Annotated in this window: 75 protein-coding genes, 2 tRNA genes and 2 pseudogenes; 47 read left to right on the forward strand and 32 right to left on the reverse strand. The window is 60.7% G+C overall.

Annotated features, from left to right (window positions below; translation table 11 throughout):
• Positions 1 to 127: 127 nt before the first annotated feature.
• Genes fabI through MnOB_RS20040 form a run of 6 tightly spaced genes read right to left on the reverse strand, consistent with a single transcriptional unit; the run spans position 128 to position 8,330 of the window.
• The gene (gene fabI / locus MnOB_RS20015) at positions 128 to 922 is read right to left on the reverse strand and encodes an enoyl-ACP reductase FabI (RefSeq protein WP_077525975.1); all 795 of its coding nucleotides are present in this window, start codon (positions 920 to 922) and stop codon (positions 128 to 130) included.
• Positions 923 to 942: 20 nt separating this feature from the next.
• Positions 943 to 2,550 carry an ABC transporter ATP-binding protein gene (locus tag MnOB_RS20020; RefSeq protein ID WP_077525976.1) on the reverse strand — a complete coding sequence of 536 codons (1,608 nt, stop codon included), beginning with the start codon at positions 2,548 to 2,550 and terminating at the stop codon, positions 943 to 945.
• Position 2,551: 1 nt separating this feature from the next.
• Complete coding sequence (locus tag MnOB_RS20025; RefSeq protein WP_077525977.1) at positions 2,552 to 3,571, reverse strand: ABC transporter permease; 1,020 nt, start codon at positions 3,569 to 3,571, stop codon at positions 2,552 to 2,554.
• 2 nt (positions 3,572 to 3,573) lie between these two features.
• Complete coding sequence (locus MnOB_RS20030) at positions 3,574 to 4,659, reverse strand: microcin C ABC transporter permease YejB (RefSeq protein ID WP_077525978.1); 1,086 nt, start codon at positions 4,657 to 4,659, stop codon at positions 3,574 to 3,576.
• Complete coding sequence (locus MnOB_RS20035; RefSeq protein WP_077525979.1) at positions 4,660 to 6,507, reverse strand: extracellular solute-binding protein; 1,848 nt, start codon at positions 6,505 to 6,507, stop codon at positions 4,660 to 4,662.
• Positions 6,504 to 8,330 (reverse strand): extracellular solute-binding protein, encoded by a 1,827-nt coding sequence (locus tag MnOB_RS20040; RefSeq protein WP_077525980.1) that lies wholly within the window; start codon positions 8,328 to 8,330, stop codon positions 6,504 to 6,506. The genes MnOB_RS20035 and MnOB_RS20040 overlap by 4 nt, the downstream gene beginning before the upstream one ends.
• Before the next feature lie 236 nt (positions 8,331 to 8,566).
• On the opposite strand from MnOB_RS20040, the gene MnOB_RS20045 reads away from it, so the two are divergent.
• On the forward strand, positions 8,567 to 10,021 hold the full coding sequence (locus MnOB_RS20045) for an HDOD domain-containing protein (RefSeq protein ID WP_077525981.1): 1,455 nt from the start codon (positions 8,567 to 8,569) through the stop codon (positions 10,019 to 10,021).
• Here the strand turns inward: MnOB_RS20045 and MnOB_RS20050 are convergent.
• Both MnOB_RS20050 and gloB read right to left on the reverse strand, forming a co-directional pair.
• On the reverse strand, positions 10,009 to 11,598 hold the full coding sequence (locus MnOB_RS20050) for a lytic transglycosylase (RefSeq protein WP_077525982.1): 1,590 nt from the start codon (positions 11,596 to 11,598) through the stop codon (positions 10,009 to 10,011). The genes MnOB_RS20045 and MnOB_RS20050 overlap by 13 nt on opposite strands.
• A gap of 98 nt (positions 11,599 to 11,696) precedes the next feature.
• Entirely contained in the window at positions 11,697 to 12,476 is a 780-nt protein-coding gene (gene gloB, locus MnOB_RS20055) for a hydroxyacylglutathione hydrolase (protein ID WP_077525983.1), read from the reverse strand.
• 61 nt (positions 12,477 to 12,537) lie between these two features.
• On the opposite strand from gloB, the gene MnOB_RS20060 reads away from it, so the two are divergent.
• A complete protein-coding gene (locus MnOB_RS20060; RefSeq protein ID WP_077525984.1) occupies positions 12,538 to 13,302 on the forward strand; it encodes a methyltransferase domain-containing protein in 765 nt (254 codons plus the stop codon).
• A complete protein-coding gene (gene rnhA / locus MnOB_RS20065; protein WP_077525985.1) occupies positions 13,303 to 13,746 on the forward strand; it encodes a ribonuclease HI in 444 nt (147 codons plus the stop codon).
• Positions 13,747 to 14,002: 256 nt separating this feature from the next.
• Here rnhA and MnOB_RS20070 read toward each other — a convergent pair whose 3' ends face one another.
• Complete coding sequence (locus MnOB_RS20070) at positions 14,003 to 14,974, reverse strand: LysR family transcriptional regulator (RefSeq protein WP_234358301.1); 972 nt, start codon at positions 14,972 to 14,974, stop codon at positions 14,003 to 14,005.
• A 112-nt stretch (positions 14,975 to 15,086) separates the two neighbouring features.
• Between MnOB_RS20070 and MnOB_RS20075 the strand changes: the two genes are divergently transcribed.
• From MnOB_RS20075 to MnOB_RS20100, 6 genes are all read left to right on the forward strand, one after another.
• Positions 15,087 to 15,842: a class II aldolase/adducin family protein gene (locus MnOB_RS20075; RefSeq protein WP_077525987.1), complete on the forward strand. Its 756-nt coding sequence runs from the start codon at positions 15,087 to 15,089 to the stop codon at positions 15,840 to 15,842.
• A 104-nt stretch (positions 15,843 to 15,946) separates the two neighbouring features.
• Positions 15,947 to 16,738 carry an ABC transporter substrate-binding protein gene (locus tag MnOB_RS20080; protein ID WP_077525988.1) on the forward strand — a complete coding sequence of 264 codons (792 nt, stop codon included), beginning with the start codon at positions 15,947 to 15,949 and terminating at the stop codon, positions 16,736 to 16,738.
• A gap of 50 nt (positions 16,739 to 16,788) precedes the next feature.
• Positions 16,789 to 18,333 (forward strand): amino acid ABC transporter permease/ATP-binding protein, encoded by a 1,545-nt coding sequence (locus tag MnOB_RS29435; RefSeq protein ID WP_077525989.1) that lies wholly within the window; start codon positions 16,789 to 16,791, stop codon positions 18,331 to 18,333.
• Between the two features lie 321 nt (positions 18,334 to 18,654).
• Complete coding sequence (dnaQ, locus tag MnOB_RS20090) at positions 18,655 to 19,416, forward strand: DNA polymerase III subunit epsilon (protein WP_077525990.1); 762 nt, start codon at positions 18,655 to 18,657, stop codon at positions 19,414 to 19,416.
• Positions 19,417 to 19,521: 105 nt separating this feature from the next.
• Positions 19,522 to 21,777 carry an Orn/Lys/Arg family decarboxylase gene (locus MnOB_RS20095; protein WP_077525991.1) on the forward strand — a complete coding sequence of 752 codons (2,256 nt, stop codon included), beginning with the start codon at positions 19,522 to 19,524 and terminating at the stop codon, positions 21,775 to 21,777.
• A 21-nt stretch (positions 21,778 to 21,798) separates the two neighbouring features.
• Positions 21,799 to 23,163, forward strand: a complete 1,365-nt coding sequence (locus tag MnOB_RS20100) for an amino acid permease (protein WP_077525992.1) — start codon at positions 21,799 to 21,801, stop codon at positions 23,161 to 23,163.
• On the opposite strand, the gene nhaB is transcribed toward MnOB_RS20100, so the two are convergent.
• A complete protein-coding gene (gene nhaB, locus MnOB_RS20105) occupies positions 23,147 to 24,649 on the reverse strand; it encodes a sodium/proton antiporter NhaB (protein WP_077525993.1) in 1,503 nt (500 codons plus the stop codon). The genes MnOB_RS20100 and nhaB overlap by 17 nt on opposite strands.
• Positions 24,650 to 24,867: 218 nt before the next feature.
• Here nhaB and MnOB_RS20110 point away from each other — a divergent pair, with 218 nt between their 5' ends.
• The 3 genes from MnOB_RS20110 to nudC are packed head-to-tail and all read left to right on the forward strand — an operon-like array spanning position 24,868 to position 28,233.
• Positions 24,868 to 25,680: a crotonase/enoyl-CoA hydratase family protein gene (locus MnOB_RS20110; protein WP_077525994.1), complete on the forward strand. Its 813-nt coding sequence runs from the start codon at positions 24,868 to 24,870 to the stop codon at positions 25,678 to 25,680.
• Positions 25,681 to 25,718: 38 nt separating this feature from the next.
• On the forward strand, positions 25,719 to 27,398 hold the full coding sequence (locus MnOB_RS20115) for a FimL-related protein (protein WP_077525995.1): 1,680 nt from the start codon (positions 25,719 to 25,721) through the stop codon (positions 27,396 to 27,398).
• Between the two features lies 1 nt (position 27,399).
• Complete coding sequence (gene nudC / locus MnOB_RS20120) at positions 27,400 to 28,233, forward strand: NAD(+) diphosphatase (RefSeq protein ID WP_077525996.1); 834 nt, start codon at positions 27,400 to 27,402, stop codon at positions 28,231 to 28,233.
• On the opposite strand, the gene MnOB_RS20125 is transcribed toward nudC, so the two are convergent.
• Positions 28,207 to 28,980 carry a TSUP family transporter gene (locus tag MnOB_RS20125; RefSeq protein ID WP_107504109.1) on the reverse strand — a complete coding sequence of 258 codons (774 nt, stop codon included), beginning with the start codon at positions 28,978 to 28,980 and terminating at the stop codon, positions 28,207 to 28,209. The two genes, nudC and MnOB_RS20125, sit on opposite strands and share 27 nt — an antisense overlap.
• A 106-nt stretch (positions 28,981 to 29,086) precedes the next feature.
• Here MnOB_RS20125 and MnOB_RS20130 point away from each other — a divergent pair, with 106 nt between their 5' ends.
• On the forward strand, positions 29,087 to 29,737 hold the full coding sequence (locus MnOB_RS20130; protein WP_077525998.1) for a hypothetical protein: 651 nt from the start codon (positions 29,087 to 29,089) through the stop codon (positions 29,735 to 29,737).
• Between the two features lie 385 nt (positions 29,738 to 30,122).
• Here the strand turns inward: MnOB_RS20130 and MnOB_RS20135 are convergent, their stop codons facing one another.
• From MnOB_RS20135 to MnOB_RS20150, 4 genes are all read right to left on the reverse strand, one after another.
• The gene (locus MnOB_RS20135; protein ID WP_077525999.1) at positions 30,123 to 30,890 is read right to left on the reverse strand and encodes an SDR family oxidoreductase; all 768 of its coding nucleotides are present in this window, start codon (positions 30,888 to 30,890) and stop codon (positions 30,123 to 30,125) included.
• Positions 30,891 to 30,915: 25 nt separating this feature from the next.
• Positions 30,916 to 31,986, reverse strand: coding sequence for a phosphotransferase family protein (locus MnOB_RS20140; protein ID WP_077526000.1), 1,071 nt, complete (start codon positions 31,984 to 31,986; stop codon positions 30,916 to 30,918).
• Between the two features lie 206 nt (positions 31,987 to 32,192).
• Positions 32,193 to 32,507 (reverse strand): SCP2 sterol-binding domain-containing protein, encoded by a 315-nt coding sequence (locus MnOB_RS20145; protein WP_077526001.1) that lies wholly within the window; start codon positions 32,505 to 32,507, stop codon positions 32,193 to 32,195.
• Positions 32,508 to 32,566: 59 nt separating this feature from the next.
• Positions 32,567 to 33,277 (reverse strand): histidine phosphatase family protein, encoded by a 711-nt coding sequence (locus MnOB_RS20150; protein ID WP_077526002.1) that lies wholly within the window; start codon positions 33,275 to 33,277, stop codon positions 32,567 to 32,569.
• A 210-nt stretch (positions 33,278 to 33,487) separates the two neighbouring features.
• On the opposite strand from MnOB_RS20150, the gene sohB reads away from it, so the two are divergent.
• The 6 genes from sohB (at position 33,488) to MnOB_RS20180 (ending at position 38,805) form a co-directional block, all read left to right on the forward strand.
• Complete coding sequence (gene sohB, locus MnOB_RS20155; protein ID WP_077526003.1) at positions 33,488 to 34,522, forward strand: protease SohB; 1,035 nt, start codon at positions 33,488 to 33,490, stop codon at positions 34,520 to 34,522.
• A 153-nt stretch (positions 34,523 to 34,675) separates the two neighbouring features.
• A complete protein-coding gene (gene napE / locus MnOB_RS20160; RefSeq protein ID WP_077526004.1) occupies positions 34,676 to 34,843 on the forward strand; it encodes a periplasmic nitrate reductase, NapE protein in 168 nt (55 codons plus the stop codon).
• Between the two features lie 56 nt (positions 34,844 to 34,899).
• A complete protein-coding gene (locus MnOB_RS20165) occupies positions 34,900 to 35,193 on the forward strand; it encodes a chaperone NapD (RefSeq protein WP_077526005.1) in 294 nt (97 codons plus the stop codon).
• On the forward strand, positions 35,193 to 37,697 hold the full coding sequence (napA, locus tag MnOB_RS20170) for a nitrate reductase catalytic subunit NapA (protein ID WP_077526006.1): 2,505 nt from the start codon (positions 35,193 to 35,195) through the stop codon (positions 37,695 to 37,697). The genes MnOB_RS20165 and napA overlap by 1 nt, the downstream gene beginning before the upstream one ends.
• A 10-nt stretch (positions 37,698 to 37,707) precedes the next feature.
• On the forward strand, positions 37,708 to 38,196 hold the full coding sequence (locus MnOB_RS20175) for a nitrate reductase cytochrome c-type subunit (protein WP_077526007.1): 489 nt from the start codon (positions 37,708 to 37,710) through the stop codon (positions 38,194 to 38,196).
• Positions 38,197 to 38,205: 9 nt separating this feature from the next.
• Positions 38,206 to 38,805 (forward strand): cytochrome c3 family protein, encoded by a 600-nt coding sequence (locus MnOB_RS20180; protein WP_077526008.1) that lies wholly within the window; start codon positions 38,206 to 38,208, stop codon positions 38,803 to 38,805.
• A 19-nt stretch (positions 38,806 to 38,824) separates the two neighbouring features.
• On the opposite strand, the gene MnOB_RS20185 is transcribed toward MnOB_RS20180, so the two are convergent.
• Complete coding sequence (locus MnOB_RS20185) at positions 38,825 to 39,679, reverse strand: alpha/beta hydrolase family protein (RefSeq protein ID WP_077526009.1); 855 nt, start codon at positions 39,677 to 39,679, stop codon at positions 38,825 to 38,827.
• A 109-nt stretch (positions 39,680 to 39,788) separates the two neighbouring features.
• Here MnOB_RS20185 and MnOB_RS20190 point away from each other — a divergent pair, with 109 nt between their 5' ends.
• A complete protein-coding gene (locus MnOB_RS20190; RefSeq protein WP_077526010.1) occupies positions 39,789 to 40,370 on the forward strand; it encodes a TetR/AcrR family transcriptional regulator in 582 nt (193 codons plus the stop codon).
• Positions 40,371 to 40,535: 165 nt separating this feature from the next.
• Here MnOB_RS20190 and MnOB_RS20195 read toward each other — a convergent pair whose 3' ends face one another.
• Both MnOB_RS20195 and MnOB_RS20200 read right to left on the reverse strand, forming a co-directional pair.
• Entirely contained in the window at positions 40,536 to 41,036 is a 501-nt protein-coding gene (locus MnOB_RS20195; protein ID WP_077526011.1) for a DUF934 domain-containing protein, read from the reverse strand.
• The gene (locus tag MnOB_RS20200) at positions 41,020 to 42,678 is read right to left on the reverse strand and encodes a nitrite/sulfite reductase (protein WP_077526012.1); all 1,659 of its coding nucleotides are present in this window, start codon (positions 42,676 to 42,678) and stop codon (positions 41,020 to 41,022) included. Before MnOB_RS20200 ends, MnOB_RS20195 begins: the two co-directional genes overlap by 17 nt.
• Positions 42,679 to 43,131: 453 nt before the next feature.
• Between MnOB_RS20200 and MnOB_RS20205 the strand changes: the two genes are divergently transcribed.
• Entirely contained in the window at positions 43,132 to 44,217 is a 1,086-nt protein-coding gene (locus MnOB_RS20205) for an ABC transporter substrate-binding protein (RefSeq protein WP_077526013.1), read from the forward strand.
• Positions 44,218 to 44,220: 3 nt separating this feature from the next.
• Here the strand turns inward: MnOB_RS20205 and MnOB_RS20210 are convergent, their stop codons facing one another.
• From MnOB_RS20210 to MnOB_RS20220, 3 genes are all read right to left on the reverse strand, one after another.
• The gene (locus MnOB_RS20210; RefSeq protein WP_077526014.1) at positions 44,221 to 44,439 is read right to left on the reverse strand and encodes a DUF2970 domain-containing protein; all 219 of its coding nucleotides are present in this window, start codon (positions 44,437 to 44,439) and stop codon (positions 44,221 to 44,223) included.
• 55 nt (positions 44,440 to 44,494) lie between these two features.
• Complete coding sequence (locus tag MnOB_RS20215) at positions 44,495 to 45,535, reverse strand: RNA methyltransferase (protein WP_077526015.1); 1,041 nt, start codon at positions 45,533 to 45,535, stop codon at positions 44,495 to 44,497.
• Positions 45,536 to 45,601: 66 nt separating this feature from the next.
• The gene (locus MnOB_RS20220) at positions 45,602 to 46,210 is read right to left on the reverse strand and encodes a hypothetical protein (protein ID WP_077526016.1); all 609 of its coding nucleotides are present in this window, start codon (positions 46,208 to 46,210) and stop codon (positions 45,602 to 45,604) included.
• 172 nt (positions 46,211 to 46,382) lie between these two features.
• On the opposite strand from MnOB_RS20220, the gene MnOB_RS20225 reads away from it, so the two are divergent.
• Positions 46,383 to 46,676, forward strand: a complete 294-nt coding sequence (locus MnOB_RS20225) for a DUF1883 domain-containing protein (RefSeq protein WP_077526017.1) — start codon at positions 46,383 to 46,385, stop codon at positions 46,674 to 46,676.
• Between the two features lie 124 nt (positions 46,677 to 46,800).
• Here the strand turns inward: MnOB_RS20225 and metH are convergent, their stop codons facing one another.
• Complete coding sequence (gene metH / locus MnOB_RS20230) at positions 46,801 to 50,493, reverse strand: methionine synthase (protein ID WP_077526018.1); 3,693 nt, start codon at positions 50,491 to 50,493, stop codon at positions 46,801 to 46,803.
• Between the two features lie 212 nt (positions 50,494 to 50,705).
• Here metH and MnOB_RS20235 point away from each other — a divergent pair, with 212 nt between their 5' ends.
• Positions 50,706 to 52,952: a fatty acid cis/trans isomerase gene (locus tag MnOB_RS20235; RefSeq protein ID WP_234358305.1), complete on the forward strand. Its 2,247-nt coding sequence runs from the start codon at positions 50,706 to 50,708 to the stop codon at positions 52,950 to 52,952.
• Positions 52,953 to 53,046: 94 nt separating this feature from the next.
• Positions 53,047 to 53,631, forward strand: coding sequence for a Fe-S biogenesis protein NfuA (gene nfuA, locus MnOB_RS20240; RefSeq protein WP_077526020.1), 585 nt, complete (start codon positions 53,047 to 53,049; stop codon positions 53,629 to 53,631).
• A 60-nt stretch (positions 53,632 to 53,691) separates the two neighbouring features.
• Here nfuA and MnOB_RS20245 read toward each other — a convergent pair whose 3' ends face one another.
• The 5 genes from MnOB_RS20245 to MnOB_RS20265 all read right to left on the reverse strand — a co-directional run bounded on the left by MnOB_RS20245 (position 53,692) and on the right by MnOB_RS20265 (position 57,237).
• Positions 53,692 to 53,934 carry a DUF1272 domain-containing protein gene (locus MnOB_RS20245; RefSeq protein ID WP_077526021.1) on the reverse strand — a complete coding sequence of 81 codons (243 nt, stop codon included), beginning with the start codon at positions 53,932 to 53,934 and terminating at the stop codon, positions 53,692 to 53,694.
• Positions 53,935 to 53,944: 10 nt separating this feature from the next.
• On the reverse strand, positions 53,945 to 54,952 hold the full coding sequence (locus MnOB_RS20250; RefSeq protein ID WP_077526022.1) for a GlxA family transcriptional regulator: 1,008 nt from the start codon (positions 54,950 to 54,952) through the stop codon (positions 53,945 to 53,947).
• 88 nt (positions 54,953 to 55,040) lie between these two features.
• Positions 55,041 to 56,078, reverse strand: a complete 1,038-nt coding sequence (locus MnOB_RS20255) for a DNA topoisomerase IB (RefSeq protein ID WP_077526023.1) — start codon at positions 56,076 to 56,078, stop codon at positions 55,041 to 55,043.
• On the reverse strand, positions 56,075 to 56,782 hold the full coding sequence (locus MnOB_RS20260) for a DUF421 domain-containing protein (RefSeq protein WP_077526024.1): 708 nt from the start codon (positions 56,780 to 56,782) through the stop codon (positions 56,075 to 56,077). Before MnOB_RS20260 ends, MnOB_RS20255 begins: the two co-directional genes overlap by 4 nt.
• A gap of 185 nt (positions 56,783 to 56,967) precedes the next feature.
• Positions 56,968 to 57,237, reverse strand: a complete 270-nt coding sequence (locus MnOB_RS20265) for a hypothetical protein (RefSeq protein ID WP_077526025.1) — start codon at positions 57,235 to 57,237, stop codon at positions 56,968 to 56,970.
• Between the two features lie 315 nt (positions 57,238 to 57,552).
• Between MnOB_RS20265 and MnOB_RS20270 the strand changes: the two genes are divergently transcribed.
• Positions 57,553 to 58,221 (forward strand): PA2778 family cysteine peptidase, encoded by a 669-nt coding sequence (locus MnOB_RS20270; RefSeq protein WP_077526026.1) that lies wholly within the window; start codon positions 57,553 to 57,555, stop codon positions 58,219 to 58,221.
• Between the two features lie 58 nt (positions 58,222 to 58,279).
• On the opposite strand, the gene MnOB_RS20275 is transcribed toward MnOB_RS20270, so the two are convergent.
• A complete protein-coding gene (locus tag MnOB_RS20275) occupies positions 58,280 to 59,563 on the reverse strand; it encodes an NAD(P)/FAD-dependent oxidoreductase (protein WP_077526027.1) in 1,284 nt (427 codons plus the stop codon).
• Between the two features lie 184 nt (positions 59,564 to 59,747).
• Here MnOB_RS20275 and MnOB_RS20280 point away from each other — a divergent pair.
• From MnOB_RS20280 to MnOB_RS20325, 10 genes are all read left to right on the forward strand, one after another.
• Positions 59,748 to 59,824, forward strand: a tRNA-Val gene (locus tag MnOB_RS20280).
• Positions 59,825 to 60,051: 227 nt separating this feature from the next.
• Positions 60,052 to 61,974 (forward strand): threonine--tRNA ligase, encoded by a 1,923-nt coding sequence (gene thrS / locus MnOB_RS20285; RefSeq protein WP_077526028.1) that lies wholly within the window; start codon positions 60,052 to 60,054, stop codon positions 61,972 to 61,974.
• Positions 61,974 to 62,525 (forward strand): translation initiation factor IF-3, encoded by a 552-nt coding sequence (gene infC, locus MnOB_RS20290; RefSeq protein ID WP_199824563.1) that lies wholly within the window; start codon positions 61,974 to 61,976, stop codon positions 62,523 to 62,525. Before thrS ends, infC begins: the two co-directional genes overlap by 1 nt.
• Positions 62,526 to 62,586: 61 nt before the next feature.
• Entirely contained in the window at positions 62,587 to 62,781 is a 195-nt protein-coding gene (rpmI, locus tag MnOB_RS20295) for a 50S ribosomal protein L35 (RefSeq protein WP_069084432.1), read from the forward strand.
• A gap of 28 nt (positions 62,782 to 62,809) precedes the next feature.
• Positions 62,810 to 63,166: a 50S ribosomal protein L20 gene (gene rplT, locus MnOB_RS20300; protein ID WP_016493508.1), complete on the forward strand. Its 357-nt coding sequence runs from the start codon at positions 62,810 to 62,812 to the stop codon at positions 63,164 to 63,166.
• A 94-nt stretch (positions 63,167 to 63,260) separates the two neighbouring features.
• On the forward strand, positions 63,261 to 64,277 hold the full coding sequence (gene pheS / locus MnOB_RS20305; RefSeq protein WP_077526030.1) for a phenylalanine--tRNA ligase subunit alpha: 1,017 nt from the start codon (positions 63,261 to 63,263) through the stop codon (positions 64,275 to 64,277).
• A gap of 177 nt (positions 64,278 to 64,454) precedes the next feature.
• Entirely contained in the window at positions 64,455 to 66,833 is a 2,379-nt protein-coding gene (gene pheT, locus MnOB_RS20310) for a phenylalanine--tRNA ligase subunit beta (protein WP_077526031.1), read from the forward strand.
• A 3-nt stretch (positions 66,834 to 66,836) separates the two neighbouring features.
• Positions 66,837 to 67,139, forward strand: a complete 303-nt coding sequence (ihfA, locus tag MnOB_RS20315) for an integration host factor subunit alpha (RefSeq protein WP_003282572.1) — start codon at positions 66,837 to 66,839, stop codon at positions 67,137 to 67,139.
• Positions 67,120 to 67,476 carry a MerR family transcriptional regulator gene (locus tag MnOB_RS20320; RefSeq protein WP_016493505.1) on the forward strand — a complete coding sequence of 119 codons (357 nt, stop codon included), beginning with the start codon at positions 67,120 to 67,122 and terminating at the stop codon, positions 67,474 to 67,476. Before ihfA ends, MnOB_RS20320 begins: the two co-directional genes overlap by 20 nt.
• A gap of 87 nt (positions 67,477 to 67,563) precedes the next feature.
• A tRNA-Pro gene (locus MnOB_RS20325) sits at positions 67,564 to 67,640 on the forward strand.
• Positions 67,641 to 67,857: 217 nt separating this feature from the next.
• On the opposite strand, the gene MnOB_RS20330 is transcribed toward MnOB_RS20325, so the two are convergent.
• Together MnOB_RS20330 and MnOB_RS20335 are read right to left on the reverse strand one after the other, a co-directional pair.
• Complete coding sequence (locus MnOB_RS20330) at positions 67,858 to 69,057, reverse strand: MFS transporter (protein WP_077526032.1); 1,200 nt, start codon at positions 69,055 to 69,057, stop codon at positions 67,858 to 67,860.
• A gap of 180 nt (positions 69,058 to 69,237) precedes the next feature.
• Positions 69,238 to 69,435: pseudogene (locus MnOB_RS20335) on the reverse strand (5-aminolevulinate synthase); the annotation flags it as partial.
• 156 nt (positions 69,436 to 69,591) lie between these two features.
• On the opposite strand from MnOB_RS20335, the gene MnOB_RS20340 reads away from it, so the two are divergent.
• The 5 genes from MnOB_RS20340 to MnOB_RS20360 all read left to right on the forward strand — a co-directional run bounded on the left by MnOB_RS20340 (position 69,592) and on the right by MnOB_RS20360 (position 79,400).
• On the forward strand, positions 69,592 to 70,446 hold the full coding sequence (locus MnOB_RS20340; protein ID WP_077526033.1) for a helix-turn-helix transcriptional regulator: 855 nt from the start codon (positions 69,592 to 69,594) through the stop codon (positions 70,444 to 70,446).
• A gap of 256 nt (positions 70,447 to 70,702) precedes the next feature.
• Entirely contained in the window at positions 70,703 to 71,476 is a 774-nt protein-coding gene (locus tag MnOB_RS20345; protein WP_234358303.1) for a hypothetical protein, read from the forward strand.
• Positions 71,477 to 71,692: 216 nt separating this feature from the next.
• Positions 71,693 to 75,685, forward strand: coding sequence for a DUF3427 domain-containing protein (locus MnOB_RS20350; protein ID WP_199824561.1), 3,993 nt, complete (start codon positions 71,693 to 71,695; stop codon positions 75,683 to 75,685).
• A gap of 284 nt (positions 75,686 to 75,969) precedes the next feature.
• On the forward strand, positions 75,970 to 79,215 hold the full coding sequence (locus MnOB_RS20355) for an SNF2-related protein (protein WP_077526034.1): 3,246 nt from the start codon (positions 75,970 to 75,972) through the stop codon (positions 79,213 to 79,215).
• 38 nt (positions 79,216 to 79,253) lie between these two features.
• A complete protein-coding gene (locus MnOB_RS20360; RefSeq protein ID WP_371580013.1) occupies positions 79,254 to 79,400 on the forward strand; it encodes a protein NO VEIN domain-containing protein in 147 nt (48 codons plus the stop codon).
• Positions 79,401 to 79,515: 115 nt separating this feature from the next.
• On the opposite strand, the gene MnOB_RS20365 is transcribed toward MnOB_RS20360, so the two are convergent.
• Positions 79,516 to 80,361, reverse strand: coding sequence for an XRE family transcriptional regulator (locus tag MnOB_RS20365; protein ID WP_077526035.1), 846 nt, complete (start codon positions 80,359 to 80,361; stop codon positions 79,516 to 79,518).
• 130 nt (positions 80,362 to 80,491) lie between these two features.
• Between MnOB_RS20365 and MnOB_RS20370 the strand changes: the two genes are divergently transcribed.
• The 6 genes and pseudogenes from MnOB_RS20370 to MnOB_RS20395 all read left to right on the forward strand — a co-directional run bounded on the left by MnOB_RS20370 (position 80,492) and on the right by MnOB_RS20395 (position 86,494).
• Complete coding sequence (locus MnOB_RS20370) at positions 80,492 to 81,280, forward strand: helix-turn-helix transcriptional regulator (protein ID WP_077526036.1); 789 nt, start codon at positions 80,492 to 80,494, stop codon at positions 81,278 to 81,280.
• Between the two features lie 833 nt (positions 81,281 to 82,113).
• A pseudogene (locus MnOB_RS29310) lies at positions 82,114 to 82,268 on the forward strand (YhfG family protein).
• 10 nt (positions 82,269 to 82,278) lie between these two features.
• Entirely contained in the window at positions 82,279 to 82,443 is a 165-nt protein-coding gene (locus tag MnOB_RS20380) for a hypothetical protein (protein WP_371580009.1), read from the forward strand.
• Positions 82,444 to 82,682: 239 nt separating this feature from the next.
• Positions 82,683 to 84,152 (forward strand): aldehyde dehydrogenase family protein, encoded by a 1,470-nt coding sequence (locus MnOB_RS20385; protein ID WP_077526038.1) that lies wholly within the window; start codon positions 82,683 to 82,685, stop codon positions 84,150 to 84,152.
• Between the two features lie 60 nt (positions 84,153 to 84,212).
• Complete coding sequence (locus MnOB_RS20390) at positions 84,213 to 85,601, forward strand: amino acid permease (RefSeq protein ID WP_077526039.1); 1,389 nt, start codon at positions 84,213 to 84,215, stop codon at positions 85,599 to 85,601.
• A gap of 62 nt (positions 85,602 to 85,663) precedes the next feature.
• Positions 85,664 to 86,494: a phytanoyl-CoA dioxygenase family protein gene (locus MnOB_RS20395; RefSeq protein ID WP_077526040.1), complete on the forward strand. Its 831-nt coding sequence runs from the start codon at positions 85,664 to 85,666 to the stop codon at positions 86,492 to 86,494.
• Positions 86,495 to 87,549: 1,055 nt separating this feature from the next.
• On the opposite strand, the gene MnOB_RS20400 is transcribed toward MnOB_RS20395, so the two are convergent.
• Positions 87,550 to 88,206: a hypothetical protein gene (locus tag MnOB_RS20400; protein ID WP_077526041.1), complete on the reverse strand. Its 657-nt coding sequence runs from the start codon at positions 88,204 to 88,206 to the stop codon at positions 87,550 to 87,552.
• Positions 88,207 to 88,642: 436 nt separating this feature from the next.
• Here MnOB_RS20400 and MnOB_RS20405 point away from each other — a divergent pair, with 436 nt between their 5' ends.
• The gene (locus tag MnOB_RS20405) at positions 88,643 to 89,008 is read left to right on the forward strand and encodes a SpoIIAA family protein (protein WP_077526042.1); all 366 of its coding nucleotides are present in this window, start codon (positions 88,643 to 88,645) and stop codon (positions 89,006 to 89,008) included.
• Positions 89,009 to 89,383: the final 375 nt, after the last annotated feature.

Genomic DNA, 89,383 nt, shown 5'->3' on the forward strand with positions numbered 1-89,383 from the left:
CGCATGGCCTACGGCTATCGGGACAGCGACTTCTTTTTCATGAAAATCAAAGCCGCCTTCCCCGGTAATCCGTGAAGAACCATAAAAAAGCCCGCACGAGTGCGGGCTTTTTTGTACGGGGCGACTATCAGTCTTCGATGTTGCCCATTGCGGTGGTATTGAAGCCACCGTCGACGTACATGATTTCGCCGCTGACACCCGAAGCCAGGTCGGAGCACAGGAAGGCGCCGGCATTGCCGACTTCTTCGATGGTCACGTTACGGCGCAGGGGAGTCTGTTTCTCGTTGGCGGCGAGCATCTTGCGGAAGCTCTTGATGCCGGAAGCGGCCAGGGTGCGGATCGGACCGGCGGAGATCGCGTTGACGCGAGTGCCTTCCGGGCCGAGGCTACCGGCCAGGTAGCGAACGCCAGCTTCCAGGCTGGCTTTGGCCATGCCCATGACGTTGTAGTTCGGCATGGTGCGCTCGGCGCCCAGGTAGGACAGGGTCAGCAGGCTGCCATTGCGGCCCTTCATCAGTTCGCGACCGCCCTTGGCCAGGGCAACGAAGCTGTAGGCGCTGATGTCGTGGGCGATGCGGAAGCCGTCACGGGTGGTGACTTCGGTGAAGTCGCCGTCCAGTTGGTCACCGGGGGCGAAGCCTACGGAGTGCACGATGCAGTCCAGGCCGTCCCACTTCTTGGCCAGAGCCTCGAAGACCGCGACGATTTCTTCGTCCTTGGCCACGTCGCAGGGGAAGCACAGCTCGGCGCTGGAGCCCCAGCCTTCGGCGAACTCTTCCACGCGACCTTTCAGTTTCTCGTTCTGATAGGTGAAGGCGAGCTCGGCGCCTTCGCGATGCATGGCTGCAGCGATGCCCGATGCGATGGACAGTTTGCTGGCTACGCCAACGATCAGTACGCGCTTACCGGCGAGAAAACCCATGTGCTTTCATCCTCTTCTGGTTAATGGGCAGTTTCCGGAGCCAGGAATGCGGCTTCCAGCAACTGCTTCGTATAGCTGTGCTGCGGGGCAGCGAAGATGGCATCGGCCGGACCCTGTTCGACCACCTGTCCTTGCTTGATCACCATCAGATGGTGACTAAGTGCCCGGACCACCGCCAGATCATGACTGATGAACAGGTAGGTCAGGTCGTACTTGGTCTGTAGCCTGCGCAGCAACTCCACTACCTGGCGCTGAACCGTCCGGTCGAGCGCCGAGGTGGGCTCGTCCAGCAGGATCAGTGCCGGTTTCAGCACCAATGCCCGGGCAATGGCAATCCGCTGCCGCTGCCCGCCGGAAAACTCGTGGGGGTAGCGGTGCCGGGTTTCCGGATCCAGCCCTACCTCCAGGAGCGCATCGATGATGGCCTGTTCCTGTTCCGCTTCGGTGCCGATGCGGTGGATTCGCAAACCCTCGCCGACAATGTCGCCCACGCACATGCGCGGACTGAGACTGCCGAAGGGGTCCTGGAAGACCACCTGCATCTCGCGCCGGAACGGCCGCACATCCTTTTGCGACAGGCCGTCCAGGGACTGGCCCTGGAAGCGGATGCCGCCCCGGCTGCCGAGCAGCCGGAGAATCGCCAGGCCCAACGTGGACTTGCCGGAGCCGCTTTCGCCCACGATGCCCAGGGTTTGACCCTGCAGCAGGCTGAAATTGACGCCGTCCACGGCCTTCACATGATCCACGGTGCGCCGCAGCAGCCCCTTCTTGATCGGGAACCACACGCGAAGGTCATCGACCTCCAGCAGTGGCCCTCCTTCGGGGTTCTCTGCCGGCCTGCCCGAAGGCTCGGCGCCGAGCAGTTCCCGGGTGTAAGGATGCTGCGGTGCGTGGAACAGCTCATCACACGACGCTTGTTCGACGATGCAACCGCGCTGCATGACACATACGCGATGCGCAATTCGCCGAACCAGGTTGAGATCGTGGCTGATCAACAGCAACGCCATGCCCAGTCGCGCCTGCAGTTCCTTGAGCAGTTCGAGGATTTTCAGCTGGACGGTAACGTCCAGAGCGGTAGTGGGTTCGTCGGCGATCAGCAGTTCCGGCTCATTGGCCAGGGCCATCGCGATCATCACTCGCTGCCGTTGGCCGCCGGACAGCTCGTGGGGGAAGGCCTTCAAGCGCTTGTGCGGTTCCGGGATACCGACCATCTCCAGCAGTTCCAGGGTGCGCTTCGTGGCCGCCTTGCCCGTCAGGCCCTTGTGCAGGGCGAGCACCTCGTTGATCTGCTTCTCGATGTTGTGCAGCGGATTCAGCGAGGTCATGGGCTCCTGGAAGACCATGGCGATGCGGTTGCCGCGAATGCCCCGCAGTTTGCCCTCGGTCAGCTTCAGCAGGTCTTTGCCGGCGTAGTGAATGCTGCCGCTGGGGTGGCGGGCGAGCGGGTAGGGCAGGAGGCGCAGGATGGAATGCGCGGTCACCGACTTGCCGGAGCCGCTTTCACCTACCAGGGCCAGGGTTTCGCCCTTGCGGATGTCGAAACTGACACCTTCGACGACACGCTGGCTCTTCTCGCCGCTGACGAACTCGACGGAGAGGTCGCGGATTTCAATCAGGTTCTCGCTCATCTCACTTCCTCGGGTCGAAGGCATCGCGCGCGGCTTCGCCAATGAACACCAGCAGCGTCAGCATGGCCGCCAGCACCAGGAAGGCAGAAATACCAAGCCAGGGCGCCTGCAGGTTGGACTTGCCCTGGGCCACCAGCTCACCGAGGGAAGGCGCGCCTGGCGGCAGGCCGAAGCCAAGGAAGTCCAGGGCGGTGAGGGTGCCGATGGCACCGGTGAGGATGAACGGCATGAAGGTCATGGTGGAAACCATGGCGTTGGGCAGAATGTGGCGGAACATAATGGCGCCGTTCTGCATGCCCAGGGCGCGGGCGGCGCGCACGTATTCCAAGTTGCGGCCGCGGAGGAACTCGGCCCGCACAACGTCCACCAGGCTCATCCAGGAGAACAGCAGCATGATACCCAGCAGCCACCAGAAGTTCGGTTGCACGAAACTGGCCAGGATGATCAGCAGGTAGAGCACTGGCAGGCCCGACCAGATTTCCAGGAAACGCTGTCCCACTAGATCGACCCAGCCGCCGTAGAAGCCCTGCAAGGCGCCGGCGATCACGCCGATGATGGAGCTCAGGAACGTCAGCGTCAGGGCGAACAATACCGAAACGCGGAAGCCATAGATCACCCGCGCCAGCACATCGCGCCCCTGGTCGTCGGTGCCCAGCCAGTTATCCGCTGAGGGTGGCGCGGGGGCCGGCACTTTGAGGTCGTAGTTGATGGTCTCGTAGCTGAACGGGATCGGCGTCCAGATCATGCTGCCGCCCTTGGATTCGATCAGCTCGCGGATATAGGGCGTCTTGTAGTTGGCTTCCAGCGGGAACTCGCCGCCAAAGGTGGTTTCCGGGTAGCGCTTGAGGAAGGGGAAGTACCACTGGCCGTCGTAGTTGACCGCCAGCGGCTTGTCGTTGGCGATCATCTCGGCGCCCAGGCTCAGGACGAAGAGAATCAGGAACAGCCAAAGCGACCACCAGCCACGCTTGTGGGCCTTGAAACGTTCGAAACGACGCTGGTTGATGGGGGAGAGTGCCATGCTCAACCCTCCCTGCTTTCGAAGTCGATGCGCGGATCGACCAGGGTGTAGGTGAGGTCACCAATCAGTTTCACGACCAGTCCCAGCAAGGTGAAGATGAAAAGCGTGCCGAAGACCACGGGGTAGTCGCGGTTCAGGGCCGACTCGAAGCTCAGTAGGCCCAGGCCGTCGAGGGAGAAGATCACCTCGATCAGGAGGGAGCCGGTGAAGAAGATGCCGATGAAGGCTGCCGGGAAGCCGGCGATGATCAGCAGCATCGCATTGCGGAAGACGTGGCCGTAGAGCACGCGATTTTCCGACAGGCCCTTGGCGCGTGCGGTGATCACGTACTGCTTGTTGATCTCGTCGAGAAAGCTGTTCTTGGTCAGCAGCGTGAGGGTGGCGAAGTTGCCGATCACCAAGGCGGTTACCGGTAGGGCCAGGTGCCAGAAGTAGTCGGTGATCTTGCCGGCGAAGCTCAGCTCGTCGAAGTTGTTCGACGTGAGCCCGCGCAAGGGGAACCAGTCGAAGTAGCTGCCGCCGGCGAAGAGGACGATCAGCAGGATAGCGAAGAGGAACGCGGGAATGGCATAGCCGACAATGATGGCCGTGCTGCTCCAGACGTCGAAGGAACTGCCGTGGCGCACCGCCTTGGCGATGCCCAGGGGGATGGACACCAGGTACATGATCAGGGTGCTCCAGAGTCCGAGGGAAATGGACACTGGCAGCTTCTCGATGATCAGGTCGATGACCTTGGCGTCACGGAAGAAGCTCGTGCCGAAGTCCAGCTTCAGGTAGCTGGTGATCATCAGCCAGAAGCGTTCCGGGGCGGGCTTGTCGAAGCCGTACATCTTTTCGATCTCGGCCACCAGCTCCGGATCGAGTCCCTGGGCGCCGCGGTAGTTGGAGCCTGCCGTGGCGACTTCCGAGCCGCCGCCGGAGATGCGTCCGGTGGCGCCACCCGCGGCGGCATCGAAGCCTTCCAGTTTGGCGATCATCTGCTCGACCGGACCGCCGGGAGCGGCCTGGATGATGATGAAGTTGATCAGCAGGATGCCGAACAAAGTGGGAATGATCAGTAGCAGTCGACGCAGTATGTAGGCGAGCATTTACTGGGCATCCGGCTCGGAAGTGGGTTGCTCGGACTGTTTAGCAGTTTCCGTGCCCGGTTTCTGCCACCAGGTCATCAGGCCAAAGTCATAGAGCGGCGTGGTTTCCGGGCGCTGGAACTGGTTCCAGTAGGCGACGCGGTAGGTGTCGACATAGTAGTTGGGTACCACGTAGTGGCCCCACAGCAGTACGCGGTCCAGGGCGCGGGCGTGCTCCACGAGGCTCTGGCGCGAGTCGGCGCGGATCAGACCTTCCACCAGTTTGTCGATGGCGGGGTCGCGCAGGCCGATGAAGTTGCGGCTGCCAGCGCTATCAGCGCTGCGCGAGTGCCAGTACTCCATCTGTTCGTTGCCCGGCGAGTTGGACTGGCCCCAGGTAGCGGGAATCATGTCGAAGTCGCGCGAGCGCAGGCGGTTGATGTACTGGGACACGTCCACGCGCCGGATCTGCAGGTCGATGCCCAGCTCCGCCAGGTTGCGCTTGAACGGCAGGATCACCCGCTCCAGGTTGGCCTGGGCGGTGAGGAACTCGAACACCAGGGGCTTGCCGTCGGGCCCGACCATCTTGTCGTTCTCGATCTTGTAGCCGGCGTCCATGAACAGCTGGTAAGCGCGGCGTTTCTGATCGCGGATGATCCCGCTGCCATCGCTGACCGGCGGCTGGAACACGTGGGTGAATACCTCTGCCGGCAGCTGGCTGCGCAGCGGTTCGAGAATCTTCAGTTCATCGGCGTCAGGCATCTCGTGGGAGGCCATTTCCGAGTTCTCGAAATAGCTGCTCGTGCGTTTGTAGGAGCTGAAGAAGAGCTGCTTGTTCGCCCATTCGAAGTCGAACAGCTGGGCGATGGCTTCGCGTACGCGACGGTCCTGGAATACCGGCCGGCGAATGTTGAAGGCGAAGCCCTGCATGCCGGTCGGGTTGTGGTTGGGGATGGCTTCCTTGACGATCTTGCCGGCGCGAAGGGCAGGGCCCTCATAGCCGGTGGCCCAGTCCTTGGCGGAGTACTCCAGATTGAAGTCGAACTGTCCGGCCTTGAAGGCTTCGAGGGACACCGACATGTCGCGGTAGTAGTCCACAGTGATGGCGTCGAAGTTGTAGTAGCCGCGCGTCACCGGCAGGTCCTTCGCCCACCAGTCCTTGACCCGCTCGTAGCGGATCGAGCGACCGGCGTCGACCTTGGCGATGCGGTAGGGGCCGCTGCCCACTGGCGGTTCCATGTTGGTCTTGCCGAAGTCGCGGCCTTCCCAGTAGTGCTTGGGCAGTACCTGAATCTGGCCGATGATCAGCGGCAGCTCACGGTTGCCCGGATGCTTGAAGTCGAAGCGCACGCGTTGCTTGTCCTCCGCCTCCACCTTGGCGACATCCGCGTAGTAGTGGCGATACATGGGGTCGCCGTGCTCGACCAGCATGTTGAAGGTGAAGACCACGTCCTCGGCCGTCACCGGCTGGCCGTCGTTGAAGCGTGCCTTGGGGTTCAGGTAGAAGCGCACGTAGCTGTTGTCCGGCGCTTTCTCGATCTTCTCCGCCAGCAGGCCGTACTCGGTGAAGGGCTCGTCAGGTGAGTGGAAGGTCAGGCTGTCGTAGATCAGGCCCAACTGGTCGGCGGAGTTGCCCCGTGGGATGAAGGGGTTGAGGCTGTCGAAGCCGCCGACGCCGGCGAGTCGCAGGACGCCACCCTTGGGGGCATCCGGATTGACCCAGGAGAAATTCGTGAAAGTCGCCGGATACTTGGCCGGCTCGTCGTACAGGGTGATGGCATATTTCGGCTCGGCGATGGCGAACCCGGCCAGGGATAGCAGCAGGGCGCCACAGCCTTGCAGGCAAAGGGTGCGCAGCGTTTTGCTCATCGGGCGTTCTCCGTGGGCTTCAGCCACCAGGCGCGCAGGCCCAGTGTGTAGGGCGGCGTGGTGACGAAGGCGAACCGGTTGCGGTACGCCAGGCGGTGATAGTTGATGTACCAGTTGGGGATGCCGTAGTGCTCCCACAGCAGGGTGCGGTCGAGGGCGCGTGCGGCGGCCAGTTGCTCGTCGCGGCTCTGGGCTCCGAGGAGCTTTTCGATCATCTCGTCGACCACCGGGTTGGCGACGCCCGCATAGTTCTTGCTGCCCTTCACGCCGACCTGGCTGGAGTGGAAATAAAGGTATTGCTCCAGGCCGGGGCTCAGGGTCTGCGGCAGGGTCATGAGGATCATGTCGTAGTCGAAGTGGTCCAGGCGCTGTTTGTACTGTGCGCGGTCCACCGTGCGCAGGCTGACATCGATGCCGATGCTGGCGAGGTTTTCGCGGTAGGGCTGGAGGATGCGTTCAAGGTTCGGATTGACCAGCAGGATTTCGAAACGCAGCGGCTGGCCTCGATCGTTCACCAGGCGCTGGCCGGACAACTTCCAGCCGGCTTCGGCCAATAGACCCAGCGCGCGGCGAAGGGTTTCCCGCGGGATGCCGCGACCTTCGGTGGTGGGCACTTGGAAGGGCCGGGTGAACAAGGGTTCAGGCAGCTCCTGGCGATGCGGCGACAGCAGCAGCCACTCATGCCCCTCGGGCTTGCCCACGGCACTGAACTCGCTGTTCGGGTAATAGCTGGCGGCACGCATGTAGGCGTTGTTGAACAGGGTGCGGTTCGTCCATTCGAAGTCGAACATCAGCCCCATGGCCTCGCGGACCTTGCGGTCCCCGAACATGGCGCGGCGGGTGTTCATGAACAGTGCCTGGGTCTGGGTCGGGATCTGGTGCGGAATCTCCGCGCGGATCACGTCGCCCCGGGCGATGGCCGGAAAACGATAGCCGTTGGCCCAGTTCTTCGCCTGGTGCTCGATATAGAAATCGAACTCGCCGGCCTTGAAGGCTTCGAAGGCGACATTGCTGTCGCGGTAGAGCTCCACCTCGACTCGGTCGAAGTTGTACTTGCCACGATTGGCGGGGAGCTTTTCACCCCACCAGTCCTTGACCCGTTCGAACACCAGGCTGCGCCCCGGCCGTACCTGGGTGATGCGATAGGGGCCGCTGCCCAGTGGCGCCTCGAAGGTGGTCGCCTTGAAGTCACGGTTCTTCCAATAGTGCTGCGGCAGCACCGGCAGTTCGCCGAGACGCAGTATCAGCAGCGGGTTGCCGGCGCGCTTGAGCACGAAGCGGATGCGATGGCGGTTGAGGATATCGACCCGCTTCACCTCCTGGAGGCTGGTGCGGTACTGCGGGTGACCGTTCTTGACCAGGGTGCGATAGGAGAAGGCCACGTCGAAGGCGGTGATCGGCTGGCCGTCGTGGAAGCGGGCTTCTTCGCGCAGGTTGAATACCACCCAGCTCCGGTCTTCGCTGTATTCGACGCTCTTGGCGATCAGGCCGTAGCTGGACGCGGGTTCGTCGCCGGATGGATCGTATTGGCCGGTACCCACCATCAAAGGCTCGTTCAGCTCGGTTACGCCGTACTGCAAGAAGTTGGGCGTGGACACCGGGCTGGTGCCCTTGAAGGTGTAAGGGTTGAGCGTGTCGAAGGTGCCGAAGGCCATGACCCGCAAGGTTCCGCCCTTGGGAGCACTGGGGTTGACCCAGTCGAAATGGTCGAAATTGGCGGGGTATTTCAGGGCGCCGAACTGCGCATAGCCGTGGCTTTCGGTAAGGCTGGCGAAGCAGGGTTGAGCCAGCAGGCCAATGAGCAGGAGCGCGAGGCGACGCATCAGGCGGGGGTCCGATCCATGGAAATCGTGTCGGGCATGTGGGCACTGGCCTCGCTGGCGGGATGGCGCGGGCATCGGGCCGGCGAAATCGTGTCGGGGGTCACGCGCCGTGGCTGTCGGCGGTAACGGCTGGCAAGTACAGTAACAGCTTGTACAGGCAAGAAAAAAGGGCCAGCCTGCGGCTAGCGGGCCAGCATTCTGGCCATCATTCGGAAATTTGCGCAGGGGTGCCAATCTTGGGTGAACGCAGCCATGGTCTGCAGTCATGGATCGACCGCCTCAACGAGGCCGAATTGCCCGCCCTGGCCGCGGTGGTGCAGGACCTGCACCAGATGGCCCAACAGGATAAATCCTCCGTACAGCAGCTGGCCGATGTGCTGCTGCGTGATGCGACGCTCACCTCCAAGGTGCTGAAGGTCGCCAACAGTGTCTATTACAACCCCTCCCAGGAAGCCATTCGCACGATCTCCCGCGCCATCGTGCTGATCGGCTTCGAGAACGTGCGCCTGATCGGCCTTTCGGTCAGCCTGATCGATAGCCTGCTGGCGCGCGGCCCGAGGGAGCAGCTACCCGAGATTCTGGCGCGTTCCTTCCACGCGGCAGTTCAGGCTCGCAACATCGCCGGCTACCTCCTTGCGCGCAGCCAGGAGGAGGTCTTTATCGCCGCCCTGTTGCACAACCTGGGAGAGCTGGCGTTCTGGGGGTGTGGTGGCAAGCAGGCCGACGAACTCGCCGCCGCGCTGGCGCAACCGGGTGTCGATGAGGAAGAGGCGGTGCGGGAAGTGCTGGGCACCAGTTTTCGTCAATTGACCCTGGGGCTGGTTCGCAGCTGGAACCTGGGTGAGCTGGCGAGCCTGGCCCATACCGGCTCCGCACAGGGTGATCCAGCGGTGAAAGCCGTGAGCCTGGGGGGTCGCATCAGCGAAGCGGCCTTGCAGGGCTGGGACTCACCCTCCATGGCACAGCTCGTGGAACAACTGGCCGGGCTGGTTGGGCTGAGCCGGGAGGAGGCCATGCAGCAGGTGCTGGCCAGTGCCGATGAGGCGGTCAAGGTGGCGACCACCTTCGGTGCCAGCAAGCTCTGTCACCTGATACCCCATACCGACCCGGAGCAGATTCGACTGCAGCGTGAGCAGCGTCAGGCGCGCCTGTTGCAACCGGACTTGCTGGTCATGCAGCAGGCCTTGCAGGAGCTGGGCATGCTGGTTTCGCGCAAGGCGGATATCAACCTGGTGCTGGATACCCTGCTCCAGGGGCTGCACCAAGGTGCCGGACTGGAGCGGGTGATGGTGGCGGTATTGACCGACCAGCGCAGTCGCTTCACGGTGCGCCGGGCGGTGGGCGAGGGCAGTGAGCGCTGGCTCGACGGCTTTGCCCTGCCAGCCAGCCCGCCCGAGCAATCCAATCTGTTCAGTTACGTCCTGCGCGCCCGCGAGACCCTCTGGATGGGCGTGCCGGCGAGTTACAGCCTCAATGACCTGGTGACGCGACCAATGCGCGAATGGCTGGGGCAGGGGATGTTCTTCGTCGCACCGCTGCTGGCGGGCAAGCGCGAGATCGGGGTGATCTATGCCGACTGCCGCCTTTCGGGAAGGGCGCTAAGGCACGAGCAGTTCGTGGCGTTCCAGCACTTCGCCCAGGCGGCGGGGCGCTGCCTGGAGGCGATGGCGCAGAAGAGTCAGGGCAGGTAGACGGTCAGGGTCTGGCCGGGCTTCAGGGAGCGGTCGCTGCGGGGGTTCCAGCGCTGAAGGTGTTTCATCTCAACGTTGAAGCGCTTGGCGATCAGATATAGGGAATCGCCCTGCTTGACCTTGTAGTAGGTCACCGACTCGCGGCCGTTGCCCTTCGACTTGCCTTTGCTGGCGCCGGCACTGGCGACCTGGGTGGCGCCGCCTTCCAGTTTCAGCACCTGGCCGGCCTTCAGGTGGTTGGCCTTGAGGCTGTTCCAGCGCTTGATGTCCTGCACATTCACCTTGTACTGACGGGCGATGGACCAGAGGTTGTCGCCACTCTTGACCTTGTGGGTGCGCGCGGGAGTCGGCGCTGGGGCGCTGGCGACGTTCTGGAAGAGTGGCTGGTCCGGTTTCAGACCCGGCTCGACCGGGATGCTCAGTTGCTGGCCCACACGCAGGTGATTGCCAGCGAGGCCGTTGATCTCTTTCAGGGTCTTGGCCGTAACGTGGTAGCGGTTGGCGATGCCATGCAGGCTATCGCCATTGCGCACGCGGTACTGCTGCCAGTCCACCAGTTCCTGGGGCTTCATCAGCGCGAGGTTGGCGGTCAGCAGTTCAGCCTTGTCGGTGGGGACCAGCAGATGCTGCGGGCCGTCCATGGTGATGCGTTTCTTGAATGCCGGATTGAGCTGGTACATCTCATCGGCCTCCATATCGGCCATCGCGGCCACGCGGGAAAGGTCCAGGCGCTGCTGCTTGACCTCCACCACTTCGAAGTAGGGCTCGTTGGCGATGGGGCTCAGGTTCACGCCATAGGCTTCCGGCGCCATCACCAGTTGCGACAGGGCCAGCAGCTTGGGGACGTAGTCCTGGGTTTCCTGGGGAAGCGGCAGGTTCCAGTAGTCGGTCGGCAGGCCGAGCTTCTGGTTGCGCTCGATGGCGCGGCTGACGGTGCCTTCGCCAGCGTTGTAGGCTGCGAGGGCCAACAGCCAGTCGCCGTTGAACATTTCATGCAGGCGTTCGAGGTAGTTCAACGCCGCGTTGGTGGATGCGGTGATGTCGCGGCGACCGTCGTACCAGTTGGTCTGGCGCAGGTTGAAGTGGCGGCCGGTAGAGGGAATGAACTGCCAGATGCCCACGGCGTTGCTGCGTGAGTAGGCAAAGGGGTTATAGGCGCTTTCCACCACCGGCAGCAGGGCCAGCTCAAGGGGCATGTTGCGCTCTTCCAGGCGCTCCACCACGTAATGGATATAGAGGCTGCCGCGGTCGCTGGCGGTTTCCAGGAAGGAAGGCTTGCTCACATACCAGAGGCGCTGGCGTTCGATGCGCGGGTTGACGCCGATCTCGTCCTGCAGCTTGAAACCGTTGCGCATGCGTTCCCAGATGTCCTGGGGTTCGCGCTCGGCCTGTGCCTCTTCCAGCCACTGGGTCTGCTGCTGCATGGCCAGTGCGCGGTCGGTTTCGCGGCCCTGGTCATCGTCCTTCTGACCGGTGCCGGCGCAGCCGGCGAGAGTGGCGGCGCACACCACCACAAGCGCGCGCGCGGCTCGTGCCAATGCATCCAGGTCGAAGGTTTTGATCGGCGAAGACAACATTGGCTGAGGGGTTTTTCCGGCAAAAAAGTTCGGCGATTCTAGAAATCGACCTATGGTTGGTCAAGTTTTCACCAGTCCGCCCGAGCCTGACCGAGTGTTCAGAATTGGTCTTTCCAGGCTCGAAGGGTCGCGAAGACCTCGGCTGGCGTAGGGTTATCCCGGCCAGCCCGCTCGTCGGCCATTTGTTTAACGGATGTTTCAGTCACCCGCAGGAAGGGATTGGTGGCCAGCTCCAGGGCGATGGTCGAGGGCAGACTGATGCCCCCTTGTTCGCGCAATCGCGTGACCTCGTCGAAGCGCTTGGAAGTGGCGTGGTTGCCGGGCTCCACGGCCCTGGCGAAACGCAGGTTGCTGAGCGTGTATTCGTGGGTGCAGAAGACTTGGGTGGCCGCGGGCAGCGCCGCCAACCGGCTGAGGGAGTGGTGCATCTGCTCGGGCGTGCCTTCGAACAATCGGCCGCAACCGGCCGCGAACAGCGTATCGCCGCAGAACAGCAGGGGCCGCCCGGCGTCCCCATGGTAATAGGCGATATGCCCCAAGGTATGGCCGGGCACCTCGATTACCCGGAACGGCAGCCCCAGCACCTGAACGGTGTCGCCATCGACCAGCGCCTCGTCGCGCGCGGGGATTTTTTCCTGCGCCGGGCCCAGTACGCGGGCGCCGGTCGCTTCTTTCAGGCGCGCCACGCCGCCGATGTGGTCGTGATGATGGTGGGTGACCAGGATGTCGGTCAGCTTCCAGCCGGGATGGGAGTCGAGCCAGGCCAGCACCGGCGCGGCATCGCCGGGGTCGACCACGGCGCAGCAACGGGTCGCGTCGTCCTGCAGCAGCCAGAGGTAGTTGTCGGAAAAGGCGGGGAGGGCATCGATCTGGATCATGAAGGGAGTCGCCAAGCAGAGAGCAATGGAGCATCTTAGGGCTCTCACGCAGGAGATTGCCATGACCGAAAAAGCATTCGCTCAAGCCGATGCCGACTGGCTGGAGCTGATCTCCGGGGCCCGTTCCTGGTTCTGCGGTCCCTTGGGCGGCCTGATGTTGTTCGAAGAGCAGCGCCTGCTGGAGGACGAACTGGCGCGCTACTTCGGCGGCTACCTGGTGCACTACGGGCCGCGTGCGGAATTGCCTCCCGGGGCCAAACAGATCCAGCGCAGCGTACATCTCGGGGCGCCGCTGCCGGGCGTGGAGATTGCTTGCGAAGAGTCGGCCTGGCCGCTCAGCGAACATGCCGCCGATGTGGTGGTGCTGCAACACGGCCTGGACTTCTGCCTTTCCCCCCATAGCCTGCTGCGCGAAGCCGCGCGCAGCGTTCGCCCCGGCGGCCATCTGATCATCGTTGGGGTCAACCCGTGGAGTGCCTGGGGTGTGCGCCATTACTTCGCGCGTGACGCCCTGCGCCGCGCGCGCTGCATCTCCCCGACACGGGTCAGCGACTGGTTGAACCTGCTGGGCTTCGCGCTGGAGAAACGCCGCTTCGGGTGCTATCGTCCGCCGCTTGCTTCGGCCGCCTGGCAAACACGCCTGGCTCGGCTGGAGCGCTGGGGCGCCGCCGGACAAGGGTTCGGTGCGGGCTTCTATCTATTGGTGGCGCGCAAGCTGGTAATCGGCTTGCGCCCACTGCGTCAGGCCCGGCGAGAGCCCATGGGCAAGCTGGTTCCCATGCCGGTGGCCAAGGTCAGCCGGTGCGATTCGAAACATGAGGCTTAAGTGAGCGATCTGGTCGAGATCTATACCGACGGCGCCTGCAAGGGCAATCCCGGCCCTGGCGGCTGGGGCGCCTTGCTGGTCTACAAGGGTGCCGAGCGCGAGCTCTGGGGCGGTGAGCGCGATACCACCAACAACCGCATGGAACTGATGGCCGCCATCATGGGGCTGGTCGCCCTCAAGCGTTCCTGCGAGGTGAAGATCATCACCGACTCCCAGTACGTGATGCAGGGCATTACCGAATGGATGCCGAACTGGAAGAAGCGCGGCTGGAAGACCGCCGCCAAGCAGCCGGTGAAGAATGCTGACCTCTGGCAGGCCCTGGACGAGCAGGTCAATCGCCATACCGTGCGTTGGCAGTGGGTACGCGGTCATACCGGCCACGCTGGCAACGAACGCGCTGACCAGTTGGCGAATCGTGGTGTCAGCGAACTGGGTGCCCGCTAGAGTTGGCCCCTCTCTGAACATGCGCTATGTGGGCTCTTCTGCCCACTCGTCAACAGCTCTGATTCGGTAGCCGTCCGCCGTCAGGCCTTGGCAGGTTATTGCGGAAGTGATGGTCGATATCCTCTCCGCTGCCGGTCGAACCTGAAACAGAAAAGCCGCTCCTGGAGAGCGGCTTTCTGCTTAATTGCCTAGTCCAACTCAGCGTTTTGTCACCACTGGCTTGAGGGAGCCCAGGAAGGCCGGAGCGATAGCGGGGCTATTGGTCTAGTTTCTGACTGGCACTTAATGCGGCTTGCATTCTTTTCAGGAAGATGTCCTCGGCTTGCGTGCGGACTTGGTGAACGCTCCACATCAATACAATCAATACTTCGCAAACGTTCATTTCAGGCATGAGTTTTCGCAGAAGTCCGCGCTCTTCATATTCTCTGCATAAATGCTCGGGGAGCGAACTTACACCCAGGCCTGCCAAAACTAACCGCAAAACCTCGCCCGTATTCGCTGAGGACGCTGATATATTATGGCGTATGTAATTACTGCCATAGTGCTCTGATAGTTTTGACAAAGTCCCCCCTAGTGACTCTCCCGAAAAGCTCACGAGTTTCGATGACTTGATTTTGTCGGGCGTAACATCATTGTCATTGAAAAGGGGATGCAGGTTGCTGCAATAGAAGAAGGATTGTTCTCGGCTGAGTGTGAGTTGGTTTATGTCAATATCGCCGGGTTGACTAATGCCAATGCCGAAGGTCGAGTCGTTACGGTGCAGGGCGCTTATTATTTCCTGGGTTGAGGCCACTTCAATACTAAAAGTGATTCCGGGGTGATCTTCGTGTATGCCACGCAAGACATTATCGTACTCCGGGCAGTTCACTCCACTGACGGTTAATAGACGAATGCTGCCTTTAACATTGCTGCGCGTCTTGTCGACTATAGAGTCAATCTCTCGGATGCTTTGCCGAGCCGCTAGTGAAACTCTAAACAGAGACGATCCGGTATCTGTCAATTCGAATCGATGACTGTCTCTGTCAATCAACGTGCATCCGAGCTGCTCTTCCAGTCGCTTGATGGCTTGACTGACGGCGGGTTGAGATAGATGAAGCTTTTCTGCACCTCGACTGATGCTTTTTTCAGTCGCAACGGCACAGAACGTTTTCAGAAGATTCCAGTCCATGCGCTCGCTAACAGATCGAGGCTCTCCAGAGTTTGATGCAGAAGTTTGTCTGAAGCCCATGTGCTAGACCCTCCATTGGCTTGGCGAATAGATAATATAATAAAATGTGAATATGCGCTATCGGCGGAATTCAATAGTGTTCCTCTAAATAACACAAAAAGAGGATGCCTATATGAGTCTGCCCGAAGATTTTAGTCCGCAGGAATGGTCAGTTCGCTGCGATCTCGCAGCGCTATTCCGCCTTCTAGCATATTATCGAATGACGGATCTCGTTGATTCCCACGCTTCCGCATGTATTCCTGGTGAGTCAGGAGTTTTTCTAATAAATAAATATGGCGTGCCGTTCGAGAAAATGCGCGCAAGTGACCTTGTGAAAGTTGGCCTTGATGGGGTTCCTGTAAATCAAGAAGAAACGGATGGGCCAATGAATATCGCGGGGGCTGTAATCCACTCTTCTATTCACCGCGCTAGACCGGACATGAAGTGCGTGATTCACACTCACACTGCCGCAGGGATCGCCGTCTCGACGCTTGAGGAAGGGCTTCCGCCATTGTCCCAGCATGCAATGAAATTTTACGGAAAACTGAAATATCACGCATATGGATCTTTTATCGATACCGAGTTAGAAGAGAAGGCGATGCTTGAAAGTCTTGGTGACGCCAATGCGATGCTGCTACACAATCATGGGATCATTGTGGGTGGGCGCACTATTGGCGAAGCATTTCACAGCGTTTACATGTTGGAGCGGGCCTGCCAGATTCATTTGCAAATTAGAAGCACTGACCAGAGTGTCGTTACTCCTGATCCTGAGATGTGCAAAAAGACCTATGAAACATTTGCAGCAGATTTTGAACGCGGAATCGTGGAGTTGGCGTGGCAGGGAGCGCTTAAAATAATTTCATCCCAAAAAGATTCGTACTGCTGCTGAGTAATTCGCGCCGAACTATTTAGTTAATTAAAAATAAGCATCGCTGCACGCAACTAAAGTTGCCGCGGCAGCCTTGGTGTGTGCCTTATGGGTGGTGAAAATTTATGAAAAAGAAAGCGCTCGCAATTGGATTTGGGTATTTAGTGCTTTTTTGTGGGTGGGCTGGAGTTGCTGTTTCTGAAGAACAGGCTCCGCTGAAAATAGGTATGGAGATCACCTATCCACCGTTCGAGTCCTACGACGAGAATAACAATATTGTAGGTTCTGATCCTGAGCTGGCAAAGTCAATTGCCAAGGCTTTAGGTCGATCCGTAGAGTTCGTTGATACAAAATTCCTGAACTTGATAAATGGGCTTAATTCGAACAAGTACGACGCTATAATTTCTGGGATGTATGTAACTGAAGAAAGGAAGCTTCGCGCTCTGATCATTCCCTATGCCATGACAGGGTCGGCAATACTGGTGGCGCGAGGTAGCGAGTTTCAACCTCAGACCCCAGAGGAATTATGCGGTAAGAAAGTTGGTTTGGAGCAGGGGAATTCCTGGCTGCCTAAACTGCAAAAGCTTTCTCAGACCTATTGTCTTCCTAACCAGAAGCCCGCCGTCACACTTAGTGAGTACCCCTCTGCCCCAGAGGCAACTCAAGCCTTGCTGTCTGGTAATGTGGAAGCTCAAGTAGAAATTGCTGGGGCCGCTCATATGATTTCTGAGCGCACAAGGGGGCGGGTTGTAATTAGTTCAAAGGAGCTAATTTCTCCAGAGGTGCTAGGAATTTTTGTAAAGAAAGGGAACGATTCGACGTACACGGAGATATCCAAGGCATTAGCGCAAAGCAGGGCGAACGGGGAATACTACGAGATTCTAAAGAAATATAGCCTTGAACCAATTTCAGAATAATAAGTACATAGCGCTGTGCTGATAGTGGCTGGCGCTATTGAGAGGCAGATATGTCGTTCGATTGGAATTATTTCGCATCCCTGTTTACCGTCGACTCGTTCTGGATGGCCTGCTTACAAGTCATAAAGCTTAGTGCCGCAGCCTGGGTTTTGGGTGGACTAATAGGATTCTTGCTGGCGATGGCGAAGCTGTCCAGTTCGCCGCTGCTTAGGAGTCCTGCATCAGTCTACATCTGGTTCTTTCGCAGTGTACCGTTACTGGTTCTGATAGTGTTTGTTTACAATCTCCCGCAGTTGATTCCGGCTACTGGAGGTTTGCTGTCGAATCCATTTTGGTCTGCCCTTATCGCGCTCGTTGTAACTGAAGCAGCATATATGGCGGAGATCCATCGAGGGGGATTGATTTCCGTAGCCAAGGGGCAACGAGAGGCTGGAAAGGCATTGGCTATTGGCTCAGTTGGGGCCCAGTGGCTTATCGTAATTCCACAGGCGATTCGCATATCGCTTCCTACGCTGATCAACGAATACATTACGATCGTCAAGCTAACATCCCTTGCCTCGGTCATCTCCCTTACGGAGATCCTCACTGTTGGGCAACGCCTTTATGCACAGAATTTCCTGGTTATGGAAACGCTTGCTGCCGTGGGCGTGTACTACGTCTTGATCGTGACGGTCTTTGGGTTCTTCCTTGAGCGATTCGAATTGTCTCTTGATTTGAATCGGCGTAAACCCCAAGCCTTGGATGCAGTTCAGACCAACGCCCTGAGGAGTCAGGTTGCCGGATATAAAAAGCGCCACCAGCCATGTTCAGATAGTAGTGAGCCTGTTTTGCAATTACTTGGGCTTCATAAAAGCTATGGCACTCATGAGGTTCTTAAAGGCGTCGATTTGGAAATCAAGAGGGGGGAGGTCGTATCTATAATTGGCCCATCCGGATCAGGCAAAACCTCCCTTATCAGAACTATAAACGGGCTGGAAGATATCAATCAGGGAAGTATTAGGCTTTTTGGTGGGGATTTTATCAAGAGTGGCGATTTGGGAAAGGGTAAGTTGCGCACCTTCAGACAGCATGTAAAGCATATCGGCATGGTGTTTCAGGGGTTCAATCTATTCCCTCATCGCACGCTTGTTGAAAATATTACGCTTGCTCCCCGATATCATGGGGGATGCAAAAATGAGAGTCGGCTAAATGCCTATGCACTTTTAGATCGAGTAGGGCTTCTTGCGCATTCAGGTAAATACCCGCATCAGCTATCAGGCGGTCAACAGCAGCGAGTTGCTATTGCACGCGCGCTCGCGATGTCTCCGGATATCATGTTGTTTGATGAGCCTACCTCCGCGTTGGATCCTGAACTGGTTGGTGAGGTGCTGGAGGTGATCAAGGGGTTGGCGGACGAGGGTATGACGCTAATAATTGTGACCCATGAAATGGAGTTCGCAATGTCCATTTCGGATAGGGTTGTGTTCATGGAAAATGGAATTATTCAGTTTGATGCGTCGCCCAAGGAAATTCGAGAGGCATTTTCTGCTGAAAGAGTCAGGCGGTTCATCGGGTTGCCCGAACCGGATCTGAAGAAGATGCTGAATATTGGTTAATTACTCAATGAGTGGTGCTGGCGTTCCAGGAGAGTAAATCTATATTGCGCTGAACTCTTCTTTGAGCACCCTTTTGAGCTGCGCTGTTCCATATAATCAATGCCGGAAGAATAAATGCGGGTTCGCCCGCATTTATTTTCTTTAAGCGCTTGGCTTGCAAATTATTCGCGCGCACATGAACACGTCGCACGCCCCAGAGCAGGTTTACTTTTGGCGCGTTTGGAGGGGGGGCTCGGCGCCATTACACCTGATCATCGGTCGTTGCGATGGTTTTCCCCTCGGCGTGTTAAGATTCGGCGCGTGTTTACAGGGGGAAAAGCGATGACGGTTTACAACGGCGCTGCCGACAGGAAGGTAGTGCTCGATACGGAAACAACCGGTATGCCGGTCACCGATGGCCACCGCGTCATCGAGATCGGCTGCGTCGAGATGGAAGGCCGGCGCCTTACCGGGCGTCATTTCCACGTCTATCTGCAGCCCGACCGCGAGGTGGATGAAGGCGCCATCGCGGTCCACGGCATCACCAATGATTTCCTGGTGGGCAAGCCGCGTTTCAAGGACATCGCTGACGAGTTCTTCGAGTTCATCAAGGGCGCCGAACTGATCATCCACAACGCGGCGTTCGATATCGGCTTCATCAACAACGAGTTCGCCCTGCAGGGGCAGAGCGAGCGCAGCGACGTCACCGAGTACTGCACAGTGCTCGACACCCTGCTGATGGCCCGTGAACGCCATCCGGGGCAGCGCAACAGCCTCGATGCCCTGTGCAAGCGCTACGACGTCGACAACTCCAATCGCGAACTGCACGGCGCACTGCTCGACGCCGAGATCCTCGCCGACGTCTACCTGGCGATGACCGGTGGCCAGACCAACCTGTCCCTTGCCGGCGAAGCCGGCGACGGCAGCGGTGGTCGCGCCCAGGCGTCGCCGATCCGCCGCCTGCCAGCCGATCGCGTACCCAGCCGGGTGATCCGTGCCAGCGAGGAAGAGCTGGCCGCCCACGCCTCGCGCCTGGCCGTCATCGAGAAGTCCGTCGGTGCACCGGCCCTCTGGGTGCAGATGGAAACACCGCCGGCTTCCTGATTGCGACCTTTACGTACAGCCTGAGGCAGCGGGGGTACCGCCCCCGCGAGTGAGCTTCTACCCTGAGGTGAAAGGTGGGCCGAGCCCGCCCCTCAGGGAGCAACAATGTACAAAGAGCTCAAGTTCCCCGTCCTCATCGTCCATCGCGACATCAAGGCCGATACCGTTGCCGGCGACCGGGTCCGCGCCATTGCCCGCGAGCTGGAGCAGGAAGGCTTCACCATCCTCTCTACGGCCAGTTCCGCCGAGGGCCGCATCGTCGCCTCTACCCACCACGGGCTCGCCTGCATCCTGGTCGCCGCCGAAGGGGCCGGGGAAAACCAGCGCTTGCTGCAGGACATGGTGGAACTGATCCGGGTTGCCCGGGTTCGTGCACCGCAGCTGCCGATCTTTGCCCTGGGCGAACAGGTGACCATCGAGAACGCACCCGCCGAGGCGATGGCCGACCTCAATCAGCTGCGCGGCCTGCTTTATCTCTACGAAGACACCGTGCCTTTTCTCGCCCGCCAGGTGGCCCGTGCTGCACGCAACTATCTGGAAGGGCTGCTGCCGCCATTCTTTCGGGCTCTGGTGGAGCACACCGCACAATCCAACTATTCCTGGCACACGCCTGGCCACGGCGGTGGCGTGGCTTACCGCAAGAGCCCGGTGGGGCAGGCATTCCACCAGTTTTTCGGCGAGAACACGCTGCGCTCGGACCTCTCGGTATCGGTGCCCGAATTGGGCTCGTTGCTGGACCACACCGGCCCCCTGGCCGAGGCCGAGGCAAGGGCTGCGCAAAACTTCGGTGCGGATCACACCTTCTTCGTAATCAATGGCACCTCGACGGCGAACAAAATCGTCTGGCATTCCATGGTCGGCCGCGACGACCTGGTGCTGGTGGATCGCAACTGCCACAAGTCGATCGTCCATTCCATCATCATGACCGGCGCCATCCCGCTGTATCTGACGCCGGAGCGCAATGAACTGGGCATCATCGGGCCGATCCCGCTCCGCGAATTCAGTCGGGAGTCGATCAAGGCCAAGATCGACGCCAGTCCGCTCGCCAAGGGGCGCGAGCCGAAGGTGAAGCTGGCGGTAGTGACCAACTCCACTTACGACGGACTCTGCTACAACGCAGAGATGATCAAGCAGGCGCTCGGCGACTCGGTGGAAGTCCTGCACTTCGACGAGGCCTGGTACGCCTATGCCGCCTTCCACGAGTTCTACGCCGGCCGCTACGGCATGTGCACCAGTCGCGAGGAACGCTCGCCGCTGGTGTTCACCACTCACTCCACCCACAAGTTGCTGGCTGCCTTCAGCCAGGCGTCGATGATCCACGTGCAGGATGGCGGCGTTCGCCGGCTCGACCGGCACCGCTTCAACGAAGCCTTCATGATGCACATCTCCACCTCGCCCCAGTACGGCATCATCGCCTCGCTCGACGTGGCCTCGGCGATGATGGAAGGGCCTGCCGGGCATTCGCTGATCCAGGAAACCTTCGACGAAGCGCTGCGCTTCCGCCGTGCCCTGGCCAATGTCTGGCAGACCCTGGCGGCGGACGACTGGTGGTTCGATATCTGGGAGCCGCCCCTGGTGGAAGGGACGGATGTCGTCAGTACCACGGACTGGTTGCTGCGCCCGGATGCGGACTGGCACGGCTTTGGCGATGTGGCCGACGACTACGTGCTACTCGATCCGATCAAGGTCACTCTGGTGACGCCGGGCCTGACTGCGGACGGCAAATTGGGAGAGCAGGGAATTCCCGCGGCGGTGGTCAGCAAGTTCCTCTGGGAAAGGGGGCTGGTGGTGGAGAAGACCGGCCTCTATTCATTCCTGGTGCTGTTCTCCATGGGCATCACCAAGGGCAAGTGGAGCACGTTGCTCACCGAGTTGCTGGAGTTCAAGCGCGGCTACGACGCCAACCAGCCGCTGGCCGACGCGTTGCCCTCGATCGCCACTGGCCATGGGGCGCGCTATACCGGCATGGGTCTGCGCGATCTTTGCGATGCGCTGCACGCCTGCTACCGCAATAGCGCCACGCCGAAGGCGCTGCGGCGCATGTACACCAAGCTGCCGGAACTGGCGATGAAGCCGGCTGATGCCTACGACAAGCTGGTGCGCGGCGAAGTGGAGCCAGTGCCCCTGGACAAGCTGCAAGGGCGCATCGCCGCCGTGATGCTGGTGCCCTATCCACCGGGCATTCCGTTGATCATGCCGGGCGAGCGCTTCACCGCTGAAACCCGCGCGATCATCGACTACCTGGAGTTCGCCCGCACCTTCGACATCAGCTTCCCAGGCTTCGATATCGACGTCCATGGGCTCAACTGTCAGGAAAGTCCTACAGGTCGCTGCTATACAGTGGACTGCATAAGGGAATAAATCGGCTTGCGGGGGAACGCGATGGCGACTGGGGAAGGGGCGAAGCCTCGCGGCAAAATGGGGTTCTGGACCTGCACCGCATTGGTGGTGGGCAACATGATCGGCTCGGGCGTGTTCCTGCTGCCCTCGAGCCTGGCCGCCTACGGTGGCCTCAGCCTGTTCGGCTGGCTGATCTCCAGCACTGGAGCGGTGATCCTGGCGCTGACCTTCGCTCGGCTGGCCAGGCTCAACCCCTCGGCCGGTGGGCCTTACGCCTACACACGCGATGGTTTTGGCAGCTTTGCCGGTTACCTCTGCGCCTGGACGTATTGGAAGGCGGCCTGGATTGGCAACGCGGCCATCTCCGTGACCTTGGTAGGTTATCTGCAGGTGTTCTTCCCCGCGCTGCGCGATCCGGTGCTGACGGTGAGCACTGCCATCGGAGCGATCTGGCTCTGCACCCTGATCAATCTGCGTGGCATCGGTGCTTTTGGCCTGGCGCAGAACATCCTCACCGCGCTCAAGCTCATCCCGCTGCTGCTGGTGGGGATACTAGGCTGGTTTTCCTTCCACCCCGAATACCTGCGAATTCCCGAGGTCAGTGAGCTGCCGCCAGGCGCTGGCGGATACGCCAATGCCATCGCCACCACGGCGGCTCTTACACTCTGGTCATTCATCGGACTGGAGTCGGCGACCGTGCCGGCGGACGATGTCGACAACCCCAAACGCACCATTCCCCGTGCCACGGTATTCGGCACCCTGGTGGCGGCCGGGGTCTACATCCTCTCCATCACCGCCGTACAGGGCGTGCTGCCGCCGGAAGTGCTGATGCGTTCCACGGCACCTTTCGCCGATGCCGCGCGGGTGCTGGTGGGGGAGTGGGGTTATCACCTGGTGGCCGGCGGCGCGGTGATCGCCTGCCTGGGCGCATTGAATGGCTGGGTCCTGTTGCAGGGCCAGATTCCGATGGCCACCGCACGCGATGGCCTGCTGCCTGAATCTCTGGCGCAGACCAACAAGTACGGCGTGCCAGCCCATGGTCTGCTGGTTTCCGGTGTGCTGGTCACTGCGCTGGTGCTGGTGGATGGCCAGGGCGACCTGGTGGACGTGTTCAACGTCATCATCCTGCTCGGCACCATGACCGGCGTCGTGCCCTATGCCTTCTGTACCGCCGCACTGCTGCAGCAGCTGGCGGTGAAGCCCGGCGACTTCTCCGAGCGCGAGCGTAGCCGGCTGGTGGCCATCGGCGTGCTGGGCTTCGTCTACTCCATCTGGGCGCTCTACGGCACCGGCGAACAGGCAATCTTCTGGGGCTTCCTCGTGCTGATGGCCGGCATCCCCCTCTACACCTGGCGCCAGTGGCGCAATCGGGTCCAGGCCGACGCGGCCGTCAGAGCCAGTGGCTGACGGCCCACCAGCCGAGTGTTCCCATCACGATGGTGTAGGGCAGGGCCATCCACACCATGCGGCCGTAGGACAAACGCACCAGCGGCGCAACGGATGAAGTGAGCAGGAAGAGGAAGGCCGCCTGCCCGTTGGGCGTGGCGACGCTGGGCAGGTTGGTGCCGGTGTTGATGGCCACCGCCAGGGTGTCGAAATGCTCGCGGGTCATGTTCCCCGCTTCCAGCGCGCTCTTCACTTCGGTGATGTAGATGGTGGCGACGAAGACGTTGTCGCTGATGGCCGAGAGCAGCCCGTTGGCGATGAACAGCATGCCCGGTTGCTGATCCATTGGCAGCGCCAGTACCGCGTGGATGATCGGGGTAAACAGGTGCTGCTGCTGGATCACCGCCACCACCGCGAAGAAGGCCACCAGCAGGGCGGTGAAGGGCAGGGCGTCCTGGAATGCGCGGCCGATCTGGTGCTCGTCGGTAATACCGCTGAAGCTGGTGATCAGCACGATCACCAGCAGGCCGATCAGGCCCACTTCCGCCACATGCAGCGCCAGGCAGAGAATCAGGATCAGCGCCGCCGCGCCCTGGACCATCAGCGCCAGGCGCTGGCTCTGGGTGCGCCGCGCGTTCTCTTCGTGGGCGAAATCAGCCAGCACTTGCCGCACGCTGGCCGGCAACTGGGCACCGTAGCCGAACCAGCGCAGTTTCTCCAATAACACGCAGGTCAACAGCCCTGCTGCCAGTACCGGCATCGACACCGGCGCTACGCGCAGGAAGAAGTCCTTGAAGTGCCAACCGGCTTCGTGGCCGATCAGCAGGTTCTGCGGTTCGCCCACCAGGGTGCAGACGCCACCCAGCGCGGTGCCCACGGCGGCGTGCATCAGCAGGCTGCGGAGGAAAGCGCGAAAGGTCTCCAGGTCCTCGCGGCTGGAACTGGCGACTTCGTGGTCGGAGTCGAGGCTGTGTTCATCGCCGGCGCCGCTGCCGGAGGCCACGCGGTGGTAGACGCCGTAGAAGCCGAGCGCAACGCTGATGATCACCGCAGTTACCGTCAGCGCGTCGAGGAAGGCTGAGAGGAAGGCCGCCAGCAGGCAGAACATCAGGGCCAGCAGGGTCTTGCTGCGCACGCCGAGCAGCAGGCGGGAGAACAGCAGAAGCAGCAGGTCCTTCATGAAATAGATGCCCGCCACCATGAACATCAGCAGCAGGATCACCGGGAAGTTGTGCTGGAGCTCTTGGTAAATCGCATCGGGTGTCGCCAGGCCGAGCAGTATCGCCTCCAGCACCAGAAGTCCGCCCGGCAGCAGGGGATAGCACTTGAGCGCCATGCCCAGGGCGAAGATGAACTCGCCCACCAGCAACCACGAGCACACCACCGGACCGAGCAGCCAGAGCACCACGGGATTCAGCACCAGGAACCCCATGATTGTCAGTTTGTACCAGTGCGGAGAGTTGCCGAGGAAGTTGCGGCCGAGTGCGGCAGCGGGTGAGGCGGGCATCGAGGTGGTCCTTGAACGTATGGGCATGGTTGGGCGCGGGAAAGTGGCAGCCCGGCCTCTGTAGATCAAGCATTTAAGCCGGCTTTTCCACGTGCGGTGGCAATTGCATGGCGTGGCCTGCGTCACAGTGGTCAGCATCGACTTTTACTTCGTGCTTGTTATAGTTGCCGGGCTTCCTGAATGACACTTTTTCTGTGGCGCACGCCGAGGACTGACCCGTGCCTGATTACAAAGCCTTCCGCGTAGAGTTGGCAGACAAGATCGCCCATGTGCAGATCAACCGTCCGGAAAAGATCAACGCGATGAATGCCGATTTCTGGAAAGAGATCGTCGATATCTTCCGTGAGATCGAGGACAACGATGAAGTTCGGGTTGTGGTGCTTTCCGGCGCGGGCAAGCATTTCTCCTCCGGCATCGACCTGATGATGCTGGCCTCGGTCGGCGCTCAGTTGGGCCCCGATGCCGGTCGCAACGCGCGCACCCTGCGCCGCAAGATTCTCGAACTGCAAGCCTCGTTCAACGCGGTCGACAACTGCAGCAAACCGGTGATCGCGGCTATCCAGGGCTATTGCCTGGGTGGCGCCATCGACCTCATCTCGGCTTGTGACATGCGCTACTCGACCGCTGATGCGCAGTTCTCCATCAAGGAAATCGACATCGGCATGGCGGCTGACGTCGGTACGCTGCAGCGCCTGCCGCGCATCATCGGCGACGGCATGATGCGCGAACTGGCCTACACCGGCCGCACCATCGACGGTGAAGAAGCGCTGCGCCTCGGGCTGGTCAACCGCACGTATCCCGACACGGACAGCATGCTCGATGGGGTGTTCGGCATCGCTCATCAGATCGCCGCCAAATCCCCCATCGCTGTGCGCGGCACCAAGGAAATGATCCGCTATATGCGCGACCACCGGGTCGACGACGGCCTCGAGTACGTCGCTACCTGGAATGCGGCCATGCTGCAATCGGCCGATCTTCGCGTCGCCATGGCAGCCCACATGAGCAAGCAGAAGCCAGAGTTCGCTGACTGATGCGATTCCGCACACTCGCGCGGGAGGCGCACTAAGGCATGGTCACTGGAGTCACTTCGCTGGGGCTGGTGCGCGACGAACTGTTCGCCACCATGGAGCAGGCAGAACAGAGCCTCGAGCAATTCATTGCCGAGCGTCAGAACGGCAGCCTCCTGCAGCAGGCCGTGGAGGCCATGCATCAGGTCCGTGGAACGCTCAATCTGATCGAGCTGACTGGCGCCGAACTACTGGCCCAGGAACTGCTGGATCAGGCCACCGACATCCCCACGGGAGCGGGCGAGGAACGCGACGTCCAACTGGCAGCGCTGAGCAATGCGCTGCACGTGTTGCGTCGCTATCTGGAGAATCTCGACCTGCACCGCCAGGAAATGCCGGAGCTGCTGCTGCCCGCCATCAACGACTTGCGCCAGGCCGGCGGCCAGCCGCCACTGCCGGAGAGCTACTTCTTCAGCGTCCGCCTGGACCAGGCGCGTCGCATCGCGGCGCAGGCCCGGTTACCGGAAGGCACCGATCCCGATGCCTTGGGCCGGCGTTTCCGTCAGGCGTACCAGCAGGGGCTACTGGGCTTCCTGCGCGGGCACAAGGTGCCAAACGCCCTGCGCACGATGGAGCGCGCCCTCGGCGGCCTCGAACGCCTGTACGGCGATCAGCCGCGCGGTCGCCTCTGCTGGATCGGAGCGGCGGCAATCGAGTCGCAGCTGGCCGGCCAATTGCTGGCGCGCAAGTCGCGCAAACAGCTGTTCTCGCGCCTGGACCGTGAACTCAAGTCGCTGCTGGCCAACGCCGCCTACGAGGCACCGCGTAACCTGCAGAAGGAACTCCTTTACCTGGTGGCGCTGGCTGACAGCCAGGCTCCCCGTTCCCAGGAGCTGCGCGAAGTCTTCGGCATGACCGCGCTGCCCTTCACCGACCAGCTCTTGGAGCAGGAATACCAGCGCCTGTCCGGCCCCGGCCAGGCGGTGATGCGTTCGCTGTCCTCGGCGATCTTCGAGGAGCTGAACAGCGTCAAGGACATGATCGACCTGATCGAACGCGGCACTGCGCCGGGCGAATCCTTCGGGAACCTGCACGTCCTGCTTGGAAAACTGGCCAAGACGCTGGTCATGGTCGGTCTGAACTCCCCCGGCAATGCCTTGCAGGTACAGCTGCCGATGGTGGCGGCCTGGGGCGCAGACAAGCCGGTCGAATCCGGTGAATTGCTCAAGCTCGCCGATGCGGTGCTCTATGTGGAAAGCATGGTGGCCGGCCTCGACAGCGGCGAGCGCCGCGGTGTGCGCCAGGCTGTCGAGCCGGGACACGAGGCGGAGTCTTTCGCCAATCATCAACTGGCTGAAGCGCGCATCGTGGTGCTGGATGAAGCCCAGGGCGGACTCGCTCTGGCCAAGCGCGCGATCACGGCGTACCTGGAATCCAATGGCGAAAAACTGCACCTGGCCAACGTGCCGGTAAGCCTGCAGGCCGTGCGCGGCGGGCTGTGGTTCCTCGGTCAGGAGCGCGCAGCCGCCCTGGTCGCTGCCTGCGGCGAGTACATCCAGCAGCAGATGCTGGAAACCTCCCTGATGCCTTCGGAGCAGATGCTGGAGACCCTGGCCGATGCGCTGACCAGCCTCGAGTACTACCTCGAAGGCGGCGCCGGCATGCGTCGCGGCTTCCAGACCGATGTACTCGACCTGGCCGCCAACAGCGTGCGCGCCCTCGGCTTGCGGGTGGCGGCCTGATATGGCGGGCGAACGCTGGCAGTCGGGATTGCTGGATGCTTCCGTACCCGGTGGTTGGGCGGTGGCGCACAGTCGGCAGCAGTTCCTCACCGACAGCAATGGCGTGCTCTTTCCCCGTGAGTGGCTGAAGCGCCAGGAGTTGCCGGTGCTGGCTGAACACGGCATCGGTCACTTCGACGGTGACCCCATCTACCTGCTGGAGTTGGCTCACCCGGCCGACGTGGCGGGCTGCTTCTGGCAGGGTCTGCGCCAGGTGATGCTGCAAGGCGACCCGGATACCTTCCGCATGCTCGGTTACGCCAGCCAGATCGGTACCTGGGCGGACCAGAACCGCTATTGCGGCAGCTGTGGCCAACGCATGGAGCAGGTCCTGGGTGAGCGTGCGATGCGTTGCCCGAGCTGCGAAGTCCACCACTACCCGCGCCTGTCGCCGAGCATGATCGTGCTGGTCAGTCGTGGCGATGAGTTGTTGCTGGCGCGTTCGCCGCGCTTCGTCAGTGGCGTCTACAGCACGCTGGCGGGCTTCGTCGAGCCCGGCGAGTCCGTGGAAGAGTGCGTGGCTCGCGAAGTGCGGGAAGAGGTGGGCGTCGAGATCGGCAACATCCAGTACATCGCCAGCCAGAACTGGCCATTTCCGCATTCGCTGATGCTCGGCTTCCACGCCGAATACCGCAGCGGTGAGATCGTGCCGCAACCCGGCGAGATCGAAGATGCCCGCTGGTTCCCCGTGGATGCGCTGCCGCCATTGCCGGCGCAGCGCTCCATCGCGCGTTACCTCATCGATCTGTACGTGGCGCGTCGGCTCGGCTTAGCCGATCCAGTGCTGCCACACTAGGCGCGCGGTCAGCGCCAACACCACCAGAATGAATACCGGGCGGATGAACTTGGCACCGCCCTTGATGGCGGTGCGCGCGCCGAGGAAGGCGCCGACCATCAGCGCCACGCCCATGCTGATGCCCAGGGCCCAGACCACCTGGCCGGCGGCGATGAAGACCACCAGGGCCACGGCATTGCTGACGAAGTTCATGCTGCGGGCGACACCGCTGGCGCGTACCAGATCCAGCGGATAGAGCAGCAGGCTGCTGACGGTCCAGAAGGCCCCCGTGCCGGGACCGGCCACGCCGTCGTAGAAGCCGAGGCCGAGCCCTTGCGGCCATTGGCGGCCACGGGGAATCGATGCGTCCTGGCTATGCTCGGCATCCGGCGTCTTGCCGAACAGCAGGTACAGGCCACATCCAAAGACCACCACTGGCAGCATCTGGTTGAGCCATGCGGCGGGTAGCCAGTGGACGATCACCGCGCCCAGTGCGGCGCCAATTGCTGTGGCGATCAGCGCATTACGCCACTTCGACGGGTCGAACAGCTTGCGCCGGTAGAAGGTGTAGCTGGCGGTGGCGGAGCCGAAGGTGGCGCAGAGTTTGTTGGTGCCCAGTACCAGGTGGGGCGGCAGGCCGGCAGTGAGCAGGGCAGGGATGGTCAGGAGGCCGCCACCGCCGGCGATGGCATCGATGAATCCGGCAAGAAAGGCAACGGCGGCGAGAATCGCCAGGGTGGCGGGATCGACCGCCAGCTCGAAGGGGATTGGCATGGAAAACGAGGTCCGTGTCTACAACTGCCGCGTGGCTTGTGGCTGCGGCGGGGGGAGTTGCGCATAATGCCGGCATTTTCACGCATAAGGAATGGGCTCCATGCAGTATGACGGCCTGGCCTGGGCAACCGCCCTGCTGGCAGTGTTGGTCGCGGTTGTAGCCGGACGCATCCTGCTCGACCGCAGCTGGTTTCTCGGCTGGCTTCGCGGCACCTGCGGCCTCGCTTTCCTGGCGCTGGCGCTGCTGGTCGCGTTGGTGGCCCGGGACCTGTGGAGCTACAACACGCTTCCCGAAGACAAGCCGCTGGTGACCCTGAACTTCAAAGCCATGGGGCCGCAGAGCTATCAGGTCACCTTGCTGGAGGGCGCAACCGAGCGCGAGTTGCTGCTGGACGGCGACCTCTGGCAGCTGGACGCGCGCCTGTTCAAGTGGAAGGGGCTTGGCAATCTGTTGGGACTGCAGCCGGGCTACCGTCTGGAGCGATTGTCCGGTCGCTTCCTGGCCATCGAGCAGCAAGCCCTGGCCCAGCATCCGCGCGCCCAGTTGGCGAGTAGCCCGTATGGCGTCGATCTCTGGCGCTGGCTGCGCCTGGCCCAGCGCGACTTCTTCCTGTTCGTGCCGGAGGCGCAGCGGGTGACCTACCTGCCGATGGCTGACGGTGCGGTGTATTCCGTGAGCCTGTCACCCACCGGCCTGTTGGCCCAGCCACTGAATCCGGTGGCCAAGGAAGCGTTGAAGGACTGGCGCTGAGTCACGACTTGAAATGCAGGTCGCGCCACTGCGGGCGAGTTTATTTGAACGCGGATGGGCGTTGTCTGTAGGGTGCGCCGCGCGCACCACCGGGAATGGGGCCAGGACTATCCCTTCGCTGACGCTGAGCCGGTGCGCATGGCGCACCCTACGGTGGAGCGTGCCGCGATGCCCTGCCGAGGATCCGCTAACATCTCGCCCCCTTGCAGCCCGGTAGGGTGGATGGCGCTTTTTTCATCCACCAGCGGCGCTATGCCGGGCCTCGAATGGTGGACCGGTGGAGCGTGGTCCACCCTACGGCTGAAGTCATTCGCATCCGGCCCCGCGGAATTGCAGACATGAAAAAGGGAGCCCGCGGGCTCCCTTTTTCATTGGTGGGTGATCCTCAGGAGAGGAAGCCGCCGTCGACGTTCAGTGCAACGCCGGTGGTGTAGCTGGAGGCATCGCTGGCGAGGTAGAGCACAGTGCCGGCCATCTCGCTCGGGTCGGCCACGCGCTTCAGCGGGATGCGCTGCAGGGCGACGTTGAGGATGGCATCGTTCTTCACCAGGGCCGAGGCGAACTTGGTATCGGTCAGGCCCGGCAGCAGGGCGTTGCAGCGGATGCCGAACTGGGCGCATTCCTTGGCGAAGACCTTGGTCATGCTGATCACGGCAGCCTTGGTCACGGAGTAGATGCCCTGGAACTCGCCCGGCGAGACGCCGTTGATGGACGCGACGTTGATGATGCTGCCACCACCGTTCTGCTTCATCAGCTTGCCGCCTTCGATGGACATGAAGTAGTAGCCACGGATGTTGACGTCCACAGTCTTCTGGAAGGCCGACAGGTCGGTGTCCAGCACGTTGCAGAACTGCGGGTTGGTGGCAGCGTTGTTGACCAGGATGTCGAGACGGCCGAACTTCTCGCGGATCTCGGCGAAGACGCTCTGGATCTGCTCCATCTCGCCGATGTGGCAGGCGATGGCGGTGGCTTGGCCGCCTTCGGCGATGATGGCGTCGGCGACGGCCTGGCAGCCCTCGATCTTGCGGCTGGACACGATCACGTGGGCGCCTTGCTGGGCCAGCAGCTTGGCGATGGCTTCACCGATACCGCGGCTGGCGCCGGAAACGAAGGCGATCTTGCCGTCGAGGTCGAACAGGTTGGTCTTGGACATGGGGTTCCCCTTGTTGTAATCCGGTTTACAGCCGTGATTGGTTGATGACCTGCAGGCTCATCTGCTCCAGCAGCTTGTTCATGTGGATGAACTGGGCGAAGCGCTTGTCCTGGGTCTGGCCATGGAAGTAGCGGTAGTAGATCTGCTGCACGATGCCGGCCAGGCGGAACAGGCCGTAGGTGTAGTAGAAGTCGAGGTTGGTGATGGGCGGCAGGCCGGCGCGCTCGGCGTAGTAGTCGGCGAACTCCTGGCGGGTCAGCATGCCCGGAAGGTGGCTCGGCTGGCGGCGCATCAACTGCACGGGTGCCGGGTCCTTGGCTTCGATCCAGTAGGCCAGGGTATTGCCCAGGTCCATCAGCGGATCGCCGATGGTGGTCAGCTCCCAGTCCAGCACGCCGATGATCTGCATCGGGTTGGCCGGATCGAGGATGACGTTGTCGAAGCGGTAGTCGTTATGGACGATGGCCGGTTTGTGGTGGTCGGCAGGCATCTTGTCCTTGAGCCAGGCCTTCACCGGCTCCCAGGTCGGGGCGTCCGGAGTCCGCGCCTTCTCGTAGCGGTCGCTCCAGCCGGTGATCTGGCGCTGCACGTAGCCTTCCGGCTTGCCCAGGTCACCCAGGCCGCAGGCGTTGTAATCGACGTTGTGCAGTTCGACCAGCTTGTCGATGAAGCTCCGGCACAGTTCGCGGGCCTGGCTCTCTTCGAGCGTCATGTCGGCCGGCAGGTCGGCACGCAGGATCACTCCCTTCACCCGTTCCATCACGTAGAACTCGGCGCCGATCACCGACTCGTCGGTGCAGTGCACGTAGGCCTTCGGGCAGTAGGGGAAACCGGCATTGAGCTGGTTGAGGATGCGGAACTCGCGGCCCATGTCATGGGCGGATTTCGCCTTGTGGCCGAAAGGCGGACGACGCAGCACGAATTCCTGATCCGGGTATTCCAGCAGGTAGGTCAGGTTGGATGCGCCGCCTGGGAACTGGCTGATGCGAGGCGTGCCGGTCAGACCTGGAATGTTGGCCTTCAGGTATGGATCGATAACGGCTGCGTCGAGCTCTTCGCCTTCGCGGATACGGGTGGACTGATCAGTAAGCGCCATGCTTATCCCTTCTACTTATGATGGGGGCCCGAGACTATTCGCTAATCTAATGCCGCCTTGGCGGCGTCACAAGCCGAACGAGCCGTTATAGACAAAGGTGTTGCAGCACAATCAGGCTGCCTGATTCGCCCGTACCGTCTGCATCGGGCAAAAAAAAACCGGAGCCCTGGGACTCCGGTTTCTTGTTCGTGATCCGAGCGTTGAGCTTAGACCGGGAACAGCTCGCCGAGCTTCATCGCCAGCATCATGTCGCCTTCGGCGCGCAGCTTGCCGGCCATGAAGGCCTGCATGCCGTCGGTTTCGCCGGTCATGATGCCAACCAGGGTGGCGCTGTCCATGATCAGGGTGACGTTCGGGTTCGGGGCATCACCTTGCTGTACGTCGCAGGTGCCGTCCTTGACGACCAGGTAGTGGTTGTCGCCATCTTCGATGTTGAACTGGAATACCAGGTCCAGGCCAGCGGCGGCACCGGCGTTGAACTTGGACTGCATGGTTTTGACGATGTCAGCAACGTTGGTCATGGTGTTTTCCTTTTTCTAGGGTTTTATCCAGCGGCCTTTCCGGCCGCGGTAGGCCGGACTCAGCGATAGGTGATGAGTTCCGGCGCCTTCAACAGTTCCAGATGCACATGACTGTTGAAGGAAGCCAGGGTCACTTCGCTGCCACGGAACTTGAGGCGGCTGAGCGAAGTGTTGACGATCTGCCAGTTGAGGCCGAAGGCGCTGTCGGCGGGGATGCCCGCGACCAGGTGGAGCAGGGCGGTGATGGTGCCGCCCGAGGTGAACACGGCAATGTTCTGCTTGCTGTCCGCGTTGGCCAGGATGCGGTCCAGGCCGCCACGGACCTGCTCGACGAAAGAGGCCCAGCTCTGCAGGCCCGGCTTTTCGTGTTCGCCGGAAACCCAGCGCAGTACCAGTTTGGAGAACAGGCGCTGGAACTCGGCCCGGTTCTGCGCGCCGTTGCGCAGTATGTGCAAGGCTTCGGGTTCTTCTGTAAGCAGGTCTGGAAGCAGGGAACGAATCACCGCGTCCGCATCGAACTCGTTGAAGGCCGGATCGATCTGTACCGCGGGGGCGCCGAGGCCGGCAGCGTCGAACTGGGCGAGTGCGGCCTGGGCGGTATGCTGCTGGCGCCGGAGGTCGCCGCTGTAGCAGCGATCCAGACGCAGGCCCAGCTGGGCAAGGTGGGCGCCGAGTACCTCGGCCTGGCGGATGCCGGTGGGCGAGAGGACATCGTAGTCATCGGCGCCAAAGGAGGCCTGGCCATGTCTTATCAGGTAGATACTGCCCACGTACTGGCGTCCCGTGAGGTTGAAAGTTCCGCGAGGGTATGAGGAAGCCAGAGGGCTGTCAACGAAAAAACATACGCTTGTTTGAATGCATTCCCGCTGTTTATGCAGACGTTTCCGTTGGCTGGCGAGCCAGGGGTGGCGCCGTTATGCTTGCTGCTTTTGGCGCCGCCGAAAAGCCGGCGCCAGCTGGGATAACAAGGGGAGATTCAAGTGGAGTTCTTTGCCGAGTACGCAGGCTTTCTGGCCCGGACCGTAACCGTGCTGGTGGCCATCCTCGTCGTGCTGGTGGTCATCGCGGCGTTGCGTGGCCGTAACCGTCGCGTAGCCAGTGGCCATCTGGATGTGCGCAAGCTCAATGACTTCTACAAGGACCTGCGCGAGCGCCTGGAGCACTCGGTGCTGGACAAGGCGCATGTGAAAGCCGCGCGCAAGGCCGAAACCAAGGCGGCGAAAACCGCGAAGAAGCTGAAGAAGACAGCCGAAGCGAAGCCCCGGGTCTTCGTGCTGGACTTCGACGGCGACATCAAGGCTTCGGCCACTGATCACCTTCGCCATGAAGTGACGGCGCTGCTGTCCATGGCAACGAGCAAGGACGAAGTGGTGGTGCGACTGGAAAGCGGCGGCGGCATGGTGCACAGCTATGGCCTGGCTTCTTCGCAACTGGCGCGCATTCGCGATGCCGGCGTACCGCTCACCGTCTGCGTGGACAAGATCGCGGCCAGTGGCGGTTACATGATGGCGTGCATCGGCACCAAGATCCTCGCGGCGCCGTTCTCCATCATCGGTTCCATTGGTGTCGTGGCGCAGTTGCCCAACGTACACCGCCTGCTGAAGAAACACGATATCGACTTCGAGGTGCTCACCGCCGGCGAGTACAAGCGCACGCTGACGGTGTTCGGCGAGAACACCGAAAAGGGCCGGCAGAAGTTCCAGGAAGACCTGGAAACCACCCATGAGCTGTTCAAGGGCTTCGTCGGGCGCTATCGCCCGCAGCTGGATATGGCCGAGATCGCCACGGGTGAGGTCTGGCTGGGCATGGCAGCACGGGACAAGCAGCTGGTGGATGAGCTGAGTACCAGCGACGAGTACCTTGCCGCGCGTGCCAAGGAAGCGGAGCTGTTCCATCTGCACTTCGCTGCTCGCAAGAGCTTGCAGGAGCGCGTAGGACTTGCTGCCAGCGTGGCGGTCGATCGCGTGCTGCTGAGCTGGTGGGAGCGTCTCAGCCAGCAACGCTTCTGGCAGTGAACCTGAGCGCTGCCAAGGCATTCTGATCGTCTCCAGTGCGGCGTCTCGATTCCTTCATATCGAGTCGCCGCGCGCTTCCGTCGCACGTCTCTTCGCTGCACTTCTGTCTGCATGATCTAGGCTAACTCCTATTCCCGATGGAGATCTGCTGCCATGACTGCCGATAGCGGGAGTGACACGAGCAAGCGCAAGGAAACCCGGCTTTTCCTGTTCCTGGTTGCCTGCCTGTTTCCCATCCTTTCCGTGATGATCGTCGGCGGCTACGGCTTTATCGTCTGGATGTACCAGATGATCGCCGGGCCGCCTGGTCCGCCTGCGTAACGCGCCCACCGCGCTACTCGCCCGCCGCACGACTGACTCCCATGAGGCCAAGGACGATGCCGGAACCTCTGCACATCGCCAGTCTGATCGTACATCTCCATCCCCACCTGCTGGCCGCGGTGAAAGACAACCTGCGCCGGATTCCGGGCCTCGAACTCCACCAGGAAAGCCCCGAAGGCAAGCTGGTGGTTGTGCTCGAAGCCGCGGATGAAAGCAGGATTCTTGCGACCCTCGACAGCATTCAGAACCTGCCGGGCGTGCTCAACGCCGCGCTGGTCTATCACGAAATCCTCGACGATCCGGAACGTACCGAACTGACCGTGGACGGCAATCACACCGGAGATGCCTGATGAAACTCACTCGCCGTGAATTTGCCAAGGCCAATGCCGCTGCCATCGCGGCTGCGGCCGTCGGCCTGCCGATCTTCAGCACCGCCAGCAACCTCATCACCGAATCGGATATGACCCGCCTGGAATGGAACAAGGCACCCTGCCGGTTCTGCGGCACCGGGTGCGGGGTAATGGTTGCCACCCGCGATGGCAAGGTCGTCGCGACCCACGGCGATATCAAGGCCGAGGTGAACCGTGGCATCAACTGCGTGAAGGGCTACTTCCTGTCGAAGATCATGTACGGCAGCGACCGCCTGACCGAACCGCTGCTGCGCATGAAGGACGGCAAGTTCGACAAGCAGGGCGAATTCCAGCCCATTAGCTGGGACCAGGCGTTCGACATCATGGCGGAGAAGTTCAAGGCCTCCCTCAAGGCCAAGGGGCCAAGCTCCATCGGCATGTTCGGCTCCGGTCAGTGGACGATCTGGGAAGGGTATGCCGCGAACAAGTTGTTCAAGGCCGGATTCCGCTCCAACAACATCGACCCCAACGCGCGCCATTGCATGGCCTCCGCCGTGATGGGTTTCATGCGCACGTTCGGCATGGATGAGCCAATGGGTTGCTATGACGATATCGAGGCCACGGACACCTTCGTGCTCTGGGGTTCGAACATGGCCGAGATGCATCCGGTGCTCTGGTCGCGGGTCACCGACCGCCGGCTCAGTGCGCCCCAGGTCAAGGTCGCGGTGCTGTCCACCTTCCAGCACCGCAGCTTCGATCTCGCCGACATCCCCATGGTGTTCAAGCCGCAGAGCGACCTGTTCATCCTCAACTACATCGCCAACCACATCATCCAGAGCGGCGCGGTCAATCAGGACTTCATCGACAAGCACGTCAGGTTCGCCCACGGCGCTGAAGACATCGGCTACGGGCTACGGCCCACCGACCCGCTGGAACAAAAGGCGAAGAATGCGGCCAAGGCCAACACCTGGTCGGACATCGGTTTCGATGAGTTCGCCGCCTACGTCAAACCCTACACCCTCGAACGTGCGGCCAAGGAGTCCGGGGTTTCCGCTACGCACCTGAAAGCCCTGGCCGAGATGTATGCCGATCCGAAGCGCAAGGTGGTGTCGTTCTGGACCATGGGTTTCAACCAGCACACGCGTGGGGTCTGGGCAAACAACCTGATCTACAACATTCACCTGCTCACCGGGAAGATCAGTGAAGCGGGCAATAGCCCGTTCTCCCTCACCGGCCAGCCTTCCGCCTGCGGCACAGCCAGGGAAGTCGGCACCTTCTCCCATCGCCTTCCCGCCGACCTGTTGGTGGCTAATCCGAAGCATCGGGAAACCGCTGAGAAAATCTGGAAGGTTCCACCCGGCACGATCCAGGAAAAGCCAGGTTTCCACGCTGTCGAGCAGAGTCGGATGCTCAAGGATGGTGTGCTCAACGTCTACTGGCAGCAGGTCAGCAACAACATCCAGGCGGGCCCGAACCTGATGCAGGAAACCCTGCCTGGATGGCGCAACCCGGACAACTTCGTGATCGTTTCCGACGTCTATCCGACCACGTCGGCCCAGGCCGCGGATCTGATCCTGCCCAGCGCCATGTGGGTGGAGAAAGAGGGTGCCTACGGCAATGCTGAACGCCGTACGCAGTTCTGGCATCAACTGGTCAGTGCGCCGGGGCAGGCCAGGTCCGATCTCTGGCAACTGGTCGAATTCTCCAAGCGCTTCACCACCGATGAGGTCTGGCCAGAAGAGTTGCTGGCCACGGCGCCCGGACTCAAGGGCAAGACGCTTTTCGAAGTGCTCTTCAAGAATGGCCAGGTCGATGCCTATGGCTCAGAGGAGGTCGCCCAGGGCTACGCCAATGACGAAGCCAAGGCGTTCGGTTTCTACCTCCAGAAGGGCCTGTTTGAGGAGTACGCCAGTTTCGGTCGCGGCCACGGGCACGACCTGGCTCCCTTCGACGCATACCACGAGGCGCGCGGGCTGCGCTGGCCGGTGGTGGATGGCAAGGAAACCCGCTGGCGTTACCGGGAGGGGCACGACCCTTATGTCACCAAAGGCAGCGGCGTGCAGTTTTACGGCTACCCGGACAAGAAGGCGATCATTTTCGCGCTGCCCTACGAGCCGCCAGCCGAGATGCCGGACCAGGAATTTCCCTTCTGGCTGAGCACCGGACGCGTGCTCGAACACTGGCACACCGGCACCATGACGGCGCGCGTTCCCGAACTCTACAAGGCGGTTCCCGATGCACTGGTCTACATGCATCCCGATGACGCGCGAGAGCTGAAGCTGCGCCGTGGCAGTGAAGTGAAGGTCATCAGCCGACGCGGCGAGATCCGCGCGCGGGTGGAAACGCGTGGGCGCAACAAGCCACCGCAGGGGTTGGTGTTCGTACCGTTCTTCGATGCCAACAAGCTGATCAACAAGGTCACCCTGGATGCCACTGACCCCATCTCCAAGCAGACCGATTTCAAGAAGTGCGCGGTCCGCATAGAACTGGTCAGCCTGGCGTGAGGACGCAGACATGAAATGGATCACACCCGCGCTCCTCGCCCTGCTGTGCAGCCTGACGGTGTCGGCCGCTGACCCAGGTTACCCGCTGGACGCTCCCGCACCCGACGGCCGCCGCCCCGGCGGAAGCCTGGCCGAGTCGCAGCCGGCGCCACCGCTGGCCAATGATGAGAACAAGGACCTGCGACGTGAACGCAACTATCCCGAACAACCGCCGACCATCCCCCACAGCATCCGGGGCTATCTGATCGACATCAACAGCAACAAGTGCCTGACCTGCCACAGCCGGGCTGCAAGCGCCAGGACGCAGGCGCCGATGATCAGCATCACCCATTACATGGACCGGGACGGCCAGGCGCTGGCCGCAGTGGCGCCCAGGCGCTACTTCTGCACCCAGTGCCACGTGGTGCAGAAGGACGTCCAGCCCCTGGTCGGCAACACCTACCAGAACATCGACCAGTTGCTGCAGCAGCAGACAGAGAGCACCGGCAAGAAGCCCTGAGGAGCCGCCATGAAAGCACTTTTCGCCTGGTTCCTCGGGTATTGGAGCATCCTGCGCCGACCCAGCGTGCACTACAGCCTGGGCTTCCTGACCCTGTCCGGATTCATCGCCGGGATCATCTTCTGGGGTGGATTCAACACGGCGCTGGAGGCGACCAATACCGAGACCTTCTGCATCTCCTGCCACGAGATGCGGGACAACGTCTTTGCGGAACTCAAGGACACCATCCACTACACCAATCGCTCCGGTGTGCGCGCGACGTGTCCGGACTGTCATGTGCCACACAAGTGGACTGACAAGATCGCGCGCAAGATGCAGGCCTCGAAGGAAGTCTGGGGCAAGGTCTTCGGCACCATCGATACGCGCGACAAGTTCCTGGCCTTGAGACGGGAACTCGCCGAGCACGAATGGGCGAGGCTCAAGGCCAACGATTCGCTGGAATGTCGCAACTGCCACAACTTCGACTACATGGACTTCACCCGCCAGGGGCAGCGTGCGCGGCAGATGCACTCCACTGCGTTGGCTTCCGGCGAAGCCACCTGCATCGACTGTCACAAAGGGATCGCGCACCACCTGCCCGACATGACGGGCGTGAAAGGGTGGCAGTAGCGGTCCCGATCGGTGGAAATCAGGCCAGCTCGGGTAGCAGCACGTCGTGCCACAGGGATTGTTCGTACTGCGGTTTGAAGAAGCCGAAGTGACCGATGTTCTTCTCCCCCACATCCGCCGGCGCAATACGCTTGAAGCGCTTCTCGGCCTGGCGATAGAAACTGTGCAGCGACTCCGTGTTGCGTCCGGACATCATCTCGTCGTCGGTGAAGGAGATGGAGGTGATGGGCGTGCGCACCGCGGAGTAGGCGTCCCGCACGTCCGCGCCTTCGGCACCCACGGCGTACTCCGGGTCAAGGCACCAGCGACGCCACTGATTGATAACCCCCTTGGGCAGGTCACCCACCATGCCTAAACGCTTGCCGGGGAAGTAGCCGGCCAGAGGTGTGACCAGTGGTGCGACCAGGAACCACAGGAGCCAGACGCGGCGGCGCAGTTCGGCAGTATTTTCACGCCAGTAGCCGCTGCCCGTCGCAATGGTCAGCACTTTGCTGATGCGCTCTGCCCCTTCCACGAAGGGCAGGATCTGTCCTCCCAGGCTATGGCCGATCCAGTACAGCGGCTTGCCGCCAGCGGCATTGACCACCAGCGAGAGCATGGTGCTGCAGTCATGGCGGGCCCAGTCGAGGATGTCCACGTTCAGGTCACGCAGATGGCCATTGCGCGATTGGCCCATCCCGACGTAGTCGAACGTGGCGACCAGGTAGCCACGTTCTGCCAGCCAGGTGGCGAAAGGGGCGTAATAGCGTTGCGGCACACCCATGGCAGGTACTATCAGCACCGCGGCCTGGACTTCGCCCTCGGGGCGGAACCAGTTGGCGCTGATGAAGTGGCCATTGCCGTTATCGATCCGGGTTTCTGTCGAGCTGATCATGGCGTCCATCCTGACGTGGAAAGGCTTTTGGAAAAGCGTGAACCCGGGCAGTATACGAAAGCTAGAAAAGTATTCTAGAAAAATATTCTAGTTTCATCAGAGGACACTCATGGGCCGTCCCTCCCGCAAAGACGACATTCTCCAGGCCGCCCTGGCCTGCTTCAGCGAACAGGGGGTGGATGCCACCACCATCGAGATGATTCGCGACCGCTCAGGTGCCAGCATCGGCAGCCTCTATCACCACTTCGGCAACAAGGAGCGGATCATCGCCGCGCTCTACCTCGAAGGGGTCAGCGGCTATGCGCGATTGTTGGAGGCAGGTTTCGCCAGGGTGGACACTGCCAAGGGGTGCATCAAGCTGCTGGTCGGCTGCTATGTCGATTGGGTGCTGACAAACCCGGACTGGGCGCGTTTCATCCTGCATAGCCGGGGGAGGGTGGAGGCGAGTGAGCTGGGTGAGCAGCTCCGCGAAACCAATCGCCTGCACCACGGGCGCATCGATGAGGTCCTGCGGCCATACCGCGAATCAGGTGCCTATCGTGAGATGCCTCGCGACTGCTTCGTTTCAGTCGTCATCGGCCCGGTCCAGGACTTCACTCGCAACTGGCTGGCCGGACGCACGCGCACGAGCCTGGCTGATTGCCGCGAGCTGTTCATGCAGGTGGCGTGGGATGCGGTTCGTGCGTTGTAGGGGCGAATTCATTCGCCAACCGGACCGAAGGTTCGGCCCTCAATAAGCCGGGGGCAGCTGCGCCGCCCTTGGCGAATGAATTCGCCCCTACAGAGATGTACGCCCATTGGGGACATCGCCAAACAAAAAGCCCCGCGATTGCGGGGCTTTTCGTTGGTGCGTCGGTCAGGCCGTGCGGCGGCGGAACAGCGGCAGGGTCTGGTCGCTGGATGCCTGGTAGACCTCGGAGAACTCTTCGAAGGCCTTGAGGGCGTCCTGCGGATCCTTGTCCGCGCGCAGGGCGAAGGCGTCGAAACCGCAACGCTTGAGGGCCCAGAGCTGATCGCGCAGTACATCGCCGATGGCGCGCACTTCGCCTTTGTAGTCATAGCGCTGGCGCAGCAGGTAGGCGGTGGAGGAGTGGCGGCCGTCGGTGAAAGCCGGGAAGTTCAGGGCAATGACTTGGAAGTGCTCCAGATCACCGGCGATTTCCTCGATTTCCTCGTCGCTGTCCAGCCAGACACCCAGACCGCCGTCACGGGCTTTCAGGGCGTGGGCGTGATCGCGCCAGAGTGCCAGCGGGATGATGATGTCGTCGCAGTTGGGAATGCCGTCCAGGGCCGCGTCCTTGGGAAGCAGGTGCCAGGTTTCGTCGATCACCTGGCCGTTCTTAATGATTCGCTGCATATACGCGCTCCTTGAACGGATCGATACCGATACGGCGGAAGGTGTCGAGGAATTGCTCGTCCTCGGTGCGCTGTTCCACGTAGACGTTGATGATCTTCTCGATCACATCGGCCATTTCGTCCTGGGCGAAGGACGGGCCGAGGATCTGCGCCAGGCTGGCGTCACGGCCGGCACTGCCGCCGAGGGAAACCTGATAGAACTCCTGGCCTTTCTTGTCCACGCCGAGAATGCCGATGTGGCCGACATGGTGGTGGCCGCAGGCGTTCATGCAGCCGGAGATGTTCAGGTCCAGGTTGCCAATGTCGAACAGGTAATCCAGGTCGTCGAAGCGACGCTGGATGGCTTCGGCCACCGGGATCGACTTGGCGTTGGCCAGGGAGCAGAAGTCGCCGCCCGGGCAGCAGATGATGTCGGTCAGCAAGCCCACGTTCGGCGTGGCGAAACCGAGTTCGCGCAGTTCGCCCCAGAGGGTGAAGAGTTGGGACTGCTCGACATCCGCGAGGATGATGTTCTGGTTATGGCTGTTGCGAACTTCACCGAAGCTGTAGCGATCGGCCAGGTCGGCGATGGCGTCCAGTTGCTTGTCGGTGACGTCGCCCGGCGCTACGCCGGTGGGCTTGAGCGACAGGGTCACAGCCACGTAGCCGGGCTTCTTGTGAGCCACGACGTTACGGGTGCGCCAGCGGCCGAAGCCAGGGTGCTCGGCATCCAGGGCGGCGAGGGCGGCGTCCTGGTCTTCCAGCGCCTTGTAGGTCGGATCGACGAAGTGCTTGGCAACGCGAGTCACTTCGGCTTCGGTCAGGGTGGTGGGACCGTCTTTCAGGTTGGCCCACTCGGCATTCACGCGCTCGGCGAAGACTTCCGGGGTGAGTGCCTTGACCAGGATCTTGATGCGCGCCTTGTACTTGTTGTCGCGGCGGCCATAGCGGTTGTACACGCGCAGGATGGCGTCGAGGTAGCTGATCAGGTGCTGCCAGGGCAGGAACTCGTTGATGAAGCTGCCCACGATCGGGGTACGGCCCAGGCCGCCGCCGACGGATACACGGAAGCCCAGTTCGCCGGCAGCGTTCTGTACCGCTTCCAGGCCGATGTCATGGACTTCGATGGCGGCGCGGTCGCTGACGGCGCCGTTGACGGCGATCTTGAACTTGCGCGGCAGGTGGGAGAATTCCGGGTGGAACGTCGACCACTGGCGGATGATCTCGCACCAGGGGCGCGGGTCGACGAGTTCGTCACGGGCGACGCCGGCGAACTGGTCGGTGGTGGTATTGCGGATGCAGTTGCCGCTGGTCTGGATGGCGTGCATCTGCACGGTGGCCAGCTCGGCGAGAATTTCCGGCACATCTTCCAGCTCCGGCCAGTTGTACTGGACGTTCTGGCGCGTGCTGATGTGGGCGTAGCCCTTGTCGTAGTCGCGAGCGATCTGCGCCAGCTTACGCACCTGGACCGAAGAGAGCAGGCCATAAGGCACGGCAACGCGCAGCATCGGCGCGAAACGCTGGATGTACAGGCCGTTCTGCAGGCGCAGCGGGCGGAATTCTTCCCCCGAAAGCGCGCCTTCCAGATAGCGGCGGGTCTGATCGCGGAACTGCTTGACGCGGTCCTCGACGATCCGTTGATCGTACTCGTCGTATACGTACATGAAATGTCCTGTTATCAGGCTGCTTACAGCTTTTCTGCGCGCACGGCCGCGCACTCCCCGCGGAGCCGGAGGAAGATACCAGTTCGGGGTTATGCGCAAAAGTGATGTTTGAGTATATGTAAAGAACCAAAAGTTATTGCTTTGGGAGGGTGCATAACCCTTCGGCTTGAGCCGCCGCAGGGGGTGGTCTTTACTCGTTGTGCAAGCCGCCTATAACCACAACAAATGGGGGACGCCATGACCGATCATTCCGAGGACGCCAGCCGCGACAGCAAGGTTGATGCCTGGGCCATTTTCTTCCTGATTCTGATCGCCGTTTCCACCGCTGTTTTCTGGGTCAGCCACCAATAATGAGTGCGCGAAGCGGGCCGGCGAGAGTCGGCCCGCTTCGTCGCGTCCGATTGCCCTGCAAGAAGTGGTTATACTTCGCCGCTGCTTTTTCAGGGTGCTCGAATGAAAGGTCGCTACTCCTCCCTTCTCTTTGGCCTCTGCCTGGTGTTCAGCCAGTCGCTGAGTGCCGCTTCCGTGGTGTTTCTCAATCCTGGGCGGACCGACGAACCCTTCTGGGTCAGCTATGTGCAGTTCATGCAGGCCGCTGCCCGCGATCTGGACATGGATCTCGAGGTCCGTTACGCCGAGCGCGATCTGAACCGGATGCTCGACCAGGCTCGCGAAGTGCTGCAGGGCGAGAACCGGCCTGATTACCTCCTGTTCGTCAACGAACAATACGCGGGGCCGGAAATCCTGCGCCTGGCTCGCGGTAGCGGGGTCAAGCTGTTCTCGGTGAACAGCAATCTCACCCCCGACCAGCAGACGCTCACCGGCGGCACCCGGGAGCGCTATCCCGACTGGATCGGCAGCATGGTCGCGAACGATGAGGAAGCCGGCTACCTGATGGCGCGCACGCTGCTGGATCTGCAGGCGCAGCGCGCACCCGGTCAGCCTTTCGATGTGCTGGCATTTTCCGGTGTGAAGCAGACTCCCGCCGCTCAGCTACGCGAGCAAGGTCTGATGCGTGCCCTGGCTGAGGTCCCCAATGCCCACCTGCGGCAACTGGTCTACAGCGAATGGAATCGCGAACGTGCCTATACCCAGGCATTGCAATTGTTCCAGCGCTATCCCGAAGTGAAGGTGGTGTGGTCCGCCAATGACGAAATGGCCTTTGGCGCCATGAAGGCCGCCACTGAACTGGGGCATACGCCCGGCAAGGATGTGGTGTTCTCCGCCTTGAACAATTCCACGGAAGTCCTGCACACCTATCTCGATGGAAAGATCAGCGCGCTGGTCAGCGGCCACTTCACCCTGGGTGGCTGGGCCATGGTGCTGATCCACGACTATGACGCCGGGCTGGATTTCGCCCGGCACGGTGGCAAGGATCGGGAAGTTCGGTTGTTCATGTCGCTTGATCGGAACCGGGCGACACGCCTGCTACGGCATTTCGAGCGGCAAGGCTTCGAGCTCGATTTCCGCAAGTTCAGCCTGGTCGGCAAGAAGGGAGCCGGCGCGTATCGATTCTCCCTCGAGCCGCTGATCGACTGAGGCTCAGATTCCCGCGAAGTGAAGTATCAGGTTCACCAGCCCATACAGCACCAGCACGAATATCGCCGTGAAAAGCACGCCCAGGATGATGAAATGGCTGGGCTTGCCGCGGCTGAAGTCGCGAGCGCGATTCTTCCCGCTCTGCACGCCAAAGGCCGCAGCCAGCACGCTTTGCAGCATTTCACGGAAAGTCAGGGGTTGATCGTGGTTCTTGTCGTCCATGGAGCACCTCCTGGCCTGAGCTTAGCTCGTTGGCTCGGAATTGCCCTGGATGGTTTCAGGGCGCAGTGCGGTGCAGGCGACGCGTGTTGACCAGCTCCACGGCGCGGGCGCGCAGCTGACCGCAACCACCCTCGACATCCTGTCCGGCAGAGTTGCGGACCTTGGTAAGTACGCCGCGGCTGTGCAGGTAGCGCACGATCTGCACGATACGGTCGCCGTCCGGACGCTGGTACTCGTCCGCGTCCAGGCTGTTATAGGGGATGAGGTTCAGCACCGCGTACTTGCCCTTGAGCAGGCGCAGGATGCCGTCCATTTCGTCCTGGCTGTCGTTGATGCCCTTGAGCAACGTCCATTGGTACTGGATCGGGTAACCAATGTTGCGGGCATAGCCTTCGCCCAATTCCACCAGTTCGTCCGGGGTGATGCGCGGCGCCTTGGGCAACAGCTGCTCGCGCAGGTCGGCGCGGGTGGTATGCAACGACAGGGCAAGGGCCGGCTTGACCCGCTCGCGAGGCAGGCGCTCGAAGACGCGCATGTCGCCCACGGTGGAGAACACCAGATTCTTGTGGCCGATGCCGCCGTCTGTACCCAACAGGTCGATGGCTTCCAGCACGTTCTCCAGATTGTGGGCCGGCTCGCCCATGCCCATGAACACCACCTTCTTCACTGGCCGGAAGCGGCGGGCCAGGGCGACCTGGGCGACGATCTCGGCGCTGCCCACCTGGCGCAGCAAGCCGCTTTTACCGGTCATGCAGAACACGCAACCCACGGCGCAACCCACCTGCGTGGACACGCAGAGACCGTCGCGGGGCAGCAGCACGCTCTCCACCATCTGGCCATCGCCAAGCGTCACCAGCAGGCGGGCTGAACCGTCGGTCCCGGGGTGCTCAGAGTCCAGGCGCACCAAAGCGTCCAGCTGTTCGGCCAGCGCCGGCAGGCCGTCACGGACGCTCAGGGGCAGGAAGTTTTCAGTGTGTTGGCGGCGGGTGCCGGCATCCAGGGGCTTGCCTTGCAGCCAGGCACGCACCACCCGTCCACGGTGGACGGGGAGGGCGCCGAGGTCGGCCAGGTGCTGGTGGATATCGCTGATACGCATGGGGCGCGCATCCTACCACTGTCCCCGAAACCCTGGCAGACCCGCCAGGCCCCCAGTTTTAGGACTTCAGGGAGCCTCTACGCTGATGGCGAACGCGGAGGTCATCCGGATGACCACTTCCTGGTTGAGGTAGGACGGCTTGAGATCGATGTCGGGGCGCACTCTCACGACCTTGCGCGTGCCATCGTCGAACTCAAGGGTTGCCGTGTGCTGCGTGGTGTCGATGGCCTTGACCACCGCCGTGACTTCCACGGTATTGGCCGCCAGCATGGCCGGCTTGTCGCCTTCGGGTGCGGTTGCCAGCAGGCCCGCAGCTCCGTCCTCGTGGGGCTCATTGGGCGCACGCAGCTGGATGACGCGTTCATGGGTCACCACCGCATTGACCCGGTCGCCGACTTTCAGCTGCGGGAAATTGCGCATTTCCGGCACCGCGTTGAAGGTCTGGCGATTGCCCTTGTCGTCTTCGAGGATAAAGGTCCGTTTCTGATGATCGATGGCGGCGACGACCGCCGAGACTCGTTCCGTCTCGGTGACGACGCTACCGGGTACACCCTGGGCGTAGGCTTCACCTGTGCTGGTGGTCGCTTCCAGGCCGTCGTTCTCGGCATGGCTGCTGCAACCCGCGAGCAGGCTGATTGTCATCACGAGCGCAGGGATGTGGCGGGAATGGGGCATGTCGTGTCCACCTTGTCTATCGGGTTCCATGTGGGTTGGATGCGCGGTTGGTGGTCGTCCATCTTCATCCGGGCATCCCGCCTGGTCGGCTTATTCAGCGTAGGCGAGGCGGCGACATTTGCCTCCGTGGTATTCTGGCGCGCTGTTCGATCCAGTGATCCAGGAGCTGTAAATGAAGTTCATCCATCAACGCGAGCACCTCAACGAGGGAGACCTGGTCGTCATCCAGTGCTCGCAGACCTGCAACATTCGCCTGATGAACGATGCGAACTTCCGCAGCTTCAAGAATGGCGCCCGCCACAATTACATCGGCGGCGCGTTCGATCGCTTCCCGGCAAAGATCGTGGTCCCCAGCACCGGCTTCTGGAACGTCACCCTCGACACCGTCAGCCGTCGCGCCATCAGCGTGACGCGCAAGCCCAACTTCGAGTGGTCGATCAAGTTTGTGAGGCGTACCAAGGGCTGATCCCCAGGTATGAAAAAGCCCCGCCAATGCGGGGCTTTTTCATTGCGGCTGAAGCCGGCCTTCATTCCTTGTTTTGTGGGAGCGAACTCGTTCGCGAATCAATTCACTACCACAGTTGGCCGGATCAGTTCTCGTATCCCAGATTCGGCGACAGCCAGCGCTCGCTCACGGTCTGGTCCTGGCCCTTGCGTTTACTGTAGCTCTCGATCTGGTCGCGCTCGACTTTGCCGACGGCGAAATACTGCGCGTCCGGGTGGGCGAAGTACCAACCGCTTACGGCAGCCGCCGGGAACATTGCGTAGTGCTCGGTAAGGGTGACGCCGGAAGCGCCCTGCGGGTCGAGCAGGCGGAAGAGAGTGCCTTTCTCGGTGTGATCCGGGCAGGCCGGGTAGCCGGGAGCAGGGCGAATGCCCTTGTACTGCTCCTTGATCAGCGCCTCGTTGGTCAGTTGCTCGTCGGCCGCATAGCCCCAGTATTCCTTGCGCACGCGCTCGTGCAGCCACTCCGCGCAGGCTTCGGCCAGGCGGTCAGCCAGTGCCTTGACCATGATCGCGCTGTAGTCGTCGCCCTTGGCCTCGTACTGCTTGGCCAGTTCTTCGGCGCCGATGCCGGCAGTGGTGATGAAACCGCCCACGTAGTCGGTGATGCCGCTCTCCTTGGGTGCGACGTAGTCGGACAGGCAGAAGTTCGGCTTGCTGTCGGGCTTGATGGTCTGCTGGCGCAGGTGATGCAGTCGGGCGAGGGGCTTGCCGTGGCTGTCGTAGACCTCGATGTCGTCGTGATCCACCTGGTTGGCCGGCCAGAAGCCGAACACCGCGCGGGCCTTGATCTGCTTGCCGTCGATCAGTTGCTTGAGCATGGCCTGGGCATCGTTGAACAGCGAGGTGGCCGCTTCGCCCACGACCTCATCGGTGAGGATGCGCGGGTACTTGCCGGCCAGGTCCCAGGAGATGAAGAAGGGCGTCCAGTCGATGTACTGGGCCAGCACGGCCAGGTCGATGTCTTCCAGTACCTGTGCGCCGGTGAAGCTCGGCTTGGCGGCGCGGTAGCTGTTCCAGTCGAACTGCGGCTTGTTGGCCAGGGCGTCGGCATAGGCCAGGCGCTCGGTGCGGGAGGCACGAGCGGCAGTGCGCTCGCGGACTTCGGCATAGTCGATGCGGGTCTTCTCGACGAAGCCGGCTTTGAGTTCTTTCGACAGCAGTTGGGTGGCAACACCCACGGCGCGGGAGGCGTCGGTCACGTAGACCACCGCGTCATTGCTGTACTGCGGGTCGATCTTCACGGCTGTATGGGCTTTGGACGTGGTGGCGCCACCGATCATCAGCGGCAGGTTGAAGCCCTGGCGCTGCATTTCCTTGGCAACGTGGACCATCTCGTCCAGCGACGGAGTGATCAGGCCGGAAAGGCCGATGATGTCGCACTTCTCGGCGATGGCGGTCTGCAGGATCTTCTCCGCCGGTACCATCACGCCCAGGTCGACGATGTCGTAGCCGTTGCAACCCAGCACCACGCCGACGATGTTCTTGCCGATGTCATGCACGTCACCTTTCACGGTGGCCATGAGGATCTTGCCCTTGGCTTCGGGCTTGTCGCCTTTTTCCTCTTCGATGAAGGGGATCAGGTGCGCCACGGCCTGCTTCATCACGCGGGCGGACTTGACCACCTGGGGCAGGAACATCTTGCCCGAGCCGAACAGGTCGCCGACCACGTTCATGCCGCTCATCAGCGGGCCTTCGATCACTTCGATCGGGCGCGCGCATTGCTGGCGGCATTCTTCGGTGTCTTCGACGATGAAGGTGGTGATGCCCTTGACCAGCGCATGTTCCAGGCGCTTGTCGACGGGGTAGCTGCGCCACTCTTCGTTTTCGGCCTCCTTCACTGCGCCGCCGCCCTTGAAGTTATCGGCGATGGCCAGCAGGGCCTCGGTGGAGTCGAGGTTGCGGTTGAGCACCACGTCTTCGACTTTTTCACGCAACTCGGCCGGGATCTCGTCATAGATTTCCAGCTGGCCGGCGTTGACGATACCCATCGTCAGGCCGTTCCTGATCGCGTGGTAGAGGAATACCGAGTGGATGGCCTCGCGCACCGGGTTGTTGCCACGGAACGAGAACGACACGTTGGACACACCGCCGGACGACAGCGCGTAGGGCAGCTGGTCGCGGATGTAGGCGCAGGCTTCGATGAAGTCCACCGCGTAGTTGTTGTGCTCTTCGATGCCGGTGGCGACGGCGAAGATGTTCGGGTCGAAGATGATGTCTTCCGGCGGGAAGCCCACTTCGTTGACCAGGATGTCGTAGCTGCGCTGGCAGATTTCCTTCTTGCGCGCGGCGGTGTCGGCCTGGCCGACCTCGTCGAAGGCCATGACCACCACGGCGGCGCCGTAGCGCTTGCACAGGTTGGCGTGATGCTTGAACTGCTCGACGCCTTCCTTCATGGAAATCGAGTTGACGATGCCCTTGCCCTGAATGCACTTCAGGCCCGCCTCGATCACTTCCCACTTGGAGGAGTCGATCATGATCGGCACGCGGGAGATGTCCGGCTCGCCGGCGATGAGGTTGAGGAACTTCACCATCGCCGCCTTGGAGTCGAGCATGCCCTCGTCCATGTTGATGTCGATCACCTGGGCGCCGGCTTCCACCTGCTGCAGGGCGACTTCCAGGGCTTCGGTGTAGTTCTCTTCGCGGATCAGTCGGGCGAACTTGGCGCTACCGGTGATGTTGGTGCGCTCGCCGACGTTCACGAACAAGGAGCTGCGATCGATGGTGAACGGTTCCAGGCCCGAGAGGCGGCAGGCCTTGGGAATCTCCGGGATGACGCGCGGCGGGTACTTGGCCACGGCCTCGGCAATCGCCTTGATGTGCGCCGGGGTGGTGCCGCAGCAGCCGCCGATGATGTTGAGGAAGCCGCTCTTGGCGAACTCTTCCACCACCTCGGCCATCTGTTCCGCGGTTTCGTCGTACTCGCCGAAGGCGTTGGGCAGGCCCGCGTTGGGGTGGGCGGAAACATGGGTGCCGGCCTTGGCCGCGAGTTCGGCCAGGTAGGGGCGCAGCTCGGCGGCGCCAAGGGCGCAGTTGAGGCCGACGGAAATCGGCTTGGCATGGCTCACCGAGTTCCAGAAGGCTTCGGTGGTTTGTCCGGACAGGGTGCGGCCGGAGGCGTCGGTGATGGTGCCGGAGATCATGATCGGCAGTTCGAAGCCGATTTCCTCGAAGACGCCCTGCACGGCGAAGATCGCCGCCTTGGCATTGAGGGTGTCGAAGATGGTTTCGATCAGGATCAGGTCGGCACCACCTTCGATCAGGCCCTTGGTGGCCTCGGTGTAGTTCTCCACCAGTTCGTCGAAGGTGACGTTGCGGTAGCCGGGGTCGTTGACGTCCGGGGAGATCGAGCAGGTGCGGCTGGTCGGGCCGAGTACGCCGGCGACGAAGCGCGGGCGATCCGGGGTTTCCAGGGTCTTGGCGTCGGCGACCTTGCGGGCCAGGCGAGCGCCTTCGACGTTCAGTTCGTACACCAGCGATTCCATGCCGTAATCGGCCTGGGACACCTGGGTGGCGTTGAAAGTGTTGGTTTCCAGGATGTCGGCGCCGGCGTCCAGGTAGGCTTTTTCGATGGCGCCGATCACGTCCGGGCGGCTGAGGATCAGCAGGTCGTTGTTGCCCTTGACATCCTGCGGCCAGTCCGCGAAGCGCTCGCCGCGGTAGTCCTCTTCCTGCAGCTTGTAGCTCTGGATCATGGTCCCCATGCCGCCGTCGAGGATCAGGATGCGCTCTTTGAGCGCCTGTTGCAGGGCTTGCTGGCGGGCGATGCGGTCGGACATGGGAACTACCTGAGGGGTGGCGTGAACAAAGGCGAGGATGATAGCAAAACCTTAGTATTTTTTAGCTTGCTCGCCGTTTCCATGAATTCTGTTCATGTTGGCGGCGGGGTCGGTTCGCCGACCTGTCCCGTAAGTCAGTAGAATCCGCCCATTTGCTCCTCATGGATCGAGTCATGTCGTTGCGTACCTGTGTCACCCTGTTTGTTCTGTTCATGCTGTGGATTCGCCCGACAGTGGCTGAGGAGCTCTCCTACAGTCGCGACGTCCAGCCGATCTTCACCCAGAAGTGCGTGGCCTGCCACGCCTGCTACGACTCGCCGTGCCAGCTCAACCTGGGCAGTGCCGAAGGTGCCGCGCGGGGCGCCAGCAAGCTGCCGGTGTATGACGGCGGCCGTACCAAGGCTCAGGCGACCACCCGCTTGTACTTCGATGCTCAGGGTGCCGACGCCTGGCGGCGCAAGGGTTTCCATTCCGTGCTCGACGCCAATGGCGCCCAGGCTGCCCTGATGGCAAGGATGCTGGAGCTGGGACGCAGCAATCCGCCTGCGGCCAATGCAAAGCTGCCCGCCGAACTCGACATCAGCATCAACCGCCAGAACCAGTGCCCTTTGCCGGGAGAGTTCGACGACTACGCGCGCAAGCACGCACAGGCCGGCATGCCGTTCGCCGTCACCGGTCTCAGCGAGGCGGAATACCAGACCCTGCAACGCTGGTTGGCGCAGGGAGCCAAGGTGGAGGAGCAGGTGGTGCAGCCCAGCAGTGCAGAGGCTCGTCAGGTAGCCGAGTGGGAGGCGCTATTGAATGCGCCGGGAGCGCGGGAAGTGCTGGTCGGTCGTTGGCTGTTCGAGCACCTGTTCCTCGCGCATCTCTATTTCGAGGGCGGGGAGCCTGGCCACTTCTTCCAGCTTGTGCGCTCACGTACGCCTAGCGGCCAGCCCATCGACCCCATTGCCACACGCCGCCCCAATGAAGACCCGGGCAACACCTTCTACTACCGCCTTTGGCCCATCCAGGGCGTAATCGTGCACAAGACCCACATTACCTATCCGCTGAGCGCGAAGAAGCTGGCGCGGGTCAAGGAGCTCTTCTATTCCGGCGACTGGGTGGCGGATCAAGTGCCCGGCTACGGCGCCCAGCGTCGCGCGAATCCTTTTGAAACCTTCCAGGCCATCCCGGCACAGGCGCGCTACCAGTTCATGCTGGATAACGCCGAATATTTCGTGCGGACCTTCATTCGCGGCCCGGTCTGCCGTGGCCAGATCGCCACCGACGTGATTCGCGACAACTTCTGGGCGTTGTTCCAGGCTCCAAGCCATGACCTGTACGTCACTGATGCCAGTTATCGCGAGCAGGCAACCCCATTACTGGCGATGCCGGGTCAGTTCGATGAGATTGGCGACCTACCCGGTCTGTGGCGCGCCTACCGCAACAAGCGCAACGAGTACGAAGCGCTGCGCATGGAGGCTTACGCCGATGCGCCGGTGCCGAGCTGGTCGCATATCTGGACGGGCAACGACAACGCGCTGTTGTCCATCTTCCGCCAGTACGACAGCGCCTCGGTGCGCAAAGGGCTGATCGGCGAGATCCCGCAGACCATCTGGTGGATGGACTATCCGCTGCTCGAACGCACCTATTACCAGTTGGTGGTCAACTTCGACGTGTTCGGCAACGTTTCCCACCAGGCGCAGACACGGCTGTACTTCGACCTGATCCGCAATGGTGCCGAGGTCAATTTCCTTCGCCTGATGCCGCCCGAATCCCGCACCGCGCTGCTTGGCGACTGGTACCAGAACAGCGGCAAGGTGAAGATGTGGCTGGACTACCAGAGCATCGACAACGACACCCCCAGTGCGCTCGCCCTTCCTGAAAAGGACCCCAAGCGCGCTTTTGCCCAGGAACTGCTGACACGCTACTCCGGCCTCAATGCGCGGCCCGATCCGATCAACCGGTGCCCGGACGGGCATTGCTACAGATCGGGCATAGCGCCTGAACTGCAGGATGCGGAGCAGGTCCTCAGCAGGCTGGTGAGCCGGCCGGCCGCGGGGCTCAAGGTGATCGATCAATTGCCGGAAGCGACTCTGCTCCGGATAGAACTGAGTGACGGCCGGCGCGAGGTCTACAGCCTCCTGCGCAACCGGGCCCATAGCAATGTGGCCTTCATGCTGGGCGAGGCATTGCGCTACCAACCTGGCCTGGACACGCTGACGTTGTATCCGGGCGTGCTGTCCAGCTACCCGAACTTCATCTTCAGTCTCAAGGCGGGAGAAGCCGAAGCCTTCGTTGCTGCCCTGGAACAGGCGAAGGATGGAGCAGCGCTCGACAAGGTGGTGGAGCGCTGGGGCATCCGCCGCACTCACCCGCAGTTCTGGACCTACTTCCATGATCTGGCGGCCTACATCCGCGAAACCGAGCCCATCGAGGCCGGTGAACTGGATATGAATCGCTATCAGAACCTTTGAGACACTGGACGAGAATAATTCCTACCAAATTGGTAAGGCTTTAACCCCCGTTCCCCTTTGGCGTACACTGCGCCCATGTTTGCGAGGAGTTGCCATGAGCGCCATCACCATTACCCAAGCTGCCCAGGATTATCTGGCTGACCTGCTGGAAAAGCAGAACACCCCGGGCATCGGCATTCGTATCTTCATTACCCAGCCTGGTACCCAGTACGCCGAAACCTGCATTGCCTACTGCAAGCCGGGCGAGCAGAAGCCCGAGGACAATGCGGTTGCCCTGGCTGCTTTCACTGCCTGGATCGATGGCGTGAGCGAGCCCTTCCTGGATGACGCCGTGGTGGATTACGCCACCGACCGCATGGGCGGCCAACTGACCATCAAGGCGCCGAATGCCAAGGTGCCGATGGTCAATGAAGACAGCCCGATCACCGAGCGCATCAACTATTACCTGCAGACCGAAATCAACCCCGGTCTGGCCAGCCACGGCGGTCAGGTAAGCCTGGTGGATGTAGTTGAAGAAGGTATCGCCGTACTGAAGTTCGGCGGCGGTTGCCAAGGCTGTGGCATGGTCGACATGACGCTGAAGGATGGCGTCGAGAAGACCCTGATGGAGCGTATTCCGGAGCTGAAGGGCGTACGTGACGTCACCGATCACAGCAACAAGGAAAACGCCTACTACTGAGGTAGTGGCGATATGAAAAAGGCGACCTCCGGGTCGCCTTTTTCATGGCCGGCGTTCAGCTCAGCCCGGGCAGCCGGCAGGCTTCAGGACGCGTTGGGCAGAGGCAGGGAATTTCGCCAGTTTCGCCTTGGGGCGAATGGGTCGCCGCACCAGTTCGCCGCCGCAGTTGGGGCAGGTGCCGTGCAGGCGCTGGTCGGCGCAGTCCCGGCAGAAGGTGCATTCGAATGAGCAGATCAGCGCCTGCTCGGAGTCAGGGGGCAAGTCCTTGTTGCAGCATTCGCAGTTGGGGCGTAGTTCGAGCATGGCCAGGTCCTCAATCGGTGGTGGAGCGTCCGAAGCGTTCCGCGTATTCCTGCGGGCCCACGGACAGATGCTTATGAAAGGTGCGCCGGAGGTTTTCCGGGTGGCCGAAGCCGGTCAGGCGCGCCACGGTGGCGATGGAGGCCTGGGAGTCTTGCAGTAGGGTGCGGGCCGCTTCCAACCGAACCCGTTCCACATACTTTCCGGGCCCCACACCCAGTTCCTGGGCGAAGGTCCGCGACAGGCTGCGCGGTGCCATCTTCGCCTGGGCGGCCAGCGCTTCCAGCGACAGGTCGGCGCCCAGGTTGGCCGGAATCCATTCCAATAGAGCAGCCAGCTTGGGCGTGCGGCTGGGTTCCGGCGTGAGCAGTGCGCTGAACTGCGCCTGACCTCCGGGGCGGCGCAGGAACAGGACCAGCCGCCGGGCGATCGCCAGTGCCATCGGGCGGCCAAGGTCGGCTTCCACCAATGCCAGTGCCAGATCGATGCCGGCGGTGACTCCGGCCGAGGTGAAGAGGTGGGGGTCGCCATCCCGGCCTGTGGGGTCATAGGTGTGCAGCCGATCGCCGTGCACGTCGATTCCCTCATGGCAGCTCAGCGCTGCTACGTCCGCCCAGTGGGTGGTGGCCTGGCGGCCATCCAGCAGTCCCGCTGCGGCCAGGATCAGCGCGCCCGAACAGATTGAGCCGAAGCGCCGCACCTGGGGCTCCGCATTCCGCAGCCAATCCAGCAGTTCCCCTTCCTTGCATTGGCTTTCCATGTCCATGCCGCCGGGGACGAGCAGGGTGTCCAGGCTGGCCGGGTCCACCTCGCGCCACGCCCGATCAGCCACCAGGGCGAAGCCGGCGGAGGTCTTTACTGGTCCCGCGTCGGGCCCCAGCACGTGGATTGCGTAACAAGGCGGAAGGCCATGGCGTGCGCGCTCGTCGTTGGCTGAGGCGAACACCTGCAGCGGACCGGTCACGTCCAGGCTCATGACGTCGGCGAAGGTGAGGCAGGCGATGTGGCGGATAGCGTCCATGACCGGCTCGGCAGGAAAGATGGCTCCAGTCTGCGGCGAGCGTGTTCTGGCGACAACGACAATAAGCCCACAAATCTCGCCAAAAGGCTCAGTCGCTCGTTTGTCGGGTGTGGAGAAACTGAAGCAGGGCGACTTCTTCCGGGCTCATGCCCTTGCGTTTACGTGGTCGCTTGCAGCCGACCAGTTCGCCCGTGAGGAAGGCGTCGACTACGGCGGGATGGATGTAGCACTTGCGGCAAATGGCCGGGGTGTTGCCCAGGCGTTGGGCTACCTGTTTGACCATGTCAGTTACGTGCTGGCTGGGATTGTCCGGTTTGCTTTGGGCGACTTTGCGCAACGCTTCGAGCGCCAGGGCGCTGCCTGCCCAGGTTCGGTAGTCCTTGGCCGTGAACTCGCCGCTGGCCTGGCTGCGCAGGAAGTCGTTGACGTCATGGGAACCGACCGAGTGCCGTTGGCCCTCTTCATCGAGGTACTGGAAGAGCTGCTGCCCGGGGAGGTCCAGGCAGCGTCGCAGGATTCTTGCCAGGCGTGGGCTGGTCAGGCTCACGTCATGCTCGATGCCGCTCTTGCCCTTGAAGCTGAAGCGGATCTGGCTGCCGTTCACGTTGATGTGGCGATTGCGCAGGGTGGTCAGCCCATAGGAATTGTTCTCCCGTGCGTAGCGTCGGTTGCCGACGCGAATCAGCGTCTCATCAAGCAGGGCGACGACGGTGGCCATGACCTTGTCGCGCCCCATTCCCGTCTCGCCGAGGTGCTTGTCGATCCGGGCGCGCAGTTGGGGCAGTGCGCTGCCGAAGCTCAGTAGGCGCTCGTACTTGGCGCTGTTCCGGTTCTCGTTCCACAGGGGGTGATAGCGGTACTGCTTGCGCCCTCGCGCGTCTCGACCGGTGGCCTGGAGATGCCCGTTCGGGTCCGGACAGATCCAGACATCGCGGTAGGCGGGCGGGATGGCGAGCTGATCGATGCGGTGCACCTCGTCCGGGTCGCTAATCCGCGCGCCGTCCGGGTCGAGGTAAATGAAGCGTCCGCGCTGCCGGCGCCGTCGAATGCCGGGCATTCCGTCGTCGACATAGCGCAACTGCGCGGGCAGATCGATGGGGCAGTCCGGGTTGTTGCGCTCTGTCATGGGCGGGTCGCCGACGTCAGGCGCTTGCGGCCGATGGACTTTGACCAGGTGTCGTTGTTGCAATGCTGGCAGGACGGCTTTTCGCCCGCACGTTGCAGGCTGGTCATGCCGCAATGGTTGCAGGAGTAGAGGCCGTCGGAGGGAATCTGCGCGTGGTCACGACGCAGACAAGGCGGCAGGACAGAGAGACCGGGGCGCGTTTCGCTCTCGTCGAAATAGTAGAGGCTGACATCGCCGTTGACCTCGAGTATCCCCAGGCGGACCTGACCAAGGTGCTCGACGTTCTGTCGACGCAGCTCCATGAAAAACTCGTCACTGGCGATGTTTTTCCGTCCGAGCGCTTCGGTGTCGTAGAGCCCGTCCTTGATGATCACCACCGGCTTGCCTTCCATCCAGGCGCCAAATCGTGCGTTGCGCTCCATGGCGTAGGTGGTGAGGCGATAAAGACAGAGCAGCGTGACGAACACCGCGAGTATGGGCAGGAGCGGGACATCCTCGTAGAACGACACATCACCGGCGGCGGAGCCGAGGGTGAGGATGACCAGGACTTCGAACAGCGAAATCTGGCGGACACCGCGCCGTCCAGAGAAGCGGAGGAACGCGAAGACCACGATGAAGGCGAACAACGACCGCAGCATCACTTCGCCGAGGAATCCGAGGGGAAACTCGTGGAGCAGCATGCGTTGCCAGTCGAATGGATTCATCCAGTCCGCTCCTTGCGCGCAGCAGGGCTTTACGGGGCAGTACTGGGATAGACCGTGGATTCAGGCGACTTGCGCCATGCATTGGCCGGGCGGCACGAGCGAGGAGGGGGAAGCGTGGGGGAAAACTTGCCGGAGCGAGCAGGGCAGGCCTGCTCGCCGCGCATTGGGCACTGGCGCTGAAGCCTTTACTCAGGCATCGACCAGGGTTCGAGGTCGTAACCCTTGCGGCTCAATTCCTCGCGGGATTGTTCGAGGATGCTCGCCAGTTGTTCCGGGTCGGAATAGGTGCTGCTGGGAATCTTCGAACGGCCGAGAAGACGAGTGTTGGTACGGTCGATCACACTGATGCTGAGTTCGCCGGTGCCGTCTTGCAGAGCCCAGGCAACGCACTGGAAGGGTTTGAATGCACGGCCGGTAATGATCAGTGCTTCGTTGAAACGCAGCGGAGTATTCATGGGAGGGGGTCTCTCCATATTGTGCCCAATGAAGGTGACGGCGCGGCTTCAGACCTTTATTGCACCGTCGTGAATGTGGATGGCGAGACCCGACCGATAAGTCACAGCACGTCGTGAAAAACTAAGTTTTTGTCGCTGAAATGAATGGGTAAGCGATTTTTGTACCGGCTGTTGTGCGTTTTTCTCATGGGGCTGGGTATACAGGGCGCGCTCGGCATTGTCCCGAATCGGGTCCGATTCCTCTCGCGATGTACCGCCCGGGCTCCTGCCAGTATCATCAACGGCCGTTCTAGGTTGCTTACAGCGAGTGTTGCCGTGCCCGTCCTGAGCCGTCTGTTCCGTCCCATCCTTGTGGCCACTTGCATTGCCGTGTTGGCGGGCTGTGGCGCCCAGCCGCTGTCACCGAAACTGCGCTCGGGGCCGGAACGGGTGGAATTGAGCGGTGTCCCGTTCTTCGCCCAGAACGCCTACCAGAGCGCGCCCGCTTCGTTGGCGGCCTTGCTGACCCAGCAGGGTGACGAGGTCACGCCGGGCATGATCGAAAAGGAACTGCAACTGCCGCAGAAGGAAGCGTCCCTCCGCGAGGGGCTGGCGGCGACGGCGCGCAAGCATGGTCTTGTGGTCTATCCACTGGGTAGCCGGATAGACGATCTGCTGGAGCAAGTGGCTGCGGGCAATCCGGTGCTCGTGCATCTGCGCGAAGGGTTCGGCTGGATGCCGTCCTCGCGCTACGCGTTGCTGATCGGTTACGACCGCGCCAACCAGCAGGTGCTGCTGCGTCACGGCCACAAGCGCCGCGCCCTGATGAGCTTTCGTGAGTTCGAGGCGGGTTGGTCGGAGGCAGGTAATTGGGCGGTGCTGGTGCAGGCGCCCAATCAGCTGCCGGCATCGGTGGAGAGGGCTCGTTGGCTGAAGGCGGCCGATGAGCTTGCCGCGGCGGGCCAGGTCAATGCTGCGAAGATGGCGCGCCTGCAGATGCGCTGATCGGTTGCGGCTGAAATGAAAACGGCGCCCTGGGGCGCCGTTTTCATTTGCAGGCGGATCAGACGCCCAGCTTGTCGCGCATGGTGTAGTACCAGGCGCCCATCGCCGTGAAGGGCACGCGGAACACGCGGCCACCCGGGAAGGGGTAGTGCGGCAGGCTGGCGAAAGCATCGAAGCGCTCGGCCTGGCCACGCAGGGTTTCGGCGATCACCTTGCCAGCGATGTGGGTGTAGGTCACGCCGTGGCCGCTGCAGCCCTGGGAGTAGTAGATGTTGTCGCCGATCCGGCCGACCTGGGGCAGGCGCGACAGGGTCAGCAGGAAGTTGCCGGTCCAGGCGAAATCGATCTTCACGTTCTTCAGTTGCGGGAAGGTCTTCAGCATCTTCGGGCGGATGATGGCTTCGATGTTCGCCGGGTCACGGGCGCCGTAAACCACGCCGCCGCCGTAGATCAGGCGCTTGTCGCCGGAAAGACGGTAGTAGTCCAGCAGGTAGTTGCAGTCCTCGACGCAGTAGTCCTGCGGCAGCAGGGACTTGGCCACTTCATCCGACAGTGGTTCGGTGGTGACTACCTGGGTGCCGCAAGGCATGGACTTACTGGCCAGTTCGGGAACCAGGTTGCCCATGTAGGCGTTGCCGGCTACCACCACGAACTTGGTTTTCACACGGCCTTTCGGGGTATGCACCACCGGGTTGGCGCCGCGCTCGATACGGGTCGCAGGGCTTTGCTCGTAAATCACGCCACCCAGGGACTCGATGGCTGCGGCTTCGCCCAGTGCCAGGTTGAGCGGATGGATGTGACCGCCGCTCATGTCCAGCATGCCGCCAATATAGTTGTCGGTCGCCGCCACTTTGCGGATGCCCCTGGCATCCAGCAATTCCAGCTGGTTGTGGCCGAAGCGCTCCCACAGTTTCTTCTGGGATTCCAGGTGCGCCATCTGCTTCTTGGTGAAGGCTGCGAACACGCCGCCATCCTTCAGGTCGCACTGGATGTTGTACTTGCTGATGCGGTCGCGAATGATGCGGCCGCCTTCGAACGCCATGTCAGCCATCAGCTTGGCGTTCTTCGGGTTCGCGGTGCGCTCGATAGCATCGATGTCGCGGCTGTAGCTGTTGACGATCTGGCCGCCGTTACGACCGGATGCGCCGAAGCCCACCTTCGCAGCCTCGAGGACGGTGACTTTGAAACCGTTCTCCAGAAGGAAGAGGGCGGTGGAGAGACCGGTGTAGCCTGCACCAATAATGCAAACGTCAGTTTCGGTCTCGCCTTGCAGTTCAGGGCGTGCCGGTACCGGATTGGCCGAGAACGCGTAATAGGACTGGGGGTAGGGAGTGTGCGTCATAATGGAATCTCTGTTTTTTATTTTTTACAGATGTGGTGATCCTACCTGAGTTGAAACGGGTCGGCTAGCCTCTGTGCAAAATATTCAACGAGGCTCTGAACAGTAAAAAATCCACTTTTTCAGAGAGTTAGCGAAAAAAGGTGTTGACAGGGAAATCTTAGTCCGTAGAATGCGCACCCATCGAAGGCACATAGCTCAGTTGGTTAGAGCACCACCTTGACATGGTGGGGGTCGTTGGTTCGAGTCCAATTGTGCCTACCAAATTCGATAAAAAGGGTCACTCAGGTGACCCTTTTTTATTGGGCGCTTGTCGGGGCTCAGGCTTTCTGCAAGCATCCCGCTCTTCATTACCTCCAGTGACTCTGGTTCGGCTCTGGTTGGCTGCAAGGCTCCTGCTACCGTATGGCGGGCATACCACCGGATCGCGTACTGGCTCATCCCAACCCATGTGGCCTTTGGTAGAGGTCACCACTAGGAGAGGAGGCGCCATGCCCATCATCACTCTTCCTGACGGCAGTCAGCGTACTTTCGATAAACCCGTATCCGTGCTCGAAGTGGCTCAGTCCATTGGCGCGGGCCTGGCCAAGGCAACCCTGGCCGGCAAGGTCAACGGCAAGCTGGTAGATGCTTGTGATCTGATCGAAGACGATGCCTCGCTGCAGATTGTGACCCCCAAGGACGAAGACGGGCTGGAGATCATTCGCCACTCCTGCGCGCACCTGGTCGGCCATGCGGTCAAGCAACTCTATCCGACCGCCAGAATGGTGATCGGTCCGGTCATCGAAGAAGGCTTCTATTACGACATCGCCTTCGAGCGGCCCTTCACGCCGGAAGACATGGCAGCCATCGAAAAGCGTATGGCTGAGCTGATCGAGAAGGACTACGACGTCATCAAGAAGATGACTCCGCGGGCCGAGGTGATCGAGCTGTTCAAGGCGCGTGGCGAGGAATACAAGCTTCGCCTGGTCGATGACATGCCTGACGAGAAGGCCATGGGCCTGTACTTCCATGAGGAGTACGTGGACATGTGCCGTGGCCCGCACGTGCCGAATACTCGCTTCCTCAAAGCATTCAAGCTGACCAAGATTTCTGGCGCCTACTGGCGTGGCGACTCGAAGAACGAGCAACTGCAGCGCGTGTATGGCACTGCCTGGGCTGACAAGAAGCAGCTTGCTGCCTATGTTCAGCGCATTGAAGAGGCCGAAAAGCGTGACCATCGCCGTATTGGCAAGCAGTTGGACCTGTTCCATCTGCAGGAAGAAGCGCCGGGCATGGTGTTCTGGCATCCGAGCGGCTGGACCGTCTATCAGGTGCTTGAGCAGTACATGCGTAAGGTCCAGCGTGACCACGGCTATGTAGAGGTGCGCACTCCCCAGGTCGTCGATCGCATTCTGTGGGAGCGCTCCGGCCACTGGTCGAACTACGCCGAGAACATGTTCACCACTTCGTCGGAAAGCCGTGATTACGCGGTCAAGCCGATGAACTGCCCGTGCCACGTTCAGATCTTCAATCAGGGCCTGAAGTCCTATCGTGATCTGCCGCTGCGTCTGGCGGAGTTCGGCGCCTGCCATCGCAACGAGCCGTCCGGCGCGCTGCACGGCATCATGCGTGTTCGTGGCTTCACCCAGGACGATGCCCACATCTTCTGCACCGAGGATCAGGTTAAGAAGGAAGCGGCTGACTTCATCAAGCTGACCCTGCAGGTCTACAAGGACTTCGGTTTCGTCGATATCTCGATGAAATTGTCCACTCGTCCGGTTAAGCGGGTAGGTTCCGACGAGCTGTGGGATCGTGCCGAAGGTGCGCTGGCAGATGCGCTGAACGAGTCTGGTCTGGAGTGGGAATACCAGCCGGGCGAGGGCGCGTTCTATGGTCCGAAGATCGAATTCACCCTGAAGGATTGCCTTGGCCGTAACTGGCAGTGCGGTACCCTGCAGTACGATCCGAACCTGCCGGAGCGGCTGGATGCCAGCTATATCGCCGAAGATAACAACCGTAAGCGCCCGGTGATGTTGCACCGCGCGATCCTCGGATCCTTCGAGCGCTTCATCGGTATGCTGATCGAGCACTACGCTGGCGCGTTCCCTGCCTGGCTGGCGCCGACCCAGGCGGTGATCATGAATATCACCGACAAGCAGGCCGATTTCGCCGTCGAGGTCGAGAAAACCCTCAACGAAAGCGGGTTCCGTGCCAAGTCCGACTTGAGAAACGAAAAAATCGGCTTTAAAATCCGCGAGCATACTTTGCTCAAGGTTCCCTATCTCTTGGTTATTGGAGACCGGGAGGTTGAGACTCGATCCGTTGCTGTGCGCACCCGCGAGGGTGTCGACCTGGGTTCCATGCCCCTCGAAAGCTTCTCTGAGACGCTCGCACAAGCGGTTTCCCGGCGTGGTCGCCAAGAATTGGAGTAATCACTATTAAGCGTGAAATGAGACAGGACAAGCGGACTCAACCGAAGGCCCCGATCAACGAGAATATCTCGGCTCGTGAGGTGCGGTTGATTGGTGCTGACGGCCAGCAGATTGGCGTCGTCTCGATTGATGAAGCGCTTCGCGCTGCTGAAGAAGCCAAGCTGGATCTGGTAGAGATTTCTGCCGATGCCTTGCCGCCTGTTTGCCGGATCATGGATTACGGCAAGCACCTCTTCGAGAAGAAGAAGCAGGCTGCGGCAGCGAAGAAGAACCAGCACCAGCAGCAGATTAAAGAAATCAAGTTTCGTCCAGGGACGGAAGAAGGGGATTACCAGGTAAAACTACGCAACCTGGTACGTTTCCTTAGTGATGGGGACAAGGCCAAGGTATCCCTGCGATTCCGCGGTCGTGAGATGGCCCACCAGGAGCTGGGTATGGAGCTGTTGAAGCGGGTCGAAGCTGACCTCGCCGAATTCGGCACCGTAGAACAGCATCCTAAGCTGGAAGGACGCCAGCTGATGATGGTCATCGCCCCCAAAAAGCGAAAATAACCCCCAGGGCACTGGCAGGCCTTGCGGTTATATGTATTGATTGAATGCGGAGTATCCGAACATGCCAAAGATGAAAACCAAGAGCGGTGCTGCGAAGCGCTTCAAGAAGACTGCTTCCGGCTTCAAGCACAAGCACGCTTTCAAGAGCCACATCCTGACCAAAATGACTACCAAGCGTAAGCGTCAGCTGCGCGGTTGCACCCAGGTGCACCCGTCTGACGTCCGCAAAGTAGAGCGCATGCTGCGCGTTCGTTAATCGGTCAAGATTCTAGAGGAAATTACTCATGGCTCGTGTTAAGCGTGGCGTCATCGCTCGTAAGCGTCACAAAAAGATTCTGAAACTCGCCAAAGGCTACTACGGTGCACGCAGCCGCGTGTTCCGCGTTGCCAAGCAGGCGGTAATCAAGGCTGGCCAATACGCCTACCGTGACCGCCGTCAGCGCAAGCGTCAGTTCCGCGCTCTGTGGATCGCTCGTATCAACGCTGGTGCTCGTCAGAACGGTCTGTCCTACAGCCGCCTGATCGCTGGCCTGAAAAAAGCGGCCATCGAGATCGACCGTAAGGTTCTGGCCGACCTGGCAGTGAACGAAAAAGCGGCGTTTGCTGCGATTGTCGAGAAAGCTAAGGCCGTTCTGGCTTAAGTCCCCGACAATCACCGGGCTTGCCCGGTGCTAAACGTCACCGATAGGGGAAGGGCCTTGCGCTCTTCCCCTATTTCGTATCTGGAGTCAGTAAATGGAAAATCTGGATGCGCTGGTCTCGCAAGCGCTTGAGGCCGTGCAGCAAACTGAAGACGTGAATGCCCTGGAGCAGATTCGCGTTCACTACCTTGGCAAGAAAGGCGAGCTGACCCAGGTGATGAAGACCCTGGGCGATTTGCCGGCTGAAGAGCGTCCCAAGGTCGGCGCCCTGATCAACGCCGCCAAGGAGCGCGTTCAGGATGCCTTGAACACCCGCAAAGAGTCGCTTGAGCAGGCCGCCCTGACCGCCAAGCTCGCGGCCGAACGTATCGACGTGACCCTGCCGGGTCGCGGTCAGGCCTCCGGTGGCCTGCACCCGGTGACTCGTACCCTGGAGCGGGTCGAGCAGTTCTTCACTCGGATAGGCTACGGCATCGCCGAAGGCCCCGAGGTCGAAGACGACTATCACAACTTCGAAGCGCTCAACATTCCCGGCCACCACCCGGCCCGGGCAATGCACGACACCTTCTACTTCAACGCGAACATGCTGCTGCGTACCCATACTTCTCCGGTACAGGTCCGCACCATGGAGTCGCAGCAGCCGCCGATCCGCATCGTCTGCCCCGGCCGCGTCTACCGCTGTGACTCGGATATCACCCACTCGCCGATGTTCCACCAGGTCGAAGGCCTGCTGGTAGACGAAGGCATCAGCTTCGCCGACCTCAAGGGCACCATCGAAGAGTTCCTGCGCGTGTTCTTCGAGAAGGACCTTGGCGTACGTTTCCGTCCCTCCTTCTTCCCGTTCACCGAGCCGTCGGCCGAAGTCGACATGCAATGCGTGATGTGCTCCGGCAAAGGCTGCCGCGTGTGCAAGCAGACCGGCTGGCTGGAAGTGATGGGCTGCGGCATGGTGCACCCGAACGTGCTGCGCATGTCCGGCATCGATCCGGAGAAGTACCAGGGCTTCGCCTTCGGCATGGGCGTAGAGCGCTTGGCCATGCTGCGCTATGGCGTCAACGACTTGCGCCTGTTCTTCGACAACGACCTGCGCTTCCTCGCGCAATTCCGCTAGGTCGCAGCGTCCGAAACGAATCCAGAGCCTGTTTCAACGCCTTGCGAGCTAGAGCTATGCAAGGCGAAAGCAGGCGAAAAAGCGCAGTTTACGCGTTGTAAATGAGCATTTTGAGCCTGCTTTTAACGCAGCAGAGCCGACGCGCAGCAGGCGTTGAGCAGGCTCTAGGAGAAGAGGATGAAATTCAGTGAACACTGGCTGCGGAGCTGGGTCAGCCCGCAGGTTTCCCGTGATGAGCTGGTCGCTCGTCTGTCCATGGCTGGCCTCGAAGTCGACAGCGTTACTCCGGTAGCGGGTGCCTTCAGCGGTGTGGTCGTGGGCGAGGTGCTGAGCACCGAGCAACACCCGGACGCCGACAAGCTGCGCGTCTGCCAGGTGAGCAATGGCAGTGAGACCCTCCAGGTCGTGTGCGGCGCGCCTAACGTGCGCCCTGGCCTGAAGATTCCTTTCGCTGTGATCGGTGCCGAGCTGCCGGGCGACTTCAAGATCAAGAAGGCCAAGCTGCGTGGCGTTGAGTCCAACGGCATGCTTTGCTCGGCTTCCGAACTCCAGATCAGCGATGACCATGACGGTCTGATGGAGCTGGCTGATGATGCTCCGGTAGGCCAGGACATTCGTGCCTACCTGGGCCTGGATGACGTGATCATCGAACTGGGCCTGACCCCGAACCGCGGCGATTGCCTGAGCATGTCCGGCCTGGCCCGTGAAGTGGGTGCGCTCTACGCTGCCCCGGTGACTCGTCCGCAAGTTCCCGCCGTTGCACCCGCCCATGACGAAGTCCGTCCGGTCGAAGTGACCGCTCCGGCTGCGTGCCCGCGCTACCTCGGTCGCGTGATCCGCAATGTCGACCTGTCCCGCCCGACTCCGCTGTGGATGGTCGAGCGCCTGCGTCGTTCCGAAGTGCGTTCCATCGATGCTGCCGTCGACATCACCAACTACGTGATGCTCGAACTCGGCCAGCCCATGCACGCCTTCGATCTCGCCGAAATCAATGGCGGCATCCGTGTGCGCATGGCGGAGGAGGGCGAGAAACTCGTCCTGCTCGACGGTCAGGAAGTCAGCCTGCGCGCCGACACCCTGGTCATCGCCGACCACACTCGCGCCCTGGCCATCGCCGGCGTCATGGGTGGTGAGCACAGCGGCGTCAGCGACAAGACTCGTGACCTGTTCCTCGAAGCGGCGTTCTTCGACACCATCGCCGTTGCCGGCAAGGCCCGTTCCTATGGCCTGCACACCGACTCGTCTCATCGCTTCGAGCGTGGCGTGGACTTCCAGTTGGCTCGCGAAGCCATGGAGCGTGCCACTGGCCTGCTGCTGGATATCGTCGGCGGCGAAGCGGGTCCGATCATCGAAGCGGCCAGCCAGGAAAGCCTGCCGAATGTGGCTCCGGTTACCCTGCGTGCCGAGCGCATCACCCAGATGCTGGGTATGGAAATGGACGCTGCCGAAATCGAGCGTCTGCTTACCGCGCTGGATCTGAAGGTCACCGCCGAAGGTGCCGGCCAGTGGCGTGTTGAAGTGCCGAGTCACCGCTTCGACATCAGCTTGGAAGTGGATCTGATCGAAGAGCTGGGCCGCCTCTACGGTTACAACCGCCTGCCGGTTCGCTACCCGCAAGCCCGTCTGGCTCCGCGTGCGCGTGCCGAAGGTGCTGTTGAACTGCCGGCACTGCGCCGCCTGCTCGTAGCCCGTGGTTACCACGAAGCCATCACCTACAGCTTCATCGATCCGAAGTTGTTCGAGCTGTTCAACCCGGGCGTGAAGCCGCTGATGCTGGCCAACCCCATCTCCGCGGATATGGCTGCCATGCGTTCTTCGCTGTGGCCGGGTCTGGTGAGTGCGTTGCAGCACAACCTCAACCGTCAGCAATCCCGTGTTCGCCTGTTCGAAAGCGGTCTGCGTTTCGTGGGTCAACTCGAAGGCCTGAAACAGGAACCCATGCTCGCAGGTGTGATCTGTGGTTCCCGTCTGCCGGTAAGCTGGGCCAACGGCCGTGACGCCGTCGACTTCTATGATGCCAAGGCAGATGTAGAAGCCATCCTCGGTGCCGCTGGCGACCTGGGCGCCTTTAGCTTCGTGCCGGGTGAGCATCCTGCCCTGCATCCGGGCCAGACCGCCCGCATCGAAAGAGAAGGGCGCCTGGTAGGTTTCCTTGGTGCGCTGCATCCGGAACTCGCCAAGGCCCTGGACCTGGATCAGCCGGTCTACATGTTCGAGCTGGTACTGGCTGAAGTGATGCAAGGCAAGCTGCCGAAGTTCAGCGAGCTGTCGCGCTTCCCTGAAGTGCGCCGCGACCTTGCCCTGCTGGTGGATCGCGACGTTGCCGCCGAGTCGGTACTCGCCACCATCCGTGAGGCTGCGGGTGAATGGCTCACTGACCTCAGGCTATTTGACGTGTATCACGGTAAAGGCATTGATCCGCTTAGAAAAAGCTTGGCGGTCGGCTTGACCTGGCAGCATCCATCGCGCACTCTTACTGACGATGAGGTGAACAACACAACGCAAAACATCGTCACCTCGCTGGAAGACAGGTTCAATGCCACGTTAAGGAAGTAGCGTATGGGGGCTCTGACGAAAGCTGAGATGGCTGAACGTCTTTATGAAGAGCTTGGCCTGAATAAACGGGAAGCCAAGGAATTGGTGGAGCTGTTCTTCGAGGAAATCCGTCAGGCGCTGGAGCACAACGAACAGGTGAAGTTGTCCGGGTTCGGCAATTTCGACTTGCGCGATAAGCGTCAGCGGCCTGGCCGAAACCCGAAGACAGGAGAGGAAATCCCGATCACGGCTCGCCGTGTGGTCACTTTCCGTCCAGGGCAGAAACTCAAAGCCAGGGTCGAAGCTTATGCTGGAACCAAGTCATAACGACGAGCTGCCGCCCATTCCAGGCAAGCGATACTTCACTATTGGCGAAGTTAGTGAACTCTGCGCGGTCAAGCCCCACGTGCTGCGTTACTGGGAGCAGGAATTTCCCCAGCTCAACCCAGTAAAGCGGCGCGGGAACAGGCGTTACTACCAGCGTCAGGATGTGCTGATGATTCGGCAGATCCGCGCACTGTTATACGACCAAGGCTTTACCATCGGCGGGGCGCGCCAGCGCCTCTCCGGGGACGAAGCCAAGGAAGACACCACTCAGTACAAGCAGCTCATCCGCCAGATGATCGCCGAGCTCGAGGACGTCCTCCATGTGTTGCGGAAGTGAATTTTTTTGAAAAAAACCTTCCACAATTCAAAAGCTTAAAGTATAGTTCGCTCCGCTTCCGGTGATCCGGAGCGAGCTACAAAACGTCGGGGCGTAGCGCAGCCTGGTAGCGCACTTGCATGGGGTGCAAGGGGTCGAGTGTTCGAATCACTCCGTCCCGACCATATTCAGAGAAAGGCCGGTTCAGAAATGAACCGGCCTTTTTCGTTTCTGCATTTGCCCCACCGAAGAAAATGCCCCACCAGCCCCTCCACTTCGAATGGTTTGACCGTACGGAGAGCCTCTCGATTGGCACTGGCGAGAGGTGGCAATTGTGTGATGCGTAGACCTGTGTACACACGCGCGAGGTGTAGCTCTGCCGCCCTTCCTCACTTGAGTGCATCAGTTGTAGGGCTCGGCCTGCACGTCGCAGGTCCAGTTCGGTTGGCGCCGCAGGTTGACGATCTGCAGCAGAGCGCCCAGGACGGCCACGCCGCCCGCGCAGGCGGCCAGGGTCCAGGTAGGCATCTGCAACAGCAGCACGAAGCCGCCCGCTGCTGCACCGATGGCGCTGCCTAGGTAGAGCGCTGATTCGTTCAGTGCAATGGCCAGGTTGCCGTCGCCCTGGGTCTGGCGCGCCAAGATGAGTTCATTGTTCTGCGGCACCTGCAGGGCCCAGCCAACGGCTCCCCAGGCAACGATGGGCAGCATCACCAGCCAGGTTCCGAGCGCGGCCGACAGTGGCAGCACGAACAGCGATACGGCAAGGATCAGCATGATGGTGAAGGTCAGGACCGGTCCTTTGATGCGATCCACCAGGGGACCGACCAGGAAGCTACCCAGTACGCCGCCGATTCCCCAGACCCAGAGGTATGGTGTGACCGAGCGCACCGCGCCATAGGCGGGGTCAGCCAGCAGCGGGGCGATAAAGGTGTACATGCCGAGGCTGGCGATGGCTGCCAGCAGGGACACCAGCAGGATGACTAGTACATGACCATCGCCGAGGATCGCCAGCTTTTGGCCCAGGGTACTGGCGGTGGCGGCTGGCAGTGCCGGGAGCTTCAGCAGCAGACCGAGGAAAGCCACCAGGCCGAGCACGGTGACCAGCCACAGGGCGGTCTGCCAGCCCATCTGCTCGGCTACCAGCAGGCTGAGCGGCATGCCCAGCACCACGCCGCTGGCCATGCCGCCCATGATGATGGCGATGGCCTTGCCACGGCGTTCCGGCGTGGACACCGCGGCCGAGGCGCCGATGCCCATGGCCAGGTAGACGCCGGCACCGATGCCAGCAACGGCACGCCAGACCATCAGCGTGGTGAAGTTCTCGGCCAGCGCGCTGGCGGCGTTGGCGATGACGAACAGGCCGAGGGCCAGCAGCAGGCCGGTGCGTTGGCGATGCGCCGGGGTGAGGGCCACGAAGATAGGCGAGCCCAGGCCGTATGCAAGGGTGAAGGCGGTCACCAGTTGGGCCGCCACCGCCACGGACACCGCGAACGAGGCTTCGATCATCGGGATCAGGCCGGCGGTGACGTAGGAGGCCATCCCGAGGGCAAATGCCCCTAGCGCTATGAGGTAGATGGGGGATTGGTTAGGTGTGTGCATGCTCAGACTCGTTTGCGCTCCATTGGAGGCAGGTTGGTGGAAGAACTGAGGGATGCGGCCCCGAGGCGGGGCCACATCTGGTTGGGGACTAGAGTTCGAGGCTGACGTCGTACTCGCTCAGCTGAGACCGACCACCAGATCCGTGCCCATGCGCTCATTCAGGGGCGAGACGCCACCGAGCATCTGCTCCCGGACTACCGGGTGCTGGGACATCCCGAGGTAGTGGTTGCTGCACCAGACGATGACGGGTTCGTGGTCGCGGCCTTCCAGTTTGGCCAGTGGGTATTGGCCGCAGATGCGGCTGAGGGTGGTGAAGGTGCGGTACTGGTTGGAGGACTTCAATGTCTCCAGTTGTTCGCGAAGAAGTGCTTGATACATCCCTTTATCTCCTTAGCAAGTTGATGACACGTCGATGTGTGCTTCCTCATCAAGTAAGTGCTCTGGCGTGCGAGTTTGCGGCCAGGCCGGGGTATTCTTCTCGGGATTTATAGGGGTTACAATTTGACTGTTTATGCTGTTACTAGAGGTAATCGGATGAGCGCGCCCCGAACACTTGAACGCACCCGGGTAGAGTTGGCCGAATTCCTGCGTAGCCGCCGCGAGCGCATCTCGCCGGAGGAGGTGGGGCTACCTGCCGGTTGCCGCAGACGCACGCCAGGGCTGCGTCGAGAGGAGGTGGCTGCTTTGGCGGGGGTGGGTTTGTCCTGGTACACCTGGCTCGAACAAGGGCGGGACATCAGCGTGTCCTCCAACTTCCTCGACAATCTCTCCCGTGCCCTCAAGCTGGATGCCACCGAGCGTCGTCATCTGTTCCTGCTGGCCCACCAGCGTTTGCCGGCGGAGCCTGGACGGACCTGGTGCGTGGTGCCGCCGCTGATCCATCGGCTGATGGCGGATATACCGACGCGCCCGGCCTATGTGCTCAACCTGCGCTGGGACGTGCTGGCTTGGAACACCGCGGCGGACCGGGTCTTCGGTTTCTCCGCGATACCGGCTGACCGCCGCAACTTGCTCTGGATGCTATTCACCAGCCCGGGCATGCAAGCGTTGTTCAACCCCTGGCAGGAGCAGGCGCTGCAGATCCTCTCCAGTTTCCGTCGGGACTTCGTACGGGCAACCCAGGATCCGGAAATCGCCGCACTGGTAAAGGACCTCGCCAAGGTTTCGCCCGATTTCAGGGACTGGTGGCAACAGCAGGATATTCATGGCCCGTGCCAGGGAATCCGCAACCTGTGCATCGATTCGATTGGTCAGATGGTGTTCGAGCACACCACACTGACCATCGACGAGGATCGCCACCTGCGCCTGGTCTACTACGCGGCCAAAGAGGGCAGGCCGGAAAGCAGAGCCTTCGAGCAGTGGCTGCAGCAGGTGCCGACCCTGGTGTAGGGGCGGGCGACTGCTCAGCCAATCGCCGGCCGGAGCCGGCGTCCCAGTCGCCAGGACATGCTGCTGCCCCGCACCACAGCGGAGAGTTCGAATCACTCCGTCCCGACCATATTCAGAGAATGCGTAATTTGGCCACGCACGGACTTAGACGCAAAGTGAGTAATGCCGGTTTACTGCGTGTTCATCATTCATTGGTGAAGTCAGCGCTTCCAGTCTTTCTGCGGACAATGGGCGAGCGCTTGATGGGGAGTCGAAAATGCTCGAAACCGAAGACATGCCCCTGACCACTGGCGCATGCCCGATCTTCATCGGCTGGGATGTCGGTGGCTGGAACTGCGACAAGAACCCCGCCAGTCGCGACGCCCTGGTGGTGATTGATTCCCAGCGCCAGATCCAGGGAAAGCCCTGGCGCGGCAATCTGCGCAGATGCATCAACCAGTCAGGCAATACATCAGAGTTCATTGCCAAGCTTCTTGAGCTGTGTGAGCTGGATTCCACCGGCTTCATCGATACGCCCGTGGTGTTGGCTATTGATACGCCCCTTGGATTCTCCGGCGCCTTCATTGATCTGATCATGCAGGGTAGGGCGACCGGCCCGATCGAGAACTCTTCTAGCAACCCTTATCTGTTCCGACACACCGAGCGCTTCCTCTTCGAGCGGGGGCTTAGCCCGCTCTCGGCAGTCAAGGACATGATCGGTAGCCAGGCGACCAAGGGCATGCATGTGCTCGCGCGGTTTGCGCCCTACATCGAGCGCTGTGGCGTGTGGACGGACAACCAGCATCTACGCGTCATCGAGGCCTACCCAGCCTCTGGAAAGCGCTCGACAGTGATGCGGGATCTGCTGCAATTCTATGGCCGTCCGCCGCACCTGGGGCATGTCGATCAGTGGGATGCGTTGGCCTGTGCCCTGATCGCCTGGATATTCCACTTGCACCCGGAATTGCTCGCGAAGCCTTGTGCAGATGCGCCCAAAAGAGAGGGCTGGATCTTTGTTCCTGCCGATGGGCTCGCCGCCCAGTCCGAATAGTAGTCGCGTGCCGGCGTAATACCGGCCGCATTTCTCGGTGGGGAAGAATTACTCCAGTCGCGCCCTCAGATACTCCGCCGTCTCTGCATCCGTGCAGTACACGTAACCCCCCCTTCATCGACCACTCGCACCGGATTGGTGTTCGCCACGTAATCATCCAGGCTTTCGGGCAGCAGCGTGCTTTGGCCTCGACACTCTTGCTGGATGAAACGCTTCATGGACCGCCCCGCTATGAAACCCGCCGGCAGCATAACAAGGTCGCTGGCCACGTTTTTTAACAGCCTGGGCCAGAGGCGGGCGTTTAGAGTAGAGAAAATAAATCTGTCCCCTTTTCGCTTGCTGAAATTCCATACACTGTCGATTGGCTATCAGCGGAAGATTCCAGTGAGTATTACCAACGACTATTACAACGCCAATGCCAGTCAATTCGTCAGTGACACCCTGGCAGTAGACATGCAGTCGTTGTATCAGCCCTTCCTTAAGGATGTGCCCGCTTGCGGACATATTCTCGACGCTGGCTGCGGCTCTGGCCGTGACTCCTTAGCCTTCCGAAACTTGGGTTATCAGGTCAGTGCGTTTGACGCTAGTGAGCAATTGGCAGCACACGCTAGTCAGTTACTCGGTCAGCCGGTTCCTGTGAAGTCCTTCGATGAAGTTCACGAGCGCGAGTGCTATGACGGCATCTGGGCCTGTGCCAGCCTGTTGCACGTGCGCGCCAGTGAACTACCCGCAACCTTCGAATGCCTGTGGCAGGCGCTAAAGCCTGGTGGTGTTTTTTATTGCAGCTTCAAGCGTGGCACGGGCGAGCGACTGCACAACGGACGCCACTTCTCCGACGCCGATGAAGCGCAGATGCTCGATTGGACTCAGTCGCTTCCGGGATTGGTGCTGACAGATTGTTGGTATACCCAGGATCAGCGCCCGGGGCGGGAAGAGCAGTGGCTAAACGTGCTGCTGCATAAGGCGAAAGGCAAACTGGTGACGGGTGGTGACCACGATCCGTTCCTGCCGCACCTATGCGCGTCCATTCACGAGGCGCGCAGGATCGACATGGCTGTGGCTTTCATCAAGAGCACCGGATTGCGCTTACTGCTTCCAGATCTGCTGGAATGCTTGGGGCGTCAGCAATCAGGATTGCAACCAGCGAACGTGCGCATCCTGACCAGCGACTATCTGGATGTCACCGATCCGGAGGCCTTGCGTTTGTTGATGTTGTTGCAGGAGCAAGGGGCGCAGGTGCGCATCTATGAAGCTCTTGGCAGTAGCTTTCACCTCAAGGCCTATCTGTTCGCCGGTGAAGATGCTGTTCATCGCAACTGGGGTAGGGCGTTCATCGGTTCCAGCAACATCAGCCGCCAAGCTCTTCAGCACGGCGTGGAGTGGAATTACAGGGTCAATTACCCGGGCGACGAAGGTTATCTAGAAGTAAAGCGGCGTTTTGAAGAGCTGTTTGCCCATCACCGCGTGCAGCCGTTGACCGATGGTTGGATCGATGCTTATGAGGCGAGGCGTATCAAGCCGACGCAATCTTTTGAGCCAGGTAGTACCGAAAGCGAGCCTGCGCCTGTGCCGACCAAGGTACAGGTAGAGGCCCTGCAGGCGCTTACAACCACTCGCGGTGAAGGCTACTCGCGTGGTCTGGTGGTGCTTGCCACCGGCCTCGGTAAAACTTGGTTGGCTGCCTTCGATGTTAAGCAAATGGGCGCACGAAGAGTGCTGTTCGTTGCACATCGCGAGGAAATTATCAATCAAGCTGCGGAAACATTTGCCCGCATCAAGCCATCTTCACGTATCGGCTTCTACCGCGGACAGCAACGGGATATGCAGGTGGATATCCTTTGTGCCTCAGTGCAGACCCTCGGTAAGGTCGAGCACCTTGAACGCTTCAAGCCGCAGCACTTTGACTACATTGTGATCGACGAATTCCATCATGCTGCCGCGCCGACCTATCACCGCCTGCTTAAGCATTTTGTGCCTTCCTTCCTTCTCGGTCTGACGGCAACTCCGGATCGCACCGATAACGCTAACATCCTGGCTCTGTGTGACGATAATCTGGTCTATGAAAGCGATCTTTTCACCGGTGTAAGTGAGCGGCTGCTGGTGCCCTTCCACTACTACGGAATTCTCGACAATGAGGTCGATTACCAGAGCATCCCTTGGCGTAACGGGCGCTTCGATCCGGAGCTGCTGGTCAACAAACTTGCGACCCTCGGTCGAGCACGACATGCGCTGAATAGCTGGAGGATATATAGGCAGCAACGCACGCTGGCTTTCTGTGCTTCCACCCGGCATGCCGATTACATGGCTGACTATTTCCGAAAACAAGGCGTCAGTGCCGCTGCGGTTTACGCCAGTTCCGATCTGTCGCGTGGCGAGGCGCTGGATCAATTGAGGGAAGGTCGCTTGCAGGTGCTGTTTTCGGTCGACCTATTCAACGAGGGGGTCGACTTGCCGGCTATCGACACCGTCATGATGCTGCGTCCCACGGAGTCGAAGATTCTATTCTTGCAGCAACTCGGACGTGGCCTGCGCAAGGCCGAAAACAAGGACAAACTGGTGGTGCTCGACTTTGTTGCCAACCACCAAAGTTTCCTACACAAGCCCATGGCGCTGATGAATCGCAGCATGAACTACCGCCAATTGAGCGAGTTTGCCAGCAAGGCCGAGCAGGGGCAGCTTGATCTACCAGAGGGCTGCTTCATCAACTACGACGTTAAATTCATTGAATTCCTTAAGTCTCTCAACAGCAACAGCCCACAGTCTGACTACCAGTGCTTGCGGGATGGCATGGGGCGCCGACCGACCTTGACTGAGTTCTACCGTTCCGGGACTAGCATGCAGGACATGCGCCGCCAATATGGCCATTGGTTCGCCCTAGTGGCAGATTTGGAGGCTGAACTGTTGGCGGAGGATCGGGCGGTCATCGAAAAGCATGGTGATTTCCTGCGCGAGCTGGAAACCACTGCCATGACCAAGAGCTACAAAATGATCCTGCTGGAAGCCTTCCAGGAGTTGGATGGCTGGCGCAATGCGCCGACGTTGGAAGCCCTGGCTGTGCGATCCTGGCAGGTGCTGCAAAGGCGCAGATCGCTGTTGGGTGATTTGCCCGAGGGATATCAAGGGATAGCCCATGCGCCGAGTGACTGGCTCGCCTATTGGAATAAGAATCCGGTGCATGCGTGGGCCAATAGTCGATACTTCAGCGTGGAGGAGGGATTCTTTATCGGTAGCTTTAAAGTGGCCGAAAGTGAGCTTTCCGCCTTGGCTGAACTTGTACAGGAATTGGTTGATTTTCGGTTGGCTACATACGAGGCAAGGGCTAGCTTGGTGGGCGCTTCGGTAACGCCGATTCAGAATCGGTTAGAGCAAGTAGAGCTGCCGTATTTCCCTAATCTGAAGATTGCCTGTGGTCACTTCAAAACCGGAACCGCTAATTGCGAGGAATATCGCCCGCTTGGATTGGGTTATGGTCGTCTTGACCCTGCTCGGCACTTTATCGCTCGGGCGTCGGGCAACTCCATGAACGGCGGTAAGCATCCGGTGAGGGACGGGGATTACCTGTTGCTGGAGGTTATCAGCAGTGAGGCGGCTGGTAAGATCACCGGGGATGTCATGGTCATCGAGCGTCAGGATGATGTTGGCGACAATCAGTACCTGCTGCGCAAGGTTCTCAAGGATCCCAACGGCCAATACCGCTTGCGCGCTAACAACCTCGACTATTCGGATATCGTGGTTACTGACGAATTGCGTGAGCAGTTCAGGACTTTCGCTCGGCTCAAGGCGATCATTGATCCGCTGGAGATGTTGGTGGGACATCGCTTTATGCGCGAAGAAATCCCGCCACTATTTGGGGGCGAGTTCAATGCCGGCAATTGGAACAGCGGGCATGTGACTATTCGAGGATGCAATGCACAAGCACTTTTAGTCACGTTGAATAAACAGGGAAAAGCCGAAGATTTGCGCTATCAAGATCACTGGATCGACGACCGACATTTCCATTGGCAAACCCAAAATCAGACCGCGCCAGACAACAAGCGCGGCCGAGAAATAATCGAGCATGAAGCCTTGGGTATTAGCCTGCATTTGTTTGTGCGGGACAACAAACTTGAAAATGGCAAAGCAGCTCCGTTCCGCTATTACGGGCGGGTAAAGTATCAGAGCCACATTGGTAGCAAGCCGATGAGCGTGCGCTTTGAGTTGATCTCATAGCAGCTGCGCTCAGATAGCCTCTCAGCGACGGATATCGTTTCCAAAGTGGGGAAAATAATTCCTAAACTCTCAAGGGTAAGCGATTGTACCGGCCAGGGCCTACAGTATCTCCGCGTTCCAGACCTGGAGAGCCTTGCTATAGATGATCGCTTCGTCTTTGGGAGCGGTACAGTACCGACGAGGCATGGGTTGATCTGACCGGCCTGCAAGGCGGCGTCACAGCCATTGGCATGGTCATCAAGCAGCACGTAAGGGACGAGGCGTGGATGTAGTCAGGAGCGAGCATGCAGAGATCGCTGTTTGACCAAGAGCAGCCTATTGCCGGAGATCTTCCGGCGGCAGCACGAATGCCGCTGAATGCGCCCAGGCGCAAAGTTTACGACACGCTGCTGGCTGATCTTTGCGATGAATCGGATGCACTCGTCGTCACTGGCTACAGCAGCCTCGATCAGCTGCTGCCGTTGATCAATCAGCGGGCTAATTGCGGCGGTTGTCTTCGGTTAATGCTGGGCTCTGAGCCGAGTGCCAGTCGCCGCCAGGATTTCTCGCTGGTCCGTTATGACTTTGACCAGGAAATCAGGCGCTACTGGTTAAAGCGTGGTATTTCACTGCGCTTAAGCGGTCAGTTGATCCGCAGCATTGAGCTGATTCAGCAGGGGGCCGTGTGGGTGCGCTACCCAGGCCCAGGACCGCGCGTACATGCCAAGTTATATTGCACAGCATTAGCTGTGACGGTGGGCTCCAGCAACTTTACCGAGCCTGGGCTCTTTTACCAACATGAGGCCAACGTACGGTTTACCGAGCAGCAGGACAGCCGTCGCTTTCGCGATGTATGGCAAACCGCTGAGTATTTTTGGGCGCAAGGCCGGGATGCCAACCAAGAGCTGATTGCACTGTTGGAGCAGCTCCTGCGCTTTGTGAGCTGGAAAGAGGCGCTGGCGCGTGCCTGTTCGGAGTTGCTCGAAGGGGAGTGGGCAGATCGGTATCTGCAGTCACTGAGCGTTCAGGAGAACGTTCGCCTCTGGCCTTCCCAGCGCAAGGGGATTGGTCAGGCGCTCTATCTGCTGGAGACCGCCGGGGGCGTGCTTGTGGCCGATGCAACGGGCTCTGGCAAGACGCGCATGGGTGTTCACCTACTGCGCGCCATCTATGACCGGATCTGGTCGTTGTCGCGTGGTCACAAGGGCCTGATGACCATGGTGTGTCCGCCACTGGTTAGTCCCAATTGGGATCGCGAACGCACCAACTGTCAGTTGTCGCTGGAAGTGATTTCCCATGGCTCATTGAGCCGACTGAAACCGGATGAAGACTCCACGATTGGCCTGCTGCTTGCGAAGGCGCAAACTCTGGCAGTGGATGAGGCGCATAACTTCCTCAACCAAAATTCGAATCGTACTCGTCAGCTGCTGCATAACCTGGCCGATCAAACGGTGCTGTTCACAGCCACCCCGATCAATCGCTCGGCGTCAGACCTTTTACGGTTAATCGATATCCTGGGGGCGGACAACTTTGATGATGCGGTACTGGGTATCTTCGAACGCTTGAGTCGGGCAAAAGGCAACCTGCGCGATGTACATCCTCAAGAGTTACGTGAGCTTCAGCTGGCGATCGCTAGTTTTACGGTTCGCAGAACCAAAGCCCAGCTCAATGCCATGGTAGATCTGGAGCCTGAAACCTATCGGACTCTTACCGGGCGGGTGTGTCGCTATCCAACGCATACTGCGTGCAGTTACGAGCTGCATGAAAGTGAAGGGGATATCCGCATAGCCGAGCAGATATTGGTTTTGGCTAGGAAGCTTAGGGGGGTAGCGCACTTCGTAAAGCCGCTGTATTTGCCTGAGAGCTTGACCCGGCAAGGCGTTTCGCCTGAGAACTACCTGAGGATGAGATTGCACTCTGCGGGATCCTTGGCGCGTCACCACGTCATGGCTAGTTTGCGCTCATCACGTTTGGCTTTGTTTCGCCACATTCTTGGCGAGACGCGAGCGTTGGAACAAATGGGTCTGCAGGGGTTGGGAGATACCGGCGGTGGTGAAGACAGCGGCAATATGCTGGAGCGTATTCATACGCTGAAAGGTCGTCTGCCTGAGAATCAGCTCGGAATCCAACTGCCTGAGTGGCTATCGGATCCCAAAGCTCATCAAGAGGCTTGCGAGGCTGAGATTGGTATTTATCAGCTCATACTGCGCCGCCTTGAGAGGATCAGCGACGCTCGCGAGCGCCGCAAGTGCTCCTTGTTGATGGAGCTGGCGGAGCGCCATGATCAAGTGATTGCGTTCGACCACTTCCCTCTGACGTTGCGCTATCTTCGGCATCTGATGGCTCACGACGCGAAAGCGCTGAAGGTCGACGTGTTGTTGGGGGTAGGTGGCAACAAGACTCAAAACGAACGGCTACAGAAACGCCTGGATCCCTTGAGGGGTGAGGGGAGGCTCATTGCGCTCTGCAGTGATGCCATGTCTGAGGGCGTCAACCTGCAACGAGCCTCCAGTCTGGTACACCTGGATATGCCGAGTGTGGTTCGTTACGCCGAGCAGCGGGTGGGGCGTATAGATCGGATGGATAGCCCTCATGACACCATCGAGTGCTGGTGGCCACTAGATGCGTCAGCCTTTGCGCTGAAAGCTGATGAGAAATTCGTGGCCCGTATCGAAGAGGTTGAATCTCTGCTCGGTGGCAATCTGCAATTGCCGCCGGAAATGCTGCGTGAGGATGCTGCTGACCGGGTGGTGAAGCCCGAGGATATCCAATCCGAAATGCAGGCAAGATCTGCTCAGCCGTGGGATGGCATTGAAGACGCCTTTGCGCCAGTGCGGGCTCTGGTCGAAGGAGGCGCTGCTTTGGTTGGGCTTGAGGACTACCAGCATGCGAAAGCCGATCCATCGGCAGTGCTCTCCCGCGTGAGTCTGGTGAGGGCCCAGCGGCCCTGGCTGTTTGTCTGTTTGGCGGGTGAGGCTAACAGAGCGCCTCGCTGGGTGTTCTTGTCCGATGACACCGATGGGCCAGTGATCAACCTGCGAGATGTGGCGGCAGCCCTGAGGCTGCGTTTGCCCGATGAGGTGCACAATTTGCCGCCAAGCCATTCTGCAGGTCGTGAGCTGGATCGTTTGCTAGGGCGCTTGAGTCATATGGAGCGTCTGCTGCTGCCTCGCAAAAAGCAGCGTGCGTTGGAGCAGATGGCGTTGGTGCTGCCGCGTTGGGCGAAGCAATCTGGTTGGGCTCAGCCGTCTGAGCAGGCTGACCAGATCCAGGCGCTTTTGGATGTGCTGAGTCCCATGGGGCGAAGTGATTGCCCTGACTGGGGACAGTTGGCGGATGCCTGGCTCGATCTGGTTCGACCGACTTGGTCGCGTTATCTGGATCGTGGCGGCCGCAAGGCAGCCATTACAAGGTTGCGTAATATCCAGAAAGACCTGTTGGCAGATCCTGTCCCGGCTCAGAAGCTAATTGATCGCGTCTCGGGTATAGCAATGCGGCAGACGTGGGAGGAGAGGATTGTGGCGTGCGTGTTGGGGTATGCGGGAAATTAGGGCAGCATCTTTGGTGGCGGGAAACTCCCTTCATAGAAGTGAAAATAACGAACGGAAGCACCGCTAGCTCTTTCATCGTTAGCCACAACGAACTGGAGTTCTCCAAGGATGCGGCCGAGCAGTTCTATCTCTACCGGGTATTTCAGTTCAGGAATGACCCAAAGCTTTTCATCCTTCGGGGGTGACCTGTCGAAACAGCTTTATCTGAAACCCTTGGATTTCAGAGCGAGCTTCCGCGAGCACATTGGATAGTGAATGTGGCCGCTTAGAAGGACCTTAGAGCGTCTGTTTGGCAACCAACTACGGTTTGTTAACGCCGAAGATCAGCACTGCTTTGGCGTGAATCTTCACCTCGTACATAGCAACAATTCGTGTCTTGTGAGTCGGGTTATCCGAAACCAGCTCCAGCTGATTGGTTCCGGCGAGTTGTAGACGCTTGATGAAGAGATGGCCGGCCCAGGTGATGAGATAAATTCCATCGCCGACGTACTTGTTGATGCCGCGATCAACCAGCACCAGATCCTTGTCTTTGATGATCCTCTCCATCGACTGCCCCCAGGCGGTGATGACGGAGAGGTTGGCAGGTGAGCTGTAGTCGATACCCAGTCTTTCCAGTTGCTGTGCGCTGACTGAAATAGTGCGGACGAATTCGGAGTAGTCGGCTGGCGCCTGAGCTTCATTGGCCAAAGCTTGAAAATCGAAGTGTGGAATGCAGATATCGCCTTCGCGCACCGTGCTTCCGGTTGGCTCGGCGGCAAGGGATTCGCCAAACTTGAGGGCGCTGGAACTGAGGCTATCCGCCACAGCTTGGGCGATACGCTGTTTAGCAGCACTGTTCAGGCTTTTGCCGGCATGCTTTTTCAGCATTTCCAGAACGACGGCAGTGGTCGCGTCTTTCGCTTCTTCGGTACGGGAAGCTCGAGCAGGGGAGCCGATAGCGGTCGCGCGTCCTTCGTCGCTCGCAAGCCAATTGACATCACATTCCAGTGCTTTCGCAAGGGCGATCAAGTTCTTCCCGCTGACCTTGTTGGTACCCGTGGTCCAGTGGGTGACAGAGCCTTTGGAGACGCCTACGAGTTGGGCCAGTTCAGATGCACTCAACTGTAGCGCTTGCATGCGCGATTTAACGCGGTCTGGGAAATCCATGGCTCAGGATGCTAAACAGCGGTCGGTTTAGATTCCTTGTCATTGGATGTTGATTTTTCTAAACTCCTGCGAATAGTTTAGGAGCTTCGAGCTCTCTGCGATGGGGTATCGAGACTGAAGGAGTTTGACAATGCACGGACAGCTAACCGAATGGACCCGCGACATCTCCGATGTCCTGACCCAACCGCCCGGCCAACCCCAACTGCAGGCACTGACGACCTGGCTGCAGCGCCTGGGCTTCGTCGATCACTTCGTGCTGTTCATCTACGAGGGGCGTTATCTACCGCTGTCGCTGTTCGACACTTTTCCAGCGCACCTGCGGCAATTCTTCGTGCACGAGTACCAGACCGGGCCCTATCGGTTGGACCCGTTCTACCTCGCCAGTCAGGGAGGCCAGGCGGAGGGGATGCACAGCATGCGGAGCCTGACGCCCCAGCGCTTCTATGCCAGCGAGTATTTCCGCAGCTATTACCGCCGCCTGGGCCTGTGCGAGGAGGTGGGATTTTTCACCAGCCTGGAGGGCGAGGGCAGGGCGGTACTGTCGCTGATGCGGCGGCGGGGGAGGCTGTCGTTCAGCGAGAAGGAGCTGCGGCTATTTCGCAGTGCGGCACCGGTGGTGGATGAGGTAGTGCGTTCGGCTTGGCAGGTGCATCGGTCGAAGGAGCAGCGTGTTGCTTATGACCTGGATGAGCGGGTTCGCAAAGCGTTTGACCAGTTTGGGCGGGAGGTGTTGAGCCCGCGTGAACGTCAGGTCGCCCGCCTGGTATTGCAGGGGTATACCAATTGCTCGATTGCCGAATTGCTTGGCATCCAGCGAGGAACGGTAAAGGTCCACCGCAAGAACCTCTACGACAAGCTGGAGATAGGCAGCCAGGCGGAGTTGCTGGCGGTGTTTATCAGGGAGCTCAAGGGTGGGTAATCACCCCGACCCCGTTGACGGTACTGGTGCAGGAAGAGTCGGGCTTGATCTCGCTAGCGGGCAGTGTCTTGCAGATATCCGAATCGGCATCCAGAGAACGGAAGCCGTGATCGAGGGGCAGCAGTACGTGAGGGAGATATGTACGAATTCGCCTCAATAGGTAGATGGGTTGGCAACCTGCAGCAGCCCCGTACAGAACGGGGCTTTACCAGGTAGCACGATCACGCACATCTCGTCCTGTTGTTCAGCCGCTCGCACTCAGCATGCGCCACGGCTTGTTCTGCATGCCTGCCCCCGACGAAGTCGCCAGTTGCTCGGTCGATGATCCGGTACCAGCAGGCATCCAGCGCGTTTGCTCCGTGATTCTCACCCTTCTTGATGCCCCTGACGCCTACACGTGGGACCCGTTTCACCGAAAAGCGTGCACTCATGGCGGACCTCCTGATTTGAGGGGATGAACCGAACAATTCTGATAGCTGCGAATAGCCGACGTCGCGAACATGAAGTCGAAACCGATCGTTTCCGAACCGTCGAAATCGCCTTCGTGCATGCACATGGAGCATGTCATGGTTCTGTGAAGTGACCATTGCGACCAGGTGTCGCATGGTCCCGTGACTATGTTGCGTGACGTGATCGCCGGCAGGGCAGATGTCGTCATCCTGACTGACGCGAAGGGGATTGGCGCAGAGCAGGCCGGCAACTGCCCTCACCCCGGCCCCTCTCCCAGAGGGCGAGGGGTGACTCGCGCCTGAGCGTTCGCAGTGCGGTGGGGCATTGAGCTTGCTGACTTTCGTCCTCGATTGTGAGAGAGACCCACCAATGCCAATCCGTCCCTGCGGACTAAGAAGGCCTATTACGCCAAGGCACGCCAATTCAATTACGCGGCCAGCCTGCGGCTGAAGGCTTCGATGTGACGCCGGCCGATGCCGAGCGCAAGCTGCCTTCGCGTGAGTCCGTGCTGAGTGCCTACCGTTCCAGGCAGGGCTGACGGCCGGGCGATGCGCATCCTGTTTGAACACCTCATCGTCAACGCCGGCTATGAGATCAGTTGGTGGCCGGTGGAGGAGGGTGGGTGGCTGCAGGCGAATGTCGATGCAGTGGTTTGCGACTACGGCGAGTGGATCCGTATCTTCGAGCGCTGCATCGGGTCGCCGAGTGCCTGAATACCCGATTGCAGCAATCAACTGCATAGGCACCGTCTCACTCAACCAATTCTTCAAATCTCCTCCTTCCCCATCGTGCGCGTCGTGAGTCTCGAGGTGCTGGATCGCCTTGCGTTTTCTGCCTCTGAGAAATGTCTGACAGCCCGGCGAGGTGGCCCGTACCTCTGTCGGCATAGGCGCCCTTTGCAGCGGCATTGATAGCCTTCGCTCATCAATCAAGTCGCGCGAGGAAAACCACCATGAGCGAGCCAACGCTCTACATCGACGGGCGTTGGGTGGCGCCGAGGCAAGGGCAACGGTTCTGCACCGTTGATCCGGCCCTGGAGAAACGCATCATGGAGTTGGGGGCGGCTGGCGCGGAGGATGTTGACCTGGCCGTGAAAGCTGCCCGAGCGGCCTTCAATAGTGGCTGGTCGCAGATGCCTGGCAGCGAGAGGGCGGGGTACCTGAATGCGCTGGCCGACAACCTGGAGCTGCGCAAGGTGACCTTGGCGGGGCTGGAGGTTCGCGACAACGGCAAACCCTTACTCGAAGCGGAAGCAGATGTGGCCGATGCCATCGAGTGTTTCCGCCACTACGCGAGGCTGGCGTGCGAGCTGGACGAACGTCAGGAGCAGCTGCTTCATCTGAGGGATACGGGGTTCAACTGTCGGATTCGCCACGAGCCGTTGGGGGTGGTGGGGCTGATCATCCATTGGAGTTTCCCGTTGCTGATGGCGGCGCGGACGATTGCCCCGGTGTTGGCAGCAGGGGCGACATGCGTGGTCGTGCCGTCGGAGCTCACGCCAATGAGTGCCCTGGAGTTGGGGTTGGCGGCGAGCCGAGTCGGTCTCCCGCCCGGGGTGCTGAACATCCTGTCGGGCTTCGAGGGGCAGGTCGACCGGGCCTTGGTTCGGCACCCGGGCGTGGACAGGTTGTCCTTCGGTCGTTTGCCTTTCGGGGTCAAGATGCCCTTGACCACCCTGGTCGGGGAAAGGGGGGTGAGTCCGGAATCAGGCGGCAAGGCGGGCTGCATTCTGTTCGACGACATCGACGTAGACGCCGCGGTGGAGGGGATAGTGCACGGCGCCTTCCTTAACCAGGGGCAGGCTTCTGGTTCCATCTCGCGATTGGTGGTTCAAGCGAGCATTGCGCCTCGCCTGCTGGAGCGGCTGGTTGAGTCCGTGCGCGGTATGCGTGTGGGCCATGGGATGGAGGCGGGGGTTCACATGGGGCCTCTCGTCAGTGCCAGGCAGCATCGGAAATTCATGACGGTGGTTCAGCACAGCCAACGGGCTACCAAGTTGCTCATCGGTGGAAGACGCCCAGCCCACTTACCGGTCGGCCACTTCGTTGAACCGACGATCTTCGATGAGCCCGACGTCAGGCATGAAATCTGGCGTGAGGACGTCCTCGGCCCTGTGATCTGCGTAAAGCGCTTCCAGACGGAAGCGGAGGCGCTGGCATTGCTCAATCACGACGGCGACGACCGGGCGACCGCAGTGTTCTCCGCTGACCCGGAGCGTGCCACTCGCATCGCCAACGGGCTGCGTGCCGGGACGGCCTGGGTCAACTGCTCGCCACCCACCTTCACCCAGGCGCCCTGGGGCGGCATGAAGCAGAGCGGCATCGGCAGGGAGCTGGGGCGTTGGGGGCTGCAGAATTACCTGGAGGTGAAGCAGGTGATCCATTACTGCAGTGATGAGCCGTGGGGGTGGTACCTGAAGTAGAGGGGGGTGCAGCGTGGCGCGCTGCGGCCGTCGATAACAACAATAAAGCGAGGCAAGGCAATGGAACGTTCTGCAATGCGCCGTGGCTTGAACGCACGGCATATCCGCTTCATGGCATTGGGGTCCGCCATCGGCACGGGGCTCTTCTACGGTTCGGCGGCGGCCATCCAGCGCGCGGGCCCTTCGGTGCTGCTGGCGTACCTGATCGGGGGCGCGGCGATCTACCTGGTGATGCGTGCCCTGGGGGAGATGGCAGTGCGCACGCCGGTGGCCGGTTCCTTCGGTCACTATGCGAGCCGCTACCTGGGGCGCTACCTGGGCTTTCTCACCGGTTGGACTTACGTCTTCTCGATGATGATGGTGTGCCTGGCTGACGTGACGGCGTTCGGCGTCTACATGGGCCTGTGGTTTCCCGACGCGCCGCGCTGGATCTGGGTGCTGGGTATCGTGTTGTTCATTTCAGCCTTGAACCTCTGCAGCGTGCGGATCTTCGGCGAGCTGGAATTCTGGTTGTCGTTGCTCAAGGTGCTGGCGATCGTGGCGATGATAGTCGCCGGAGCGGGCGTGTTGCTGTTCGGTATTCAGCTGGGTGACGGTAGTGGCGGCGACGCCTCGCTCAGCAACCTCTGGGCCCATGGTGGCTTCTTCCCCAATGGAGTGGAGGGGATGATCGCTTCCTTCACCATCGTGATGTTTGCCTTCGGCGGCATCGAGGTAATCGGCTTCACCGCCGGCGAGGCGAAGGACCCACAGCGGATGATTCCCAAGGCCATCAACTCGGTGCCGCTGCGCATCCTGCTGTTCTACGTGCTGACGCTGCTGGTGCTGATGGCCATCTACCCCTGGCCGCGAATTGGCAGCCAGGGCAGCCCCTTCGTGCAGATATTCAGCGGCCTGGGCATCCAGTCGGCCGCCAGCATCCTCAACCTGGTAGTGATCTCGGCGGCGATTTCCGCCATCAACAGCGACATCTTCAGCACCGGGCGCATGCTCTTCGGCATGGCCGGGAATGGACAGGCACCGCGTGCCTTCGCTCGCCTGTCTGAGCATGGTGTGCCCTGGTTGACCGTGCTGGTGATGGCGCTGACGCTGCTGCTTGGCGTGCTGCTCAATTACCTGCTGCCGAACGAGCTGTTCCTGATGTTCGCCTCGCTGGTGACCTTCTCGGTGGTGTGGGTGTGGCTGATGATCCTGCTCTCGCAGCTTTCCATGCGCCGCAGCATGAGCCGCGAGGAGGTTGGTTCCCTTGGCTTTCCGGTTCCGCTCTGGCCATACGGGCAGTACCTGGCCATCGCCTTCATGCTGTTTATCTTCGTGGTGCTGGCGGCGTTCCCCGACACCCGCACCGCGCTCTACATCGGCACAGCCTGGCTCGTTGTCCTCACCCTGGCCTACTGGGCCTGGGCAAGGCCGAACCAGGCCGCGCAGCCCGAGCCTGAACTGCCTTGAGCAGTCCTGGCGGCGCGATGTTCCAGAACCGTGGTTACTTCCAGGAAGAGAGGAGTGGTTGCATGACGCAGCACAGCTTTGAATTCGAACTCCCGCATGCGCTCATCGAGGATTTCCAGCGCGATGGCGCGGTGTGCGTTCGACAGTTGTTCACGGCCGATGAGGTGGCACTGCTGGAGCGGGGCACCGAGCTCAACCTCGCGACCCCCAGCGAGCGGGCCAAGGTGGCCAGCAGCCCGGACGACCCGGGCTGGTTCTTCGAGGACTTCTGCAACTGGCGGGATATAGAGGAATATCGACGCTTCATCTTCGAGAGCCGGGTGGGCTCGGTAGCGGCGCAATTGATGCGCTGTGACAGCGCGCGCCTGTACCACGACCACCTGCTGGTCAAGGAGCCCAACACCCGCCAGCGCACGCCGTGGCACCAGGACCAGCCGTACTACAACGTGGACGGCAAGCAGAACTGCAGTATGTGGATGCCGGTGGATCCGGTGGCGCGGGAGTCGACGCTGGAGTTTGTCGCCGGTTCGCATCTGGGGCCCTGGCTCATGCCGCGGAGTTTTCTGGACAACCAGGCCAGATGGTTCCCGGAGGGCAGTCTGGCGGACTTGCCGGATATTGAAGCGGATCGGGGGAGCTGGAACATCCTGGGCTGGGAACTGGAGCCGGGAGATGCGGTGTTCTTTCATATGTTGACCCTCCATGCCTCTGGTGGGGTAGGTGGGCAACGGCGTCGGCGGGCGTTCTCCCTGCGCTTCCTCGGAGATGATATGCGCCACGCACCGCGAGCCTGGAAAACCTCGCCAGAGTTTCCTGGGCTGGTCGACCAACTCGCTGACGGAGCGCCGCTGAATCACCCGTTATTCCCGGTGCTCTGGCCCAGGGTGGTATGACGGGTGGGTTCTTTACGCCGCCGGTGATCACCTTGTTGTTTCCGGCAGGCGGCGTATCGTGAAAGGCACACTCCCTTTCAGAGAAAGGCCGGTTCAGAAATGAACCGGCCTTTTTCGTATGCGTTCGACAAAAGAAACCCGGCATATCGCCGGGTCTCAGGTGGGAGAAGTGTTTACTCAGGCATTCTGAGTGGATCGTTCGCTAGGCTTTTAAGGCCGTCCATCGCCCTTGTTAGGGTTGGCCCAATCGTCAGGCTTGTCTTCGGTTGAAGGGTTGCGCGGCTGCTGCCGTTGCGGATCGTTCGGGTTCTGGCTTTGACCGCCTTGGCGTCGAGGGTCCTGGCCTTGGCCTCCCTGGCCACCTTGATCCGGCATACGACCAGGGTTCTGTGGATTTTGGTTCGGGTTCATATATCACCTCGAGGGAGGCGGCATGTGGCCTCATCCGTTCGAGGCAAGAGCATCCAGAGACGTTCACCTTTCGGTCAGAGTGTTGATTGCCTCATGTTTCCCTTCGATCCATGCCGGCGAGTTCAGAGGAGGCATGGAGCTAGGTCGCGACGGCCGGACTCGAGATGAGCTGGAGCGATGACGAACTTTGCAGATGCGCTAGAGGCGCAGGAGAGGCCGTGGTTCAAATGGATGGGCTCAAATGACAAACCGCAGCGATCATTGAGATGCGCTGCGGTCCGGAGAGGCAGTGGTCAGTGAGCTGTGGCAGGGGCCCCAGACCGAGTCTGATGATTCCAGCAGTGAACTCGCTGATCGCTGCCTCACACCAATTCCGAGTACGCCAGCTGCTCAATCGTTCAAGGCCATCTGTCGTGTAAATCTCGCACGTAGACACGTAGACACGTTGGCGAGGAAGCGAGGAGGCCACATGTTGATAATGTCCGGGCCCACGCGGCGAGATTCAGATTCGCCAGCGCTCCGTGCAAACGGCAGGTGAGTGGACTTGCGCATAAAGAAAGTCAGCTTGCTCCTTGCCGCATGGGCCTTCCGTCTTGTGGAGCCTTGACCAGTTACGGGTCATGGTCGTCGGGTTCTCGCACTTATCACTGCCCCACAATCTCCCGGTACCGCTTCTGGTATTCCTCGTAGTTCAGTCTTTCGCGATTAAGCTGCTCCAGTTGCTGCTGCTTCCCTTGCTCATGGCTCGTCGCAATTTGGGCGGCTGGAGCGGGTGGAGGGGCGCTTGGAGAGGTTTCGGGAGGGCGGATTTCATCGAACATTCGCTTGGCTAGCGCCTGAACCTGCTCATTAGTCATTGCGGCGGAAATGCTTTCCCAGGAAGAGGCATTGGTGTTGTAGCTGCGCTCTCCGTATTCCTTGGCGGTTTGCGCATCGAGGTAGATGACTCGCGCATCCACCCAGGCGTCCTCATCGCTCTCGGGATCGCTGACATAGAGGAAGTCGTCCACTTTGATTATCAGGAGCAAGCCCGGCGTAGACGTGGTGGTAATGGGGCCAACCTGTTCGGTTACGGAATACCCGTAAGAGGACGCTTCCTTCTCGATTGCGGTACGCCAAGAGGCTTTGAACCGATCCCAGTGGGCATTCCTGAACACCTGGTTGCCCGCTTTGAAATTGACGATCAATTGCGTACGCGAGTCAGTGGGAACCGCAAGTGGCGCAGCAGGCAGGTCCTCCGGTGCGTCGGTCGCACAGCCAGTGATCAGCACAGCAGTGAGAAACAGCAGAGTAGCGCGCATAGCGATGTCCTGGTCGGTAATGGCTTAACCCTTTCGGGCATTCCAGATCCGCAGCCCTTTGGCGTGAATATCACGTCCTCGATCTTCGCGGTCTGGTTCTCGTACCTGTCGTTGTCAGAGATTAGCTTGAAGTGGTCTGCATTTGGGACCGGTTTGCGCTTGATGAACAGGTGGTTCAACCACGTTACCGCGTGCAGCTGAACGCCTTGAAAATCACATGGTTGTTCTCTTGGCGTGGGCTCTTGGACTCACCCTTATGATTCGTTGAACGGTCTGCTGCGCGATGGCTGCCTCCCGGGCCAGCTTCCCCTTGCTCCCTGCAACCGCTTCATTTCGGCTTCGGTCCGTTCGCCAATCTTCATGCTGTTGTTATTGCCTTGTCGTTTCCTGTAGGCGGCGTATCGTGAAAAGTACACTCCTGTACGGAGGTGCTCCTATGTTCCAGGTAATGCGAAATGGTGAGAACCGCGTAGACGTCGACTTTGCGGGAAAACTCGATAGCGATGACATGCGCGCTGCGATCAATCAGTTGTCGCAGCAGTCCGAAGGCATCGCCCACGGCCGAATGCTCTATCGGATTGGCAAATTCGATATGCCGACGCTTGGTGCCATGGCCGTTGAGGTCTCTCACATTCCACAGCTGTTCAAGGTGGTCCGCCGATTTGATCGCATGGCGGTGGTGGCCGACACGGGATGGGTGAGGAAGGTGAGCGAGGTTGAGGGGGCGCTGATTCCGGGATTGACGATCAAGGCTTTCGGTTCACAGCAGGCCGCTGAAGCCGAAGCTTGGCTGCAGCGCTGAAGCCTTCGGAGACCCATCGCTAGCGCCGCCTTCGGGCGGCGCTTCTATTTATAGAGGAGGAAGGTGGTACTGCGGCTTTCCTGTCGTAATGACAAAAAGGTTTCAAATAGGTGTTGACGGCAGATTCTGCATCCCTATAATGCGCACCTCTCCCAGCGACGAAGCAGAGAAAGAGCTTGAAAATCAAGCACTTAACTGAATAGAGGCGCAGGGGGTGGTGATCGGTCGGTGGCGGTAGTGCTGGCCGCTTCAGTCTTCCGAAAGGAGTGAATGAAGGTGATCACCGAGGTGTTGACAGCGAGTTTGAACGCTGTAGAATGCGCCTCCCGCTGACGAGAAGAGTGAATCGGATCGGAAGCGCAAGCGGTTGAGTAG

The organism is Metapseudomonas resinovorans, assembly GCF_002003485.1.
Taxonomy (GTDB): domain Bacteria; phylum Pseudomonadota; class Gammaproteobacteria; order Pseudomonadales; family Pseudomonadaceae; genus Metapseudomonas; species Metapseudomonas resinovorans_D.

What these genes read in the sequence shown, in the direction of transcription:
- fabI (WP_077525975.1), bottom strand. Translation starts at nt 922, where the DNA reads ATGGGTTTTCTCGCCGGTAAGCGCGTACTGATCGTTGGCGTAGCCAGC.
- MnOB_RS20020 (WP_077525976.1), bottom strand. Translation starts at nt 2,550, where the DNA reads ATGAGCGAGAACCTGATTGAAATCCGCGACCTCTCCGTCGAGTTCGTC.
- MnOB_RS20025 (WP_077525977.1), bottom strand. Translation starts at nt 3,571, where the DNA reads ATGGCACTCTCCCCCATCAACCAGCGTCGTTTCGAACGTTTCAAGGCC.
- MnOB_RS20030 (WP_077525978.1), bottom strand. Translation starts at nt 4,659, where the DNA reads ATGCTCGCCTACATACTGCGTCGACTGCTACTGATCATTCCCACTTTG.
- MnOB_RS20035 (WP_077525979.1), bottom strand. Translation starts at nt 6,507, where the DNA reads ATGAGCAAAACGCTGCGCACCCTTTGCCTGCAAGGCTGTGGCGCCCTG.
- MnOB_RS20040 (WP_077525980.1), bottom strand. Translation starts at nt 8,330, where the DNA reads ATGCGTCGCCTCGCGCTCCTGCTCATTGGCCTGCTGGCTCAACCCTGC.
- MnOB_RS20050 (WP_077525982.1), bottom strand. Translation starts at nt 11,598, where the DNA reads ATGTTGTCTTCGCCGATCAAAACCTTCGACCTGGATGCATTGGCACGA.
- gloB (WP_077525983.1), bottom strand. Translation starts at nt 12,476, where the DNA reads ATGATCCAGATCGATGCCCTCCCCGCCTTTTCCGACAACTACCTCTGG.
- MnOB_RS20060 (WP_077525984.1), top strand. Translation starts at nt 12,538, where the DNA reads ATGACCGAAAAAGCATTCGCTCAAGCCGATGCCGACTGGCTGGAGCTG.
- MnOB_RS20070 (WP_234358301.1), bottom strand. Translation starts at nt 14,974, where the DNA reads ATGGGCTTCAGACAAACTTCTGCATCAAACTCTGGAGAGCCTCGATCT.
- MnOB_RS20075 (WP_077525987.1), top strand. Translation starts at nt 15,087, where the DNA reads ATGAGTCTGCCCGAAGATTTTAGTCCGCAGGAATGGTCAGTTCGCTGC.
- MnOB_RS20080 (WP_077525988.1), top strand. Translation starts at nt 15,947, where the DNA reads ATGAAAAAGAAAGCGCTCGCAATTGGATTTGGGTATTTAGTGCTTTTT.
- MnOB_RS29435 (WP_077525989.1), top strand. Translation starts at nt 16,789, where the DNA reads ATGTCGTTCGATTGGAATTATTTCGCATCCCTGTTTACCGTCGACTCG.
- dnaQ (WP_077525990.1), top strand. Translation starts at nt 18,655, where the DNA reads ATGACGGTTTACAACGGCGCTGCCGACAGGAAGGTAGTGCTCGATACG.
- MnOB_RS20095 (WP_077525991.1), top strand. Translation starts at nt 19,522, where the DNA reads ATGTACAAAGAGCTCAAGTTCCCCGTCCTCATCGTCCATCGCGACATC.
- MnOB_RS20100 (WP_077525992.1), top strand. Translation starts at nt 21,799, where the DNA reads ATGGCGACTGGGGAAGGGGCGAAGCCTCGCGGCAAAATGGGGTTCTGG.
- nhaB (WP_077525993.1), bottom strand. Translation starts at nt 24,649, where the DNA reads ATGCCCGCCTCACCCGCTGCCGCACTCGGCCGCAACTTCCTCGGCAAC.
- MnOB_RS20115 (WP_077525995.1), top strand. Translation starts at nt 25,719, where the DNA reads ATGGTCACTGGAGTCACTTCGCTGGGGCTGGTGCGCGACGAACTGTTC.
- nudC (WP_077525996.1), top strand. Translation starts at nt 27,400, where the DNA reads ATGGCGGGCGAACGCTGGCAGTCGGGATTGCTGGATGCTTCCGTACCC.
- MnOB_RS20130 (WP_077525998.1), top strand. Translation starts at nt 29,087, where the DNA reads ATGCAGTATGACGGCCTGGCCTGGGCAACCGCCCTGCTGGCAGTGTTG.
- MnOB_RS20135 (WP_077525999.1), bottom strand. Translation starts at nt 30,890, where the DNA reads ATGTCCAAGACCAACCTGTTCGACCTCGACGGCAAGATCGCCTTCGTT.
- MnOB_RS20140 (WP_077526000.1), bottom strand. Translation starts at nt 31,986, where the DNA reads ATGGCGCTTACTGATCAGTCCACCCGTATCCGCGAAGGCGAAGAGCTC.
- MnOB_RS20145 (WP_077526001.1), bottom strand. Translation starts at nt 32,507, where the DNA reads ATGACCAACGTTGCTGACATCGTCAAAACCATGCAGTCCAAGTTCAAC.
- napE (WP_077526004.1), top strand. Translation starts at nt 34,676, where the DNA reads ATGACTGCCGATAGCGGGAGTGACACGAGCAAGCGCAAGGAAACCCGG.
- MnOB_RS20165 (WP_077526005.1), top strand. Translation starts at nt 34,900, where the DNA reads ATGCCGGAACCTCTGCACATCGCCAGTCTGATCGTACATCTCCATCCC.
- napA (WP_077526006.1), top strand. Translation starts at nt 35,193, where the DNA reads ATGAAACTCACTCGCCGTGAATTTGCCAAGGCCAATGCCGCTGCCATC.
- MnOB_RS20175 (WP_077526007.1), top strand. Translation starts at nt 37,708, where the DNA reads ATGAAATGGATCACACCCGCGCTCCTCGCCCTGCTGTGCAGCCTGACG.
- MnOB_RS20180 (WP_077526008.1), top strand. Translation starts at nt 38,206, where the DNA reads ATGAAAGCACTTTTCGCCTGGTTCCTCGGGTATTGGAGCATCCTGCGC.
- MnOB_RS20185 (WP_077526009.1), bottom strand. Translation starts at nt 39,679, where the DNA reads ATGATCAGCTCGACAGAAACCCGGATCGATAACGGCAATGGCCACTTC.
- MnOB_RS20190 (WP_077526010.1), top strand. Translation starts at nt 39,789, where the DNA reads ATGGGCCGTCCCTCCCGCAAAGACGACATTCTCCAGGCCGCCCTGGCC.
- MnOB_RS20195 (WP_077526011.1), bottom strand. Translation starts at nt 41,036, where the DNA reads ATGCAGCGAATCATTAAGAACGGCCAGGTGATCGACGAAACCTGGCAC.
- MnOB_RS20200 (WP_077526012.1), bottom strand. Translation starts at nt 42,678, where the DNA reads ATGTACGTATACGACGAGTACGATCAACGGATCGTCGAGGACCGCGTC.
- MnOB_RS20205 (WP_077526013.1), top strand. Translation starts at nt 43,132, where the DNA reads ATGAAAGGTCGCTACTCCTCCCTTCTCTTTGGCCTCTGCCTGGTGTTC.
- MnOB_RS20210 (WP_077526014.1), bottom strand. Translation starts at nt 44,439, where the DNA reads ATGGACGACAAGAACCACGATCAACCCCTGACTTTCCGTGAAATGCTG.
- MnOB_RS20215 (WP_077526015.1), bottom strand. Translation starts at nt 45,535, where the DNA reads ATGCGTATCAGCGATATCCACCAGCACCTGGCCGACCTCGGCGCCCTC.
- MnOB_RS20220 (WP_077526016.1), bottom strand. Translation starts at nt 46,210, where the DNA reads ATGCCCCATTCCCGCCACATCCCTGCGCTCGTGATGACAATCAGCCTG.
- MnOB_RS20225 (WP_077526017.1), top strand. Translation starts at nt 46,383, where the DNA reads ATGAAGTTCATCCATCAACGCGAGCACCTCAACGAGGGAGACCTGGTC.
- metH (WP_077526018.1), bottom strand. Translation starts at nt 50,493, where the DNA reads ATGTCCGACCGCATCGCCCGCCAGCAAGCCCTGCAACAGGCGCTCAAA.
- MnOB_RS20235 (WP_234358305.1), top strand. Translation starts at nt 50,706, where the DNA reads ATGCTGTGGATTCGCCCGACAGTGGCTGAGGAGCTCTCCTACAGTCGC.
- nfuA (WP_077526020.1), top strand. Translation starts at nt 53,047, where the DNA reads ATGAGCGCCATCACCATTACCCAAGCTGCCCAGGATTATCTGGCTGAC.
- MnOB_RS20245 (WP_077526021.1), bottom strand. Translation starts at nt 53,934, where the DNA reads ATGCTCGAACTACGCCCCAACTGCGAATGCTGCAACAAGGACTTGCCC.
- MnOB_RS20250 (WP_077526022.1), bottom strand. Translation starts at nt 54,952, where the DNA reads ATGGACGCTATCCGCCACATCGCCTGCCTCACCTTCGCCGACGTCATG.
- MnOB_RS20255 (WP_077526023.1), bottom strand. Translation starts at nt 56,078, where the DNA reads ATGACAGAGCGCAACAACCCGGACTGCCCCATCGATCTGCCCGCGCAG.
- MnOB_RS20260 (WP_077526024.1), bottom strand. Translation starts at nt 56,782, where the DNA reads ATGAATCCATTCGACTGGCAACGCATGCTGCTCCACGAGTTTCCCCTC.
- MnOB_RS20265 (WP_077526025.1), bottom strand. Translation starts at nt 57,237, where the DNA reads ATGAATACTCCGCTGCGTTTCAACGAAGCACTGATCATTACCGGCCGT.
- MnOB_RS20275 (WP_077526027.1), bottom strand. Translation starts at nt 59,563, where the DNA reads ATGACGCACACTCCCTACCCCCAGTCCTATTACGCGTTCTCGGCCAAT.
- thrS (WP_077526028.1), top strand. Translation starts at nt 60,052, where the DNA reads ATGCCCATCATCACTCTTCCTGACGGCAGTCAGCGTACTTTCGATAAA.
- rpmI (WP_069084432.1), top strand. Translation starts at nt 62,587, where the DNA reads ATGCCAAAGATGAAAACCAAGAGCGGTGCTGCGAAGCGCTTCAAGAAG.
- rplT (WP_016493508.1), top strand. Translation starts at nt 62,810, where the DNA reads ATGGCTCGTGTTAAGCGTGGCGTCATCGCTCGTAAGCGTCACAAAAAG.
- pheS (WP_077526030.1), top strand. Translation starts at nt 63,261, where the DNA reads ATGGAAAATCTGGATGCGCTGGTCTCGCAAGCGCTTGAGGCCGTGCAG.
- pheT (WP_077526031.1), top strand. Translation starts at nt 64,455, where the DNA reads ATGAAATTCAGTGAACACTGGCTGCGGAGCTGGGTCAGCCCGCAGGTT.
- ihfA (WP_003282572.1), top strand. Translation starts at nt 66,837, where the DNA reads ATGGGGGCTCTGACGAAAGCTGAGATGGCTGAACGTCTTTATGAAGAG.
- MnOB_RS20320 (WP_016493505.1), top strand. Translation starts at nt 67,120, where the DNA reads ATGCTGGAACCAAGTCATAACGACGAGCTGCCGCCCATTCCAGGCAAG.
- MnOB_RS20330 (WP_077526032.1), bottom strand. Translation starts at nt 69,057, where the DNA reads ATGCACACACCTAACCAATCCCCCATCTACCTCATAGCGCTAGGGGCA.
- MnOB_RS20340 (WP_077526033.1), top strand. Translation starts at nt 69,592, where the DNA reads ATGAGCGCGCCCCGAACACTTGAACGCACCCGGGTAGAGTTGGCCGAA.
- MnOB_RS20345 (WP_234358303.1), top strand. Translation starts at nt 70,703, where the DNA reads ATGCTCGAAACCGAAGACATGCCCCTGACCACTGGCGCATGCCCGATC.
- MnOB_RS20350 (WP_199824561.1), top strand. Translation starts at nt 71,693, where the DNA reads ATGGACCGCCCCGCTATGAAACCCGCCGGCAGCATAACAAGGTCGCTG.
- MnOB_RS20355 (WP_077526034.1), top strand. Translation starts at nt 75,970, where the DNA reads ATGCAGAGATCGCTGTTTGACCAAGAGCAGCCTATTGCCGGAGATCTT.
- MnOB_RS20365 (WP_077526035.1), bottom strand. Translation starts at nt 80,361, where the DNA reads ATGGATTTCCCAGACCGCGTTAAATCGCGCATGCAAGCGCTACAGTTG.
- MnOB_RS20370 (WP_077526036.1), top strand. Translation starts at nt 80,492, where the DNA reads ATGCACGGACAGCTAACCGAATGGACCCGCGACATCTCCGATGTCCTG.
- MnOB_RS20380 (WP_371580009.1), top strand. Translation starts at nt 82,279, where the DNA reads ATGCGCATCCTGTTTGAACACCTCATCGTCAACGCCGGCTATGAGATC.
- MnOB_RS20385 (WP_077526038.1), top strand. Translation starts at nt 82,683, where the DNA reads ATGAGCGAGCCAACGCTCTACATCGACGGGCGTTGGGTGGCGCCGAGG.
- MnOB_RS20390 (WP_077526039.1), top strand. Translation starts at nt 84,213, where the DNA reads ATGGAACGTTCTGCAATGCGCCGTGGCTTGAACGCACGGCATATCCGC.
- MnOB_RS20395 (WP_077526040.1), top strand. Translation starts at nt 85,664, where the DNA reads ATGACGCAGCACAGCTTTGAATTCGAACTCCCGCATGCGCTCATCGAG.
- MnOB_RS20400 (WP_077526041.1), bottom strand. Translation starts at nt 88,206, where the DNA reads ATGCGCGCTACTCTGCTGTTTCTCACTGCTGTGCTGATCACTGGCTGT.
- MnOB_RS20405 (WP_077526042.1), top strand. Translation starts at nt 88,643, where the DNA reads ATGTTCCAGGTAATGCGAAATGGTGAGAACCGCGTAGACGTCGACTTT.